The organism is Arabiibacter massiliensis, assembly GCF_902386925.1.
In the GTDB taxonomy this organism is placed as follows: domain Bacteria; phylum Actinomycetota; class Coriobacteriia; order Coriobacteriales; family Eggerthellaceae; genus Arabiibacter; species Arabiibacter massiliensis.
In genome coordinates this window covers 1889174-2001888 of record NZ_LR698996.1, presented here as the reverse complement: position 1 = coordinate 2001888, position 112715 = coordinate 1889174, and the positions used below count along the sequence as shown (strand labels likewise).

Here is a 112715-nt window from a genome sequence, read left to right as displayed (position 1 = left end):
GCTGCTCCTCGCTTTCGGGGAAAATGCGCCCGTATCGCTCCGGAATGTACGTCAGCGACCGGGTGGTGAGGGGGAAGGGAACCGCCTGGTTCTTCACCACGGTCTTGGCGAACATGTTCATAAGCGAAGAGGCCGAAATGCCTATCTCGTCGCAGAAGCGACTGAATTCTTCCTTTGTCTGCGTGTCCATGCGCACATTCAGCGTCGTCGTCGCCATGATCATCCTTCCGCTCTGATTGCAGCCATATTGGCATCATTATAGATGCAATATGCGTCAAAATAGCTACAGATGATCAATGCTGCTGATAACGCGTGCTCCTCTCTTCGAAGCGGTACGGATTCGTCGCTTCCATGATAGCGAGCCCATCTAGCGCGTAGATGGCGTGCGTCCAGCAAATAGTCTCTTCGTTCTTGCGCGAATCCAGCGGCGAGCTTGCACAAACCTAGCGCGAACCTTGCGCATTTCTAGCGCGATTCCAACGCATTTCCAGCGCGAAACCAGCACCCCTGGTCAAAGCGCTGTGATGCGCATCGCGTTGCAAAAAAAGCGGCCCCCTCATCGCCAAGGAAGGCAACGAGGGGGCCGGGCGCTTGCGGGAGCGCGCTACGCCAGCTTCTGGCCGAGCATCTGCGCGGCGGCTGCCTTGTCGAAGTTGCCGCCGGTCTTCTGCGTGAGCGCGCCCATCACGCGGCTCATGTCCTTCTTCGAGGACGCGCCGGTCTCGGCCAGCACCTCGTCGATGAGGGCGGTCAGCTCGTTGCCGGCCACTTGCTTGGGCAGGTAGCTCTCCAGGATGGCCACCTGCGCGGTCAGCGTGTCGGTGCGCTCCTGATCGGTGCCGGCCTTGATGGAGCCGTCGAGCGTCTCCTTCGTCTGCTTGATCAGGCGCTTGAGCATGGCGTCCACGTCCGCGTCCGTGATGTCGCGGCGCTCGTTCACCTCGATGTTCTTGATCTCGCCATGCACCTGGCGCAGGATGGACAGCCTCGGCTTGTCCTTCGCCTTCATCGCGGCCTTGATCTCGTCTTTCAGCTCGTCGTATTTCATGGGGCGCCTCGCTTTCATCGGTTGCAGCCCCGAGTATACCGCAGATAGGCCCCGTTGGTTTCGCGTTCCCCAGGAGACCATCTTCGGCCGAAGATGCGCTTCGGCGGGCGCATTTTCGCTCCGAAAACACGCCTCAGCGCACGAGGCGTGTTTTCGGAGCGAAAATCGGGGTTCGGCAGCTGGCTTAGCTCGCGGTGATGGCAGGGTCTTCGATCTTCTCCCATGTGTTCCCGTACTTGTCGGTTTTCTCCCCGGTCATGTACTGGTGGAGGTCCTCGGTGTCGTCGAACAGCGTTATCGACATGCTGCCGGGCTTTCCCCATGACGTGAAGCAGCGGTACCAGCTCTGGTCGATGGGATCGTAGACGAAGCTCGCGTTCCAGCTGTTGGCGGTGCCTGTTTTTGCGAAAAGCCAGGACTCGCCGCTGCGGCTTTGGTAGAACGGCTGAACGTCGTATTCGCCGCCTTCGAAAACGAGTTTGGGGTTATTGCCGGCCTTGAGAAAGTCGTTGCGCATGTCGTCGTTGTTCTTGCCTCCTGCATAATCCGCTACGAACTGCAACCAGCCCTCAAGATAGGATTTGCTGGCGGCGATCCCCGCGTTGTCCTCCTCACCGGGGTGCTCGCTGCAGGAGATGGTGCGGGCGGACTCGTTCCAGATCCAGGTGCCGTTGTCGGGGCAGGTGTAGCCGAGCTCGTCTCGCTTGGCGTTGAGCTCGGTGAATACTTCGAGCTCGGTCTTCTCGCCGTTCATGGCGGTCGTCACCGCTTCGCCGTACATGCTGCGCCGGTTGGCGAGGCAGGTGCCCTCCTTGGCGCTCTCGAGCGAGCTCATGAACACGGGGATGGCCACGGCCACGAGCACGCTGACGATGGCCACCACGATGAGCAGCTCGGCGATGGTGAAGCCGCGTCCGGCTTGTTCGCGCGCACGGCGGATGGATATGTTGGAAAACGCGGCATGCCCGGCATCATAGCTTGAAACGTCCGCGGCCACAACGGCCATCCCCTTTGCAAAATCCTCGTTTCAGTCGTGGCGGGCTGGCCCCTCCTCTGCGGGCCTCTGCTATGATGGACGCGCACGTTACTTCCGCCTTTCGACGACGAGGACAGCTATGAGAGAACTGCCGGTGAATCAGCTCGACCCCAAGGTGAAGGCGGTGTGGCGCATCAACGACGCCATCTGGCTCACCATCGTGTTTTTGTGCGCGTTCGTGCCGTTCGCCATCGCGGCGGCGGTTGAGCCCGACAGCTGGATATTCCTCACGCTCGCGGGCATCGCCATCGCCTACGCGCTCGCGCTCGTGCTGTGGCTCGTCATCCTGCCGCCCATCCGCTTCGTGCGGTGGCGCTACGAGCTGTCCGAGGACTACCTGGATATCGCCAAGGGCATCGTGTGGCGCAAGCGCTACATCATCCCGTTCATCCGCGTGCAGAACACCGATACGCGCCAAGGCCCCATCCTGCGCGTGTTCGGCCTGGCCAGCGCCACGGTGGCAACGGCGGCCGGCGAGCACGAGATTCCCGGCCTGGCCTCCGACGTGGCCGAGCAGCTGCGCGACCGCGCCGCCGAGCTCGCCCGCCTCGCGCAGGAGGACGTGTGATGACGGAGTTCCCGCAGCCCGCCCCGCAGCCCGCCGCCCCGCAGCCGGCGGCGCCTCAGCCGGCGGCGCCACAGGCCCCTGAGCTCGAGCGCCACCACGTGCACCACAGCTACATCTGGCTCGGCAGCATCCAGGTGGCCGTCACGATGTTCGTGGTCATGCTGATCTCGATATTCTCGTCGGTGGTGGGCTCCATCGCCGAAGGCGAGCGCATGACGTCCTCGGACTATCCCATCCTGCTCATCATCGTGGTCGCCTGCGTGGTGGGCTTCCTGCTCGTCGTGGGGATCATCTTCCTCGTGCAGTGGTGGTCCTACCGCCACCTGTACTATCAGCTGGGGACCGAGGAGTTCAACCTGTACTCCGGCATCTTCAACAAGAAGCGCGTGCACGTTCCCTACCAGCGCATCCAGTCGGTCGACCAGCGTGCGACGCTGATGCAGCGCATCTTCGGCGTGTGCACGGTGAGCATCGACACGGCCGGCGGCTCCAATAACAAGGCCGTGCAGGTGCCGTACGTGAGCAAGATGCAGGCCGAGGAGCTGCGCCGCGAGCTGTTCGCCCGCAAGCAGAACGCCGCGGCGGCGCAGGCCGGCACCGCTCCGGCGGCCGCAGCCGCGTCCCAAGCCGCCGCGCCGGCGTCCGCGCATCCGCTGAACAACGTGCTGGACGCCCCGGCCGAGATCTGGGACGACGTGCGCGGCGTGTTCGGCGGCGCGGGCGTTGACACGGGTCGCGTCACCTACGAGTACGGCCTCACCAACAAGGAGCTCGTCTTCACCGGCTTATCCAACAACACGGGATTCCTCGTGGTGGTGATCGGCATCGTGGGCGGCCTGTCGCAGTTCGTCGGCCAGATGGCCCCGATCGTGGCCGGCGTGGCCGAGCCCGTGGTGGGCAACATGGTGTCCATGAGCGTGAAGCTGTTCGGCGGCAACGCCATCGCGGCGGGCGTGGCCGCGTTCATGCTGGGCGCGGTGGTGCTGTGGGCGCTGTCCGCCGTGGGCACGTGCCTCGCGTTCGGCGGCTTCCGCGCGCGCCGTCGCGACAGCCGCATCGAGGTGGAGCGCGGCCTTCTGCAGCACCAGTTCCAGGGCGTCGACATCGACCGCGTGCAGTCGGTGGTGGTGCGGCAGAGCTTCATCCGCCGCCTGCTGGGCTACTGCGAGCTATCGCTCGGCAAGATCGACGCCGTCTCCGACAACCAGGATGCCCAGCAGCAGAGCCAAACCCAGCAAGGCCTGGTCATCCACCCCTTCGTCAAGCTCAACCGCGTGCCGGAGATCCTCGCCGGCATCGTGCCCGAGTTCGCCGACGTCCCCGCGAACAACACGCCCGTCGCACCCGTGGCCCTGCGCCGCGCGCTCATCCGCCGCTGCCTCATCCAGGGGTCGGGGCTGTGGCTGGCCGTCATCGTGGCCGTAACGCAGCTCTGCTTCAACGTGTTCTCCGATCCGAGCGTGCCCGACCAGGCCTATGCCGTCGGGCTGGCGAACATGGGCGCCATCTTCGGCTACGTCCTGGCGGTCGTGCTGCTCATCTGCGACGCCGTGGGCGCCGTGCTGTGGTTCCGCGGCTCCGGCTTCGCCTACAACCGCCGCTTCATGCAGGTGAGCAACGGCGGCCTGGCGCGCGAGACCATCAGCTTCCCGCGCAAGAAGATACAGTTCGGTTACACCAAGACAAATCCTTTTCAACGGAATGCCGGAACGGCCACCATCAACGCGCGTACCGCGGCGGGGGTCGGGGGCACCACCATCAGGCTCATCGACGCCACCGAGGAGGACGCCCGCGCGTGGCTGGAGTGGCTCGAGCCCCGGGGAAATGTGATACAGTAGCATCATGAAAGAAGCGACCCTCTCAGACAGACGAAGCGCCCGATCCGCCGCAGCCGATGCGGCGGGCGAGTCTTCGCATGCCGGCGCGCATTCCGCGCCCCTGCCGGAACCCGGCTGGACCCCTTCGCAGTTCAAGCCGAACGACTACGCGGGCATGCGCGCCCTGCGCGACGAGGTGTCGCACACCTCGGCCAGCGCCACCAACAAGGAGCGCAACGTCCGCGAGTACACCCTCGGCGAGGAGATCGCCAACTCCGTCACGCACGGCATCGGCGTCCTGCTGGCCATCGCGGCCATCCCCATCCTCGTGGTGCGCGCCGTTGACGACGGAGGCGGCATCTACCTGTTCGCCGCGCTCGTGTACACGCTCACCATGCTGCTCGAGTACACGATGTCCACGCTCTACCACGCCATCGCGCAGGACCGCGCCAAGCGCATCTTCAAGATCCTCGACCACAGCTGCATCTACCTGTTCATCGCCGGTTCCTACACGCCGTTCTGCCTCATCTCGCTCGCGCCCTACGGCGGCATGTGGCTGTGCGCGTTCGTGTGGGCGCTCGCGCTGGCGGGCGTGGCGTGCGAGGCGTTCTGGGTATTCCGCCCGCGCTGGATCTCGGCCGCGCTGTACCTGCTCCTGGGCTGGTGCGTCGTGTGGTTTCTGCCCGCGCTCGTGCAGGCCATCCCCGCGCCGGGGCTGTGGCTTCTCGTGGGCGGCGGCGTGAGCTATTCCATCGGGTGCATCTTCTACGTGCTGAAGAAGATCCCCTATATGCACTCCATCTTCCATCTTTGGGTTCTCGCCGGAAGCGTCTTGCAGTTTCTGGCTATCGCTCTGTACGTTATGTAGGCGGGCGCGTGCGTGAGCGCGCGGGCATGACAGCCCCAGGAACCGCCGGGCGGCGAAGGGGCCGCGCGGCGCGAGCGAACCCGTCGGGCGTTTCGCCCGCCAACGAAGGAGATGAAGCGCGCTACTCATGGATATCTGGATAAGCATCGTCGTCACATTCGTTTTGGTCCTGGTCAACGGCTATTTCTCCATGTCGGAGATGGCGCTGGTCAACGCGAAGCACCTGCTGCTCCAGCACGAGGCCGACGAGGGGGACAAACGCGCCCAGCGCGCGCTCTCCCTGGCCAGCGACTCGGGGCAGTTCCTCGCCACCATCCAGGTGGCCATCACGCTCGTCGGGTTCTTCGCCTCGGCCGCCGCGGCTACGAACCTGTCCGAGCCGTTCGCGCAGTGGCTTTCCAGCTTCGGCGTGGGCTGGCTCTCGGTGATCGCGCCGGGCCTCGCGCCGGTGCTCATCACGCTCGTGGTGTCGTATCTGAGCATCGTGGTGGGCGAGCTGGTGCCCAAGCGCATCGCGCTGGCCGACGCCGAGCGCGTGAGCAAGTCGGTGGCGGGCCCGCTCATGGTGTTCCAGAAGATCGCGACGCCTTTGGTGGCGCTCACCTCGGCGTCGGCCAACGGGCTGTCGCGCCTGCTCAACATCAAGGATGCCGACGAGCGCCAGGCCGTGTCGGAAGAAGAGATCAAGTTCATGGTCACCGACAACGACGAGCTGCTCGACGACGAGAAGCGTATGATCCACGAGATCATCGACCTGGGCGACATGAGCGTGCACGAGATCATGCAGCCGCGCGTGGACATGATCCTCGTGGAGGACGACGAGACCGTGCGCCAGGCAATCGAGCGCATGCGCGGCACCGGCTACTCGCGCCTGCCGGTGTATCACGAGGACATCGACCGCATCGTAGGCATCGTCCACTACAAGGACCTGGTCGCGCCGCTCATGGACGGCAAAGAGGCCGACCCCGTGATGGCCTACGCCTACGAGGCGATGTTCGTGCCCGAGACGAAGGACATCTTCCCGCTTCTGGCGGAGATGCAAACGAATCGGCAACAGATGGCCATCGTCGTTGACGAGTACGGTGGCACCGATGGTTTAATTACGGTCGAGGACATCGTGGAGGAGATCGTCGGCGAGATCGTCGACGAGACGGATCGCGAGAACCCGTTCATCGTGCGGGAAGGCGACGGTGTCTGGATCGTGGACGGCAGGTTCCCCGTCGAGGACGCCGAGGAGCTCGGTTGGCCCGTGGAGGAGTCGGTGGACTACGAGACGATCGCCGGCTGGCTCTTGAGCGTGCTCGATTCGGTTCCGCAGACCGGTGACGCGCTCGTCATCGATGGGTTCGGGTTCAAGATCCAGGCCATGCGCCGCCGTCGTATCCAAACCGTGCGCGTGGAACGGCTCGCTCGCCCCGATGCCCCCGAAGGTGTCGGCGAAGCGGTTGTCCGGGAGGATGCGTGACGGGTGAAAAGCGGCTCTATCGTTCACGCGACGCCCTCGTAGGGGGCGTGTGCGCCGGCGTGGCCGATTACTTCGACGTCGACCCCGTCATCGTTCGCATCCTCGTCATCATCTTCACCGTCGCCTCGGGCGGGCTGCTGGGCATAGGCTACGTGATCCTCTGGCTCGTCCTGCCCAAAGAGCCCAAAGTGGCGGCGCCTCTCGAGGTGGAGCCGCAGTCGGTGCATTCGGACACCTACGGCACGGTGGACGCCGATGTGGCGCGCGGCCGAGCCGACCAGGGATCGTCCTACGGCGCAAGCCCGGCCGAAGCGGCCGCGTGGCGCTATGCCGGCCCGTATGCCTCCGCCGGGCACGAACCGCCCCCGCCGCCCCGGGATGCCCCAGCGGCCCGTCGCGCCTCCCTCCTACGGCTGGGCGCGCCCCGACGCGCAAACCCCGGACCCGCTCCCCACGCGCGGCGCGCAGCCGCCGGCGGAGCCATCGGGCAAGGGCGTGAAGGCGGCGCTGTGGCTCGGCTCGTTCCTGCTGTTCTTCGGCGTGGTGTCCATGGTGGCCACGTTCGTGAAGGGCGTGTCGTGGTGGCAGTATTGGCCGCTCATCTTCGTCATCCTCGGCATCGTGCGGATGGTGGTGCCGGCCGAGCCAGGGCATCGGATGCGGCATTTCGTGGACGGGCTCGTGTGCTTCTTCGCGGGCGTGTCGTTTCTGATGATGAGCCTGGGCGTGGTGGGGTGGCAGACGCTCGAGTTCATGCTGGTGAGCCTGTGGCCGCTGCTGCTCATGATGCTGGGCCTGCTCACGCTGGGCAGCGCGCTCAAGTCGCCGTGGCTCACGCTGCTGGCGGGTCTGTGCTTTGCCGCGTTCTGCATCGTCGGGCTCGTGTGGTACTCGGTGCCCGGCGCGACGGAGCAGATCGTGCTGTCGGCCCCCTTCGGCCGCGACTACTATATATACACTCATCCGTGGCTCGGGTGAGGCCGTCGCGCTCGGCGGGCGCGGGCAATCGGGTCGGCGAAAATCTGCACAATTCGTTCGTTTTTGACGCCTTTCGGCCAATGGGAACCCCATCTGCGGAAACCTGGCAACGATGATTGTCAAGCGAACAAAACGTGAAGTACGTCTCCACACTTTTTTGCCCTCGGGGGGTACTCTCAGCTAGAATACGTCAGGACACAACAGCATATCGCCCTTCCGGCAGCAACCCTTCTCACAATCCACCACGCTGTCAGCCGCCATAGCGGTCGAAGGTCGTGCGCTGTGCAACGAAAGGTAACCGACGTTTTGGCCATGAGCTGCGTACAACGGAAAACGAGCCTCGTCGCGAAAGTGATCGCGGTGGGTTGCGCGTCCTGCCTGGTGGCTGGATGCATCGGCATCGGCATCGCCTCCGCTGGCGGAGCGGCGTCCCATGACATCGACTCCTTCGGCATCGACGCCGTGAGCGCGCCGGCGAACGAGTCCGTGTCCGACCAGATGGCGACGTCCGAGGTTGCCAAGGAGTCCACCGTTCTCACGAGCACCGCTTCCCGCGACATCTCCCAGGGCATCGCCGCCATCGAGGCCGAGGAAGAGGCCGCCCGCATCGCCGCCGAAGAAGCGGCTCGCAAAGAGGAGGAGGCTCGCATCGCCGCTGCCGAGGCCGCCAAGGCCGAGCAGCAGGCGCAGGCCTCGCAGGAGGCTGCGGTGGAGGCGACCGCGTCGCTGCCCGACGTGGACTGGAGCGTGGGCCAGGAGGCGTTCATCGCCGAGTGGACCGCCCGCATCGACGCCTACCTTGCCGGTTCGCCCTTGGCGGGCCAGGGCGTGACGTTCGCCACCGCCGCGTGGAACAACGGCGTGGATCCACGCTGGTCGCCGGCCATCTCCAACACCGAGAGCTCGAAGGGCGCCGTCTGCTTCAAGGATCACAACGCCTGGGGTTGGGGCCAGTCGAGCTGGGGCAGCTGGGAAGAGGCCATCAACGCCCATGTGGCCGGCCTGGCGAGCAACTACGGCTACTCCATCACCTACGCCTTCGCGGCGAAGTACTGCCCGCCCAACACCGACCACTGGTTCAACGCCACGCTGGGCCAGATGCAGATGATCTAGAACGAAGGGGCCGCGCGGCCCCTTTCTTTTTCTGGGGATGGGGCGTGACAAAGGGACGGGGATATTGTCACATTCTCAAAAGTTCCGGAGGGTCCTATCGCTTCGAGGAATGTGACAATATCCCCGTCCCTTTGTCACGCCCCTGTCGCGGCCTGCCTGATTGCAGTATCCTATGCGGAGGCATATCGAAGGGAGAAGCGCTTATGAGCAACGTGATCGTCGTGGGCTGCGGCCGCGTCGGTTCCCAGCTGGCGAACATGCTGTCCGACAACGGCAGCAACGTCTGCGTGATCGATCGCAACCCCGACGCCTTCGCCAACCTGGGGCGCAACTTCAACGGCTCCACGGTGCAGGGCGTGGGCTTCGACGAGGAGACGCTCGTGAAGGCGGGCGTGGAGGACTGCGACGTCATGGCCGCGGTCACCCAGTTCGACAACACCAACCTCATGTGCGCGGAGGTGGGCAGCCGCCTGTTCGGCGTGCCGCACGTCATCGCGCGCCTGTACAACCCCGACCATGAGCGCGCCTACATGCAGCTGGGCATCGACTACGTATGCGGCACTTCGCTCGTGGCCGAGGACGTGTTCAGCAAGATCGTGTCCGGCCACGGCGCGCACCTCGACACGTTCGGCGAGTTCGAGGTGCTGCGGTTCTCGCTCGACCTCAGCTGGACCGACAAGCGCACCATCCGCGTTTCGGAGATCGAGCGCGACCACGACATCCGCATCATCGCGTTCGAGCGCGGCGACGGCTCGGCCAGTTCCATCCCCACGCGCGATTCCATCCTCTACAACGGGGACTCGGTGCTCGCCTGCGTGCGCCACGAGCTGATCGAATCGTTCTCGCGCTACATCCAGGATTAGGGGGCTCATATGTACATCGTGATCGCCGGCGGCGGCAAGATCGGCGAATACCTGGCGGGCGTGCTGCTGCGCAGCGACAACGACGTGGCCATCATCGAGGAGGACCTGGCCACGGCCGACCGCCTGTCGGTGGCGCTCGAGGGCCGCTACCTGGTCATCCACGGCGACGGCTGCGACTCGAAGTACCAGGAGGACGCCGGCATCCGGCGCGCCGACGTGTTCGTGGCCACCACCGGCCAGGACGACGACAACCTGGTGTCGTGCGAGATCGCGCAGCGCGTGTTCAACGTGCCGCGGTGCATCGCGCGCGTGAACAGCCCGAAGAACCTCCGCATCTTCAAAGAGGTGGGCATCGAGTGCGTGTCGTCCACCACCCTCATCGCCAACCTCATCGAGGAGGAGACGCTGCTGGGCAGCGTGAGCGTGGCCTCGTCGCTCACGCACGGCAACGTGGTGCTGGCCGAGATCGTGGTGCCGCGCATGCGCCATCACTCCAACGAGGCCGGCATCCTGGTGGCGTCCATCCCCATGCCGCCGAACAGCCTCATCGCCGCCGTGTCGCCCAAGGACGACGACAACGTGGAGGTGGCCAGCGAGAACTCCGTGCTCTACCCCGGCGACAAGGCCGTCGTGGTGGTGGACACCGAAGTGCTCGACCAGGTACGCGCCCTGTTCAAGTCGCTGTAGGGAAGGGCATCGCGCCAGCCCCCCTCTGTCATCCTGAGCGGAGGCCGAAGGCCGGAGTCGAAGGATCCCGCGCGGCGCCAGCAGTGACGCTCCCTGCTATCGCCGAACGGGATCCTTCGACTCCGCTCCCTTCGGTCGCTGCGCTCAGGATGACAAGATGCGCATAATCCGGCGACCGCGTCCTCCTGCACGCGAATCGAGGCGCACAATCAGGGAATGAGGCCGTTTCGGCGTCAAGGCCGACCTCCGGAGGGGCCTTCGACCGCCGGTTATGCGTTAGAAGGGGAGTCGGAACGGATGTTTCACGTGAAACATTCAGTCTTTTCGGGCGGCGGCGATTTCGGCGAGGGCTTCGGGCGGGGTGTGGGCGCAGGTGCCGTCGCCGAGCGCGATCACCTGCACCGGGTCGCCGGGCTTCACCGCACCGCCCTCGAGCGCCACGAAGAACACGCCCTCGCGGGGGAAGATGCAGTCGCCGGCCAGGTGATAGATGGCGCACTTCGTGTGGCATACCTTGCCGATCTGGGAGAGTTCCAGCAGCGCCTCGCCGACGTGCACCTGCGTGCCCAGCGGCAGCGCCAGAAGGTCGATGCCCTCGGTGGTGATGTTCTCCGCGAAGTCGCCCTCGGCCACGTCCAGCCCCATGGCCCGCGCCTTCTCGATGGACTCCCAGGCCAGAAGCGACACCTGGCGGTGCCAGTCGCCGGCGTGCGCGTCGCCTGCCACGCCACGGCCCGCCTCGATGGTGACGCCGTCCGGGGACGGCGCCTTACGCCCGCCCTTGCGCTTCGACACGTTCACCGATCGCACGCGCCCTGCCAGGTGCTTCTCCATAGTGCCGCTCCTCTTTCGTAAAGCCTACTATTTGAATAGGAAATATGATACTCGATCGAGAATAGCGAAGTCAAGCGAAGGCCGGCCCTCGGCGCTTTCCGTGAAAATGCACCAGGGGGGCGGCGTATGCGGTAAGCTAGCGTCATCAGGTACGACGTGGGAAAGGGACCGGCGTGATCAACCGCTACACGCGCCCCGCTATGGGGGCCATCTGGGAGCTACAGAACAAGTTCGAGATCTGGAAGGAAATCGAGGTGCTGGCGTGCGAGGCGCAGGCCGAGCTGGGGCAGTCCGGCATCACGAAGGAGGAGGCCGCGTGGATCCGCGCGCATGCTAACTTTACGGTGGAGCGCATCGACGAGATAGAGAAGGTGACGAACCACGACGTCATCGCCTTCACCACGAACATGGCCGAGTACATCGACGCCGACGTACCGGAAGGGCAGGAACCGCCGAGCCGCTGGGTGCACTACGGCATGACCTCGTCCGACCTGGGCGACACGGCGCTGTCCTACCAGATCACGCAGGCCATCGACATAATCCTGGCCGACATCAAGCAGCTGGGCGAGACGTGCAAGCGCCGCGCGTTCGAGTTCCAGGAGACGCTCTGCGTGGGCCGCACGCACGGCATCCACGCCGAGCCCATGACGTTCGGCATGAAGTTCGGCAGCTGGGCCTGGGCCTTGAAGCGCGCTCAGACGCGTATGGAGCAGGCGCGCGACGTGGCCGCCACGGGCGCCATCTCGGGTGCGGTGGGCACGTACTCCAGCATCGACCCGTTCGTCGAGCAGTACGTGTGCGAGCACCTGGGACTTGTGCCCGACCCGCTGTCCACGCAGGTGCTCGCGCGCGACCGCCACGCCCAGGTGATGGCCGGCCTCGCGGTGACGGCCTCCACGCTGGAGAGCATCGCCATGCAGGTGCGCCTCCTGCAGCAGTCCGACGTGATCGAGGCTGAGGAGCCGTTCACGAAGGGCCAGAAGGGCAGCTCCGCCATGCCCCACAAGCGCAACCCCATCACGGCCGAGCGCGTCTGCGGCCTGGCCCGCGTGGTGAAGTCCAACGCGCAGGTGGCCTTCGATGACGTGGCGCTGTGGTACGAGCGCGACATCAGCCACTCCGGTGCCGAGCGCGTGGTGCTGGCCGACAGCTTCACGGCGCTCGACTACATGTTCGCCAAGATGCAGTGGATGCTCGACGGCCTGCAAACCTACCCCGCCAAGATGGAGCACAACCTGTGGCGCACGAAGGGTCTCATCTTCAGCTCGAAGGTGCTGCTGGCCCTGGTGGACACGGGCATCAGCCGCGAGAACGCGTATGTGATCGTGCAGCGCAACGCCATGAAGGTGTGGGAGGACATCCAGAACGCGGTGGACGGCCCCACCTACCGCGAGAACCTCGAGGCCGACCCCGAGGCCACGCTGTCGAAGGAGACGCTCGATAAGATCTTCGACCCCTGGGACTTCCTCACCCGCAAGGACGTCGTGTTCGACCGTCTGCGCGACCTGGAGTTCTAGCCAGTCCTCAGCACGAAGTCGTCCGGCCCGACAAGCAGCACGTCGGGCCGGACGCTGGCGAGTTCCGTCAGCTCCTCGGTGAACCCGCTGATGCTGAACAGCGCAAACGACGCAGTGCGATCCTGCGAGTGCCAGCCCACCTTCGCAGCCTTTTCCTCGAGATCGCGCAGGATGTTGGCCCCGACAGGCGCTTTCCAAAATTTGCATTCACCGAAGGTTATGGAGCGCTCCCGCTCGCTGAGCGCGACGATATCCAGCTCGACATCGCCTGCGCCCCACCATCGTCCGACGCGTTCGGGAACGAAGGGCCACGTGCCCTGGGCCGCCAGTTCCCACACCTGGTCACGACACACGTTTTCATAAACGTAGGCTACGTGCCCATCTACGAAGCTCTCCTTGATCGATCGCATGACCGCGTCAGGATGGCCCGATTCGATGAGCCCGAGGTTCGGGAACACATAGCGGAACCAGAACAGCAGGAAGTTGTCCTTGATGCGGTAGAGGCCCTTCTTGCTTTTCTCCGGGTTACCCTCGGTTGCCGGCACGTCCCGCTCGAGGATGTCGAGGTCGATGAGTGCTTTCAGATACTTCGTCAGACTCGTCTGCTTGGCCTCCAGAACGGCGGCGATGTTTCCCAACTTCCTGTTTCCTGCGGCGATGGCCTTGATGACGGAATAGTACGTGCCCACTTCCCCCACCTCTTTTTGCAGGAGGAAGTTAGGCTCGTCGTACAAGAAGCTGCTCCGGTCAAGCACGTTGCGCGCGATGGCCTTGTAGATGTCGTCGTCATCATCATTGAACAACTCGATGTATTTCGGTACGCCTCCGGTGACGCTGTAGCGTTCGACCAGGTTGCGAAGCGGCATGGGTTTGAAGAACTGCGGGTAGAAGGCAAATGGCAGCTGCTTCATGCGCAGCTGGGCGGTACGCCTGCCGTAGAGGGGACTGCTGTAGGAGAGCGTCTGCGCCACCATCATGGTGATGAGCGAACCGCAAAGCACCACCATGACGTTGCGTTTACTGAGGAAGGTGTCCCATATTCGCTGCATGATTGAGGGGAAGGCGGGGTTGGCTTTCCCGAGGTTTTGAAATTCGTCGATGACGAGCACTATGCGGTCTTCTGTCTGCTGTTGTTGGGCTAGCCGCTCGAAGATGGGGTCCCACTGCTCGAAGCTCGCGCTTGCAAGCAAGGGGTCCCTGGCGAAAGCGGCGACGGCGTCTTTGAAGGCGCGCCGGTTCTGCGCCTCGGACTCCTCGGTCGCAAGGAAGTAGAGCGACGGCTTACCGCTCATGAACTCCACCAAGCATGAGGTTTTCCCAACACGCCGCCGACCGTACACGACGACGAGCGACGCCTCGTCGCGTCGGTATTCCCGCTCGAGCGCCGCCAGCTCCTCGTCTCTATCGATGAACTTCTTCATAGTCACCGCCTGTGCGCTCATTAATATACTGGTGAGTATTATACTGTATAGAATAACTTTGGCAACAACAGATCGGTTTCGTTCGGGCAACAGCCGTCTGCCGTGGGTATGGGGCCTCCGACAGGCCGCTTCCTCTCCGCTCGTAGAACAGTCCCTTTCGGCGGCAGCCCTGCTCGCGCGCGGATGCTATTCTGGCACGCATGACACACGCTCCCCGTGTCATCACGTGAGCCGGCTCTTTTCTGCGCAGAGACACTTTCCGGGCACGCGCCGTGCGCGTCGCGTCGCGTGCCCCCACGTCACGATCGTCCTGGCAAAGGGCGCGCGAAAGGGGCTCGTCAATGAAAAGGATCCATCCCGCATGGCTGATGCTTATCGCCTGCTGCTTTCTGCAAGCAGGCGGGCAGGGTACCATCATCAACTCGATCGGCATCATGATCCCCTCGGTTCTGGGCGACCTCCAGTTCTCGCAGGGCAGCTTCATGCTGTACCTCACGCTGCAAGGCCTGTTCATGGCCGGCGCGCTGCCCGTGGTGGGGCGCCTGCTGCCGAAATACAACATCCGCGCGGTCGTCTCGATCGCCGCGGTGGTGGTGGCGCTCGCGTACGCGAGCATGGGCCAGTTCCACGAGGTGTGGCAGTGGTACATCGCGGGGCCGGTGCTCGGCATTGCGGCCTGCGCGTTCATACTGACGGCGCCCATCATCATCTCCAACTGGTTCAAGAAGCGCACCGGTCTGGCGATGGGGCTGGCCATGGCATGCTCGGGCATCGCAGGCGCCATCGTGAACCCGCTCGGCGGCTTCTTCATCGAGGCGTTCGGCTGGCGCATCGCCTATGCGCTTTTGGCCGGCATCGCGCTCGTGCTCGTGCTGCCGTTCTCGCTGTTCGTGATCCGGTTCAAGCCGTCTGACATGGGCGTGGCCGCCTACGGCGCCGAAGACGTGCCGCAGGAGGGCGCCGTCTCGGGCTCGACGGCGGGCGACGGCCTGACCGGCGTGTCGGCGAAGACGGCCGTGAGGTCGCTCGCGTTCGTGTGCCTGTTCCTGGTGGCGAGCATCCTCTCGTTCGTCAGCTCGTTCATGCAGCTGCTGCCCACCTACGCCACCACCGGCGGCCTGGCGGCGCTGGCGGCGTACCTCGTGTCGGCGGCCATGATCGGCAACATCGTCGGCAAGCTGGTGCTCGGGTGGCTCAACGACAAGCTGGGCGCGCGCAACGCCACCATCGTGGGCCTGGGCCTGGGCGTGGTATCGCTCGCTCTCCTTCTGATGGCGATGGGCGGCACTGCGGCGCTGGCCTTGGCGGGCGCGGCCACGTTCGGCGCGATGACGGCGATGGTGCAGGTGTCGGTGCCGCTGATGGTGCGCACGGCATTCGGCCAGAAGGACTACAGCGCCATCTACTCCTATGTGTCCATCGCCACCACGCTCGTCGGGTCGCTCGGCCTCACCGTCATGGGGATGTCCTTCGACGCGTTCGGCTCCTACGCGCCCATCGTCTCGGTCATGATAGGCACCTGCGTGCTGGCGGCCGTGCTGGTGGCCGTGGGCCTGGCCGCCGCGGCCCGTCTGCCGCGCGATGGCGACGGCGGGAGCGGCGAGGCGCGGCCCCTGCCGAGGGAAGAGGCTCTCCCCGAGCTTGCGTGAGCCCGTCCCGCGCGCCGGCGGCGGATGCCGAGCGCGCGGGCTTCGGGGGCTGCCGGACGCATAGGGGTTTCCCCTCCAATCACGGTGCGTTTCGCTGACGACCAGGCTTTCCGCGGAAACTCGAAGCAAAAAGCCTTGCATTTGCCGTTCCGCGTCCTATAATCTAGTGATTACTTGATTGAATTAATGGGGAATAGAGCCGGAATCACCTGGCAAGGCGGTGAGCGGATAATGGCGACCCTCGAAAACCTGTCGCACTTCGATGCGCTTGCGGAAAGCGTCGGCCTTGCCGTGGTCCCCTCCGCCGCCTGCATCGTTGCATGCGACCGCTACTTCACCCTCCTCTGGGCGAACGACGCGTTCTATCGCCTGATGGGCTGCTCCGAGCAGGAGATGGGCTTTCGCTACGCGCGCCGGCTCAGCGCGCTGTGGGACGAGGACGCCAGCGACAACTTGGCGCGGCTTGCCCGCGGCGAGTTCGGAAGCGACGCCGCGGGAGCGTCCCGAACGGCAGAGTTCCGCCATTGCGTGAAGACGGCGTCTGCCACGCGAGAGCTGCGCACGAGCGCGGTGCGCCTGCTGTTCGACGACGACGCGGTGATCTGCTGCTTCTCGAGCGATTGCTCGCGAGAGGCGCAGCTCGAGGCAGGCATCGACCAGCTTCGCAGCCTCATGCAGTGCGTGTCGACCACCTCGGGCCTCGAGGCGTTCTCCTACGATGTCGAAACCCGCGCCGCGCGCGTCATATCCTCCTCACGCGTGCTGAACCGGCTGTGCGACGGCTCCATCTGCCCGGATTTCCCCGATGCCATGGTGGACGCGGGGCTCGTCCATCCCGAGGACGAAGAGGCCTTCCTGCGCGTGTTCTCGGAGCCGCCGGATTCCTGCTCGCCAACGCCTGAGCGGAGCATCCGCGCCTCGTGCGACGTGCGCCTGGGCGGCGCCGACGCGGAGACGGGGCGGTGGCGGTGGTATCGTCTGACGCTGGTGAACTGCCGAAACGAGTACCTTCCGGGAGGCTCGTCGGGCGGCGGCGTGCTCACGGATATCACGGAGCACAAAGAGCTCATCATGAAGTACCTGAACGAGACGCAGTTCTACTACGCCATGCTCGCCGAGCGGGAAGCCTACGCCCACGTGGACGCCACCGCGAACGTCATCATGAAGGTGGGCGGCATCTGGAACCTGTACAACGAGCTCGTTGCCACGGCGTCGTACTGGGACATCGTCGGCGAGTTCATGGGCAAGGTGGTGCACCCCGACGACCGCGCCCACTACACCGAGATCATGCGCTGCGAGAATTTCATCTCGTCGCTCGAGAACGGCATCGACCACCTGGAATGCGAGTTCCGGCGCATCGTCGAGCAGAACAAGATGGTGTGGATGAAGCTGGCCGTCCACCTGCTGAGGGATCCTGCGACCGGCCATGTGCTGGCCCTGCTCACCATCATGAACATCGACAAGAAGAAGCGCCAGGAGCTCATGCTGCAAAGCACCTCGGAGCGCGACCCGCTCACCGGCACGCTGCACAAGAAGGCCGCCGAAGCCGCCATCCGCGCGCGGCTGCGCAGCGCCGCCCCGTGCGACGTGAGCGCGTTCATGATCCTCGACATCGACGACTTCAAGCGCATCAACGACGAGCGCGGCCACAAGGCGGGCGATGCGGCGCTCATCCGCTTCATCGAGGTCGTGCGCTCCGTCGAAGGCAAGGACGACGTGCTCGGCCGTTTCGGCGGCGACGAGTTCATCCTGTTCGTGTCGAAGGCCTTCGACGAGGCGCACGTCACGACGCTCCTCGACGATCTGCTCGAGCGCTTGGCACGCGACGCGGCCCCCTCGCTGTCGTGCAGCGTGGGCGTGGCGATGCTGGAGGGCGAGGCCTCCTACGACGAGGCGTTCCGCCGCGCCGACATCGCGCTGTACGAGGCGAAGGCGGCGGGGAAGGGGGTGTGCCGCTTCTATCGCGACGCGGCCCGGCAGGACGAGGAGGAGGGGCTGACCAGCATGCGCCGCAAGCGCTCGGCCGCTGCCTCGCCGCCCGCGTCCGCCGAAACGGCGGCATCGGGCGCGCAGGAGGACGCCGCCCGGGCCTCCCTGTCCTTCGAGGATCTGCTGGCCGCCCAGGCCGGCGGCGCGCCGACGTTCGCCGATTTCCTTTCCGAGCAGGGCGAGATCGCCTACCTCGTGGACCCTGACACGTTCTCTCTCATCTGCGGCAACCAGGCGTTCTACGACCGCATCGGCGAAACCCCGTCGAGCTGCATGGGTATGAAGTGCTACGAGGCCATGCAGGGCCGCACGACGCCCTGCCCCTTCTGCAGCAAGGCGAACTGGTCCACCGATAAGTTCTTCATGTGGAAGAACAACAACGAGGCGCTCGAGCAGGAGTTCCTCATCAAGAACAAGCTGGTCTCCTGGCAGGGCCGCGAGGTGCTGCTGGCCATAGCCGTGGACATCTCCAACGACAAGAGCATCGTGGACTCGCTGGACAACGGCATGGCGGAGGGCCATTACCTGCTGGCGGGCATCCAGCAGATGAACGCCGCCGAGAGCCTCGCCGACGTGCTCGACTGCGCCCTGGCTACGGTGGCCGGGTTCTTCCGCGCCGACTGCGTGCGGTTCTGGACGCGCGAGAGCGCCGAAGCGACCTACCGGTGCACGGTCACCTGGTCGCGCAAGCCGGGCGCCCTGCGTCCGAACCTGCCTGACAACCGGGGGCTCGACACGTGGCTGATCAGCAACGACTGGAGCGAGCCCATCATGGTGGAGAGCCCCGAGGCGGTGCTGCGGTCCTCGTTCGCGCTGTACCGGTACATGGTGGACAACGACGTGGACAACATGCGCTGGGCGGTTTTGCGCGACGGGGCGCAGGACGTGGTTCCGAGCGAGTTCCTCTCGGTGGAGAACCTCCACGTGAACCTGCAGAACGTGTCGTTCTTGGAGCAGTTCGCGGCCTTCGTGGTGGCCGAGCTGCGCAAGCGCCGCATGATGGACGAGCTTCTGCACGCCAGCAGCCACGACGACCTGACGGGCCTGCTGAACCGCGATTGCTACGAGCGCCGCATCGCCCAGTTCGACGCCGACGGCGTGGAGAGCGTGGGCGTGGTGTCGGCCAACGTCAACGACATGAAGCGCATCAACGCCGCCAAGGGGTTCGCGGCGGGCAACTACTACCTCAAGCAGTTCGCCATCATGCTGACCGACGAGTTCTCCCACAACGACGTGTACCGGCTCAACGGCGACGAGTTCGCCGTGATCGCCTGCAACCTGCCGCGGGAGGAACTCGAGCGCCGCATCCGCGGCCTGCGCGACCTCGTCGACTCGAACGGCCTGTTCACCACCGCCATCGGATTTTCGTGGGACGAGGTGGAGAAGAACGTGTCCGAGCTGACGGAGCAGGCCGTCGCGGCCATGGAGGCCGACAAGCGCCGCTTCCACGACACGGCGGGCGACGGGACGACCGACGACGACAGGCGCGCGTCGCTGCGGCGCATGGTGGCCGCCATCGAGAACGGCCTGTTCCTGGTGTACCTGCAGCCCAAGGTGAGCCTGGAAACCGGCGAGGTGATCGGGGCCGAGGCGCTCGTCCGCTATCGCGACGCCAGGCGCGGCATCATAGCGCCCGGCCGCTTCATCCAGGTGCTCGAGGAGAACGGGCTGATCCGCCACGTCGACCTGTTCGTGTTCGAGCAGACGTGCCGCCTGATCGAGGGATGGGGCCGCGAGGGCAGGGCGGTGCCGGTGTCGGTGAACCTGTCGCGGCGCACCGTGCTGGACAGCGACATCATATCCAGCATGGAGAGCATCGCCCGGCGCTACGATATCGATCGCAGCCTGCTGGAGATCGAGATCACCGAGAGCTTCGCCACCGTGGGCAAGGGCGTGCTGTACCAGACCGCCGCCGACCTGCTGACGGCGGGCTTCTCGCTTTCGCTCGACGACTTCGGCACGAAGTACACCGACCTGTCCATCCTGTCCAGCATCGATTTCAACATGATCAAGCTGGACAAGAGTCTGATCGATGCGCTCGGCGCCGATAGGACGAAGCAGATCGTGGTGAAGCACATCATCGGCATGTGCGACGAGCTGCGCATCGACGTCATAGCCGAAGGCGTGGAGACCGCCGAGCAGGAGCAGCTGCTGCGCGGGCTGGGCTGCCGCCTGGGGCAGGGCTACCTGTACAGCCGGCCCCTCCCCGTGGAGGACTTCGAGCACGCGTTTTTGGCGGCGGAACCCGAGGACCCCGAGGGCGTCGAGGGCCGCGCGTAGGGGCTTCGCGCGGCCCTCGATCCGCTAGATGCTGCGCGCCGCCGCGTTGCCGGTGCAGATGGCGTCGCCGATGTTGAAGGGCTTGGCGCAGTCGCCCACGGGGAACACGTCCATGGCCAGGCCCTTCGCCAGCTCGGTATTCGGCAGGCTGTCGAGCGCCTCGATGACGGTGCCGCAGGCAAGCTCCACCTCTGCGCCGGATTCCGTGGTGATGGCAAGCGAGCCGTCGCCGACGGATTTCACGGTCGCCCCCGGCCAGAAGCGCGTGCCGAGCGCCTTGATGAGGGGCTGCGTGTAGGTCTTGATCCAGAACGAGTGGCCCTCGCCGATGGCGCTCGCGGGACTCGGCGTGACCACCTGCACGTGCTTGCCCTGCGCGAGCAGGTACATCACCGTGTCGATGGCCTGGGCGTTCGAGCCGATCACCACCGCGTCGTCGGCGATGTCGGCGGTCATGAAGTCGTCGATGGAGACGACGTTCGTGCCCGCGGAGGACGAGAGCCCCAGCGTGTCGCGCGTGCCGCCCACGGCCAGGATCACCGCGTCGGGCTTCTTCTCGCTGATGAGCGCCGCGTCCACCTCGGTGCCGGTGACCACGTTCACGCCGGCCACCTCGAGCTCCTTCGCGAGGTACGTCTTGAGGGGGATGAGGTTCTCGTGCGGGCCCTTCACGTTGCTCGCGAACTCGAGAAGGCCGCCCAGCATGCTCTTCTTCTCGTACAGCGTGACCGTGTGGCCGCGCTCGGCGGCGACGCGTGCGGCCTCCATGCCAGCCGGGCCGCCGCCCACCACCATCACGTTCTTGGGAGAGGCGGCCGGCTCCGGCTCATAGGCACCGGGCAGCTGGCCGGACACGAAGCGGAACGGGTGCGCGGCGTTCGTGCGGCAGCTGAACGTCAGGTTGCCCTCGCCGTCGGCGTCCCAGTGGCAATGCATGCAGCGCGTGCAGGGGCGGATCTCGTCGAGGCGGCCGTCCTTGAGCTTGGCCAGGTACTCGGGCTCCACGTTCAGCGGGCGGTTCATCAGGATGAAGTCCAGCTCGCCGTTCTTGATGAGGTTCTCGAAGAACTCGGGGTCGCGTGCCGGGTCCATGTAGGTGACCGCGCCCACGGGGATGCTCACGGCTTTCTTGATCTCGGCCGCCACCTTCGTCATGACGCCCAGGCCGGACTGGTCGGCCTTCAGCATGCCCTGCCAGTGGCGCTCGAAGTCGAACTGCGTGCCGTAGCCCGTGGTGCCCTCGATGCCGTAGCCGGCGAAGTAGAGGTCGCCTGCGAACTCGGCTACGTGCTGGCCGCAGGGCCCGATGCGGATGTGCAGCGAGTCGGCTCCGGCGGCCTCGATGAGCTTGCACATCTCCTTGTTCTCCTCAACGGTGGCGAACAGCGCGTTGTCGCCGACGTTCTTGTCGTTCTCCTCCACGCCGTTGATGAGCACCTGCACGGGGAAGTCGGCGCCGCATTCCTGCTTGATGCCGCGCACGATCTCGCACACGAAGCGCGTGCGGCTTTCGAACGACTGCGGGCCGTACTCGTCGTCGCGCTTGTTGCGGTTGCGCGACATGAACGTCTGGCCGATGTTCTCGCCGGCGGCGTTGATCTCCACGCAGTCGAAGCCGCAGGCCTTGAGCGTGGCGGCGGCCTTGACGGTGTCGGCGACAAGGTCGGTGATCTCCTGCGCGGTCATGTCCATGCAGTCGGAGGACTGGAACATGGCGCTGGGGTCGGGCTCGAAGCCGCTGAACATGAGGCCCATGGTGGCAAGCTGATAGCCGGCCAGGCTGCCGTTGTCGTGGATGGTCTGGGCGAACGTCATGAGGTCGTCCTCGGTCCAGTCGACGATCTTGCCCACGTCGGCGATGGCGCGGAAGTGGTCGTAGAGCTCCGCGAAGTCGTCGCAGTAGATGACGCTCGCGCCGCCCTTCGCCAGCATGCCGTAATACTGAAGGTGCAAGTCGCCGGTGATGCCCTGCGACGTGACGCCGATGTAGCCGGCGGCCGACTTTACCACGCGGTTGGGCAGCGTGAGCGCGCCCATGTTCCACTCGGTAAAGAGTGACGGGCACGTGCCGCTCGCGGCGGCGGGCGTGTCGGTCTGCGGGTTCAGCTGCGCGGCGTGGGCGCGCACGTTGCCGCCGGTCGCGTTCGCGGGCGCGGATGCGGAGCTGCCGCCCTCGGACGGGGCTGTGGCCGGCGCCTGCTGCGGCGCGCAGCCGGCAAGGCCCATCGTGGCCAGCGCGCCGGCGGTCAGGGCCGAACCGGTCAGGAACGAGCGCCTCGAAAGATTTCCCATAGTGCTTCCTCTCTCCTTGGATCTGCATGCCCTTTGAGGGGCGGCATCCAAGATAGGGGAAGGGCGCGGCCGGTCCGTGTCTCAAACTGGGTGATTCGCGCCGGGAGCTGGGTGAATCGAGGATTGCCGTAGTCGAAGCCCCTCTTTGCCATCCTGAGCGAGCGAAGCGCCGAAAGATTCAAAAACGGATCGCGCGCTCGACGTCGATGCCTTCGCAGTGGGTGATCAGCTCTTGGCGGGTGTGGATGCCGGTGGCGCGGTAGATGCGCTTCACGTGGGAGCGCACGGTGTTCTGCGAGATGACCAGCTCCTCGGCGATGGCGGGCACGTTCTTGCCGCGCAGCAGCAGCTCGAGGATCTCCGTCTCGCGGTCGCTCAGCTGGCAGTCGCGCTGCACGACGCGTGCGCGCAGCGTCGGCTCGGAGGGGGAGGGGATGGGGTCGGCTTCACGGGGTGCGGGCGTGGTCGACGGCGAATCGTCGGGCGGCTCCTGCCGCTGCCGGCGCGCGAACATGAACGCCATGCTGAGGATGTAGATGCAGAAGAACACGCCGAACACCACGAGCAGGTCGGTCGAACTGGAGGTTTGCAGCACCAGCGGCATGACCTCCTCGAGCACCACGCACACTGCCATGAGGGCGAAGAGCCCCGCGGCGTAGAAGAACTCGAACGTCAGCCGGCCCTTGCGGGCGATGGCCATGGCGTCCACGCAGAACAGCGAGCTCACCACCACGAAATGCAGGCACGAGCCGATGTAGAGCATGGCCAGGGAGTACGCGTGGCCGGCGAACGGCACCGGGAACAGGGCCAGGATGAGCACCGGCGTGACGAACTTGAAGAACTGCACCGAATGCAGCGGCGCCCTCAGGTGCCTCAGGACGAAGAAGAGGACGACGGCCGCGCTCGCCTGGGCCGCGCACACCACGCCCAGCTGGACGCTCGACGCGAGCGTGTTCGCGAGCCCCATGTAGTTCATCGTGGGGGCGATGGTCTCGAGCGCCGCGACGCAGAAGAGCACGCCGGCGAAGCTCTTGAACGCGGGCAGGTAGCGCGTCCGCAGTTCAAGGGCGGGATCCGGACGCGGCGAGGGGCCCTCCGGGCGCGCGCCGACGCGGATGAGGGCGCTGCACAGCGCGGAGGCGAGCAGCGAGATTCCCAGGTAAACATGCAGCTGGCCTTGCGGGGCGAGGGCGAACACGGCGTTGATGAGCGCCGAGCACGCAAGCACGAGGGGGAAGAGCACGCGCGCCCGGTCGAATGCGCGGTAGATGCGCACCACCCAGAAGATGGACAGGCAGGCGAACGACCAGCCGGTGCAGAACGCCGCGACGCACAGCGCGGGAAGGCTGCTCGTCCACAGCCCGCTGAGGAACAGGGCGGCGGCTGCGACGACGGGCGCGTAGGTGGTTCGCGCGTGGAACATGCCGCTTTCGTTGGAGCGCAGCGAGATGCACGCGCGCGCGGCGATGCCGGCCAGCATGCCGAGCGTCGCGAGCCACAAATACCAGTCGGCGAACGCCTGCGCGGCCGGCCCGAACAGGAACCCGCCCGTCAGCGTGGTGCTGCCGTTCCACACGCCGATGCCGTACAGGCTCAGATTCGTGCCCGCCCCCACGGCTATGAGCAAAGACTCGCGCTTGGAATCCACGACGCACCCCTCCTTCGACGGCCCATTATACTGAATCGCCGCCCCGCGTGCGGAGGAGGGAAATGCGAGACGGTTCAAGGCATCCGACTTTACGAAGAGGCATGCTCCAAGATGCGCCGCGCCGTGTTGCGACTCACTTTCGCGACGTCGCCCCTGTTCAAGTAGGCGTAGATGTTGCCGAGATTGAGGTCGAGATCCTTGCAGATCCGGTACGCGGTGAGCTCGCGTTCGCGCATGAGGGCAAGCGAATCAGTTGTTGAGCGGTATGTCGATAAAACGGTTCGCCAGGAATGCGCGCCGAACTTTTTTGAAGCGGTCGGGCGTGTCCGGCGCCTCAAGGAAGAGGGGCTCCGCGAGCCTGGGGGCATCCGTTGCCGCGCTCTCGCACAGCTTCTTGATGCTGTCCGTTTGCAGGCCCGAAAGCTCCCGGCAATAGAGGCGGAGAAAGCCTCGGAACGTAAGGTTCATCGTCCGTGCCTCTCTTTCAGCAAGGCGAATGCATGGGCCATTTCATCGTAGCGCCGTTACACGAGGGCCGAGGCTCGCGCAGCATGCCGATTGTCGACCGAAACACACGCCACAGGAGCGTTTTGCGTGTGTTTCGGTCGACAATCGGGTGCGACGAGCCGCCCCTGGCAACACGGGCAAGCGAATCAGTTGTTGAGCGGTATGTCGATGAGGCGGTTCGCCAGGAATTCGGCGGGGGTCTTCACGCGCTCGTCTTCCGGGAAGTGCTTCTTGTTGCCGGTGATGAGGATGGCGTCCCAGCTGCGAGCGGCATCGTAGAATTTCTGGTCGTCCGCGTCGGCGCACGACGGGGACGAGAGGCCGCGAGAGACCGGGTCGGCGCAAAGTCCGATCGTCCTTACGATTTTGAGAATCGCCTCCACCTCGGCTTCGTCGAAACCGAATTTGGGGCGCGAGAGCACTGCCTCATACTCGCGGTAGATCGATGCCGTGTACACCCATCCGTAATGGCGCTCGATGCAAAGACCGAGCAGCAGCGACGGCTTGCCGTGCTTCCTGTTCTGCCACAGAGCAGAAACGAGGATGTTGGTATCGAGGATGAGGTAGGTCATGAAGCTGAGATCTCGGAGCGGGCGGCGGCGATCTCCTGCTCTATTTCCTCGTCCGAGAGGGGACGGGCGGCGGTTTTGCTCCAGATGTTCCGCAGCGTTCGCATAGCCGTCCATTCGTCGAAAGACCGCACCGCGTCGTTGAGCGTCTCGAAGTCCGACAAGTCGACCATCATGAGATCGATCTTGCCATTGGTGCTGATGTAGGCGCACCCCTGCGTACGAGCGGCATCGCACACAGCCTTCGTTCTGGAAGCAAGCTCACTCGAAGTATAAACATTCATAGCAATCTCCCTCTATAAAAGTCAATACCATAGTATACAGGATTGTATATAAGAAATCATCTCCCAGGTTGATCCTTCTGAGCGAGCAAGTCAGCCTTCCGGCGGGCGGGGCGAGGGGTCTGATGCGAGTTCCGCACGAGCCGGACAGCCCAGTGGGCTGTCCGTGCGAGCAGGACTGTCCGAGCAGCAGGCCCCTCGCCCCGCCCGCGCCCCCGAGGAGACGGATTAAGCGAGCGGCGACCAGGTGCGCACGAGGCAGCACTTGCGCGGTTCGCCGTCGAGGGGCTTGTCGTCCAGGTTCGTGAACGTCACCAGCACGTCGTGCGTCCCCGTCGAGGCGAGGTACTCGCCCTCCTTGTCCGCGCCGTCCTCGGGATAGATGGCGAACCACTCGCGCGTCACCGGATTCACCCCGCTCACGGCCGACGTGGATTTCACCATGAAGAACGACCCGCACCAGGCCGGCGCGGCAGAGGGCGACCTGTCGAACCACAGCCAGGGAGAGCCGCTGTAGTCGCCGTTGGTCACCGCGGCCTCGGGCAGGTAGGTGCCCAGGTTGGCGATGCCGTCGCCGTACTGGTAGCTGCCATCGAACGCGAACGTGAAGCCCGTCTCGCCGTATCCGGCCTCGAGCGGCCGCATGGACGCGGGCAGCACGAGCGAGTCGAGCACCTGGCCCGACTCGGCGTCGAGCCGGGTGAGCTGGTAGTGGATCGAGCCGGTATCGGTGCGCGGCGTGATGACCACGGAGTCGCGCATCCCGTAGGGCGGCGAGGCCAGGCGCCCGTGCGACGTCCACACCGTCTCCACGTCGTTCGTCCCCATGGTGGCGCGTTTGACCAGCGAATCCTCGGCCTTCTTCGCCCCGTCAGCCTTCGGCAGCACCTGCCAGAAGGCCCGGTTGCCCACGGCGGCGAGGGTGGGCGTCTCCCACTCCCCGTCGCCCTCCTCCACGAGCGCGGGCGCGCCGAGGGCCGAGCCGTCCCAGCGCGCGGTGTAGACGCGCCATATGCCGTCGAGGATGTCGGCCTCGGTCCACACGAGCCCCGACGACGTGGCGCGCACATCGTAGATCTCGAAGCCCTCGTCCAGGCCCACCGCCTGCTCGAGCACCACCACGTAGCTGCCGGACGACAGCATCACCAGCCCGGCCTGCGTGAGGGGCTTGCCCTCCTCCGTGGGCAGCAGGCAGGCCGCGACGGACTCGTCGTTCGCCCACACGAGCGAGCCGAAGGGCAGCTCGCAGCTGCTTGTCAGTTGCATGCGCTCCGCCGAGTCCACCTCGGCGAACAGGTCGGATGAGAGCACGGCCGTCACGGCGCTCTCCGGCACTTCGAGCACCGTGAGCTCGTCGTCGGCGTCCTTCGCCATCTGCTGGGCCACGACGGTGGCGCCGCCGCCGACCGCGGCCAAAGCGCCTACGCCGAGCGCTCCATACAGAAAGTGCCGCCTGGTCAGAAGCACCTCGCCGCCGCCCGGCGTGGGAACGCGCACGCCGTCGTCGGCAGGAGCGGAGGATCGGGGCGAAGGGGAGGGCCGGCCGTTGCCGGCGGCGCCTGACGAGGAGCGCCGATGCGCCCCGCGCCCGCCGGCGGCATTCGGGCCCCCAAAACCCGCGACGTTGCCGATGCTGGGCGCACCGCCGCGCCCGCCGGCGCTCGGGCCGCCTGCGCCGCCGAAGCCGGAGACGTTGCCCACATGTCCGCCGCGACCGCTCGCGCCTTTGCCGCCCGCGTACGGCGACCCTCCGGAGTTCGAGGCATTGTGCCTGTTCGCACGGCGTTTCGATGCGCTCGTGGGCTTGACGTGGCTGGCGTGTGTGGGTCTGCGGGTTACCATGGTGTTTATTGTGTCATTTCACGCACAGGTTCCAGCCGCCTTCAGGGGAATTGCTACAATAACTGCAAACACGACCAGCGGGCTCGGGGCTGGTCCGCGCAGGGAACGCGGGCCGTTCTGCTGCCGAGATGACAACGAGCTTGAGGAGTGATCCATGAGCAACGAAACGCGACGCATACTGCTCGTCGAAGACGAGAAGGCCATCCGCGACGCCGTGACGGCGTATCTTGAGCGCGAGAACTACTGGGTGACGGCGGTGGGTGACGGCCAGGAGGCTCTCGAGGAGTTCTCCAAGCACCACTTCGACCTGGTCATCCTCGACCTCATGCTGCCCCGCGTGCCGGGCGAGCGCGTCTGCCGCGCCATCCGCGACAACTCCGACGTGCCCATCATCATGCTCACCGCGAAGGGCGAGGTGGAGGACCGCATCATCGGCCTGGAGCTGGGTGCCGACGACTACCTGGTCAAGCCGTTCAGCCCCCGCGAGCTGGTGGCCCGCTCCCGTGCGCTTCTGCGCCGCGTGCACGCCGACAGCGAGCCGCAGCGCGAGGTGCTGGAGTTCGGCGAGCTCACCATCGACGTGTCGGGCCACAAGGTGCTGGTGAACGGCGAGGAGATCGACCTCACGGCCAGCGAGTTCAAGCTGCTCACCACGCTGTCGCGCTATCCCGGCCGCGTGTACTCGCGCATGGAGCTGGTGGAGAAGGTGCTCGGCTACGACTTCGAGGGCTACGAGCGCACCATCGACTCGCACGTGAAGAACCTGCGCGCGAAGATCGGCGACAATCCGCGCAGCCCGAAGTGGCTGCACACCGTGCACGGCGTGGGGTACCGCTTCGAGGATCCCACGAAAGCCGCCCAGTAACCGAACGTGCGGGACAAAAGAGAACAGGCTGCGGCCGCCTCTGGCAGCGCGCGCGAGGACGCGGGCAGCCCGAAGGCGGCCGAACGCATCACGGTGGACGCCGAAAGCGCCGTGACGGGTCCGCTCAAGCTGCCGACCGACGGCGAGGGCAGCGGGAAGAAACGCGCGCGCAAGCGCTTCAGCTGGGCGAACCTCACGTACACCACGCGCGTGACCGTGGCGTTCGCCTGCATCGCCGCCATGACCGCCCTCGTGGCCATCGGCGTGCTGTCGTTCGTGTGGGAGCAGCACTTCCAGACGTACACGCAGCAGAACATGGAAAAGCTTGCTGAATCGACAGCCGAGCAGATCGCTGAGGTATACCAGGAGACCGGCAGGCTGGACGATCCCGGCGTTATCGCAGCCGCCCTTTACGCCGAGAAGCTTAATGGCGTGGGCGTGAAGATAGTCGACAACCAAGACGGTTCGACCGTGTACGACTCAACGATGGTCGGTGATGAGCAGGGAAGGCGGGGAAAGCTGGGCTCCGATCAAGGCTCGCTCGCTCCTCCGCCCGGCGCTCGAGACCAGCTCGCCATCGCAAAGATCGTTTCCGATAACGTTGCTGTGGGGTCCGTCCACATGTGGGTGTACGGCTCTGAGGCTCTGCTGCGCCAAACCGACGAGGCGTTCCGCGATAATTCGTACCAGGCCATGATGTTCGCCACGGTGCTCGCCATCCTTCTGGCGTCGTGCATCGGCTTCTTGTTTGCGCGCACCCTCGTAGCGCCCATCAACCGCATGACCAAGACCGCCAAGGCCATCAAGGAAGGCGACCTCAACGCGCGCACCCAGCTGCACGGCGAGGACGAGATCGCCCGCCTCGGCGAGACGTTCGACGAGATGGCCGACTCCATCGAGCGCGACCGCGAGCTGGAGCGCCGCCTCACCACCGATGTGGCGCATGAGCTGCGCACGCCGCTCATGGCCATCCAGTCCACCGTGGAGGCCATGGTGGACGGCGTGTTCGAGGCCGACCCCGAGCATCTGGAAACGGTGAACTCCGAGGTGCAGCGCTTGAGCCGCCTGGTGGATTCGCTGCTGAAGCTCTCGCGGCTGGAGAACCGCTCCACGCCGATGAAGACCGAGGTCGTGGACGTGGGCAAGCTCATCGCGGGCATTATAGCCACGCACGAGGCGTTCGTCGCCGACTCCGGCCTCACGCTGGAATACCAGATGGAGCCCGGCGTGCGCGTGGTGGGCGATGCCGACATGATCCGCCAGGCCACGGCCAACCTCATCTCCAACGCCGTGCGCTACACGCCCGAGGGCGGCCATATCACCGTGCGCGTGAAGCGCGGCGACATCATGGCGTCCATCGCGGTGCAGGACACGGGCATCGGCCTGTCGCCCGAGGAGGCGAAGATGGTGTTCTCGCGCTTCTGGCGCGCCGACGCGGGACGCACGCGCGAGAGCGGCGGCTTGGGCGTGGGCCTGGCCGTGGTGAAGGAAATCGTCGAGCGCCACAACGGCTGGGTGCAGGTGGAAGGCCGCAAGGGCGCGGGCGCGTGCTTCACCATCCACATCCCGCTGTACCACGAGGAGCATCCGCAAAAGGGGACGAAAACGCAGAGATCGCGCGGGAAGTCGCGCAAGGATGCGAAATAGACGATAATAAGGAGCGCCGACAGAGAAGGGGCGCGCCGACCGTCGCGCTCGCCTTGCGGCGATTGAGAGAACGATGAAAGGACCAGCATGACCGGAATCGACATCAAGCCTGATGCGCAGGGTAAAGTGCGCGATCTTTACGATCTGGGGGACAAGCTGCTGCTGGTGGCGACCGACCGCATCTCGGCGTTCGATTACATCCTGGAGGACGAGATCCCGCACAAGGGCGCGGTGCTCACGCAGCTGTCGTGCTTCTGGTTCGAGCTGCTGGACGGCGTGGTGGAGAACCACCTGATCAGCGCCGACGTGGCCGACCTGCCCGAGCAGTTCAGGCCGTACGCCGACTACCTGCGCGGGCGCTTCATGCTGGTGAAGAAGGCCGACATGTTCCCCGCCGAGTGCATCGTGCGCGGCTACCTTGCCGGCAGCGGACTCAAGGAGTATCAGAAGCAGGGCACGGTGTGCGGCATCGAGCTGCCCGCGGGCCTGGTGAACTCCTCGAAGCTGCCCGAGCCCATCTTCACGCCGTCGACGAAGGCCGAGATCGGCGACCACGACGAGAACATCAGCTTCGAGCGCCTTGTGGAGATCATCGGCGAGGACGACGCCTCGCAGCTGCGCGACCTGGCGCTCAAGGTGTACACTACCGCGCGCGACCATGCGGCCGAGCGCGGCGTGATCATCGCCGACACGAAGTTCGAGTTCGGGCGCCTAGACGGCCGCATCATCCTGGCCGACGAGGTGCTCACGCCCGACTCCTCGCGCTTCTGGCCCGGCGACGAGTACGCCGAAGGCACCGACCAGCCCAGCTTCGACAAGCAGTTCGTGCGCGACTGGCTCACCGCCAACTGGGACCGTCAGGGCAATCCGCCCCGCCTGCCCCAGGACGTCATCGACCGCACGAGCGAGAAGTACATCCAGGCCTACGAGAAGATCACCGGCAGGAAGTTCGCGTACTAGAGCATCTGGCGGCGTTGTCGCAGGTTGCGTAGGGCAAGGGCTCTGCCCTTGCCGCGAACCTGGGACAACGCCGCATGTTGACGGCAAGGGCAGAGCCCTTGCCCTACGGTTTCGGCACGACCATGCCGCGTAAAGGAGTAGCAAACCCATGTCCCAACGCAATCCCATGAACGACCGCTACCAGACCGACGAGCATCGCGGCCAGACGCGCAAGAGCGCCGCCACCATGAAGCCCAAGTCGAAGGCGGCCTCCTCGGTGCGCATGCAGCCCACCACCAAGACCAAGCAGCAGAAGAAGGCCGAGAAGAAGGCCCAGCGCGCCAAGCAGTCCGAGATCGATCGGCAGTATTACAACCCGCCCACGGCGGAGTACAAGCGCTTGCGCAAGCTGTGGTGGGCGCTGCTCATCGCGGCCATCGTGCTGACGGCGCTGTCGTGGGTGGGCCGTTCGTTCCTGCCCGAGGTGGGCACGTACATCGCGCTCGGCCTGGCGTACGCGTGCATCATCGGCGCGCTGTACGTGGACTTCTCCAAGATCCGCAAGGTGCGCCGCGCGTACCAGGAGGAGATGATGGCGCACAAGTCCAAGGAGATGCGCGCGATCGAGAAGCAGCAGAAGGCCGCCCAGCGCGCCCAGAAGCAGGAGGCCGCCGAGAAGTACGAGGAGGCCAAGTCCCTCGAGGAGGAGAAGCCCAAGAAGGGCCTGTTCGGCAGCGGGTTCCGTCTGGGGAAGGCGGAGAAGGCCAAGGCGGCCGAGGCCGAGAAGCAGGCGGAATCGCAGGACTCGAAGAAGTAAGGTGGGGACCATGGTTTCTCGCGTGTATGTGGAGAAGAAGCCCGGCTTCGACGTGGAGGCCCAGCAGCTGGCCCACGAGCTGCGCGACATCCTGGGCATCGAGCGGTTGGAGGGCCTGCGCCTGGTGAACCGCTACGATGTGGAGGGCATCTCCGAGGAGCTTTTCGCGCAGTGCGTGCCCACGGTGTTCAGCGAGCCGCAGTCCGACGTTGCGTCTTTGAAGATGCCGGTGGCTGACGGCGCGGCCGTGTTCGCGGTGGAGTACCTGCCCGGGCAGTTCGACCAGCGCGCCGACTCGGCCAGCGAATGCATCCAGCTGATCAGCCAGGGCGAGCGCCCCGAGGTGCGCAGCGCGAAGGTGTACCTGCTGGAGGGCCCGCTGACCAGCGATGACGTGGCCGCCATCAAGCACTATGTGATCAACCCCATCGAGGCGCGCGAGGCTTCCTTGGAGGAGCGCGAGACGCTGCATATGGAGCAGCCCGTGCCGCCCATGGTGGAGACGATCGAGGGCTTCCTGGAGCTGGACGAAGCCGGCTTGGCGGCATTCATCGACGCGCGCGGGCTCGCCATGGACGAGGCCGACCTGGCGTTCTGCCAGCAGTACTTCGCGGAGGAGGGGCGCAACCCCACCATCACCGAGATCAAGATGATCGACACCTACTGGTCCGACCACTGCCGCCACACCACGTTCGGCACCGTGCTGGACGACGTCGTGGTGGAGGACGAAGCCGTGCGGGCCGCCTTCGAGAAGTACCTGGCCATGCGCCACGAGCTGGGCCGCGACGAGAAGCCGGTGTGCCTCATGGACATGGGCACCATCGGCGCGCGCTGGCTGAAGGCGAAGGGCATCCTCACCGGGCTCGACGAGTCCGAGGAGATCAACGCCTGCACCGTTAGGTGCAAGGTGGACGTGGACGGCGAGGAGCAGGACTGGCTGTACCTGTTCAAGAACGAGACGCATAACCATCCCACCGAGATAGAGCCGTTCGGCGGCGCGGCCACCTGCGTGGGCGGCGCCATCCGCGACCCCTTGAGCGGTCGCAGCTACGTGTACCAGGCCATGCGCCTGACCGGCGCGGCCGACCCGCTCGTGCCCGTGAGCGAGACGCTGCCCGGCAAGCTGCCGCAGCGCAAGCTGGTGACCACGGCGGCGGCGGGCTATTCCTCGTACGGCAACCAGATAGGACTCGCAACCGGCCAGGTGAACGAGCTGTACCATCCCGGCTACGCCGCCAAGCGCATGGAGATCGGCGCGGTGGTGGGCGCGACGCCGGCCGACCACGTGCGGCGCGAGACGCCGGCGCCGGGCGACGTGATCGTGCTTCTGGGCGGGCGCACGGGCCGCGACGGCATTGGCGGCGCCACGGGATCGTCGAAGGCGCACAAGCTGGAGTCGCTCGAGACGTGCGGCGCCGAGGTGCAGAAGGGCAACGCGCCCGTGGAGCGCAAGATACAGCGCCTGTTCCGCCGCGGCGACGCGTGCCGCATGATCAAGCGCTGCAACGACTTCGGCGCTGGCGGCGTGTCCGTGGCCGTGGGCGAGCTGGCGGACGGCCTGTTCATCGACCTGAACAAGGTTCCCAAGAAGTACGAGGGCCTCGATGGCACGGAGCTCGCCATCGCCGAGAGCCAGGAGCGCATGGCCGTGGCGCTGGCGCCCGAGGACGTGGACGCGTTCATCGCGCTCGCGCACGAGGAGAACCTCGAGGCCACGCCCATCGCCGAGGTCACCGAAGAGGCGCGCGTGCGCATGGTGTGGAACGGGTCGACCATCGTGGACGTGAGCCGCGACTTCCTGAACAGCAACGGCGCGGCGAAGCACCAGGCGGTGCGCGTGGTGCCGGGCGGCGCCTATGAGCGCGCCTGGGAGGGCGAGACGCTGGCCGAGCGCCTGGGCGCGCTCGTGCGCGATCTGAACGTGTGCTCGAACAAGGGCCTGTCGGAGCGCTTCGACTCCACCATCGGCGCGGCCACGGCGCTCATGCCGTTCGGCGGTTCGCGCCAGCTGACGCCGGCCATGGCCATGGTGGCGAAGCTGCCCGTGTTCGGCGAGACCACCACCGTGAGCGGCATGGCCTGGGGCTTCAACCCCTACCTCACGGCGGCGAACCCGTTCGTGGGTTCGTATATCGCCGTGGTGGAGAGCGTGGCGAAGCTGGCCGCGGCCGGTTTTGCGCGCGAGGACATGTACCTCACGTTCCAGGAGTATTTCGAGAAGCTGCGCGACGAGCCCGAGCGCTGGGGCAAGCCCGCCGCGGCTGTGCTGGGCGCGCTGATGGCCCAGGTGGATTTGGGCGTGGGGGCCATCGGCGGCAAGGACTCCATGTCCGGCAGCTTCGAGCAGCTGGACGTGCCGCCGACGCTCGTGAGTTTTGCGACGGCCGTGGGGAGCATCGACCGCGTGACGTCGCCCGAGTTCAAGGGCACGGGCCACCGCGTCGTGCGCATCGCGCCCGCGGCCTACGAGGGCGTCGTGCCTGAGGCGGCGGGACTTTTGGAGGCCATCGCGCTGGTGGAGCGCCTCATCGGCGAGGGCGCGGCGCTCGCCGTGTCCACCCCCGGCTACGGCGGCACCGCCGAGGCTCTGTTCAAGATGTGCGTAGGCAACGGCATCGGCGTCGCCATCTGTCATCCTGAGCGAGCGAAGCGAGTCGAAGGATCCCGTGCGGCGTCAGCCGACGACCTCTTCGCCCCCGCCTACGGCAGCTTCCTCGTGGAGCTGGCCGACGACGCCCAGGTGCCCGCCGGCACCGACGCCCTGCACGTGGAAGTGCTGGGCGAGACGACGGAAGCCTACGAGTTCGCCGCCTGCGGCGAGACGATCCCCCTCGCCGACCTGCAAGAAGCCTGGGAGTCCCAGCTCGAGCCCGTCTTCCCGTACCGCAGTAAAGATTGTCATCCTGAGCGGAGCGAAGCGCCCGATGTCATCCTGAGCGGAGCGCCGCAAGGCGCGGAGTCGAAGGATCCCGTGCGGCGCCAGCCGGCAACCTCTCCGGTGGAGCAGCTCTCCTTCGACAGCGCCACGCCCCTCACCTACAACGGAACCATCGCGCGCCCGCGCGTGGTGATCCCCGTGTTCCCCGGCAACAACTGCGAGTACGACAGCGCCCGCGCGTTCGAGCAGGCCGGGGCCGTGGTGGACACCTTCGTCATCAACAACCTCACGCCCGACAAGGTGGCCGAGAGCACGGCCGAGCTGGTGCGGCTCATCAACAACAGCCAGATCATCATGCTGCCCGGCGGCTTCTCCGGCGGCGACGAGCCCGACGGCTCCGCCAAGTTCATCACGGCGTTCTTCCGCGCCCCTGCGGTGACGGAGGCGGTGCGCGACCTCCTGCAGAACCGCGACGGCCTGATGCTCGGCATCTGCAACGGCTTCCAGGCGCTCGTGAAGCTGGGCCTCGTACCGTTCGGCGACATCCGCCCCATGGACGAGGACTGCCCCACGCTCACGTTCAACAACATCGGCCGCCACCAGAGCCGCCTCGTGCGTACGCGCGTGGCGTCCAACCTGTCGCCGTGGCTGAGCCGCTGCGAGGTGGGCGACGTGCACACGGTGCCCATCAGTCATGGCGAGGGCCGCTTCGTGGCCAGCAACCAGCTGCTCGCACAGATGCGCGACGCAGGTCAGATCGCCACGCAGTACGTGGACGCGAGCGGCGTGCCGTCCATGGACCTGGACGTGAACCCCAACGGCTCGGCCTGGGCCATCGAGGGCATCACCAGCCCCGACGGCCGCGTCCTCGGCAAGATGGGCCACAGCGAGCGCCGCGGCGCCGGCCTCTACCAGAACGTCCCCGGCGACCTCTTCCAGCCCCTCTTCGAAGGCGGCGTAGGCTACTTCACCGACTAATGTCCCAAATGGGGACAGTCCCCATTTGGGACATCCATTTGGGACATCTGAGCGGCGCGTCCTTCGGGGCGCGCCGCTTTGTTATACTGGGTCAAAGTCCCGCGACGAAAGGCGGCCCGCAATGAAGATCCTCGGCATGGGAATCCCTGAGCTCCTGGTTATCGGAGCGGTGTTCTTCTTCGCGCTGGTCGTGGTGGCTATCGTGCTGGTGGTGAACCGGTCGTCAACCTCGAAACCCATCCCACCGGTTCAATACGCTCCGCACAACGATGTCGCGCTCCGCAGCGCCGCCGCGTACCAGCGCCTGACCCAACTAGACGACCTGCGCAAACGCGGCGCGCTCACCGAAGAGGAGTTCCAGCAGAAGAAGCAAGAGGTCATGGCCGATCTGTAGGAGGTGCGCAATGGGTTTTCTGGGGGCGTTCAATCGCGGGCTGAGCGGGGACGATAGCTACGAGATCGTGGGCATCTAGGTGGAATGCTCGCATTGCGGCGGCACCGCGTTCGACGAGCGGTCGGCGCAGCTCAACACCATGGGCCTCACGTTCCTCGACCTCGATTGGGCGAACAGGAGCGCCACGGTGCTCGCCTGCAAAGGCTGCGGCCATCTTGAATGGTTCTTGTGATGCGAACGGCTGAAATTCACTAATAGGAAGCCAATCTTTCATTCCTATTTGATAGAAATCGTGATTTTGATAAAATAGAGTGTACAATTAGCTCCTGTATTTGATAGCCACCAAGCAGGAGCGAAATATGAGCGGCTATGCATCGTTAGAAAAACTCTTCTATTCCGATTCGTCATCCGAGCGCGTCGAGCATGTGAAGACCGAGGCGGAGAAGCGGCTCGGCGATCCGTCGACGTTCCGCACGGGCATCGAGCTGTCCTCAGGTGAGCTCTTCTTGGCGACGCCGCGCGAGCTGTCTCTCCTTAACGAGAAGATGCTCCGCGTGGAGCGCAAGGTTTCCCAGCTGTGGCGCGACTTGCCCGGCATCGCCCAATGGGCGTATTTGCGCAGCCTCATCATGGACGAGATCATGTTCACCAACGAGATGGAGGGCGTCCACAGCTCCCGCCGGCAGATCGAGGAGGCGCTCGAAAGCGCGGAGGCGAAACGGCCGACGAAAGAGGCGAAGCGGTTCAGGGAATTCGCCAGCCTCTACCTTGAGCTCACCGACTCGAACCACGTGTACCCGCAGACGCCTGCCGACATCAGGGCGATTTACGACAAGGTGGTGGCCGACGCCATCGACGAACGCGATCTGCCGGACGGGAAGCTGTTCCGGGCCGGGCTCGTGGACGTGAAGTCGGCGAGCCAGAAAACGCTGCACACGGGAGTGGGCCCGGAGGACAAGATCGTCGAGATGGTCAGGCAGATGATCGATCTGGTCGCCTCGCCCGACATCCCTCAGACGTACTCGGCCATCCTCTCGCATTTCCTGTTCGAGTACATCCATCCGTTCTACGACGGCAACGGAAGGACGGGCCGGTACCTGCTGGCGCTCTATTTGAGCGAGCCGCTGTCGAAGACGACGGTGCTCTCCCTTTCGCGCGTGATCGCGGAGAACAAGGGCAAGTACTACAAGGCGTTCGACGTGACCGAGCGTCCGATGAACCATGCTGAAGCCACCTTCTTCGTCATGCAGATCATGGAGCTGATCAGGCTGGCGCAAGACTCGCTGATCGAGAGCATCGAGTTGAAACGGGCGCAGCTTGACGCCGCGTGCGCGTGCATGGATCGGCTTGCATCGGAATGCCGGCGCGCCGACATGGCTGTGAACGTGCTGTTCGTCATGGCCCAGTTCCACCTATTCGGTGCGTTTCCCGAGGCGTCGCTCAAGGATATCGCCAGGAACCTAGACGTGAGCACGCAGACGGCGCGGCGGTACCTGCAGGAGCTGGAGGAGAAGGGCCTCGTCGCAGCCGTATCGAAGAAGCCGCTCAAGTTCGTGTTGAGCGACAAGACAGTGGAGGCGCTCGAAATGCCTGCGGCGTAGGCGCGACGGAGGACCTTGATTTGTCGATGCCGCTGTGGGCTGCAGCGCAATAACTCCGCAAGAAGTGCGCGGGAGCTCAAGGATGCACTCCTGGTGATTGCAGGTGGAGAAGCGGACGGCGCTTGTGTCTGAACGGCAACTCGCTATTTAGAAAATTACGAACACTTGTACTAATATTTGTGCTACAATATCGCTAAAGGAAAGCAGGCGTTGTGCTCGGCCAAAAGCACCTCCAGTCCAAGACGCCGCAAGATGAGGAGGTGGGCCATGGCACCCGTGCAATCGCTCAAGCTGTTCGAAGACTCCCGCATTCGCGCTCTTTGGGATGAGCGCGAAGAGGAGTGGTATTTCTCGATCGTCGACGTCGTGTCGGTGCTCTCAGCAACTGGTAATCCGCGTAGGTACTGGAGCGATCTCAAGCGAAAGTTGGAGGAGGAGGGGAGTCAAGTGTACGATTTTATCGTACACTTGAAATTACGGGCCCCCGATGGAAAGATGCGGGCCACGGACTGCGCGACGACGCAGGGTGTCCTGCGCATCATTCAGTCCATTCCCTCGCCCAAAGCCGAGCCCTTCAAGCTCTGGCTCGCCCAAGTGGGTGCCGAGCGCATAGAGGAAACCATCGACCCTGAGCAAGCGATCGACCGGGCGCTTGAGACGTATCTGAAGAAGGGCTACAGCCCCGAATGGGTGAACCAGCGCCTGCAGGCTATCTCCGTTCGCAAAGAGCTGACTGACGAATGGGTTGAGCGCGGGGTGTCGAAGGACTCCGAATTCGCCATCCTCACTGACGAGATATCGAAAGCGTGGGCGGGAATGACTACGCGCCAATATAAGAATCATAAAGGGCTCACTAAAGAGAACCTGCGTGACAACATGAGCACGCTCGAGCTGGTGCTCAACATGCTCGCGGAGGCGACGACGACCGAACTGTCGAAGACCGAGGGGCCGGAGACGTTCGCGCAAAGCAAGGATGTGGCCCGACGGGGTGGCTCGGTGGCGGGCAACGCGCGGCGAGAAATCGAGTCTCAGACGGGCAAGCCGGTCATCACATCGAAGAATGCTCAGGATTTCAAGCGCATCCTTGGGGACGTGATCGAAGCGACTGCCGAGGAGGTTTCTCCCAGCAAAGAATCCGGCGATGGCGCGTAAGGACTGGGCCTGAAAGGCTACGCGGGGGAGCGACCGAGCGGTCGACCCCCCCGCGCGCGAACAATGACTACCCCCAAGGCTCCTCGTTCGCGGCATTGGCTCCGGCAACGCGGGCGCCGAGCGCTTCGGGCAGGTTGCCGGCTCCTTGGTAGAGCCAGCCATAGAGAGAGCCGAACTCGCCGCCAGCGTAGAGACGCGGGATGGGGTTCCCTTCGGGGTCGAGCACATGGTGCGCCCCGTCGCGCGTGGGGCCGCCCTGCGTGTTGATAAGGCCGAGCCCCAGCTCGCATCCGTAGAACGGCGGCGTGCCGAGGGGTGTGAGCGCATCGGTGCGTCCGAAGGCCCCGTCGGCTCCGGCTGCGCACGACTCGTTGTACGTAGCGACGGCGGCGGCGAGCCCCGCCGGATCGATTCCGAGCTTGTCCGCAAGCTCCTCCACTGTGTCGGCCTTGACGAGCCACCCCTTCTCGATCTCCGCCTGGTTGTCATCGCTCCACGTGTACCACTCGTGGATATGCGCCCAGTGGTTGCCGGCGGCAGCTGAGCAGTTGTTGAACACGGGGCCTGCCGAAACCTTCGCATCGTCGCAGACGAAGAACATGGGGAGGTTGGTGTAGCTCAGGGTGTCCATGCTGAACGCCAGCTCCGGGAGCTGCGACTTGTCGTGCAGAGGGCGCATGATGGCGCGGTCGGACACGGTGCGCCCCGACTCGTTCACGAAGCGCTCGCCGCGCGCGTTCACCATGATGCTGTTGTTCCAGCACTCGAAGTCCGTCCAGGTGAATCCGCATGATACGCCGACCTCCTCCGAGGCGAGCTTGCAACAATGGCATCCCCATTCCACCGACGAGAACCCGCGCAGCTGCGCGCCGACTTCCGCGACCATCCCCACGCCGTCCCCGGTGTTGTACGGGGTGCCGCAGGGGAAGATGGGCACGTTCGGAGGATAGTATGCGGTCTTCATCTGGTGGTTGTTCTCGAAGCCGCCCAGGCAGAGCACCACCCCGCGCTTCGCCTTGATGTTGAGTTCCTCGCCGCTCGCGTCGGAAGCAGCAACGCCGAGCACCTCTTTGGTCGCCGGGTCGAAGATGAGCCGACGGGCGGAGGTTTCATAGCGTACGGACACGCCGGCCGACGACTCGACCGCGCCCTTCAAGAACGTGAACAGGCCGTAGCCATTGCCGCCCACTTTGAGCGTCTTGGGAAAGGCCTCGGCTGTATCGAGCGCGCCGTACATGGATCCCCTGGTTTCCCCGACCTTTACATCGGCTCCGTGGTCGATGAGCCACTGTTCCAGCGTGGCGGATTCCTCCAGGTAACCGTCGATCTCCTCGTCAGCGGTGGTATCGGGCATTTGGTAGCGGATGAACTCGTGCGCCATGTCCAGCTTGCTTGGGTCGACGACGCACATGGTTCCGCCCGAGACGGAGGTGTTGCCACCGCAATCCTGCTCAGGCGCCTTTTCGAGCACGATCACGTTCGCGCCGGCTTCGGAGGCGTTGATTGCTGCAGCTGCGCCCGCCCCTCCGAAGCCGACGACGATGACGTCCGTCTCCTCGGCCCAGTCGATGTCGGACGATTGCACGGCCCCGGTTCCGGCTCCGCCTGAACAACCGGCGAGCGTGAATGCGCCCAGGGCCATGGCAGAGGCCCCTCCTGCGATGAAGGACCGGCGCGTCAGTTCGTTTTTCATGATGATCCCTTCTCCTTGTCTGTGCTTCGATCAGCGATGATCGTGGCATCCGTAACATGAGTCGAATGTCTGCGTGTGGTGGCAGGCGTCGTAGCAGTAGTCGATGCCTGCCGATGTACGATGCATGGTGTGGCAGGTGGCGCACGGGGCGGTCTCGCCGCCAACCTGGTGAGGGCTCTCCGTGTCGCCGTAGTCGGCCGAGAACGTGATCTCGTGCGGATTGACCTTCGTGCCGCCGCCTGCGGCGTAGTCGGCGGTTGCCGTGACGATCTTTTCGCGCGTGTGGCATCCGTCGCGCAGGCAGAACGCGTCGTCGGTTTCCATCTTCGCCAGCGGAAGCCGGTACTCGCCGCTCAGCTGCACCTGCAGTTCGGCGAGCTGGGTGTGGAGCTCGGCTTCGTGGCAATCCAGGCATACGACGTCCGCTTGGGCGTGTTGGCTTGCGAGCATCTCCCCGCCCTCGTACGACTCCACGTACGACCCCATCGTGTCGTGGCAAACGGATCCGCAGAATCCCGGTTGCTCGTGCCACACCCAGAGTCCCGCGCCGGCTCCGACGATCACGACGCCGGTGACGCACAGCGCCGTCACGAGTTTCCTGCGCTTGCTTCCCTTGTCCATCTCCCCTCCTTTCCTCGTCTCGTTCGATTGATCGAGCTTGCAAGCACAGTGTCGAGGGCGTGTGCGCCGATTCCAAGAGACATGAATCGTGATACGCGCTTCGACGGGGCCACATCTTTCATGTCCCTTGCGAGTGCGGACGAACGCAGCTATGGTTGAAGCGCCTTATGCTAGTGTTTCGTCATGCCGTGGCGTATGGGAAGCGCGCTGCGGCTAAGGCGATGTGGAAGGGTGCGAACATGGGGAAAACGGGGGGTTTGACGACGGGAAGGCGGGCTCAGAACGCCCCCGCCTGGTTTTGCCCGTTTCTGGGGATCGTGGGAGTGCGGGTGTGGCTTGGCTGTCTGCCCTACGGCCAGCAGGTGCTGGGAGACGGGAGCCTCGATCTTCTGCTCAGCACGCTGTTTCGCGGGCTGTTTCCCGTGGCCGTGGTGCTTGTCGCCCGGGCGAGGCCCTTGGGCGCGAAGGCCCGTCGCGGGCTCAACGTGAGCGCGACGATCGTGATGATCGTGCTCGGCGAGCTTGTGTGGGCGGGTGTGCTCGGAGACGCGAGCCTGGTGGCGCTCGTGGTGGGGAGCATGATGGCGGGGTGGCTCTACATTCAGTGGGGCGAAGTGTACGCGCGCCTCTCCCTTCCCACGGCGCTGCTCCATATCTGCGTGTCGCTCTCTCTTGCGCCGCTGCTCGTTATCGGCTTGACGTTTCTGCCTCCTCTGCTGACAGGTGCGGCTTTGCTGGTGTTTCCGCTCATGGGGTGCGTGGCGTTCGAGAGGTCGTTCGCAGCCGGCCTCCAGCGTTTCGAGGTGGGGCACGCTTCGCGCACGCCGTCGTTCGGGAAAGGCGATAGCAAATGGATCATCTCCATGGCCATCTACTCGTTCGTGTGGGGGATCATGCAGGCGCTTCCCTTCGGCGGTGCCGTTGCTCCGACGTCGATGTATCACGTGGTGTATCGCGTGGCGGGTGCCCTCATCGTTTTGGTGCCGCTCGTGCAGTTGTACCTTTTGAAGAGCGATTTCAATCTTTTGTCGATGTGGTATGTCATCACCGCTGTAACCACGGCAAGCTTCCTCATGGTGCTCGTGAGCGACGGCGCGCTCAACAGCGTGGCGCTCACCTTGTTCGCGACGGCGAACTACTTCATTCTGGCATACTGGTGGATTCGCGTCGTCGATTTTTCCCAGCGCTCATCGCGGCCTCCCTATGTCGTGTTCGCGTTCGGATGGGCCCTCATGCTGGTGTTCACGGCATTCGGCGAGTTGATGGCGAAGTGGATGGGGAAGCTTGACAACTCGATGGTCATCCTCGTGTCGCTCGGCGTGTTCCTCGTCGTGGTGTACCTCATAGCGTTGTCTCGGCTCGAGGGTCGCAAGGTTCGTGCTGCCGAGGTTCCGCAAGTCATCATCGACCTTGAGGCCGCGCCCGCTTCCATTGACGAGGCGGTCGAACGTAGTATCGAACGTGCCGCCGTCGCGTATCGATTGACGAAGCGCGAAAAGGAGATCGTCGTCCTGCTATGTCAGGGAAGGACACTCCAATTTTGCGCCGACAAGCTGGGCATCTCGCTCAACACGGTGCGCGGGCACACGAAGCGTTTGTACGCGAAGCTCGACGTGCACTCGAAGGAGGAGATGCTCGACGTTTTGCAGAAGCATCGCGAGCCAGCGTCGGGCGATACGAAGCGATGAGGGGGCGCGGTGTCAGCCGGTTCTGCGTACTGGCAAGAATTTGCGGCTGTGGCACGGATCGGGCGGGTTTCCGAGGTTTCGGGCGCTCATGAGCAAGCGTTTCCCCAGGTCGCGGAAATCGCGGGCGCGCCGCGCGTGCCACAGCCGCAAATTCCTGCCGCTTCGCCACCCCCGCTGCCGCCGACCGCTCGCTTACCCTTTCGCCTTGGGGGCGATCCATTGCAGCAGGCCCGAGGTCGCCTCGCGGGCGGCCACTTCGGCGAGCGAGCCCAGCGCGCCTGTCAGCACGTCGCGCGCGTCGTCGTCGATGTTCTTGGCGGCCTCGCCCAACAGCGCGATGGACTTCGGCCCGCCCATGAGCACCTCGGTGGCGTCCCGCGCGCCGGACGCTTCGAGTGCCTGGAACAGGGCGTCCACCACCACGGCCGCCTCCTCGTCGGAGAACCTGGCCAGCCATTGGGTGACCACGGCGTCGGTGAACCGGGCGCCGTCCGTGAGGCCCTCGACGTAGGCGAAGTCGTCGCCGTCCACATCCCAGCTGAACACGCTGTGCTGCATGACGCCCTTCTCGGAACTGTGCACCACGCGCAGGTCGAGGTCGGCCGGCGAGTCCATCAGCATGCCAACCACGGAGTCTTGCGGCACGGTCTTGTGCACGCGGTCGCGGATGGCGGCGTACTCCTCGCTGCTCACCATGCCCGCCTTGAAGCCCGGGCCGTCGTGCGTGAACACGCGCTCGATGCGATCCTGCACGGCCGGATTCGCTCGCAGCGCCGCGTACATCGCCAGGTTGCCGCCCTTCGAGTGCCCGCCCACGAACAGGCACTTCGGCAGCCGCGGCGCGACGGCCTCAAGGTAGCGTACGGCCTGCTCCTGCGCCGGCACGGGCGCGTTGTACACCATGTTGAAGTTCTCGCGCCAGCCGGTGAACGAGGTGTCGGTGCCGCGGAACCCCACGTAGGCGAAGTCCTTCTTGTACACGAACGTCACGGCGGCGAACTGCGTCTGCCGCTCGGTGTCGAACAGGCTCAGGTAGTCGCGCACGCGCATGTCGCGGAAACGCGGGCTTGCGGCCAGCGCCAGCAGGTTGTCCTTCACGTTGGCGGGGTCGAGCCCGGTGAACATGTCGCCGTAGCGCTCGGCGCGCAAAAGGTCGACGAAGCGCACCTCGTCGCGCGCGGGCGACAGCAGGTTCTGCACCAGCGTGCCCACGTCCAGAAACGACTTCCGCTCGCGCAGCGCCGGCACGATGCCCTCGGCGCGCACCATGCAGAATTGCGAGAGGATGGCCGAGTCCACCGGGTTGAACGGCTTCTCGTCGAACGTCGCGAACTCGGTGGCCAGGTAATCGAGCAGGTTCATGCGTATCCTCCAAACCCTCAGCAGCGCCTGCCCCTATTGTAGTGCTCGCCGGGGCCCGCCGCGCGAAAAAGCCCCTTTCCACGTAAAGCGGAAAGGGGCTTGCACCTGGTGCGCGGAAGGGGGACGGGGCTCCTCGCGCGCATCGACGCCGCGCGGCCTCGCGGAAAGCTAGTTGGAGCCGCCGTTCTGCCCGTCGTCGCTGTTGTTGTTGCCGTTCTTCTGGGCGTACTCCTCCGGGGTCATGACGTCCACCACGTTCACGGTCATCTCGACCACGTTGAGGCCGGTCATGTCCTTGAGGTCCTCGCCGACGACCTTCTTGATCTCGTCGAACACATCGGGGGCCGACTTGCCGTACTCCAGGATGACGTCGAGGTCGATCTTGGCATTGGAGTCGTCGACGATGTCGGCGTCCACGCCCTTGGTCTTGTCGGCGTTGCCGAGGCCCTCCTGGATGCGGGAGAGGACGTTGCCCTTCATGTCGATGATGCCGTCGATCTTCTGCGCGGCGAGCGAGGAGATCTTCTCGACGACGTTCTCATTGATGACCAGTTTGTACACCGGCTCGGACTTCGTGTCGTCAAGCTCGCTCAGGTCGTAGGACTTGTCCTGCGAATCCATGGAGGAGTAGGGATCGTAGGTGCTCTTGGTGCTGGTGGGGTTCATGGTGCTCTGCGTCATGGTAGTTCCTTTCTGTTTGAGAAGCGCTAATTGAATCGGTCGAGGACGTTCTTCATCTGCTCGCGGGTCTTGCGGTCGCCGTCGCGGTACTTGCCGATGATCACGCCGATGGCGGCGAACAGGGCCAGAAGCACCGTGGGCCAGAAGCCGACGAGCAGGATGAGCGCCGCCGCGACGAAGCCGACGATGCCGTAGAGCACCGCATGGCTGTGATTCTCCACGTAGGGCGCGAACGCCTTCTTCATGCTTGCGTAGACGCCGCGGTCGTTCTTCGTCTCGGACGCCGCGTTGGCGAAGGCGTCGGAGGGCGTCTCGGCCGGGCGGGACGAAGCCGAGGCGTTCTTGCGCTGGTCGCCGCCGCTTTTGGCTGCTCCCGCGCGCGGGTTGGCCGCTTTCGGGTTGGAGGGAGCGGCCGTCTGCCTGTGCATAACTGACTGGGTCATGGGGTCGCCTCCTTACTTGCCCACGGCGTGGGCCGGCACCGGCTGCACCTTGTGCTGGCGGTTCGTGTCCTCGCTGTACTTGGTGGCCTGCTGCGTGAACGCGGGGGTCACGACGTCGGCGTCGCCGGAAAACGTGATGCGCACGCCGTCCACCGGGTAGCCGGTGAAGGCCTCGAGCGTCGCCGCGATCTCGTTCTGCAGCTTCGCGCCCAGCTGGCCGAGTTCGGCGTTGCGGCCGGGGTCGATCTTCGCGTGGATGGTCATGCGCGGGTCGTGCTTGTTCGTGATGTCCACTTTGACGTTGTCGGTGGACAGGCCGTGATGGCTCTCCACGACGTGCTTGACGGTGGACTGGATGGCGTTCTGCGTGATGGCGATGCTGCCGTTGTCGCGCTCGAGCTCGAGCTGCGAGTTCTTGCCGGGAGCCGTGATCGCGCGGATGAGCACGACCAACAGGCCGATGGCGGTGATGGCCAGCAGCACGGCCTCGACGACGAAGAACCACGGCATGCTCACGAGCCATGCGATCGCCGGGAACAGGGGCTCCCAGGCGAACCACAGCGCAGCGAGCACGCCGACGCCCAGCACGGCAGCAACGACGAACACGATCATGCTAATGCGCTTGAACTTTCCCATGTGTGCCGCCTTTCTTTCGTGCGCGCGCCGCGGAAACGGCGCGCTGTCGGATAGAGTGGGAACACTCTAGAAGAAAGGCGGAAGGGGCGTAACCGCTTGTACGGAAGTGCCGCCGGGCGATTGCCGGACCGTTAGCGGAGGCCGCGCTACGAGATCCGAGTGAGCGTGAACAGGGCGGGGCGGGGGATCTCCTCGACGGGGCCTGCGGGCGGATTCGTGGGATCGATCGAGTCGGCCTGCGCGCGCAGGGCGTCGTCGTAGGCGCGCACCTTCGCTTCGAGGTCGTCCACCGGGGCGATGACGTAGGTTTGCGTCTCGGTGGAGCCGTCCTCGTAGGCGGCGGTCAGCACCAGGCTGGCTTGGGATACCATGTCGGCGTACTTCCTGATGAGAAGCGCATTCAGCCTTTCGTGCGTTTCGACGTCCCACTCGCGGGCGGCGCTGTAGAACTCCGCGATCACCTCGTCGTAGAGCTCGGCGGTCTCGCCTTCGAGCGGAAACGACACGCGCAGCGCGCGCCAGGTTTCGGCTCGGTTCGAACCCTGGTCTTCGTAGTCCACGGTGAAGCTGGTTCCGCGCTCTTCCGTGTAGGGGTCGGCCCCGTCGCGGGCGACGGACTGCGCTTCCTTGGCGTGCGTGTAGAACAGCACGCGCTCGCCTTCCACCGTGTAGGTGAGCGAGGCGATGTTGTCGCCGACGCAGCTCAGGTTGAAGTCGTACGCCACCGAGAGGTAGCGCCGCCCCTCGTCGGGCGCATCGTCCGCGTTGTTCGGGTCGATCTCCGGGTCGCTGTGCCACACCTTCCAGGCGCTGTCGAAGCCGAAGTCGTCCATGCCGAGCACGACGGTATTGCCCGGCGCGGCGCCTGGGTACTCATCGGCATACGCGACCAGGGCGAACGAGTTCGCGAGGGGCGCGGCGACATGCTCGGGAGGGCGGTTCGCGGTCGCGGCGAAAGCCAGGATGCCGACGAGCGCGACGGTGCACGCGCCCGCCGCGACGGCCCTCGTCTGCCGGCTACCGCTTCGCCGCCCGGCCTCTTCCGCTTCTCGCAGCCGCCGCGCTTCTCGCATCACGTGCGCGCGCACGCGGTCGGGCATCTCGATGCCGTCCATCAAGGCTCGGTAGTCGCGCTCGTCATTCCTGTTCACGTGAGGCCTCCTCTTCCAACAGAGCCTTGATCTGCCCGCGCGCTCGGCGCAGGCGCGAGCGGACGGTGGCCGGCAGGCAGCGGACGATGCGCGCGATCTCCTCGGCCGAGTATCCCTCGCAATAGCGCAGGTGCACGATCAGGCGCGTCTTGGCCGGGAGCTTCTCCATCGCGCGGCCCACGCGGCTCTCGCGCAGGGCGCGCGCTCCCGCATCCTCGTCCGCATCGAACGCGGCGCACGTGTCGGGCATCGCCTCGACGAGCTCGGCGTGCCGTCGCCAGGCCGAACGATGCAGATCGCGGCAGCGATTGGCGGTCACATGCAGCAGCCACGCTTTCAGGTGCTCGTCGTCTTCGAACGCGGTGGCGTCTTTGAGCAGGCGCAGGAACACGTCCTGGCAGATATCCTCCGCATCGTGCGCCGAGCCGGTTTGGCTGAGCGCGAGGCGGTAGACGGCGCCGCCCCACGCGCTCATGGCGCGCTCCATGAAATCATCGGGCCTGAGCGTCGGGTGCATGCGGGGTATCGCCTCCTTGCCTAGTACACGAGGCGGATCGGGCGTTCGTGCCCAGAATAGCGAAATCGGTCTTTCCGTGCAGGATGACGTCCTGTGTGAAAGAGGCGAAGAGGGAAGGGCGCGTGCGGCCCGTTCGCGAGCCGCACGCGGGGGGGGGGAGGCGTGGCGTTACGCGTAGATCTCTTTTTCCACCACGAGGTCGTTCTTGATCTTGCCGACGAGCTTCTGCAGCGCGTCGATGCAGTTGGGACGGATATCGGCCCCGATGAGCACGTACATGATGGAGTCGCCCACCTCGAGCACGCCCTCGTTCAGCCATGTGCGCACGTAGTACACGCCCGGCCAGGAGAGCGCCTCGGCTTCGGCCGCTGCGACGCCTTCCGCGTCGTAGGAGAACTCGACCTGCGCCACGTCGCCCAGGCCCTCGACCCCTTCTCGCACCTGCTTTTTCGGCGTGACGCGCACCACGCCGTTGTGGGTGAGGAACATGCCGCACTGCGCGGCCTTGGGATCCTGCTTCGCCTCGGCAAGCCACTGATCGATGGATGGTTCCTGCTTGGCCATGGGTCCTCCTCGCGTTCGCGCCCGCCGCAGCGGGCTCTCGTTCCGATGGCGTCAATTGTACCCGCTTTTATCCCGAGCAGAGGAGAATTATCCGAAACCACAGGGAAAAGCTCGGGATATAGGAAAAACAGCGGTTTGAACAGGGAAATCTACGGAATGCGGAATTGTTGAGTGGCTGTTTTCGACGATGAGGAATTTTTGAAGCCCAGATTCCGACGAAATGGGGAATTTTCCCAAACGTGCAGCATGGGTCGGGAATCCCGGAGGGTTTCTCGCGCACTGGGCGATGGGCGGCACCTCCGCTCGCCCCCAGCCCGCTCACCCTATCCATTCTGCGAAATTTCACGTGCCGCACACGGGGCGCGCCCCTTGGGCTGGTAGTATGATGCGGATCGCATCGCACCGGGTGAGAGAGCCGGTGCCCCTGATACGCACGAAGCATGCAGAAAGGCAGGCGGACGATGTCGTTGCCCGCATCCGATTTGAGCAAGCAGCCCGACAACCGCACCACCATGGAGCTGGGCGCGGTGCTCCCCCTCACGGCCGAGGTGCGCGACGACCACCTGTTCGTCGGCGGCGTCGATATGGTGGAACTGGCGCGCGAGCAGGGCACGGCGCTCTACGTCATGGACGAGTGCGACATGCGCACGCGCATGGAGACCTACCTCGAGGCGTTCCGCAGCCGCTACGGCAACGCCGACGTCGTCTACGCAAGCAAGGCGTTCCTCAACAAGGAGGCCGCGCGCATCGTGAACGAGGAGGGCCTCTGCCTCGATGTGTCGGGCGGCGGCGAGCTGGCGTGCGCGCTGGCCACGGGCTTCCCGGCCGAGCGCATCTTCATGCACGGCAACAACAAGACGCCGCAGGAGCTGCGCGAGGCCATCTCCGCCGGCGTGGGCCGCATCATCATCGACAGCCGCATCGAGCTGCGCCGCATCTCCGAGATCGCCGGCGAGCTGGGCGTCGAGCAGCCCATCTACATGCGCATCACGCCGGGCGTCGAGGCCGACACGCATCAGTACATCCGCACCGGCTGCGAGGACTCGAAGTTCGGCTTCACCATGCGCGAGGACTTCGCTTATCGCTGCGTGAAGGACGTCCTCGCCGCGCCGAACGTGCGCCTAGCGGGCCTGCACTGCCACATCGGCTCGCAGATATTCGCGCTGCATTCGTATCCGGAGGCCGTCGAGGTCATGGTGGATCTCATGGCGCGCATTCGCGAAGAGTACGGCATCGAGCTCGACGAGTTGGACATGGGCGGCGGCCTGGGCGTGGCCTACACGGCCGGCGACCAGCCCGCCTCCATCGAGGAGTTCGCCGAAACCATCACCGCGGCGGTGCGCACGGCCTGCGCCGCGCACGGCATGCCCGAGCCGCGGCTGCTCGTGGAGCCGGGCCGCAGCTTGGTGGCCACGGCGGGCGTGACGCTGTACACGGTGGGTATCATCAAGACGCTGCCGAATATCCGCAAGTACGTGGCGGTGGACGGCGGCATGTCCGACAACATCCGCACGGCGCTCTACCACGCCGACTACGAGCCGGTCGTCGCCAACAAGGCGGGCCAGCCGCGCACTGAGATCGTCACCATCGCCGGCAAGCACTGCGAAAGCGGCGACGCGGTGGTCATCGACATGCCCATGCAGCGCCCCGACCTGGGCGACATCGTGGCCGTGTTCGGCACGGGCGCGTACAACCACACCATGTCGAGCAACTACAACGGCCAGCCGCGGCCGGCGATCGTGTTCGTGAAAGACGGCGAGGCGCGCGTCACCACGCGCCGCGAAACATACGAAGACCTGATGGCGCGGGACATCTAGGAAAGGGAGCGAAAGCATGACGGTTAAACTTGGGCTCGTAGGAACGGGCACGGTGGGCGGCGGGTGCATCGACATCCTGAAGAACCACCGCGAGGACTTCAAGCGCCACTACGGCATCGACGTGGAGCTGGTGCGCGTGTGCTCGCGCAACCCCGAACAGGCCATCGAGCACGGCGTGGAGGACATCTTCACGCAGGAGTACCAGGACATCCTGGACGACCCGGATATCGACATCGTCATCGAGCTCATCGGCGGAACCACCGTGGCGCGCGACGTGGTGCTCGGTGCCCTGCGCGCGGGCAAGAACGTGGTCACGGCCAACAAGGCGCTCATGGCCACCTACGGCGAAGAGGTCATGAAGGCTGCCGACGAGGCCGGCAAGGAGCTCGCGTTCGAGGCCAGCGTGGGCGGCGGCATCCCCATCATCGACCCGATGAAGCACTCGCTCATCGCCAACGAGATCAGCTCGGTCATGGGCATCGTGAACGGCACCACCAACTACATGCTCAGCCGCATGGTTGAAGACGGCCTGAGCTACGACGCCGCCCTCAAGGAGGCGCAGGAGAAGGGCTTCGCCGAGGCCGACCCGACGGCCGACGTGGACGGCTTCGATGCCGCCGCGAAGATCGCCATCCTCGCGTCCATCGCGTTCAACTCGCGCGTGACCATCGGCGACGTGCACACCGAGGGCATCCGCAACATCACCACCATGGATCTGGACGCCGCGCGCGACATGGGCTATTGCGTGAAGCTGCTGGCGCTCGCGCATCGCACGCCGCAGGGCATCGACGTGCGCGTGCACCCCACCATGCTGCCGCTTTCGCATCAGCTGGCCACGGTGGGCGGCGTGTACAACGCCATCTACGTGACGGGCGACGCGGTGGGCGAGACGATGTTCTTCGGCGAGGGCGCGGGCTCCGGCCCGGCCGCGAGCGCCGTCATGGGCGACGTGCTGGAGGTGGCCCGCCACGTCACGCTGGGCGTGGGGCCGCTCGTGGGCTGCACCTGCACCGACAACCTGCCCATCGTGCCCATGGAGGATCTCAAGACCAAATACTACATCCGCTTCAAGGTGGCCGACCGCTCCGGCGTGCTGGCCGCGATGGCGGGCGTGTTCGCGAAGCACAGCGTGAGCGTGTACTCGGTGGTGCAGCGCGGCAAGAAGGACGGCGGCTCGGTGGACCTCGTGTACGTCACGCACACCGCGTGCGAGAAGAGCGTCCGCGACGTGCTGGCCGAGATCGCCGAGCTCGACGACATCCTGCGCGACGAGCCCAGCGTCATCCGCGTGGAGGACTAGCGGCGCAGGGCGCGCCTCAGGGGAGGGGATCTCCTGAGGCGCGCTTCAATCTTTCTTTGATCCATCGAGTGGCGTATCGAGGTTCTCGGCCCTATAATCCATAGGGTCATGGTATTGTTTCTCTAGATCGGCGCGCATCCGCACGACGGGCGCGCAACGCGTTCGCGGGAGGGGTCGCGGATGAGGGGAATGCTGAACTCGCTGCTCTCGGGCTTATCCGAGCTCGTCTACATCTGCGATGTGGACACCTACGAGCTGCTCTTCCTCAACGAGCCCGGCCTGCGCCTGTTCGGCGAAGATGCCGTGGAAAACGCGGAGCCGTGCTACCGCGTGTTGCAGGGTCGCGACGAGCCCTGCCCGTTCTGTACGAACGACCTTCTCGACTTCGACACGTTCTACGAATGGGAGCACACCAACGAGCGGATGCGCCGCCATTACCTGCTGCGCGACAAGCTGGTGCAGTGGCGCGGCCGAACGGCGCGGCTCGAGATCGCCTTCGACGTGACCGACCGCGAGCGGCAGCGCGAGTCGTACAAGTTCCTGGCCGAGGCGGGTGATATGGCCCTCGAGTGCATCAAGGTGCTCGACGGCGACCGGACGCTGGAATTCGCCATCGACGAGACGCTGCGCATTCTGGGCGGGTTCCTGGAAGCCGATCGCACCTACGTGTTCTGCATCGACGACGAGTCGGGCGGCACCCTGTCGAACTACTTCGAATGGTGCGCGCCGGGCGTGGAGTCTCAGAAGCGGAACCTGCAGCATATGACGATCGACTTCATCGAAGCCTGGCTTGAGCCGTTCTCGGCCGGGCGCGCCATGATCATCGGCGATGTGGGAGGCTTGGAGGGGAATCGCAGCGAGGAGCGCGAGGCGCTCGCAGTGCAGGACATTCGCTCGCTCGTGGCCGCGCCGCTGGAGGTGGATGGGCGCTTCGTGGGCTTCCTCGGCGCCGACAATCCGGGGCGCGGCGGGCTCGACTCCATCAGCTCGCCGCTCATGGGGCTCGCCTACTTCCTGTCGGCCAGCATGAAGCGCGTGGCCACCCAGCGCATGGTGGACCAGCTCACCTGGAACGATCCGCTGACGCATGCGCGCTCGCGCGCGGCCTTCCACCGCGACTTCGACCGCGGCCTGTTCGAGGACATCGGCTTTGTGCTGGTGGATGCCGACCGCTTGAATGTGATCAACCGCGAGCAGGGCAGGCCTATGGGCGACGAGGTGCTGCGCCGCATAGCGGCCTGCCTGGGCGAGGTGTTCGGCGATCATGTGTACCGCATCGGCGACGACGAGTTCTGCGCCGTCGCCTCGCCGATCGGCTACGCCGAGTTCGCGGTCCTGGCCGAGCGCGCCGCGCAGCGCTTCCTGGACGAAGGGCTGCCCGCCTCGCTCGGCCCCGCGTGGAAGGCGCGCTGCACGACCACCGTGAGCCTGCTGGACTCGGCGGGCGACCGCATGCGCTCCGCGAAGCGCGGGCGGCACCGCGCGGTTGATCTGGGGGTCGACCTGGCCTCCGACGCCGCCGTGAGCAGCCTCCTGCGTCCGGGCGGCGCCCAGGAGGCGGCGCGCGCCGGTCTGCTGGACATCTTCCTCATGCCGCAAACCTCCTGCGAGGACGGCTCGCTCGTGGGGGCCGAGGCGCTCATCCGCTACCACGACCGGGTGCGCGGCATGCAGGCGCTGCCGTCGTCGTTCATCCCGGCGCTTGAGGACATGGGCGAGATCTCCGCCATCGATTTCTTCGCGCTCGGCCGGGCGTGCGCCACCGTGGCCCGCTGGCAGCGCGAGGGCCGCGCGCCCGTGCCGCTGGCTGTGAACTTCTCGCGGCGCACCATCGGCGACGCGCGGTTCGTGGAGCGCGTGGCCTCCACGGTGGCCGAGCACGGCGTGGACGCGGGCCTCATCGAGATCGAGATCACGGAGTCGGCGCGCGAGGAGGACGACGCGCTGCTGCGCTACGTGGCCGACGGCCTACGCGAACGCGGCTTCCGCGTGGCCATCGACGACTTCGGCGTGGAGAACGCGAACTTCTCGCTGTTCATCCAGCTGGAGTTCGACGTGCTGAAGATGGACAAGTCGCTGGTGTGGGGGCTGGGCGTGGAGGAGCGCACCATGCAGGTGATCCGCAGCCTGGCCGACCTCTGCCGCGACCTGGGCATCGAGACGGTGGCCGAGGGCATCGAGAACGAGGAGCAGTACGCGGCCCTGCGCGAGGCCGGCTGCACTCGCGCCCAAGGCTACCTGGTAGGAAAGCCCCAGCCCATCAAAGAGTTTGAACGCACCTTCATGGCGTGATGAGCGGCCAGATTTCGGCGATGTCGCCTTGCAGCGCCACGGCGTGCGCGGTTTCCTTCGGCACGCGGGCGTCGTCGTAGTTGATGCGCACGAGCGGCGCGTCCAGCGCCACGGCCAGGCGGTCGAACGGCATGCGGATGATCACCGGCGTGTTCCAGCCTACGCCCAGCTCCAGCAGCAGCGTAGGGTGCTCGCGCATGCCCGCGACGAATGCGCGGTAGCGCTCCTCGGCTGCGTGCCAGTCCGCGTTCTCCACGAACGAGCCGTCGATGCGCAGGTGCACGTTCATGCGCCCGCCGCACACCGGACAGCGCGGCACCAGTTGGGAGGGGATGCGCGTGCCGTCGCCCTCGGCGCTCGCGAGCATCTTCTCCGCCAGCTGGCGGTTGGGGTAGAGCGTGTCGTGGCAGCCGCGCGCGCATTGGTTCAGGCCGTAATCGCCCTGCGTGGCGAACAGCCGCTCGCGCGGAAAGCCCGCCTTCTCGAACTGCGCGTCCACGTTGGTGGTGATGACGAAGCAGTCCTTGTCGCGCAGGGCCTCCCGCAGCTGGACGTACAGCGGCAGCGCGGGCGGCTCGTGGCGGTTCACCCACACGTGGCGCGCCCAGTAGGCCCAGCGGTCCTCTTCGGTGGGGAAGGGGTAGAAGCCGGCCGAGTACATGTCGGTCATGCCGTAGCGCCTGATGAACGGCTGGAAGTTGCGCTGGAAGCGCTCGCCGGAATACGAGAGCCCGGCAGCGGTGGAAAGCCCCGCGCCCGCTCCTACGAGGATGCGGTCGCACGAGGCGATAAGCTCGCGCGCGGCCTCGATGCGCTCGGGGTCGGGCGCGTGCGCGGTGCGAGGGATGCGGTTCGGGTGATCCATGACGTCTTCCTTGTTGCGCTTCCGTTTCCCTCAGTATATGATGCAGCCTATCGAAAGGAAAGTAGGCACCATCCGTTCTGCATGGTATCCAAAAGGTACTATAGCCGCACGCAAGGAGGAATCGAGCATGCAGGAGCCAGCCGCGGTGTTCCGCAACGACGAGCCCCCTGCGCCGGACCAGCTTCCCGCCTGCCCAGTGGAGACGACGGCCCAGCTCATCGGCAGCAAGTGGAAGCTGCTCATCATGCGCGACCTGCTGGGCGGCACGAAGCGCTTCGGCCAGCTGAAGAAGTCGGTGGGGGCCATCTCGCAGAAGGTGCTCACCAGCAACCTGCGCGAGATGGAGCAGCGCGGCCTGGTGGCGCGCACGGTGTACCCCGAGGTGCCGCCGCGCGTGGAGTATGCGCTCACGGAGACGGGCGAGAGCCTGCGCCCCATCATCGAGGCCATGTGGGCATGGGGCGAGCGCTACCAGGAACGCGTTCGCAAGAGCGCCTCCATCTAGTATGATGAGTACATCATGAGGAGACGTCGGAGAAAGGGCGCGGCAATGGAGCAGTACAAGCAGGAGTTCATCGAGTTCATGATCGAAAGCGACGTGCTGAAGTTCGGCGATTTCACGCTGAAGAGCGGCCGCAAGTCGCCCTTCTTCATGAACGCGGGCGCCTACGTAACGGGCGAGCAGCTGCACCGCCTGGGCCTGTACTACGCGCGCGCCATCCACGACAACTTCGGGCTGGACTTCGACGTGGTGTTCGGTCCCGCGTACAAGGGCATCCCGCTGTCGGTGATCACGGTCATCGGCCTACAGGAGCTCTACGGCAAGGAGGCGCGCTACTGCTCCAACCGCAAGGAGGTCAAGGACCACGGGGCCGACGCGGGCAACCTGCTGGGCAGCGAGCTGCGCGACGGCGACCGCGTGGTGATGGTGGAGGATGTCACCACGTCCGGCAAGTCCATCGACGAGACGTACCCCATCCTGAAGGCGGCCGCCGACGTGGACGTGCGCGGTCTCATCGTGTCGCTCAACCGCATGGAGGTGGGCAAGGGCGGCGTGGTGACCGCGCAGCAGGAGGTGCAGGAGCGCTACGGCTTCCCCGTGGCGTCCATCGTGAGCATGGCCGAGGTGACGGAGTACCTGCTGGGCCGCGAGGTGCAGGGCCGCGTGGTCATCGACGACCAGGTGAAAGCCGCGCTCGATGCCTACTACCAGCAGTACGGCGTGAAAATGGCATAAAAGGGGACAGTCCCCTTTTATGCCATTTTGTCTTACAGGAAGGAAGTCATGTAAAGGGGCAGGTAGGTAACGGGCCCTTCTTTCGCGACGTTGTAGCGGTGCAGCACGCAGGCGCGCTCGATCCCGTAGTTCTTCACGTCTAGCAACTTGTCGAGCGCCGCGTGCTTCTTGCTGTACTTGCCGCTCTTCACCTCCACAGGCAGCACGGTGGGACTCCGGCCGTCCTCGATGAGGAAGTCCACCTCCCCGACGTTCTTGGTGTTGAAGTAGTGCAGGCTCTCGTGTCCGTGGGCGCGCAGTTCTTGGGCGACGGCGTTCTCGTACGCGCTTCCGAAGTTGATGCGGTCGGAGTTCGCGAGGATGGCCTGCACGTCGGCGGCTGCGAACGTGGAGAACAGCAGGCCCACGTCGCACAGGTACAGCTTGAAGTAGCTGCGATCCACGCTCATGCCCAGGGGGGATGCGGCCTCGGTGGCACGGGTCACCGGAATGGCCACGCCCGCGTTGGCGAGCCAGTCGAAGTCAGGCGCGAGGTCGTCGAAGCGCCGCTTCTTGTCGATGCCGGTGACGTAGAAGCGCCGGTTCTCTTTGTTCAGCTGCGCGGGGATGGCGTTGAAGATGGTCTTGATGCGCTGCGCGTGCTCTTTGTTCTTAACGTAGCGGGTGATGTCGGCCTGATAGGCGTCCATGATGCTGCGTTGCCGCGCGCGCATGGCCTGCGTGTCGCTGGTGGAGGAGAATACTTGCACCGCCTCGGGCATGCCGCCGACAAGCACGTACCTTTCGAAAAGGCCGATGAACCGCTCATGTAGGAAGTCGGGCACGGCTGTCCGGCTGTGGAAGCGCTCCTCGATCGTCTCCCACAGCGTGTCGTCGACGCCCATCGCCCAACAGAACTCCTGGAAGTCCATCGGGAACATCTCGATGATGTCGAGGGTTCCCACCGGCAGCGACCGATAGTCGTACGCCTCGACGCCCAGCATCGAGCCCGAGTACACCACGTCGAAGCGCCCGTCGTTCGCCAGATAGCGCATCCAGGTGATGGCGTCGCCGCAGCGCTGCACCTCGTCGAAGAACAGCAGGGTGGTGCCGTTGGGCAGCGGCTTCGACGCGAGCGCGGTTATGCGCACCAGCAGGTCATTGAGGTCGGCGGCGCCTCCGATAAGTTCGACGGCCTCGGGCTGCTCGACGAAGTCGATCTTCACCATGTTCTGATAGTGCGCGCGGGCGAACGCCTCGATGCTGCTGGTCTTGCCAACCTGGCGCGCGCCGGTGACGAGCAGTCCCTGCTTACCCTTGGTGTGCTTCCAATTGAGCAAAGCGTCGTCTATTTTGCGTTTGAGCATGGCACTCCTTAAAAACCGTGGCTTCATCTGCTCATATTCTTCCTATTTCTGCAAAAGTTCAAGTGGATTTTGCCGAAATCCTGCAAAAGTCGCATTGGAAACTGGCTAAATCCTGCAAAAGTAGCATTGCAGTGTCCCAAATGGGGACTGTCCCCGTTTGGGACATTTCGCGGCGCGGGCGTCCGTGATAAGCTGGATCCATTCGCAAACCCGCCGGGGCTGAAGCAGCCCTCGGCTCGCATGGAAGGACCTGCATGGACGCATCCCGCTTGGGCGTGATCTTCGACTGCGACGGCACGCTGCTCGACTCGATGGGTGTGTGGCGCGAAGCCGAGGCCGATCTGGCCCGCCGTGCCGGCATCACGCTGTCGCGCGCAGAGACCGACGAGATCACCACGCTCACCATCCCCGAATGCGGCGCGTTCTTCCACGAGCGTTTCGGGCTGGGGGAGAGCGCAGCCGACGTCGTGCGCATGATCGACGAGTTCATGCTGGAGTTCTACCGCACGCGCGCGGAGGCGCGTCCCGGCGCGCTCGCGTTCGTGCAGGGGCTGGCCGCGTTGGGCGCGCATGCGAGCGTGGCGTCCTCCAGCCCGCAGCCCTACCTGCAGGCGGGGCTCGAGCGTTGCGGCTTCGCGCCGTATCTGGACGCCATCGTGTCGGTGGACGACGTGGGGGCGTCCAAGCGCGAACCCGCCGTGTACGACCGCGCGCGCGAACTCATGGGCACCGCGCTGGATGACACGTGGGGCGTGGAGGATTCCGTGTACGCCGTGCGCACGCTGCGCGAGGCCGGCTACCGCACGCTGGGCATCTACGACTGCGACCTCTCCGGCACCTTCGAGCAGCTTGCCGAAGCCGCCGACCACGCCATCCGCACCTTCGAGCAGCTGGACGCCGAGGCGTTCATCTTGCGGTGGATGCAGGGATAACCCCCTGGGCGGAAGCCGAGCGGCGCGCTATACTTTTCGATCATCATCAGCGATCGCGAGGAGCAGTTCATGAGCGACGAGACGAGCGAGCCATGGGGCGAACCCGCCGAACCCGCCGAGCCGGCTGGGCCAGCTGAACCAGCCGAGCCCGCCAAGCCCGAGGAGCGCGCCGCTGAAGATGCCCCGCGCGACGAGCCCGCGCTTGCGCCTGCGCCCGTAATTGCCGAGACGCCGCCTCCCGCGCCTCTGCCCCCGCCGCCTCCCGCGCCGTCGGCGATGCCTGCGCAGCCCGCCTTCCAGCAGCCGGCGTCCCCGTACGGCGCGCCAGCCCCGCAGCCGCAATCGCCCTACGGCGGCGGCTATGCGCCGCAGCCGTCCTACGCCGCCGCGCCCGCTCTCGCCGCGCCCGGCGGCGGCAAGGCGCTCGCGTCGCTCGTGTGCGGCGTCTGCGCCATCGTGTTCTCGGGCACGGTGGTCGTCGGTATCGTCCTGGGCGTCGTGGCTATCGTGCTGGCCTCGCAGTACGTGAGATCCTTCGGCAAGGACGGCAAGGCGACCGGCGGCAAGGTGTGCGGCATCGTCGGCATCGCGCTCAGCGTGCTCGCCCTCGTGTTCTACCTGGTCGTCGGCGCGGCGACGCTCGTTGCCATCTACGACTACGACGACGTGGCCCCGTATTACCCCGCACGCCCCGAAGAGGTTCCGGCGCTGCCCGAGGCCGCCGAGGAGGCCGCCGTGAGGGTCGCCGCCGAGGAGGTGCTCGAAGGGATCGCCGCCCCGGACGAGGCGCTGCTCGCGCGCGTGGCCGAGCGGGCGGACCGCTCGTTCGAGAAGACCACCGACTACACCCTGTCCGAGGTCGGCGTCGAGCCCGTCGAGTTCGCGCGATGGCTCGTGGACGGCATGACCTACACGATGGGGGACGACGACGTCTTCGGCTACGCCGACGGCACGGGCACCGCGTTCGCCGAGGCGCGCAGCCGCACGCTGTACAACCTGACCGATGCGCTCTACGACGAGCTGATAGCCTACGCGGAGAAAAAAGGTTCGTTCGCGAACGACGCGGAGCGCCAGGCGGCAATGGCGAAGTTCATGCCCGTCGCCATGGAGAAGGCCGCCGGCGCCGCCGAGGAGTCCTTCATCATGCTCGAGTTCGAGAGAACGGGCGACGTCTGGACGGTCGACGACGACTCGCTCGAGGAGACCCTCGACCTGATGTTCGGCCTCTGGTAGTCGGCCAAAGCGGCGGCCTTGTCTGCGCGATGCGGTCGTCGCAGGAGCATTGTCGACCGAAACACACGCCACAGAGCCGTTTTCCGTGTGTTTCGGTCGACAATTGGTTCGGCAGGCGGGCGAGCATGTTGTGCTGCTGCTGTGAGCTGGTGTGGCGCGACGCGGCGGCCCCGCTCCGACTCGGGACGGGGCCGCCGCAGCTCGTAACTATACGGTTCGGTGACAAGGCGTTATCCCTGTTCGCGCAGAAGGTTGACAAGAGCGGTCGGAGGAACGGCTGTGCTCGATGAGGTATAATAGAGCCATCCCAGACTCCGAGCGAAGAGGTTGCCATGAACGACAACGCGAACGCCCGCCCCCAGCCCTCTCCTGAAGGACAGCCCCTCCCGCCTGCGGCCTCGGACGGCCAGCAGCCCGTCGCGCCGCCCGCGCCGGCCTACCAGCCTCAGCAGCCGTACGGCCAGCAGCCCTATCCCGGCGGCCCCGTCTACGCGCCCCAGCCCCCGACGGCGCCTCCCGCGCCCGGCAGCGGCAAGGCGCTCGCCTCGCTCATCTGCGGCATCTGCGCCATCGTGTTCGCGGGCACGGTGATCGTCAGCATCGCCCTGGGCATCGTGGCCATCGTGCTGGCCTCGCAGTACGTCAAATCGTTCGGCGCCGACGGCAAGGCGACCGGCGGCAAGGTGTGCGGCATCGTCGGCATCGCGCTCAGCGTGCTGGCGCTCGCGGGATACCTCATGCTGGGCGCGCTGACGTTCGCCGCCCTCGACGAGTACGCCCACGACCCCGTGCGCTCCTATTCCGGTTCGTCGGATACGCTGCCCCCGGTTCCCGGCACGTCCGACGACGCTTCCTCGGCCGACGTGGCCGCAGCCAAGCAGGCGGTGGCGGCCGAGCTCGATAAGGTTGTTAGCCCCGATCAGGCCACCCTTGACGCCATCGCGCGCGAGGCCGACAAGGAGTTCGCCGACGACCTGGGCTTCACCCTCACCGAGATCAACGTGGATCCCGTCGAGTTCGCAACCTGGCTTGCGGAAGATATGAGCTACACGCTCGCGGACGACGACGTGCGCCTGCGCGCCGACGGCGAAGGAGAGGTGCGCGTGTCAGCTCAGGCCAAAAGCTACAAGGAGCTGGCTCGTGGCCTGGCGGGGCAGACGGGCGCGTACGTGAGCCGCGACCGGCTCGACCACGGCATGAACGCAGCTCCGCTCGACGATGCGACGAAGGTCGCGCTCGCCGAGCTCGTCCTCTCCTCGTTGGACAAGGTGACGCCTGCTCAGACGACGTTCTCGGTGGACGTGATGCAGGTTGGCGGCACCTGGACGGTCGAGCGCGACGAGCTGGACTCCATCATCGACGACGTGTTCGACCTGTAGGCGTCAGCGCCAGGGGTCTTCCTGGAACGTCGGCTCGGGCGCGGGCGGGCGGTCGCTGAAGGGGTCGTAGCCGTCATCGTCCTCGGCCTCGGGGCGCAGGAAGGGGTCGTCCTCAGGTACGGGCGCCGCCGGCCCCGCAGGCGCGACCGGCTTCGTCACCGGCCGCACGCGGTAGCGCGGTCGCGGCTCGCGTTCGCTTTCAGCCATGCTCGACGTCCTCCTCGGTTCCCACCTTCGCCAAATCGTAGGGCGTGGTCTGGTACACGTAGTAGTTCAGCCAGTTCGTGTACAGCAGCTGCGCGTGGGCGCGCCACGTGGCGCGCGGCTGCTGCGCGGGGTCGTCGCCGGGGAAGTAGTGGCGCGGCAGGGGCATGTCCAGGCCCTTCGCGATGTCGCGCTCGTACTCCACCATGAGGGTGCCGGCGTCGTACTCGGGGTGGCCGAATACGAAGAAGTGGCGGCTGTCGGTGCTTTTGGCCAGGTAGACGCCCGCCTCGTCGGAAACGGCGATCAGCTCGAGGTCCGGATGCGCCTCGATGTCGGCCGCGTGCACCTCGGTGTAGCGCGAGTGCGGCGCGAGGAAGAAGTCGTTGAACCCGCGCACGAGCGGCGAGGAGGGCTTCACCACCTCGTGCTCGAACACGCCGAACAGCTTCTCCGGCAGCTCGTATTTGGGGATGCCGTAGTGGAAGTAGATGCCTGCCTGCGCGCCCCAGCAGATGTGGAACGTGGAGTGCACGTTCGTGGCCGACCACGCCATGATGGCGGCGAGCTCGTCCCAGTAGTCCACGTCCTCGAAGTCGAGCAGCTCAACGGGCGCGCCGGTGATGATCATGCCGTCGAAGCGCTGGTCTTTCACCTGGTCGAACGTGGTGTAGAAGGCCTCGAGGTGCTGTTCGGACACGTTCTTCGCGTCGTGCGTGGCCGTTTGCAGCAGGCTCACCTCTATCTGCAGCGGCGTGTTCGAGAGCTTGCGCATGATCTGCGTCTCGGTGACGATCTTGGTGGGCATGAGGTTGAGCAGCAGCACGCGCAAGGGACGGATGTCCTGATGCATGGCGCGGTACTCGGTCATGACGAAGATGTTCTCGCTCTCGAGCACCTCGGTGGCGGGCAGGGAGTCGGGAATCCTGATGGGCACGATGAACCTCGCCTTCGCGGTCGTTTTGCAGCGTCTCCGCCATGATACCTTTTGCGTCGATTGCCTGCTTATCTGAATTCCCGATACTGCGTTATCGGCGGGGGCGTGACAAAGGGACGTGACAAAGGGACATTGTCACGCGACTTCTTTGGGAATAGGCTGGATGTCGTGCGCGCTCACTTGGACAACGCCTCGAACAGGTCGTGGTATTCGTCTGCGGCGCCCAAGTACGCGTCAAGGTACGCGGCTCCGGTGCCCTCGGCGTTCGAAGGCGGGTCGATCGGGACGATTTTCACGTAGGGCTTGCTGCCTTTGAAAACCGTGACCTCGACGTTTTCCTCATCACGTGCTTCGCGATGTTCGGATGTTGTACTAGAATCCTAACAGCAAACTCGGAGTGGGATTTCATGTCGAAAGAGAAAGAGGGTTCTATGGCGTCAGAGCAGAAGACGCCGGCGGTGCGGCCGGTCACGGTCGTCAAGTTCGCCGGCGCGGTCATCGCCACGTTGATCGGATCGGGATTCGCCTCGGGGCAGGAGGCCATGCAGTTCTTCGCCGCCTACGGCACGAACGGCATCATTGGCTGCGTCATCGCCATTGTGCTGTTCGCGCTGATGAGCGGCGTGCTTCTGGGCTACGGCTTCAAGCACAAGGGGGCGAGCGACTTCTCGGCGTTCCGCTACTTCTGCGGGAAGTACCTGGGCACGTTCCTGGAGTGGTTCACCATCCTGTTCTGCTTCCTCGTGGGCATCATCATGGTGTCGGGCGCGGGCGCCACGCTCAACCAGTATTTCGGCGTGCCGCAGATCGTCGGCAGCGGCCTCATGGCGGCCATCGTGCTGGTGAGCGCGCTGTTCGGCCTGCGCCGCATCGTGGACATCCTCGGCTCCATCGGGCCGGTGACCATCGCGTTCCTCATCATCTTGTCGGTGTACACGCTCGCCGTGCACGGCGGCGGCCTGGCCGAGGCCAACGCGGCCGTGGAGGCGGCGGGCGACAACGTGGTGTACGGCGTGGGGTCGGGCGCGTCGTGGTTCGCGCTGGGCGCCTTCATGTACGTGGCGTACAACATCCTGGCCGGCGTGCCGTTCATGTCGGAGATGGGCACCGGCGCGCGCTCGCACCGCGAGGCCGTGCTGGGCGGCGTGCTGGGCGGCGCGGCGCTCGGCGTGTGCGCGCTGCTGCTCAACCTGGCCATGCTGTCGGTATTCGGCGAGGCCGTGGGCTACGAGGTGCCGGTGCTGTTCTTGGCGCAGCAGATCTCGCCCATCGTGGGCCTACTGTTCGCCATTATCTTGCTGGCCGAGATATACAACACAGCCGTGCCCATGGTGTGGACCGTGGCCAACCAGTTCGTGGACGAGAAGAAGGACAAGCGCAAGTACCAGTTCCTCATCGCGCTTCTGTGCGCCATCATCTTCATGGGCGGCCAGCTGCCCTTCGGCATGCTGGTGAACATCATCTACCCGTTCGTGGGCTACTTCGGCGCGCTGTTCATCGTGGTGGTGGTCGTGCAGATGATCCGCTGGCGCATCGACAGGGCGCGTGGGATCGAGCGGTAGGCGAACGAGGAGACGATGATGGCTGAAACGAACGGCACCGCCGCGCGCACGCACGAGCTGGTGGAGCGCGACCGGGCCTGCATGGGCCCCACGGCGCGCATTCCCTATTACGACCTGGTGGTGGACCACGCGCGCGGCGCGCTGCTCTACGATGTGGAGGGCAACGAGTACATCGACCTTTTGGCGGCGGCCACGTCGGCCAACGTGGGCCACTCGCACCCGGCCGTGGTGGAGGCCATCTGCGAGCAGGCGCAGAAGGTCATCCAGTGCTCGCCGGCCTACTTCTACCATGCGCCCGAGGTGGAGCTGGTGGAGAAGCTGGCCGCCATCGCGCCGGGCGACACGCCGAAGAAGGTGGTGTTCGGCACGTCGGGCTCCGACGCGAACGACGCCATCATCAAGTTCGCGCGCGCCTACACGGGGCGGCCCTACGTGGTGTCGTTCCAGGGCGCCTACCACGGCTCCACCTACGGCTCCATGACCCTGTCGGCGCTCAGCCTGGGGATGCGTCGCAAGATGGGGCCCATGCTGCCGGGCATCTACCACATCCCGTACCCCGACGTGCAGCGCGCGGGCGTGGGGCACCTGAGCGAGCGGGAGCAGGCGGAGTTCTTCATGCGCCCGCTGCGCGAGATGTGCGAGACCTACCTGCCGCCCGACGAGATCGCCTGCATCGTGATGGAGCCCATCGCGGGCGACGCCGGCATCATCGTGCCGCCGCAGGCCTACGTCGACGCGCTTACGGCGTTCTGCCGCGAGAACGGCATCCTGTTCGCCGTGGACGAGATCAACCAGGGCATGGGCCGCACGGGGAAGTGGTGGGGCATCGAGCAGTTCGGCGTGGAGCCCGACCTCATGTCGGTGGGCAAGTCGCTGGCCAGCGGCCTGCCGCTTTCGGCCATCGTGGGAAAGGCCGCCATCATGGACAGCCTGAGCTTTCCGGCGCACATCTTCACCACCAGCGGCAACCCCGTGTGCTGCGCGGCGGCGCTCGCCACCATCAAGGTGATCGAGGATGAGGGCCTGCTCGCGCGCGGGGCCGAGCTGGGCGCCTGGGCGAAGGAGCGCTTCGAGGACATGGCCGCGCGCCACGCCATCGTGGGCGGCGTGCACGGCATCGGGCTGAACCTAGGCATCGACATCGTGCGCCCGGGCACGCGCGAGAAATGCGCGCTCGACGCGCTCAAGGTGGTGTACCGCGCGTTCGAGGAGGGCGTCGTGGTCATCTGCATGGCGGAATCGGTGCTGCGCTTCCAGCCTCCGCTCGTCATCGAGCGCGAGCAGCTGGACCGCGCCCTCGACGTCCTCGACCGCGTGATCGGCGAAGTGGAAGCCGGGCTCGTGCCCGACAGCATCGTCCCCGAGGGCAAGGGCTGGTAGAAGGGCTGCGCGCTTTGTCATCCTGAGCGGAGGCGGCGAAGCCGCCGCAGTCGAAGGATCCCGCGCGGCGCCAGCTGGAAACGCCACTGCTACCGCCGCACGGGATCCTTCGACTCGCTCGCTCAGGATGACAGTACGCGGAATACCGATAGCTCCATTATCGCTCTATGCGATAACATAGTATCGGAAACTCGGCACTACCGCGCACGGTGCGGTCGCCCCTATAATGATCCGGACGCATCGACCCCCGGATCCATCAAGGAGCAACCCCATGAGCGAGTCCATCGGAACCACCTGCGTGCAAGGCGGCTACCGTCCCGGCGACGGCGAGCCGCGCCAGATCCCCATCTACCAGTCCACCACCTGGAAGTACGACACGAGCGAGCACATGGGCAAGCTCTTCGACCTCGAGGAGTCGGGCTACTTCTACACGCGTCTCGCCAACCCCACGAACGACTTCGTGGCGGCCAAGATCGCCGAGCTCGAGGGCGGCGCGGCGGCCATGCTCACGTCGTCGGGCCAAGCGGCCAACTTCTTCGCCGTGTTCAACATCGCGGGCTGCGGCGACCACGTGGTGGCCAGCTCGGCCCTGTACGGCGGCACGTACAACCTGTTCGCCGTCACCATGAAGCGCATGGGCGTGGAGTTCACGTTCGTCGCGCCCGACTGCACCGACGAGGAGCTGGAAGCCGCGTTCCGCCCCAACACGAAGGCCGTCTTCGGCGAGACAGTGGCCAACCCCGCGCTCACGGTGCTCGACATCGAGCGGTTCGCGCAAGCCGCGCACGCGCACGGGGTGCCGCTCATCGTGGACAACACGTTCCCCACGCCGGTGAACTGCCGTCCCATCGAATGGGGCGCCGACATCGTCACGCACTCCACCACCAAGTACATGGACGGGCACGGCGCGAGCGTGGGCGGGGTCATCGTGGACGCCGGCCGCTTCGACTGGTTCGCACACGCGGACAAGTTCCCCGGCCTCACGCAGCCCGACGAAAGCTACCACGGCGTGGTGTACGCCGAGCGCTTCGGCTTGGGCGGCGCGTTCATCACAAAGGCGACGGCCCAGCTCATGCGCGACTTCGGCTGCTCGCAGTCGCCGCAGAGCGCCTACCTCATCAACCTGGGGCTCGAGAGCCTGCACCTGCGCATGGCCCAGCACAACCGAAACGGCCTCGCGCTGGCCGAGCACCTGGCCGCGCATCCGAAGATCGCGTGGGTGCGCTACCCCGGCCTGCCCGGCGACGCGCAGCACGAGCTGGCGCAGAAGTACCTGCCCGGCGGCACGAGCGGCGTGGTGAGCTTCGGCGTGGCCGGCGGGCGCGCGGCGGCCGAGACGTTCATGGCCAACCTCAAGCTCGCGCAGATCGCCACGCACGTGGCCGACGCGCGAACCTGCGTGCTGCATCCGGCCAACGCCACGCACCGCCAGATGAACGACGAGGAGCTGGCCGCGGCCGGCATCACGCCCGATCTCATCCGCCTGTCGTGCGGCATCGAGGCCACCGAGGACCTCATCGCCGACGTCGACCAGGCGCTCGCCGCAGTCAACGTTTAGTTGCATCGCGCAGACCGGCTCTCACCGCTTGGGCACGCTCGCTATACTGGGCCCATGGTCAAGGGACGATCCGAAAGGACGACGATGGACATTCAAGCGATTATCGACAAAGTGGCGGGCGAGATCCAGAAGGCTCCTGAGCTGCTGAAGGAGTTCACGGCCGATCCGGGCGCGGCCATCCAGAAGATCACCGGCGAGGGCATCGGCGACATCGACATCGCGGCGGTTGCCGAGGGCGTGCTCGCCCAGGTGCAGGAGAAGGGCGGCGACGTGGTCGAGCATCTGTCCGGCCTCATGCAGGAGGGCGCAGTGCACGACGTTATCGCCAGCATCACCGCCGAGGGTTCGAAATTCGGCGACCTGCTGGGCGGCCTGTTCGGCAAGAAGGACGAGTAAGCTCCGAATGTCCCAAAAGGTGCCTACCCCCTTTTGGGACATTTTTCGCTAGTCGGCGATGACTATCTCGGGATGCGCGCGGTCGATGACGGTGCGCATCCTGACTTTTGCCCCCAGGTAACGCTCCATGAGCTGGGCGAACTCGTCGAGGGCGATCTCAAGGTCGGCGCGGCGCGCGGGATCGACGCACTCCATGACCAGGATGGCGCTCTCCGAGTCGTCCGTGAGGGCCGAGCGCTGTCCGTCGCGCCAGTTCCAGCAGCGGCACACCGCGCCCTCGTCGTCGCGGTAACACAGCTCGCCCGGCAACGTGGGGTCGTCCTCGTCCTCGCCGATGGGCAAAAACGCGTCGCCGCCTTCCGTGATGCCCAGCCGGAAATCGCCCACGAGCGAACCCAAATCCTCGCCGCCCACGGGCAGCGCGTATTTCAGCGAGATGGCGTTGTAGATATCCACCGACGGCGTGATGGATCCCACCGGGTTGCCCTTCAGCACGCGCTTGAGCAGGTTCTCCACCGAGCAGCGCGCGCCCTTCTTCGTCTTGAACCTCTGGAATGCCTCGCGCCACACGCGCACCACCTCGTTCTCCGAGATGGTGTTGCTGGTGAGGTGCCTATCGGCGGCGGCGTTGGCCTCGCGCAGCAGCCGCGCGATGGCGGCGGCGTCCTCGGGTGGCACGTCGGCGGCCCGCTTCATGCCGTGCACCACGATGATGCCGATGGCGGCCTCGGGGAACAGCTCCCAGAACGACTCCTCCGCGATGAACTTCTGCATGCGCGCTCCTTCTCTCGTGCCGGCTGGCTGGGGATCGCCTTCCAGCTTACCCAACGCGCCGCATGCGGTCAACGCCCTCGGCGGGTCTGGCGCGCATCACGCGGCTTTCCCCGATGACGCGGGCGGCCGGGCGCACTATACTGTGACGGACGGGGAGGCGATCCCGGCGAAAGGGGGCGAACATGAGGCACGGTCCGGTTTCCACGGCGCTTGCGCGCGTGTTCGTCGTGATCGGCCTTGTGGCAGTCGCGGTCATCGTGGACTACCGCGACATGATCGCCTTCGTCGCGCTGCCGTTCGGCATGGCCCAGGAGCAGCCGCAGGAGCTCGCCCCCGCAGCGACTTCGCCCGTCACGTTCGACGAGGTGAGCGACAAGTGGGGCTACGAGGTCATGCTCCAATGCGACGCGTCCGCCGAGGAGATCGGCTCCGAATTCTTCGATAAGCTTGAGTCGCGCGGCTTCCGCGTGCGCGGCGTGTTCGGATGCGACATCCCCAACACGGTCGTGGTGTACGGCGACCTGGGCGAGCGTGCGGCGGCCGAATCCATCGCGGAGACGCTCGGCTTCGGCGAGGTGGTCAACGGGAGCAGCGGAGGCAGCTACGAAGGCGAGATCGTCGTTTACATCGGCCGCGACGCCTCGTAGGCCGCGTGTCCCCGACACGTCTGCCCGCGTTTATGAAATTGACCTGCGTACGTGTGGTTTTTCGTTGACTTCTGGCGAAGCACCCGTTTACAATGCAAAGGTTCGCTTTCGAAAGCCCCGTGCATGCAGTGAAGAAGCGGAAGCGCCCGCGAAGGAGTCCAGGCCTGAGCAGCGCGTCGGCGTAGGAACCCGGCATCCGATCGACCTGCACTTTTGAAACCGATCATCCGCTGCGAACGCGGTCGGCGCGGCTAGCCGAGCCGACGGTCAAGCGACGGAAATCCCGCCCCGCACGGCGGGGTAGGACAAGATTTTTGGAGGAAGACAGTGAAGACGTATTACGCGAAGCCCAACGAAGTTGAGCGCGAATGGGTCTTGATCGACGCCACGGACCAGGTTCTGGGCCGCGTCGCCGTGAAGGCCGCGCAGATTCTCAAGGGCAAGCACAAGCCGCAGTACACGCCGCACGTGGACACCGGCGACTTCGTGATCATCGTCAATGCGGACAAGATCCGCGTGACGGGTACGAAGGCCCAGTCTAAGAGCTACTACCGCCACAGCGGTTTCCCCGGCGGGCTGAAGTCCGAGACCTTCGAAGAGGCCATGGCCAAGCATCCGGAGCGCGTGATCGAGCATGCCGTGAAGGGCATGCTGCCGAAGAACACGCTCGGTCGCGCCATGGGCAAGAAGCTCAAGGTGTACGCGGGTGCCGAGCATCCGCACATGGCTCAGCAGCCCCGCGAGATCAAGATGGAGGGTTAACCCATGGCAGGTGAAGCTTTGTATTACGGCACCGGCCGTCGCAAGAACGCCGTCGCCCGCGTGCGCCTCGTTCCCGGCACCGGCAAGGTGACCATCAACGGCCGCGAGGCCCAGCAGTACTTCGGCCGCGAGGCCCTGGTGAACTACGCGCTCGCCCCGTTCAAGGTGACGGACACCGCCGGTCACTTCGACGTGCTCGCCCGCATCGACGGCGGCGGCATCTCGGGCCAGGCCGGCGCGCTGCGCCACGGCATCTCCCGCGCCCTGCTCGAGGCCGGCGATTACCGCGCCGAGCTCAAGAAGGCCGGATTCCTCACGCGCGACGCCCGCATGGTGGAGCGCAAGAAGTACGGCCTGAAGAAGGCCCGCAAGCGCCCGCAGTTCTCGAAGCGCTAGGAAATCGCTCGAGAGCAGCACGTTTTCTGCAAGCCCGCTTCCCCTCGCCGGGAGGCGGGCTTTTTCGTTGCCTGGAGCGTTCTCCCGCTCAACGGGGCGTGGCGGATGCTCGCGTGCGCCCTACTGGGCTTCGACAAGGTCGATGAGCTCTTGCTGCGAGTGCACGTCGAGCTTCTGGTAGATGTGCTTGATGTGGGATCTCACGGTATTGGGGGAGATCACCAGCTGCTCTTGGATGAACTTGGTGTTGCGGCCCTTCGCCATCATGGTGAAAATCTCGAGCTCCCTGTCGGTGAGCCCGCGTTGCTCTGCCAGCTGCTTGCAAGCGATTTCCTGCACGCTCTCGCTTGTCTTCACGACGATGGGCTTCATGATTTCAACGCCCTGAATGGTATCGCTGAAGCTGAATCGGCGAAAGAACAGCCACAGAAACGAGACGAATACGAAGCCGGCGACGAGCGCGATGGCCCCTGCCGTCTGATCGCCTATGGCTGCGGCTGAAATATGCCCGGCCGTTGCGCCTATTTCCACCCCCAGATAATTCATGCAGCTCGCGAGGGCGAATGTTGGGATGAGGGCGTAAACGTTGCGTGCGCCGATGGCGGCCAGCACGAGCCAGAACAAGATATTGAAGCAGATCCCTCCGCTTGCGAGCAGCGCGCCGGGAAGGGGATAGCTGAGCTGCGCCGAGAAGGGCACCATCATGAATCCGGCCAACACCAGCAACACGGAGGCGGAAAAGAGCATATCCTCCCTCAGTCTGCTCGTGCCGAAGGCGATCCATAAAAACGCAATGGCTAGAACCGTGACGCAAAACCAGAAATACGTGGAGTCCGCACCTTCGTAGAAGATGGAGCCATAGCTCGATCCTATGCAGAACAGCAAGATGCAGGGAAAGAGGGCATGCGTCGGTTTAAGGAATGCATCGGGATCCGCGATCAGGAGATCGGATGCCGGCGCGCCTCTGGCTATTCGGTTGAATGCGGGGCTGGTTGCGCGATGAAGGAGCAGGAGCGTTGCGGCTTGGCCGATGACGAGGAGCGCCAGGCTCGGCATGAAGGGCGGCGGATCTGCAATCGAGCGGATGACGGCGCCGGCCAACACTGCACCGGCAACGATCACCGCTCGCTTCTGGTGGGCAGGCAGAGAAGCAATGGCGACGAGCATGGTCGCTTGGGGCCAAATCCCGCCCACCGTGAAAAGCGCGAGCCCTGCAAAGGTGAACGCAGGGCTTTGTACCTGAAAAGCGAGGGGAATGACGATAGCCGAGCTTGCAAGGCATCCAAGGGATACAAGCGACATCAGGCGATTGTCAAGAAAATCGGGCCGCCTGTTGGCGGCGATTGCCAGTATGACGAACAGAGCCGCCGAAAGGAGCATGGAGGCATCGCGCGTGAAAGGCGCGAAGAGCGCCGTTTCCGCGAACAGGCTCGCATTGACCATCCATCCATACAACGAAGAAAAGCAGAGGGCGAGGAAACAGAGCGCCGGCAACGCCTTGGCATAAGGGGAAATGCTGCTTCTGCTCGTCATACTGCACTCCTAGACTCTGTCACCTTAGGTGAGTGAGATGGCTTGACCAGGTGAAAAGCCCCTGCGCTGGGTGATGAAGGCAGAGCGATTCGGTCGGTAGTATAGCACTGTCGTTCATGGCCGGGCATAGAGGCGCCCGGTCGCAAAAACAAGGAGGAGCTATGGGACTCGACAAGACTATAGGACGGAAAGCGGTGTCGCGCAGGAGCTTTTTGGCAGGCGCTGCGACCGCGGGGACGATGGCGGCGCTGGGGCTCGGCGGGTGCGCCCCCCGCGTTCAGGAGGCCGAGGCTGACACGGGGTCGGGCGGTGTTGAGCCGAGCGGTGCTCCCGCGTGGTTGGGAAATGCCCCCGAAATCTCGGATATCGCGAAGACGCTCGACTGCGATGTGTTAATCGTCGGCGCGGGATGCACCGGGTTGGCGGCCGGTGCCACGGCGGCGCAGCTCGGATTGGATTTCCTGTTGTGCGAGAAGTCCGACCACATAGCGGACAACCATTGGGACATAGGCGCCGTGAACACGCGCTTCACTCCCGAGGATCATCAGATCGACAAGGGGCGTCTGCTCAACGAGCTCAACCGGTACGCGTCGTTCAAGAATGATGCCTCGGTGTCGAAAGTTTGGATCGACGAGTCGGCTGAAATGATTGAATGGCTCTACGACCTTATGTCCCCGTACGATATCAGTTGCGAAGTCGACACCGAAAACGGAGGCGACGGACGTGCAGGCGGCACGATGTACTATATGCCGTTCGAGAAGCATGGCTTCGTGTACAGCAACCCGTCCTTTCCCGGCTGGCCCTTCATATCGCAGAACCCTTGCTTCCAGGAGGTCATCGAGGCGTCGGGGAAGCAAATCCTTTTCAAGCACGATCTGGTCAAGCTCGTTCGGGAGGACGACAACGCCGGACGGGTTTCCGGTGCCGTTTTCGAGACAGACGAGGGCTTCGTTCAGGTCAATGCTCGGAAGGGCATCGTGCTGGCGACTGGCGGGTATGCGGGGAACCCGACGATGGTTCGGGCGATCAACCCCATCGTTCCCAAATGCGTGACTGCGGTGGACTTCAATCAAAACAACACGGGTATGGGCATCAAGGCGGGCATGTGGATCGGGGCGGCTAAGGACGTGGAGCCGTCGGCCATGATATTCGACCGCGGAGGCGTGGAGCCGGGAGTGGATGCCGGATACGTCGATGAGAGCGATGATGCTATCTTCCCAGGTCAGTTGCAACAGCTGGGGATAGGGTCCATGCCCTTCTTGAAAGTGGATCGCCATGGGTTGCGCATCACCAACGAGTCGGCGAACTACGACGCTATCTGCCATGCGGCCGCTCAGCGTCCGGGCGGCGTGTGGTGCGAGGTGTTCGATGTGAACGCTCCGCAAGATGTGCAGGTGTTCCAAACCCAAGGGTGTTCCAACAATGTGTGGCGAAACACGCTCAACGGCAGGAGCGTTGAAGAGGCGTATGCGAAGGAAATCGAGATGGGCGTCATCCAGAAAGCCGACACGCTTGAGGAACTGGCCGATAAGCTTGGTTTCGAAGGCGCGAACAAGGAGGCGTTCCTCGCGGCCGTTGACCGCTATAATCATTTGTACGATCAAGGCGTTGACGAGGACTTTGGAAAAGAGGCGTATCGCCTTTCCGCCATTCGAGAAGCTCCCTACTATGGCGCGTGGTTCGGCGGAAGCTTGCTGACAACGCTCGATGGGTTGCGCATCAACAAGAACATGCAGGTGCTGGATAACTCGAACGAGATCATCGAGGGGCTGTTTGCGGCAGGAACCTGTTCGGGCAGCTTCTACAGCGGCAATTATCCGGTGTATCTCGTGGGCAACTGCATGGGTCGGAACATAACGTTCGGTCGACATGCGGTGCGCTATATTGCTGGCGACCTCGATTAGGCAGCCTTTTGCTATCGAATCAGCGAGGAGGCCCCTGCGTGCTGCGGGGCCTCGTTTCGCGTGTATGCGGTATCATCTTTTCGTCACACTTGGAAAGGAGCGCATGCATGCTGAAAGTTCGCCCCGCGCAGGCCGATGAGGTCGAGCAGGTGCTGGATTTCTACACGAAGATGATCGACGGGATGCGCGGCACGGAGTTCGACGTGTGCTGGGAGCACGACGTGCATCCGTCGCGGGCCTTCCTGCGCGCGTCGACCGAGGCGGGCGAGGTGCTGGTGGTGGAGGTTGGCGAAGGCGAGGCCGGGGCCGCCGGGCCGCGCTTCGCCGCCGCTATGGTGCTGAACGCCGTGGGCGATCCCGGCTACGACCGGGTGCGTTGGCAGGTGGACGCCGCACCCGACGAGGCGCTGGTGGTGCACGTGCTGGCCACGCTGCCGGAGTTCCACGGGCGCGGATTCGCGCGGCAGCTCGTGGAGGGAGGCATCGCGGTCGCGCGCGAGGCCGGCGCGAAGGCGCTGCGGCTGGACACCTTCACCGACAACGTCCGCGCGCAGCGCCTCTACGAGTCGTGCGGCTTCGCGAACTGCGGCGTCTACGAGGACTTCTATCCCCATCTCGGCCGCGACGCCGTGCTCTACGAGTACGCGCTGTAGCTGCGCATTCCGCCCCCTGATTGTCGACCGAAACACACGCCACAGGGTGCTGAAGCGTGTGTTTCGGTCGACAATCAACTTTCGCAGGCTCATCTTCGCTCCGAAAACATGCCTCAGCGCACGAGGCGTGTTTTCGGAGCGAAGATCGGGGTATGCGGCGGTTGACGAGTTGCGCGCTCCCTCGCAACTCGGTAGTAGAATGGGCTCGGCGGATGTGGGCGCGCGGGGGAGGGAATGCTGGACGATAACGGACACAGGGTCGACGACGGCTCGCCGAAGCGCGGCGGGTCGCTGCTGCATGCGCTCGCACTCGCGGCGGTGCTCGTCGCGGTGTGCGCGACGCTCGCCCTCGCGTGGTTCTCCAGCCCCGGCGACCGAACGTTCGTCGCCGACGCCGACGCCGACGGCACCACGCCACTCGCTTTCCAAGGCTCCTACCGCGTCGACGGCGGCGCATGGCTCCCCTTAGACGGCACGACGTTCGAGGGCCCGCTCATCGGCATCCGGTCGGTGGCGGTGAAGGGACGCCTCTCCTCGGCGGTCCCGGCGGGGACGCCCGTCAACCTGCGCCTTAGCAGCACGGCGTGCGTCGTGCGGGTGAACGGCGTCAGCGTGTTCGGCTTCGACGGGCTCAGCGCCGACGGACCCGCCGCAGAGCCCATGCTCGGGTGGGTGAGCTTCCCCTCGCCCGGTATCGACGCGGACGACGAGGTGGAGGTAGAGCTGCGGCATGCGACGCTCTACAGCTCGCGGGGCGACTACGAGCTGACGTTCCGCACGCTGTGCGCCGGCGACGAGGACTCGCTGCGCCACGACATGATCGGGCTGTTCTCGCCGATGTTCGCGTGCGGCGTCGCCGTGCTGTTCGCGGGGGCCTGCCTGCTCCTCATCGCGAGCGCCGGCCGCTTCGTCGGCATGCCGAAGGAGCGCGGCAGCCTCCTGTTCGCCTGCTTCGTGCTGCTGGGCGGCGTGTGGATATTCTTCTGCTTCGACTACATCACCTTGCTCGTCCCGAACCCGCAGTTCACCGCCGCAGTGAGCCTGCTGTCGCAGGACCTGCTGGGCATCGCGCTCGTCGGGTTCGTGGTCAGCCGCGCCCGCGGGCGCTTCCGGCGTCGTGCCCGGGCCGTCCTTATCGGTCTCGTCGCCGTTCAGGCAGCAGTCGTCGTCCTGCGCCTTGCCGGGGCGCTCTCGCTGTTCGACGCGAACACGTTCATCGTCGCGCCGTTTGAGATAGCCATCCTGGCCGTGGCCATCGGCTTCATGCGCGACGCGTTCGCACGGCGCGACCGCTTCATGAAGGAAGCCGCCGCCGCTGCGCTTCCGGCGGCCATCGGGGCGTTCGCCGAGGGACTGTCGTATTTGATCTGGGGCGTTTCGACCGGGTTCGCGCTCACGGCCGGCATCGCCTTCTCGGTGTGCGTGCGCTTCGTCGCGCTGTTCCTGTACGCGCGCGAGCAGGTGGCGCTTGCCGAGCGCGCGCACCAGGTGGAGCAGGAGCTCGTGCGGTCGCGCATCGCCATCACCATCTCGCAGATCCAGCCGCACTTCCTGTACAACGCGCTGGTCACCATCCAGTACCTCTGCACGGACGACCCGCCCCTCGCCGCGCGCACCGTCGGCGACTTCGCCGGCTACCTGCGCGGCAACATGGACTCGCTCGCCAACGACGAGCCCATCCTCTTCGCGAAGGAGCTCGACCACCTGCAGCACTACGTCGCCATCGAGCGGCTGCGGTTCCCCAACGTGTCCGTGGTCGTCGAGGAGGGCGAACGCGACTTTCTCATCCCCGCGCTCACGGTGCAGCCGCTCGTGGAGAACGCCATCAGGCACGGACTGCGCCGGAAGCGCGGGGGCGGCACCGTGGTCGTGTCGTCGTGGCGCGACGAAAGGGGCTTCCACGTGAGCGTGGCCGACGACGGCGCAGGGTTCGACCGTCCCGTCGACCTTGCCGATGTCGAAGAGGGCGTGCCGTGCGGCGGCGACCCCTCGCGCAGCCACGTAGGGCTGGCGAACGTGGCGTTCCGCGTGCGCGTCCTGTGCGGCGGCACCGTGTCGCTGGCAAGCCGCCCCGGCGAAGGCTGCCGCGTGGAGGTGACGCTCCCGCACGCGTGAGGTACCTCCGCGCCCCGATTTTCGCTCCGCAAACACGCCTCAGCGCAGGAGGCGTGTTTTCGGAGCGAAAATGCGTCGTGCGACATTTCGCCGTTCGTTTGATAACCGCATGATGACGGGGGGTTTCGCCCGCCTGGCATGCTATCGTATGCGAGTGATACGTTTTGCGCGGCAGACGAGGTGAGGAGCACGCACTCATGGCGATGATTTCGGACATTTACGGCTCGATGGTGTTCAACGAGCACACGATGCAGGAGCGGCTGCCCTCTGCGACGTACAAGAGCCTGATCAAAACCATGAAGGAGGGCAAGCCCCTCGAGATCGAAGTGGCCAACGTCGTGGCGCACGCCATGAAGGAATGGGCCATCGAGAAAGGCGCGACCCACTTCACGCACTGGTTCCAACCCCTCACCGGCATCACATCCGAGAAGCACGACAGCTTCCTCGATCCGGTGAGCGACGGCCGCGCCATCATGAGCTTCTCCGGGAAAGAGCTGATCCAGGGCGAGCCCGACGCCTCCAGCTTCCCCTCCGGCGGCTTGCGCGCCACCTTCGAGGCCCGCGGCTACACGGCCTGGGACCCCACGAGCTACGCGTTCATCAAGGACGAGGTGCTGTGCATCCCCACCGCCTTCTGCAGCTACACCGGCGAGGCGCTCGACAAGAAGACGCCGCTCCTGCGCTCCATGAGCGTCGTTGAAGAGCAGGCCAATCGCGTGCTCGCCCTGTTCGGCGAACCTCATCAGCGAGTCGTGCCCACCCTGGGCGCCGAGCAGGAGTACTTCCTCGTCTCCGAGAAAGCCTACGCGCAGCGCCAAGACCTCATCATGTGCGGCCGCACGCTGTTCGGCTACGCGCCCTGCAAGGGCCAGGAACTCGACGAGCACTACTTCGGTGCCATCCGACCCACCGTGAACGAGTTCATGAAGGAACTCGACGACGAGCTGTGGGCGCTCGGCGTGCCCGCGCGCACGAAGCACAACGAGGTGGCCCCGGCCCAGCACGAGCTGGCGCCCATCTTCACGAACGTGAACCGCGGCGTGGACGAGAACCTGCTCACGATGGAGAAGATGCGCCTCTTGGCGTCGCATCACGGCCTGGTGTGCCTCCAGCACGAGAAGCCGTTCGCAGGCATCAACGGCTCGGGCAAGCACAACAACTGGTCGCTGTCGGCCGGCAAGAAGAACCTGTTCGATCCCGGCGAGAGCCCCATGGACAACCTGCGCTTCCTCGTGTTCCTCACCGGCGTCATCCAGGCGGTGGACGACTACCAGGAGCTGCTGCGCATGTCGGTGGCCTCCGCCGGCAACGACCATCGCCTCGGGGCCGACGAGGCGCCGCCGGCTATCATCTCGGTGTTCCTGGGCGACGAGCTGGACGCCATCGTGGACGCGCTCGTGAACGACCACGAGTATGCGAGCGCCGACAAGGTGGCCATGGACCTGGGCGTGGCCGTGCTGCCGAACTTCCTCAAGGACAACACCGACCGCAACCGCACCTCGCCGTTCGCGTTCACGGGCAACAAGTTCGAGTTCCGCATGCCGGGCTCGGCCGTGAACCTGTCGGACTGCAACATGATCCTCAACACCGCCATGGCGAAGAGCTTGAAAGGTTTCGCCGACGCGATGGAAGGCAAGCAGGGCGAGGAGTTCGAGGCAGCCGCCATCGACTACATCCGCGAGATGCTGAAGAGGCACCAGCGCATCATCTTCAACGGCGACGGCTACTCGGAGGAGTGGACGCAGGAGGCCGAGCGTCGCGGCCTGGCGAATAAGACGAATACCGCCGATGCCTTGCCGTGCTTCATCGCGCCGGACAACATCGCGCTGTTCGAGGAGTTCGGCGTGCTCTCCGAAACCGAGGTGCGCAGCCGCTACGAGGTGAAGCTGGAGAAGTACAACAAGCTGCTGAACATCGAGGCGCGCACGATGAAGCGCATGGTGCGCCGCATGTTCCTGCCGGCCATCAACAACTACGCGGCCGAGGTGGCGGGCAACATCAACGCCATCCGCTCCGCGTGCCCCACGGCCAACGTCGACCAGCAGGAGGAGCTGCTGCGCCGCCTGGTGGAGGGCGTCCGCGAGATCGACACGCACCTGCGCGCGCTCGGCAAGCGCCACCACGAGACGCTCGAGATCGTCGACGAGCAGGAGAAGGCGAACACCTACGCGCACGAGATCATCCCCATCATGGACCGCCTGCGCACTGCCGTGGACGACCTCGAGGTGCTGGTGGACAACGACCATTGGCCCGTGCCCACCTACAACGACATCCTGTTCTACGTGTAGAGCAGGATGACAAAAGGTCTACGCTTCCTTCGTCTTTGGCGGCTCTTTCGATCCCTGGTTGAGCAGCACGATGCCGCCTACCACCAGCGCGAGGCCCAGGCACGTGGTCCAGCCGAACGGGTCGCCGAAGAACGCGATGCCGATGGCGGCTGTGCCCACGGTTCCCACGCCGCCCCAGATGCCGTAGGCCAGCCCCAGCGGCAGGTGCTTGAGCGTGAACGTGAGCAGGCCGAACGCAACGATGTAGCTTCCAATGGTGAGCGCGGTGAACAAGGGATGCGTGAATCCTTCGGAGAGTTTCATCATCGTGGTGCCGAACACTTCGCCTGCGATGGACACCGACAGCAGCAGATACGGGTTCAGGGTTCTCATAGCTCACGCTCCCATCTTCAAGAGGACGACGCCGCCGATGACGGCAGCAATGCCGAGCGCCTTCTTCGCGCCGAGGCCCTCGCGCCAGAACACGGCGCCCACGATGGCAGTGAGCGCGATGCCCACGCCGGTCCACGCGGCGTACACGAACCCGAGCGACAGCTCCTGCATGGCCTGAGCCATCAGGTAGAACGCTAGCAAATAACCGGCCAGGATGCCCAGGGTGGGGGCCTTCCTTTTAAATCCGTCGGACAGCTTCATCATGGAGCTGCCGAACACCTCTGAAACGATGGCGACGGCCATCAGCACGTACGGGGACATCTTGTTCCTTTCCTTCGACTGAAAGAAAGCTTAAAGTATCCCCTAAGGGTCGAGTCAAAGGAGAATCATGAGAAATAACCTGCTCTCCATCGGCGAGGTGGCGCGCATGAAGGGCGTGGGCATCAAGGCGCTGCGCTATTACGAGCGCATCGGCGTGCTGCGACCGGCCTTCGTGGACGCGCAGACGGGGTACCGTTATTACGCGCTTGGCCAGATGCCGGAGCTCGACGTGATCATCACGTGCGTTGAGCTGGGGCTTCCGCTGAAGGAGCTACGCCGCTACCGCACGGCGGAGGGCCGGCTCGACTTGGACGCGCTGCTCGAGCACGGGCGGCTGCTGGCGCTCGAGAACCTGCGGCGCGCCCGCGCCATCGTGATGCAGGTGGAGGGCTACCAGCGCGAGGTCGCCCTGCAACAGCGCCTGCGCGAGGGGCCCGCGCCGTACGAGCGTGCGCTGGAACCGCGGTTGGCGCTCGCTATTCCCTGGAAGGGCGATGCTTTCGACGCCAAACGCTACGCGAAGGCGGCGACTGAGCTGTATGAGCAGGCGAAGGAGCGTCGACTCGTGCCGCTGTACCTGCAGGGCATGGCGCGGCTGCCTGCGGCGGAAGGCGGGAGCGCGTGGCACGTAGTGCTCGAGGCGGCCGCTCCTGCTAAGGGGGCCGCGCCGGACGGCCTGCTGCAGCTTCCCGGCGGCACGTTCTCCGGCGAGCGCATCGAGCGCGACGACTTCGAGGCCGCGTTCGCCGCCGCATTCGCGGCCGCCGCCGACGTGCCGCCCGAACGCGCCGTGCTCGCCCTCGACATCTGGGACGACGAACTGCGCCCCGACCGTTTCACGCTGGAGCTGCTGCACGAACGCTAGCGTCACTCGCACGCCGGCAGCGCGAGGGTGAACGTGGTGCCGGTTGCCTCGTCGCTGGCGGCGGTGAGGGTGCCGCCGTGCTCCTCGGCGATGGCGCGGGCGATGGCCAGGCCCAGGCCGTAGCCGCCCTCGTCGCGGGTGCGGGCCTTGTCGGCGCGGTAGAAGCGGTCGAACACGTGCGGCAGGTCCTCGGGCGCGATGGCGAAGCCGGTGTTGCGCACCGCAAGCTCCACGCGCCGCGCGGTCCGATGCAGCTCCACGTCCACCTGCCCGCCCTCGTCGGCGTACTTGCAGGCGTTGTCCAAGAGCGTTCCGACCAGTTTGCGCAGCCGCATCGCGTTGCCGCGCACCGCCACGTCCTCGTCGAGCTTGGAGTGCAAATCGATGGAGCGCTCGAACGCCACGGACTCGAACTGCAAGAGCTCGCCCTCCACGAGGTCGGCCAGATCGAGGCGCTCCATCGCCGGCTTCGCCGCGCCCTCGTCCGCCTGCGCGAGCAGCAGCAGGTCGCCCACCAGGCCCTGCATCTGCTCGGCCTCGTGCTGGGTGCTCTCCACCCACTGGCTTTGGCTGGCCACGCTGCGCTCGGGGTGCTCCATCAAGATGGACGTGTTCGCCAGGATCACCGTGAGCGGCGTCTTCAAGTCGTGCGACGCGTCGGCCACGAACCGGCGCTGCCGCGTCCACGCGTCCTCCACCGGCCGCAGCGCCCAGCGCGAGAAGAACACGCTGATCACCAGGAACGCAGCCAGCGCCGCCACGCCCACGCCCGCCAGCGTGAGGGCGAGCGCCTGCCAGCCCCTCGCCGCGCTCATGTCGGCGAACGCGAGGTAGGTCGTTCCGCCCGCGACGCGCTTCTCGTAGAACAGCCCCAACCCGTCCAAGCTGTCGAACCCCTCGGGCGCGTCGGCCAGCTGAGCGGCGGCTTGGGCCAGCACGTCGTCGGCGAGCGAGGCCGTCGTGCGCGCCTGCACCGCCGTGAGGGCGCCGTCCTCGCCCACGGAGAACACGGCCACGGGGATGGAGGGATCCGACCCGCCGCGCTTGCCGCCGATCTCGGGTGGGGCCGCGCCTTCGGGCATCTCGTCGGACGGCATCTGCCCGCCGAACGGCCCGTTCGCCGCCTCGCCCGCATGCATCACGGCCGCGTCGAGCGCTTCCTGCACGCGGGCGACGCTCTGCTGGTAGTCGATAACGCAGATGGCCGTGAACACCACGGCCAGCACCACGGCCACCGTGGCCATGTTGAGCGCGACGAACTTGAGGCGCAGCTTCTTCAGCATGTTCCCAACCTCCTCGGGTCATCATCCTGAGCGAAGCGCGAGGCGCGTGCCCGTTTGTCATCCTGAGCGGAGGCGGCGCTAGCCACCGCAGTCGAAGGATCCCGTGTGACGACAGCCGAAAGACCTCCTATTGGCACCGCGCGGGATCCTTCGACTACACTCCCTTCGGTCGCTTCGCTCAGGATGACGGAAGATATCTTCAGCATGGCGCGTCCTCCTCCGCGTCGGCGGCGAAGCGGTAGCCGGCCTTGCGCAGCGTCTCGATGCCCGCGGTGGAGCCGAGGAACTTCAGCTTCTTGCGCAGAAACGACACGTAGGCTTCCACGTTGTTGTCCTCGGCGCTCGACTCGATGCCCCACACCTTCGCGATGAGCAGGTCCTTCGACACCACCTGGCCGGCGTTGGCCATGAGCACCTTCGCCAGGCAGAACTCCTTGTAGCTCAGGTGGATGGACTTCGCGCCGCGCGAAAGGTCGTGGCTTTCCAGGTTGAGCTCGAGGTCGCCGGCGGACAGCTTCTCGAACAGCACCTCGCCCTGGCGGCGCGTGAGCGCGCGCAGGTGGGCGAGCAGCTCGGCGGGGGAGAAGGGCTTGGTCATGTAGTCGTCCGCGCCGCTGTCCAGGCCGGTTATCTTGTCGGGCACGGCGTCGCGCGCGGTGAGCAGCAGCACCGGCGTGCTCACGTTCGCGCGCCGCAGCTCGGCCACCACGGCGAACCCGTCCTTCTTCGGCAGCATCACGTCCAGGATGACCACGTCGTACATCCCGCTTTCGGCCCAGGCCAGCCCCGTGGCGCCGTCGTGGACGACGTCGGTTCCGTAGCCGTTCTCCTCCAGGATGTGCGCGAGGGCCTGCGCCAGCCGCACGTCGTCCTCGACGATGAGAATCTGCATGCTCGGCCTGCCTTTCTCGCGCTGTGTTGCTTCCATTGTAGCCGCAATGCTGAAATCTCCCTGAAAGAACCAGGGACTTCGTCGCGCTCCCTGCCGCGCCGTCCGGTTGGGTCAACTTTTTGCGGCTGTGGCACGCGCGGCGTGTTCGAGAAATTCGCGACCTGGGCAAACGTCGTGCGCGCGTCGTCCGAGAGGCTCGAAAACCGCCCGATCCGTGCCACAGCCGTACATTCTTGCCAGTTCGGAAGGAACGCTCGCATCGAATCTGCCTTTCAGCATTCTTTCAGCGTGGGCGGCTAGGATGGTGGCCACGCTGGAAGGAAAGGACCCGACTATGGCAACATTCACCGACGTGTTCGAGCGGAAGGAAGTCAAGTACCGCTTGAGCGCGCGCCAGGGCGAGGAGGTGCGCCGCGCGCTCGCGGACCGCCTGGCGCCCGACGAGTACGGCCGCACGAGCGTGCGCAGCCTCTACCTCGACACGCCCGAGCGCGCCCTCATCGAGCGCTCGCTCGACAAGCCGCTCTACAAGGAGAAGCTCCGTCTGCGCAGCTACGGCGCGCCCGCGGACGACGGCCTCGTGTTCGTCGAGATCAAGAAGAAGTTCAAGGGCATCGTGTACAAGCGCCGCGTGGGGTGCTCCTACGCGGCGGCGCGCGCTTACCTGGGCGGCGTGCCCTACGAGGAGGCCTGCGCGCGCTTTCCGTTGGCCGACCCGGTGGCGGCGGCCGAGTCGCTCGCTCCGCGCAGCCGGCAGATCGCAGCCGAGATCGACCAGTGCATGGCCCGCCACGCGCCGCTCGTGTCGTCCATGCTCATCCGCTGCGAGCGCGTGGCCTACGCGCCCGTGCTCGATGCGCTCTCGGCTCAGCCGCCCGCCGACGTGCCGTGCGACCTGCGCATCACGTTTGACGAGCGCATCGCCTACCGCGACCTGTTCGCGCCGGGCTCTCCCGCGTCCCCGCTTTTGCGCGCGGGCGAGGCCGTCATGGAGATCAAGGCCTCGGGTCCCTTCCCGCTGTGGCTTGTGCGCGCCCTCGACGCGAGCCGCATCTACCCGACGTCGTTCTCCAAGTACGGCGAGGCGTACCGTGCGTGCATGAGCGCCCCGGCCAGCGCGCCGGCACCGGCCCGCGCCATTCCCATCCATCCTGCGAAGAAGGGAGGCCGTTGTGCTTGATGCGGCCCTGACCTCGATATTCGGATCGACCGACTCGCTCGTGGCGGGCGTGTCCACCGTCGACTTCCTGCTGTGCTGCGCGGCGTCCATCGTGCTGGGCGCGGCCGTGGCGGCCATCTACATGTTCCGCCACACGTACTCGAAGAACTTCGTGGTGACGCTCGCGCTGCTGCCGCTCATCGTGCAGATGGTCATCACGCTGGTGAACGGCAACCTCGGCGCGGGCATCGCGGTGATGGGCGTGTTCAACCTCGTGCGCTTCCGCTCCATCCCCGGCAGCGCGAAGGACATCGGCAACGTGTTTCTGGCCATGGCCATCGGGCTTGCCACGGGCATGGGGTTCATCGCGCTTGCGGTGCTGTTCACGGTCATCGTGGCCATCGTGAACGTGGTGTACGTGCTCACGCCGTTCGGCAAGCAGAAGGAGCCGGAGAAGACGCTCAAGATCACCATCCCCGAGGACCTGGAATACGACGGCGTGTTCGACGGCGTGCTGGCGCGCTACACTGACGAGCACGAGCTGATGCAGGTGCAGACCACCAACATGGGCAGCCTGTTTCTGCTGGAGTATGCCGTGCGGATGAAGGCGCCGGGGACCGAGAAGCGGATGATCGACGAAGTGCGCTGCTTGAATGGGAACCTCAAAGTGGTGCTGGGGCGGGCGGCGGCTAGTAAGGATGTGTTGTGATGAAAACTACCTTGTTGAGCTGTTGCCGTGGGCGGCGTAGGGCGACGCCCAGTCGCTCAAACAGTCCTCGCTTCGCTGCGGAACTCGCTTGGTGGGCGTCGCCCTACGCCGCAGGTCGTGGCATCGCCATCGTTGCTTCGTGCCTCTTGCTCTCCGGGGCGCTTGGGGGGTGTTCGGGTTCTGGGGTTTCTGAAACTGCTGGGTCGGACGTTATTGTCTCGTCTTCCTCTTCTGCCTCGACTGAAGCGGCTTCTTTTGAGGAGGTGGCGGCTGCGTTCGATGCTTCAGTGCTTGATTTGGAGTATTCGAATCGGGACAAGGATGCATCCTACGATGACGCGTCTGCTACGCATATCGTGTTGAGTGGGGCTTCGGCTTCTGTGGAGGGGGAGGGGGCTTCGGTCGAGGGGTCTACGGTGACCATCGTGGCCGAGGGCACCTACGTTGTCAGCGGGACGCTTGACGATGGGCAGTTGGTGGTGGAGGCGGCCGACACCGACAAGGTGCAGGTGGTGCTTGCTGGTGCGACGATTCATAACGAGGACGGGCCGGCTGTGTATGTGAGGCAGGCGGACAAGTGTTTCGTCACGTTGGCGGACGGGACGACGAATACGCTCACCGACGGCGCGGAGTACGTGTTGGAAGATGGTTCGGACGAGCCGTACGCCACGCTGTTCTCGCGGGACGACCTCACGCTCAACGGGTCGGGCGCGCTGACGGTGACCGGCGCTTACCGGCATGCGATCTGCTCGAAGGATGACCTGGTCATAACGGGCGGCACCTACGTGGTGGATGCGGTGGAGGATGCGCTGCGCGGGCGCGACTGCGTGAAGATCGCGGACGGCGATTTCACGCTCACGGCCGGCGGCGACGGCATCAAGTCGAACAACGACGGCGACGCGACGCGCGGGTTCGTGTCCATCGACGGCGGCACGTTCGCCATCGATGCGGGCGACGACGGCATTCAGGCGCAGACGTACCTGCGCATCGCGGGCGGCGAGCTGGACGTCACGGCGACCGACGACGCGCTGCATTCGGACCTCGAGGGCCTGGTGGCGGGCGGCTCGCTTGCCATCGAGGCCGGCGACGACGCGCTCCATGCCGAGACGAAGCTCGTCATCGACGACGGCACCGTGGACGTGACCGGCTGCTACGAGGGCTACGAGGCCGAGAAGATCTACGTGAACGGCGGCGACACGCACATCGTGGCCAGCGACGACGCGGTGAACGCGAGCGCGGCCGACCTGACGGGCGACGAGACGGACGCGACGGCGACGACCGCGACCGATGCGGCCGCGCCTGAGGGCATCGACCCTGCCGACATGGGCGAGATGCCCGAAGGCGGCACGATGCCCGAAGGCGGCGAGCCTCCTGCCATGGGCGAGCGGCAGCAGAACGGCGGCATGCCCGACAACGCGTTCGCCGAGGCCGGCGCGCCCGCCATGGGCGACGAGAACTGCCTCATCCAGATCAACGGCGGCTACACGGTGCTCGATTCCGGCGGCGACAGCATCGACAGCAACGGCAGCGTGGAAGTCGCCGGCGGCGTGCTGCTGGTGAACGGCCCGACGAGCGGCGGCGACGGCGCGTTCGACTACGACCTCACGGCCACGGTGAGCGGCGGCACGGTGCTCATGGTGGGCTCCACCGGCATGGCGCAGAACTTCACGAGCGGCACCCAGCCCTTCGCCTTCGCCACGGCCAGCGGCAGCGCGGGGCAGAGCGTGGCGGTGGTGGATGGCGACGGGAAGGTAGTGGCCTCGCTTACGGCCGCCAAGGAGTTCGGCATGGTTCTGGCCAGCTCGCCCGCGTTTGAGGAGGGCGGCGCGTACTCCCTCGTCGTCGGCGGCCAGGTGAGCGGCGCGAACGCCGACGGCTATACCGACGACGGCTCCGTGAGCGGCGGCACGGCCACCGAGGTCACCGCCTCAACGGCGGCATCCGGCGGCATGGGCGGCCTCGGCATGGGCGGCGACCCCATGGGCGCCGGCCAAGGCGGCGACGTCCAACGCGGCATGCGCGGCGGAGGCGCCCCGATGTAGCCGCCGCCGAACGGGTCGCCCCCTCACCCCAGCAGCTCGAAGGGCACGTCCTTGCCGATGCCCGACGTGGCCAGCACGTCGCCCTCGGTCGTCACCAGCACGGCTTCGAGCGCCGGATGCTCCTCCGCGAAGGCGAGCGCCCGGTCGGCGCCCATGATGACGAGGGCCGTGGTGAACCCGTCGGCATCGAGCGAGGCCCGCGACACCACTGTAGCGCTCAGCAGGTCGGTTTCCGCCGGGCGGCCGGTGCGCGGGTCGAGGATGTGGTGGTAGAGCGCGCCGTCCCGCTCGAAGGCGCGCTCGTACACGCCGCTCGTCACCACCGAGCCGTCGCGCAGGGCCACGGTGGCGAACGAGTCCAGCAGCGGCAGCGCGCTCGAGGGGAAGGGCTTGCGGATGCCCACCCGCCAGGGATCGCCGTCGGGCCGGCCGCCCATCACGGCCACGTTGCCGCCGAGGTTCACGAGCGCGCGCTCCACGCCGTGGTCGCGCAAGAGCGCGAGCAGCCCGTCGGCGATGTAGCCCTTCGCGATGCCTCCCAAATCGACGCAGGCCTGCGGGTCGCGCAGCGTCACCGTCGAGCCCTCCACGACCACGTTGCGGTAGTCCACATGGCGCAGCGCCTCGGCTACGTCGGCGGCGTCGGGGACGATCTGCCGCTTGAAGTCCCACAGCCTCGTCACGCTGCCCATGGTCACGTCGAAAAGGCCGCCCGCCTCGCGGCAGTACGCAAGCGCCACCTCGATGAACGCCGCCAGCTCGGGATCCACCTCGGTGGGGCGCCCCTCGGCATGGTTGAGCCGGAACAGCTCGCTTGCCGGGTCGACGCGTGAGAGCAGAAGCTCGCAGCGGTCGCACCACGCCACGGCCGCGTCTAAGACGCGCTCGTCGTCGACATCCGCGCTGAGCGTGTTGGTTGTGTTGAAGCGGAAAAAATCCCGAGAAACCATGCCGTCTGCCTCCGTGCCTTCGCATTATTGATACCGAACCAGTATACTTTCTTTCGCGCGCAGCGGTAGGGCGTCGCGGCAGATGGCGGGGGACGCCGGATGCCGCACGCGAGCGGCGGAAGGAGGCCCTGTGGCGCGATTCGGAAAACCAGGCATCATCCAGGGGTTCGACGCCTTGGACACGCTCGCCTTCTTCGCGTTCTGCATGAGCGTGCCGCTGTTCCTGCCCGTGCTCGACCTGTGGCGCGGCATGACCGTGTCGGCCGCCGACGCGTGGTCGTTTTTGCCGTCGGTGCCGTTCGCGAGCGCGCTTTCGCTCTCCGCCATGTTCACGGCGCTCGCGTTCCTGTTCATCTGCCTGCTCAAGACGGCCCATGCCCGGGTGAGCCGCACCATCATGCTGCTGGCGCTTGCGGGGTACGCCGCGGGCTCCGTCCTGCTCGACCTCTGGAGCCTCGGCGTGCTCGACGGATCCATCGTCGAAGCCGCGAGCGGGCTCATGATGGGGTTCGGCGCCGCTATCATGTGCCTCGTGTGGGTGAGCAGGCTGCACGTGCTCGAGTTCAAGCGGGCGCTCGTCGTGGTGTGGCTGGCCGGCTGCGTCCTGTTCGCCAGCACCATGCTGCTGTCCCTTGCGGGGCCCGCGGTGGCCCGCTTCGTGCTGAGCGCGGCCGCCCTGCTCTCGGTCGCGGGGTGCGCGCGGCTGTTCTTCCGCTCCGAGGGCGAGGTGGAACGCTCGATCCAAGCGGGCGTGAACTGGTGGGATGTGTTCGGCCATCTGGACGTATCGGTGGTGGAGGGCACCGGCGACTTCAAGACGCCGCTCGCCCGCGCGCTGTTCTTCGCCGTGATGCCCTTCTCGACGCTGCTGCTGTTCGTGGCCGACTACGGCCTGTCGCGGGAGATGGAATGGGACCTCGCCCCGCTGGGCCTGGCCGGCGCGCTGGCCGTGGCGGCGATGGTGCCCCTCGTCCGCGTGAAGTCCGACCAGGCGCTCATCAACTTCTCCTACCGCTTCTTCCTGCCCATCGTGGCGTTCCTCGTGTTCGCGGCCACCGCGTTCGTCGAGCCGTCGCTGCAGCATGGGGTGATGGCGGTGGGCGCGTTCGCGTTCTGCGCCATCTACGCGCTCGTCATGTCGGCTATGCTCGTGGCCATGGCGGGCCGCATGCGCTCGCTGGCCCTGCCGGCCGGCGGCATCATGATCATCGTCGGCTGCCTCGTATGCCTGCTCTCGGGCGCGAACGTGAACGCGGGCGCGCTGGCGCCCTACCAGTACCAGGTGCTCATCGTGCTGTTCGTGGTGCTGGCGGCGGTGCTCATGATCACGCCCAGCTCGCGGCTGTGGCGCGTCATGCTCGAAGGCATCGAGGCCGTGGAGTCGAGCGCCCTCGACGCGCAGGAGGGCTACGTGCGCCGCTGCGCCGAGCTTTCGCGGGAACGGCACCTCACGGCGCGCGAGGCTGAGATACTCGTCATGCTGGGCCGCGGGCACACCTCGGGCTACGTGGCCGAGGAGCTGACGGTGGCCGAATCCACGGTGCGCAGCCATCGCAAGAACATCTACCGCAAGCTGGACGTGTCCTCCCGCGAGGAATTGTTCAAGCTGCTGGACGGCGCGGGCGGCGATGAGGCCCCTGAGGAGGGCGTTTAGGCTTCTCCCCCTTTTCGTCCAGAACGAAAGCGCCCGGCTGAACTGCGATTTCCCACCTTTTGACGATAGATTCGCCCCGCGAGAGCATCTATGGTGGCCCCGTTGTCCGATAAGGCCAAAGGGAGGCTATTCATGGAACTTCAATTCTCGCGTCGTGATTTTCTCAAGGGAAGCATCGTCGTCGCGCTCGGCACCGCGGGCGTCGGCATGCTCAGCTCGTGCGCGGGCGGCAACGCCGCTGCGGAAACCAGCGCGCCCGCAGCTGCGGGCGACGCGGCCGACGCGACGGGCACGGTCACGCTGCATCGCGGATACGGCGCGGCGCACGGGGACAAGTGCTTCACGCGCGCCGTCGTTGCCACGGCCGACGACGGCACCATCCTCGCCGCCAGCGTGGACGACTACCAGTTCATGGCCGCCGACTCGGCGGGCATCGCAGGCGTTCCGAACTCCGACGCCGGCTTCGGCGAAGGGTATGCCGAGGGCAAGATGCTCGTCTCCAAGGCGGGCAACGACGAGGCCTACTCCGCGATGATGAAGGAGAAGGCGCAGGCCACCAAGGCGTGGGGCGAGTCGATGGCCGCGATCGAGGCGTTCTGCGTCGGCAAGAAGGCCTCCGAGCTGACGAAGGCCGGCATCGACGCCGTGTCCGGCGCCACGCTCGTGGATGCGCCGAACTACCTCAAGCTGGTCGCGCAGGTGGCCGAGAGCACCGACATCGCCACGACGGGCACGTACTCAGGCGACGGGGCCGACCTCAAGCTGGGCGCCGCCCTCACGGCCGCCCACGGCGACAAGGCGTTCGCCGAGGCCGTTTCGCTCGTGCAGGGCGACGTGCTGGTGGCGTCGAGCATCGACGAGTTCCAGTTCACGGGCGCCGACACCGCGGACCTCGTGCCGGTTCCCAACTCCGACGCCGCGTTCGCGGAGGGCTACGCCGAGGGCAAGGCGCTCATGTCCAAGTCGGTGAACTCCGACATGTACAGCGCCATGATGAAGGAGAAGGCGCAGGCCACCACGCCGTGGATCGACTCCATCGCCGCCATCGAGTCCTTCGTCGCCGGCCAGAAGATCGCCGACGTGAAGGTGCAGGGCCCCGATGCGGTGTCCGGCGCGACGCTGGTGGATGCGGCCGGCTACGCGAACGCCGCCGTCGTGGCCGCCCAGGCGGCCTAGCGCGGGGACTGCGCTCCTTTTAGGTTCTCGTCCGAAAAGCGGGCCGGCTTTCGCGCAAACCGCGAGCCGGCCCGCTCCGCATGCGCGGCGCTTGCGTATAATGGAAGGGAAGAGCAAGGAGGGTCATGGACGGATTGCCATACGGATGGCGGGAGCGCTCGCCGAAACAAGTCGCCGCCATCGTGCTGCTTATCTTGATGGCGATGGTGCTCAGCTTCGTCGAGCTGCCGGTGGTGCCCGGGGCCGAGTGGCTGAAGTACGACCCGTCGGGCATCGTGTCGCTTCTGGCCACCATCCTGTACGGGTCGTGGATCGGCGTGGGCGTCGCGGTGGCCTCGTGGATACCGCACCTCATCACCGACCCTCTCGGCGCGTTCATGAACATCATGGCCACCGTGTCGCTCATTCTCGTGGTGGGCACGGTGTACCGCCGCAAGCCGAGCCTGCTGCACGCGGTTCTGGGATGCGCCGCCGGCGTGGTGGTGTCGTCCGCCGTCTCCATCTGCCTGAACTTCGTCGTGACGCCGCTGTACATGGGCGCCGCCTACGAGGAGGTGGCCGCCTTGGTGCTGCCGGCCCTGCTGCCGTTCAACGTGTTCAAGGCCCTCGCGAACTCCGTGGTGGCCATCGTGTCCTACCGCAAGCTGGCCTCGCTTCTCGAGGAACAGGACGGCAACCTTCCGGCTTCTGGAAAAAATCGCCCTTGACCCGGCGGGGGAACCCGCTAGAATAGAACGACATCACCTGACGGGGCCCCGCCGACGCGCGAGGCTCAACCCGTCGAAGCCGACAAGGCGGCTGCGCATCGCGCGAGTACCTGGCGGTCCCGCTTCTGCAACGTGGACTGCGCGGCATCGGACCGCACGCCTGGCATGCAGGCATTCTCGAACCAGCAGGTTTGTTGGTATTCTGCGCCCGTTTATTTTTCTTGCACATAATCCGAACTCTTTGGTATCATCTATGGTTGCTGCTTAACGACGACTTTGCTTGAAGGAGCACTTTTGACCAAAGAAGATGTGATCGAGCTCGAGGGGACCGTCCTCGAGGCCCTGCCGAACGCTATGTTTAGGGTGGAGCTCGAAAACGGGCACAAGATATTGGCCCACATTTCCGGCAAGATGCGCATGCACTACATCAAGATCCTGCCGGGCGACAAGGTGACCGTCGAGCTGTCCGTCTACGATTTGAACCGCGGGCGCATCACGTACCGCTTCAAATAGGGTGGGGGATCTGCACAGGGCATGAAGCGCCTGTGCGCATTTTGTGTGCGAGCACTGCGCGTGAGCGCGAATGCAGGGTACCGCATGCGAATTCGTCGTTTGGCATCAGCAAGGAACATGGGCACGAAAACTCTCGCCTGCGGCTGGGCGTGGAATATAGAACTGATACGCATAACCGAAAGGAAAATGATATGAAGGTACGTCCTTCGGTCAAGAAAATGTGCGACAAGTGCAAAATCATCCGACGCCATGGCAAGGTGCTCGTCATCTGCGAGAACCCCCGCCACAAGCAGCGTCAGGGCTAGGAAGAAAGAGGAGATATAACCTATGGCACGTCTTGTTGGTGTCGACCTTCCTCGCGACAAGCGCATTGAAGTCGGCTTGACCTACATCTACGGCATCGGCCTGACCACCTCCAAGAAGATCCTCGCCGACACCGGCGTCGATCCGGACGTCCGCGTCAAGGACCTCACGGAGGATGACCTCACGAAGCTGCGCGACTACATCCAGGCGAACATCAAGGTGGAGGGCGACCTGCACCGCGAGGTTTCGCAGAACGTCAAGCGCCTCATGGAGATCGGTTGCTATCGAGGGCTGCGCCATCGTCGCGGCCTGCCCGTTCGCGGCCAGCGCACGCACACGAACGCGCGCACGCGCAAGGGTCCTCGTAAGCAAATCGGCGGAAAGAAGAAGTGAGGTAGCTCAAAGTGGCAGCTAAGAAAAACGTGCGCACGCGCATCAAGCGTTCCGAGCGTAAGAACATCGCCGTCGGCGCTGCGCATATCAAGTCTACGTTCAACAACACCATCGTGAGCATCACCGATCCCCAGGGTAATGTGATCTCCTGGCAGTCCGCCGGCACGGTCGGGTTCAAGGGCTCCCGCAAGTCCACGCCGTTCGCGGCGCAGATGGCCGCCGAGGCCGCTGCCAAGACGGCGATGGAGCACGGTCTGCGCAAGGTCTCCGTGTTCGTGAAGGGCCCCGGCTCGGGCCGCGAGACGGCCATCCGCTCGCTCCAGGCCGCCGGCCTCGAGATTGCCAGCATCCAGGATTGCACACCCATCCCGCACAACGGTTGCCGTCCGCGCAAGCGTCGTCGCGTGTAACTGAAAGGATCGAAGTATTATGGCTCGTTATACTGGAGCGGACTGCCGTTTGTGCCGTCGTGAGGGGGCCAAGCTCTTCCTGAAGGGCGACCGCTGCTACACCGACAAGTGCGCGATCGAGCGCCGCAACTACGCGCCGGGCGAAGCCGGCAAGAAGCGCGTGAAGGAAAGCGAATATCGCAACCAGCTGCGCGAGAAGCAGAAGACCAAGCGCATCTACGGCGTGCTTGAGAAGCAGTTCCGCCACTACTACGACATGGCGAACCGCCAGAAGGGCGTGACGGGCGAGAACCTGCTGCGCATCCTCGAGAGCCGTCTGGACAACGTCGTGTACCGCCTCGGCTTCGCGAAGTCGCGCGCCGAGGCCCGTCAGCAGGTGCGTCACGGCCACATCACCGTGAACGGCCGCCGTGTGGACATCCCGTCGTTCCGCGTGAAGGCCGGCGACCTCGTCGCCGTGGCCCCCAAGGCCAAGGACCTGCTGGTCATCAAGAGCGCCCTCATCTCCAACGAGCGCGTTCAGGTGCCGGCGTGGCTCGAGGTTGACATTGAGAAACTTCAGGGTAGTGTTCTTTCGCTTCCGCAGCGCGATCAAATCGATCTGGACATTCGCGAGCAGCTCATCGTCGAGCTCTACTCGAAGTAATCGCGGCGAAGTTAAGGAGGCTTACCCCACATGACAGAGTTCATGAGGCCTACGGTAACAACGGAAGAAGTCAACGAGACGGTCGCGCGTTTCATCGTCGAGCCGCTTGAGCGCGGCTACGGCTACACGCTGGGCAACTGCATGCGCCGCGTGCTGCTCTCGTCGCTGGATGGAGCGAAAGCCACCGCCATCCAGATCGAGGGCGTGCAGCATGAGTTCACCACGGCCGAGGGCGTCATCGAGGATATCACCGACATCGTCTTGAACGTGAAGGGCCTCGTGTTCTCCGCGCTCAACGACGACATCGAAGAGGCCACGGCCCATGTGTCGGCCGAGGGTCCCTGCACGGTCACGGGCGCGGATCTGGACATCCCGACCGAGTTCACGCTGGTCAACCCTGAGCATGTCATTGCGACGGTCGCCGACGGCGGCCAGCTGGACATGACGGTGCGCATCGGCGTGGGCCGCGGCTACGTGTCGGCCGAGCGCAACAAGCGCACGGAGGATCCCATCGGGGTCATCCATGTGGACTCGCTGTTCTCGCCGGTACGCCGCTGCACGCTCAACGTTACCGACACCCGCGTGGGTCAGCGCACCGACTACGACAAGCTCGTGCTGGAGGTTGAGACCGACGGCAGCATCACGCCCACCGAGGCCGTGTGCCGCGCGTCCAACATCATCAACCAGTACATGGGGGCGTTCCTCAGCCTGTCCGACGTCATCGACGAGGAGGAGGGCGAGATCCCGTCCATCTTCGCGCCGGAGGGACAGGAGTCCAATGCCGAGCTGGACAAGCAGATCGAGGATTTGGACCTGTCCGTCCGCTCGTACAACTGCCTGAAGCGCGCCGGTATCCACTCCGTCCGCCAGCTCGTCGAGTTCTCCGAGAACGACCTGCTGAACATTAGGAACTTTGGTGCGAAGTCCATCGAGGAAGTGAAGGACAAGCTCATTTCCATGGACCTCAATTTGAAGCTATAGGAGAGTACGAATCATGCGACACAACTACAAGGGCCGCAAGCTGGGCACCGACTTCAGCCACACCAAGGCCATGAAGAAGAGCCTGGTGAACGCCCTGCTCCTCAACGACCGCATCAAGACGGTCGAGTCGCGCGCCAAGGAGATCCGTCCTGACGTCGACAAGATCATCACGTGGGCGAAGCGCGGCGACCTGCACGCCCGCCGTCTGGCCATCGCGGCCCTCGGCGACAAGGAACTCGTGCGCGAGATCTTCGAGAAGGTCGAGCAGGGCATGTTCGCCGATCGCCAGGGCGGCTACACCCGCATCATGAAGCTGGGCAACCGCAAGGGCGACAACGCCCCCATGGTCATCATGGAGCTCGTGACCGAGCCCGTGAAGAAGAAGGAGGAGCCTAAGGCCGCGCCCAAGAAGGCGAAGAAGGCCGCTCCGAAGAAGGTCGAGGCTGCCGCCGAGGAGGCTCCGAAGGAGGAGGCCGTCGAGGCCAAGGCCGAGGAAGCCAAGGTCGAGGCTGTCGAGACCGAGGCCCCTGCCGAGGTCAAGGAAGAGGCCCCTGCTGAGGCCCCTGCCGAGGAGGCCAAGGAGGAGAAGAAGGCCGAGTAGACTTCTTCGTCCGACCTGCTGCACCATCACCGAAGGCCGCGCCCCAAGCGCGGCCTTCGTGCGTCCGGGGGGGGGTGAGGCGTTTCGTGGGCGGGGCGTTGCCGGGGCGTTTGCGCACGGGCGGGCCGCGCGTTCTACCATAAGGGCCTCAAGGATCGTTCGGCGGAAAGAGGCCCCTATGGCAGAACAGGCGAAGGAAGCGACAGACGAAGGCGCGCACTACGGCGCGAAGGATCCGCATGCGGCGGAGGTGCTGCGCCATGCGCAGGATATGACGGACGACGTGCGGCGGCATCTGCCCCAGGCGGCGGCCGACGTGGCGACGCACGTGGAGCGCATCCCCGACGAGGTGCGGCACCACTCGCAGGAGGCGGTCGAGGACGTGCGGCGGGAGACGCCCATCCTCATCGAACACGTGAGGAAAACGCTTGGCGAGCTGTTCGGCGAGCGCCGCTGAGCCGGGTGCCCCTGCGTCGCCTAGGCGTTGCGCACCCGTAGAGGCGCGGTGGTCGTGCTCGGGCGCGTGCGTCCTTAGAATGAGGTTCCGAACAAGGTGAGCGGCGCCGCGCGCCGCGATGACGAAAGGAGCCCGCTATGGCTGAGATCGAGATATTGGAGCAGGAGACCGTTCTGGACGACCCGCAGGCCGAGACGGACGAGGCTCGCATGGCCGCCGACGATCTGCGCCGCATCGAGGAGGAGGTCAAGCAGGAGGCCGAGGCTTCGGTCGAGGACTTCGACGAAGAGGGCGACGAGCGGCGCTCGGTCGAGGCCGCGAGCGCGGCGTTCGACTTCGACCAGGCCGAGGTGCAAACCGAGGCGATCGAAGAGGACGTCGAGGATCGCATGCAACCGTAGCGGCCCCGTTACCGCACGGCATCCGACGGGGCGCGCCCCTTCCCTAGAATGGGGGCGATTCCGAATCGAACCCGAAAGGAGCACGACCATGGTTGATCGAGCATACAAGACCGGCGATGCGTCCGTCGACATGAAGAACGGCGCGAAGGATATGGCCCACGACGTGAAGAACAACCTCAAGGATGCCTTCCACCAGGCCAAGGCCGGTATGAACGAGCGCAAGGCCGAGGACGAGGCCGCGAAGCGCGAGCATGAGGTGGCCCAGCGCACGGGCGATCCGAAGGCCGCCATGCGCGCCCAGCAGCACGAGGCCAACAGGGACGAGAAGTCCGGCGGCATCATGGACGGCATCAAGGACTCGCTCGGCAAGGCCGGCGAGGCCATCAAGGAGGCTGCGGCCGACGCGAAGGACAACGTGAAGCAGGGCGTCGAGAACGTCCGCGAGGGCCGCTAAGCGACGAGCGCGCCTGACGCCTTTTGAGAAGCCCCGCAGCGAGCAGCTGCGGGGCTTCTTGCCGTCATGGACCATGGGCCCAGCGAGCGCTGATCGCGCGGAATTGTCACCATGCGCGGCGCACGCGAGCGGCCGATGTGGCATACTGCCTGCATGCGCATCAACGTCAGCTCATACATTCCCGGTTCCTCGCCCCTTCACACGTGCGATGCGCGCGTGAAGCTCGTGCTGCTCGTAGCCTACTCGGTCACGCTGTTCCTCGTGCGCACCTGGACGGGGCTGGGGCTTTGCGCGCTCGCGTTCGCGGCTGCGGTGGCGGCATCGGGCATCGCGCCGCGACGCTTTTTCGGCTTGATCGCGCCTGTGTACGTACTGGTGGCGTTCACCATCGTGTTCAACGGGTTCTCGTTCGACGTGGCGCATGCGGCGTCGGCGGGCGTTCCGGGCGGTTTGGGCGACGTGTCGGCAGGCGTTTTGGCGGGCGTGCCGCCGATTGCGCTCGTGGGCACGTTCGGCCTGGTGCCGGCCGGGCTCGCGCGCGGGTGCTTCTTCGCGGCGCGCATCGTGCTTCTGGTAGTGGCGAGCCTCGTGGTCACCTACACCACCACCTCCACCGCGCTCACCGACGCGCTCGCCGCGTTCATGCGCCCGCTGCGGCGGCTGCGCGTGCCGGTGGACGACGTGGCCATGGTGTTCTCGCTCGCGCTGCGCTTCATCCCCGTGACGGCCGAGGAGTTCGGCCGCGTGCACGACGCGCAATGGGCGCGCGGCGCGGCGTTTTCCGAAGGGGGCCTGTGGGCGCGCCTGCGCGCGTGGCAGACGGTGCTCATCCCCCTGTTCGTGGGCCTGTTCCGGCGCGCCGACTCGCTCGCCGTGGCCATGGACGCCCGCTGCTACGGCGATCCCGACGCGGAGCGCACCTCGCTCGCCGAGCGGCGCATCGGGCGGGGGAACATGCTCGCGCTCGTGATGGGCCTCGCCGCCTGCGCGGCGCTTGCGGTACTGCTGTAGTTTTCACATCAAATGATGCGCTTTTGAGCGTTGCGTGCTATACTCGTCACATCAAATGATGCGATGGGGGATTGCTCATGGGGAGAGTGGCCGAACGTTGGAAGATCGAGGCAGTGCTGGCACTGGTGCGAAGTACGCGCTGGGAGTGCTTTCGCGTGGCAGGCTCGAGCGATCCCGGCAGCAAGACGCGCGCCTTTCTCAAGCGCATCGACTATCGAGACATCGACGTGTATCAGGTTGTTCGAAGGTTGGAAGTGGCCGACTATTCGAGCGGTCCCTTGCGGGACGACAAAGGCCGCCCTCGCGACTTGTGGGTGTTCGGCAGGTACCTCGAGGAATACGAGGTGTACATCAAGCTGGCCGTGTTCCTCGCGAATGGCGACGTGCGAGCGGTGTGCGTTTCTTTTCATGAGGCGGAGCGACCGCTTGCATATCCTTATAAGAAGGCGGGTTGATCATGGAGCCGGTGAAGAGGCTACTGTGCGAGGAGTGCTGGGAGGAGGTCGACGCCCGGTATGAGACAAGGCGTCACGCCGAAGACGTGCGCGGGGTGACGGTAGAAGTCGATATCGACCATCTGATCTGCCCGAAGTGCGGCAACTCGATCGGGTGGGCACCGCTTGTCGATGAGGGGTTCGACAAGCTGTATCGCGCGTACCGCGAGAAGGTGGGCATCATGCAGCCGGAAGAGATCGTGGCCTTGCGCAAGCGCTACGGGTTCTCGCAACGCGTGTTCTCCGGAATCCTCGGCATAGGCGTCGCGAGTCTTCAACGATACGAGCGCGGATACCTCCCGACGGACTCCCACGCCCAGCTGCTCGCCGATGCGCGGGATCCGCGCTTTTTGAGAAAATGCCTGGAACAGGGCGCGCGCAAGCTCACCGACGAGGAGCGTGCGCGGGCGCTGCGTATCGTGGAGGGGTGTCGAGGAAGCCGGGTGGAGTACGCGGTCGTGCGGATGGACGTGCTGGGAAGCATCCCGCGGGAGGAGACGGAGGAGACGGGCCTGCGCCGGTTCGACCCCGACCGGGTACGCGAGGCCATCGTGTACCTGGCCGGCCACGTGCGCGACCTGTATCGCACGAAGCTGAACAAGGCGCTGTTCTACCTCGATTTCGCCGCCTTCCGCGACCTCGGGGCGGGGGTGACCGGGCTGCGCTACGCGAAGGCCGACTTCGGGCCCGTGCCCGATCAGTTCGAGCTGCTGCTGGCCGCCCTCGTGGACGGCAGCGCGCTCTCGCTGCGCGAGCAGGGTGACGGCCAGGTGCTCGTTGCCGGCCGGGAGCCGGACCTCGCGGCGTTCTCGCTCGAGGAGACGAGCCTGCTCGATGCGGTGGTCGTGTTCGCCAACGGTTTCGCCAGCTCATCGGCCTTGTCGGCGTATTCCCACGAGGAGCGCGGGTGGAGCGAGACGGAGCTGGGCGGCGTCATCTCCTACGAGTACGCCGCCGACCTCCGCTGGAAGGGCGCGGGCGCATGCTGAGGATCGGGGAGTTCTCCGGCGACTTCGACTGGGGTGCCGTGTCCTGGTTTTGACGCGGCGCGGTGCGTGAGAAAGGAAGCCTCCCTTTTTGTGTTGGGCAATAGTCACGACGACATTCGCGAACATATACTCGCATAACGGTGAGTTGCGGATGCAAAGGATGACGAACATGGACAATGATGATCTCGGCTTGCAGGAACGCTCGTTCGACGAGATTTTGAGCTACGACGAGATAGCGCTCGTCAAGATGGCGATGCTCGACGCGGCGGATCAAGGAGTGATTCTGACCGTGCCTGACTCTTGCTCATTCTCGATTTCCTCGACGAAAGTTCCCACCGTGATAGCGGACAAGGGAGTGGCAGCTCCTTACATGCTGTCTGAGGGGCCGACTGCGGAAATGCTTAATCCGCACGTGGCCCTCTTTGACATTACGTTCGACAGCATAGCGAACTTGGTTCCGTTCTTGGAGGAAGTGATGAAGGGCGGCCGAGGTCTTTTCGTCATGGCACCTCGAATAACGCGCGAGGTGCACTCTACGCTCGCGCTCAATAAGCTAAGGGGCACGTTTGACGCCGTTGTGGTTGAGTGCCCCCGCTTCGACCCCTTCTACGAAGCAGTGGCCTCGCTGACCGGCGCGACGGTGTTCGATGGCGATTCGCTTGCTGATTTCACGTTGGAAATGGCCGGCAGCGCCAGTCAGGTGGTTGCTGACAGGGGGCGCACCCTCGTCATCAACGACATTGACAGCCAATCGTCCTGCATGACTCCTCTTGTTAGGGTTGGGGGGACATCCGACGAGGTGGAAGTCAAGATGCGCGCCATCAGGGAGATGGCGGCCGATTCGGGCCGTGCGCTCGACGTCATCGAGCTGGAAAGTTGCTCCTTCTAAAGAGTCACCCCTCGTGCACGCTCACGGTGGGGTGCGCGGCGATGATGGCGTGGAGCTCGTCGATGTAGCGCAGCAGAAGCGGGCTCGGGCGGCGCTCGTTGTGCATGATGTAGCCCACCTGCATGGTCTCGTCCACGTCGAGCGGGATGCTGGCGATGCCCGAGTGCATCTCGGCCGACAGCACGCCAGTGGACAGGGTGTAGCCGTTGTAGCTGGTCAGCAGGTTGGTGAGCGTGCCGCGGTCGGAGATGCGGATGTTGCGCGCGTGCGGCAGGTGGCTCAGGGGCTCCTCGGAGTAGTAGAACGAGTTCGCCGTGCCCTGCTCGAAGGAGTAGCGCGGGAAGTCCTCGAGGTCCTCGGGCGACAGCAGCGCGCGCCCGGCCAGCGGGTGGTGCTCGCCCACGAACACGTGCACGCGCGCGTCGAACAGGGGGAAGTACGCCACGTCGGCGTCGGCGAACGCCTTCTCCAGCACGCGGCGGTTGAAGCCGTCGGTGTAGAGGATGCCCACCTCGCTGCGGAACGTGCGCACGTCGTCGATGATCTCGGCCGTGGTGCTCTCGCGCAGGATGAACTCGTACTCGCGCGCATCGCACGCCTCCACCACGTTCACGAACGCCTGGACGCTGAACGCGTAGTGCTGCGTGGACACGGCCAGGCGCAGGTGGGCCGAGCCCTTGTCGGCGTAGCGCGCCTCCAGCATGTCGGCCTGCTCGATCACCTGGCGCGCGTAGCCCAGAAGCTCGGTGCCGTCGTTCGTGAGCGTCACGCCGCGGTTGCTGCGCGTGAACACGGTGATGCCCAGCTCCTGCTCCAGTTCCTTGATGGCGGTGGACAGGTTCGACTGCGAGGCGTACAGGTTCTGCGCCGCCGCGTTGATGGAGCCGTACTCGGCGATGGCGATGAGGTAGCGCAACTGCTGGAGGGTCATGGGCGGCTCCTTCCGCGTTCGACGTTCTTTCCGTCATTTTACCCAGCTATCGGCTGAATCGATAGCAAACCATCAAAACATCGAATGACCTGAAAGGTTGTATTCGCCGCCCGTTCGTGGTTTCATGCAATACGCTGCTTTTCGCGCGAAAACCCCTGGTAGCGAACGAATGTTTCACGTGAAACATTCAAGCCTCGCTCAACTCGGCAGGGCGAGTTCGCGCGCAGGCGGCGACGAGAACGCACGACGACCAAGGAGCGACCCATGGCGAAGGACATCCCCTACGATCAGAAATACTACGATCCGGAGATCGAGTGCATGCCGCGGCCCCAGCTCGAGGCCCTGCAGCTCGAGCGCCTGAAGGCCATGGCGGCGTACGCGTACGAGAACACGGTGTACTACAAGCGTGCGTTCGACGAGGCCGGCGTGACGCCCGCCGACATCCAAACGCTCGCCGACATCGCGAAGTTCCCGTTCTGCGACAAGAAGACCGAGCGCGAGACCCAGCACGTGGGCAGCTTCTTCGGCGAGATGTGCTCCGTGCCCGAGGAGGAGGTCATCTTCATGGCCACCTCTTCCGGCTCGACGGGTGTGCCCACGGTGAGCCCCTTCACGCAAGAGGACTTCGACCTGTGGCAGGACACCGAGGCGCGCCTGTTCTGGCAGGCCGGCATGCGCCCGAACGACCGCTACGTGCACGGCCTGAACTTCGCGCTGTACGTGGGCGGCCCCGACGTCATCGGCGCGCAGCGTCTGGGCGCGCTCGCCATCTGGGTGGGCGCGGTGCCGTCCGACCGCCTGCTGTTCGTGCTCAAGCAGTACCAGCCCACGGTCATCTGGACGTCTCCCAGCTATGCGTGGCACCTCGGCGAGATCGCCAAGGAGAAGGGCTTCGACCCGAAGACGGATTTCAACATCCACACCATCATCGTGGCCGGCGAGGCGGGCGGCTCCATCAAGTCCACGCGCGAGAGCATCGAGAACCTGTGGGGCGCGAAGGTGGTGGACTTCTACGGCCTGTCCGACATCTACGGCGCGTGCGCGGCCGCGTGCGAGGCGCACGACGGCCTGCACATCGTGGAGGACCAGATCCTCGTTGAGACGGTGGATCCGACCACCGGCGAGGTGCTGGCTCCGGGCGAGACGGGCGAGCTGGTGTACACGACGCTCATGAAGAAGGCGCGTCCGATGATCCGCTTCCGCACGGGCGACATCGGCTACGTGAGCACCGACACCTGCGAATGCGGCCGCACGCTGGCGCGCATCCACGTGACCGGGCGCAAGGACGAGATGTTCATCGTCGGCGCCGTCAACGTGTTCCCGAGCGACATCGAGTACGTGGTGCGCGGGCTGGACGGCCTCACCGGCGAATACTCCATCCGCGTGTACGAGAAGGACTTCACCTGCAAGTACGAGGTGTCGGTGGAGCGCGCGCTCGGCAGCGACGAGCCCTACGACGAGGTGGCGAAGCGCGCCGAAGCCGCGCTCAAGGCGCACACCGGCGTGCGTCCGGCCAAGGTGATCGTGTATGATGCAGGCAAGCTAGGCACGTCGTCCGAGCACAAGGCCAGCCGCTTCATCGACGAGCGCGGCTGCCAGACTCGCTAGGGAAGGAAGCAACCTATGACCACTGCTGAAACCACTTTCGCCGTCTCCGGCCAGCACTACCTGTTCAACGTGCAGACGTTCGCCCACGTGGTGCTCGCGCTCGGCGGCGACGCGTACGCCTACGCCCTGCGCGACCGCACCACACGTGGCGTCATCGACGACGTCGCCAGCGGGAAGAGCGAGCTGGGCGTGCTGTTCGAGACCTCGGCCACGGCCGACGAGCTGAACGAGGCGCTCGACGCGGCGGGCCTGGAGTTCGTGGAGCTCATCGAGTCGGCCCCGCGCGTCGCGCTGCCCAAGAGCCACCCCATGGTGAACGCCGCCAGCCTCTCGCTCGAGGACATGGAGGACTTCCCGTACCTCTACTTCGAGCAGGACGAGGACTCGCCCGTGGCCTTCGCCGAGGAGGCGCTCGCCGGCGTGCCGCGCGCGAAGTCCATCGCGTGCACCGACCGCGCCTCGCTCTCCGAGCTCATCGTGGCGCTCAACGGCTACACGGTGACGAGCGGCATCCTCGTGGGCATCTCCGACGGCGCGGGCCTCAACACCGTGCCGCTCGACACCGATGTGAAGCTGCGCCTCGGCTACGTGGCCCGCAAGGGCGAAGCGCTCGGCGACGTCGCCCAGCGCTTCGTGGAAACCCTCAAGAAGAACCTCGTGAAGTACGCGCGGTTCTAAGACTGCGGAACCAACAGATCGCAGCCCCCTTGTAACCTGCAATTCGCAAGTTGCAAGGGGGCTTTGTTCATTGTAGTTGACAAAATTTGCCTTTTGGCATAGTTTGTCAACTACAATGAACAAAGGAGCCCTCATGATCGAACGACCGCTCTATCTCGATAGGATTCGCCCGTTCATCGGCAAGCCCATCATCAAGGTGGTCACAGGCGTGCGCCGCGCGGGAAAGTCGACGATCCTCGAGCTTGTGCGCGCAGAGCTGCAAGCGCAGGGCATCTCCCAAGCGCGTATGCTTGATATCAACTTGGAGAAGTATTCGAATCGGCACTTCAAGGATCCCGAGGTGCTTTACGCGCACGTGAGCCAGTGGGCGGATGGGCTCAACGGCAGGCAAGGCTTCCTTTTCCTTGACGAGATCCAGGAAGTCGAAACCTGGGAGCAGCTTGTTCCCGGGCTGCAAACGGAGTTCGGGTTGGACATCTACCTTACGGGATCGAACGCCCGCTTTCTTTCGAGCGAATTCGCCACTTACCTGAGCGGGCGATACGTGGAGTTCAAGGTGTTCCCGTTCTCGTTCTCGGAGTTCGTGCGCCTGCGTGCCGATAGCGGTATGGAAGAGGGGGTGGACGAGGCCTTCGATGTGTTCCGTATCTTGGGCGGATTCCCATTTCTCTCGTATCTCGATTACGAGCCCGGACCCAGTCGCGAGTACCTCTTGGGAATCTACGACACCGTCGTGCTGAAGGATATGGTGGAGCGCGAGAACATCAAAGACGCGCCGCTTTTGGGGGAACTGCTTCCGTTTTTGATGGCGAACATAGGCCACACCTTCAGCGGTCGGAGTATCGAGCGCATGCTGGAGGGCGAGGGCATCTCTATCTCCATCGGGTCGGTGCTGAAGTACGTGCAGGTGGCGTGCCATGCGAACTTGCTGTACCGAGCACCTCGCGTCGACGTTATGAGCAAGAAGGTGTTCAAAAGCCAAGAGAAGTACTACCTAGTCGATCAGGGATTGCGCGAGGCGGTGTACGGAAGCAACGACCGCAACATCGATCAGGTGCTTGAGAACATCGTTTTCTTGGAGCTGCTTCGCTATGGATGGAGCGTCACCGTGGGCGACAAGCCTTTTTTGGATTCCGCGAGTGTTGGAGATTCCTCCCCGTTGCCGGGCGCCTCACCAAGGGAAATCGACTTCGTCGCATCGAAGGGCTCGCGCAAGCTGTACCTTCAAGTATGCTATCTGCTGGCAAGCGATTCGACGGTGGAGCGCGAGTTTCGGCCTCTGGAGGAGCTGCGAAGCGATTTCCCCAAATACGTGCTGTCGATGGATAAAGTCGATCGCAGCAGAAACGGCATCATCCACCGGGATATCCGCAGGTTCCTCCTGGAATCCGATAGCCTACTCCGCTAGCGGGTCGTCCTCGTCGGGCGCGGCGTGCTTGCCGAGGGGCTGCTCGGCGCGGGCGCGGGCCTTGGCGTGCGCGGCGGCGCGGGCGGGGGAGCGGTAGCGGGCCGTTTCGCCTTCCGCCTCAAGCTCCTGGGCGATGGCGCGGACGCGGGCTTTCTCGTGGGCGGCTGCGCGCGTGGGCGAGACGGCGGGGCGATCGGTCGCGGCCTCGTCCTTCGCCTCCTTGGAAAAGCCCAGGCGGATGCCGATGTACTCGCTCACCAGCAGCACGAACAGGATGCACATGACGATGAGGTAGCCGATCACCGCGCCCGGCAGCCCGGTGAAGTTCACCAGCAGGATGGGCACGAACAGCGAGAACCCGAACGTGATGATGTAGAGCTTCGTCACGGCCTGCTGCCGGCGCAGCACGGTGATGACCTGGTACAGAAAGTCGATGCCCGCCGTCACGCCGCCCGCGGCGATCATGATGAACAAAAGGCCGCGGAACTGCTCGAAGTCCAGGCCGTAGAGGAAGCTCATGACGGGGATGCCGATCCACCCCATGACGAGGGCCGTCACGCCTGTGTACGCTACCACCACGAGCATGATGGCCACGATGATCAGGTCGAACTTCTTCCGTTTGCCGGGGTCGCCCCACGCCTCGGCCATGCGCACGAGCAGGGGCTTGTAGATGAGCCCGATGGTGAGCAGGATGCCCTGCGCGGGGAAGTACAGCGCATTGAAGTACAGCTGGTTGTCGTAGCTGAGCACGCCCTCCATCACGAACTTCGGCATGTTGTCGATGAGCGCGTACAGGAACAGCGCCAGGAACAGCGGGAAGCAGCTCTTGAACAGCCGGCCCACGCTGGCGGGGCTCACGCGGCGCGACTTCGGCGTCTCGAACAGCGCGAGCGGGAATGTGAGCACCACGAAGGTGACCGCCGCCGCCGCGGCCATGACGATGCAGGCCACGGGCAGGTTGCGCGTGATGAGCAGTGCGAGCGAGAACGCGATGAGCACCACCACCGAGCGGAATGCCTGCGAGACGCCTGCGAGGTAGAGCTTGTCCACCTGCTGCAGGCGGCCTTCGTACACGTCGGCCAGGCCGTCCACCATCTTGTACACGTACACGCCTAGGCTGATGGTGAACATGTCGCTGGCGTACCCGCGGATCGAGCAGTACGCCACGCCGACGGCCACCATGATGGCGCAGGTGATCCACCGGTTCAGCTGGTAGTCGGAGAACGAGTGCCGTTCGTCGAGGTCGGACACCTGGTAGGTGCGCACGCCGTAGTTGGCCAGGAACATGAGCAGCATGCCCGTGACGAACGCCATGGAGAACATGCCGGCCTGCTCCACGCCAACGAGCTGCGTGACCACCACGGTGAGGATGGGGAACACCATGCCCCACGCGCCGATGCCGATGGAGTTCCACACGTAGTCGCGCGTGGTGCGGTGCGCGGCGTACTGCGCCTCCTGCTCGGCGAGCGAGCGGTCGGACACGGCGCCGAGCAGGCGGTTGCACCAGTGGTTCACCGAGCGCGTGACGAAGTTGGGCTTGCGCGGCATCTTGGGAGCCTCGTTTTGGCGGGCACGCGAGTTGGCGCCGAGGAAGGGGGTGGTGTCGGAAGGGGTTGCCGACGCGTGGGAGCCGCGCTCGTTCGCGGGCTGCGAGTCGTCGTCGGCCGCGTTGAGGCGCGCGCGAGTCTCGCGCGCGTGATGCGCGACGGCAGTGCTCGGATCCTTCCCCAGACGTTTCATAGTTCGGAATTATAGTTCATCAACCGCGCGATTCCCGATATCCACACCAGCATCAAACGCCGCCAATTGCGCGGCAAAGGCGCATCGGGCGAAGAGCCGGGGCCGCGTGCCGCCGGCGGGGAGTTGGCGGCTGTGCGGCGGGGTTCGAGGCGCGATCCTCGGCCGGAGCGCTATACTTGCAGACGATGTAATCGAGGGCGGTGGGAGAAGCTCATGATCGAAGTTTTATGGCACGGCCGGGGCGGGCAGGGCGCGTTCACGGCGGCGCGGCTTCTGGGCGCGGCGGCATCGATGGAGGATGGGCGGCACGCGCTCGCGTTCCCGGCGTTCGGACCCGAGCGTCGCGGCGCGCCCATCAGGGCGTTTACGAAGATGGACGATGCGTCCATCGGCGACCGCAGTGCCATCGCGCAGGCCGACTACGTGGTGTACTTGGATGACACGCTGCTCGGCGACGGCTGGGAGCGCGAACTCAAGCCTGGCGGCCTGGTTCTGGTGAACAGCACGCGTGCGTTCGACGATGCGTGCATCGTGGCGCTCGATGCCGACGGCATCTCGAGCGCGGTTCTCGGCCGGCCCATCCCCAACACGGTGTTCCTCGGCGCGCTGGCGGCGCTCTGCGAGAGGGTGGAGCTGGCCGACGTGGAGGAGGCCATCCGCCAGTACATGCCCGCGAAGCTGCACGCGAAGAACATCGATATCGTGCAGAAGGCGTGCGCCGTTTGTCATCCTGAGCGCAGCGACGGAGCAGCCACCCCTTGTCATCCTGGGCGAGCGCAGCGAGTCGAAGGATCCCCTGCGGCGTCAGCCGAAAGCGCCGCGACGACGGTGCCCCAGCGCCCGGCATCCCTCATCCCCACGCTTCGCTCCGGCGCGCTCGATCCCGCCGAGTTCGCGCATTCCACGTGCTTCGAGGGCGGCTACCTCACGGTGAAGAACGCGGGCTGGCGCAACATCCGCCCCGTGATCGATCCGGCCGCCTGCACGGGCTGCCTGCAATGCTACCTCTACTGTCCTGACGGCACCGTCTTCAAGGTGGCCGACCCCGCGCCCGGCGGCGCTCCGGTGGCCATCGACTACGACTTCTGCAAGGGCTGCGGCGTGTGCGCGAAGGCGTGCAGGTTCGGCGCCATCACGATGATCCCCGAAAGCGAGGCGGATGCCCGATGAAGCGGTTCCTTTCCGGCGACGAGGCCCTCGCCGAGGGCGTGCGGCTGGCGCGCCCGCAGGTCATTTCCGCGTATCCCATCACGCCGCAGACGGTGGTGGTGGAGCGCCTGAGCGAGATGGTGGAGGACGGAAGTCTGGCCGCCGAGTACGTGCACGTGGAGTCCGAGCATTCGGCGCTCTCGTGCGCCATCGGCGCGTCGGCCACGGGCGCGCGCACGTTCACAGCCACGTCGAGCCAGGGCCTGCTGTACATGGCCGAGTGCCTGACCTACGCGTCGGGCGGGCGGTTCCCCATCGTCATGATGAACGCGAACCGCGCCACCGCCCTGCCGTGGAACATCTACGGCGACCAGCGCGACTCGCTGTCGCTTCTGGACCACGGCTGGATCCAGGTGTACGCCGAGAACAACCAGGAGGCGCTCGACCTGGCCCTCATGGCCTACGCCGTGGCCGAGGATCCGGCCGTGCGCACGCCGGTGATGGTGAACCTGGACGGCTTCGCGCTCACGCACACCTACGAGACGGTGGACGTCCCCACACCCGATGAGGCCGACGCGTTCCTGCCGCCCTACGACGGCGCGGGCAACCGCTTCGACTTCGAGAACCCGGTGAGCATCGGCTTCTCGGCGGGGCCGGACTACGATCGCTACTTCAAGTACTGGGAGCATCGCGACATGCAGGAGGCCGCGCCGCGCGCCATCAAGGAGGTGGAGGCGCGCTTCGCCGAAGTGTTCGGGCGACGCTACACTGGCATGATCGAGTGCGTGAACTGCGACGATGCCGACGTGGTGCTGGTGACGCTCGGGTCGGTGGCGGGGCTCGTGCGCGGCGTGGTGGAGAAGCTCCGCGCCCAGGGAGTGCGCGCCGGCATGCTGCGCATCCGCTACCTGCGCCCGATGCCGAGCGTGCTCGTGGCCACTGCGCTCGCGGCCGCGAAGGCCGTGGGCGTGCTGGAGAAGGACGTCTCGTTCGGCGCGGAGGGCACGGTGTACACCAACGTGAACTCGGCGCTGCAGCAGGCGGGGGCGCGCGTGCCGTCGTACAACTTCATTGGCGGCCTGGGCGGCGATGACATCTCCGAGGCCCAGGTGGAGGGTATGTTCCGCGCGCTCGCGCAGGCGGCCGAGGGCACGCTCGACCTGCCGCACGTAAGCTTCCTGGGAATCGATTCGCCGGCGGACGCCGTCTCGGAAGGAGGCCGATAGCCATGGCCGTCACCGCCAAGAACATGACCGACGACGAGCTGTTCTTCGGGCACAAGGCGTGCGCGGGCTGCGGCGGGTCGCTTGCCGTGCGCGCGGCGCTCAAGGTGCTGGGGCCGAACGCCGTGGCCGCGCTGCCCGCGGGCTGCATGAGCGCCGTCGGGTTCAACTTCCCGCAGCTCGCCTTTGCGAACAACGCCATGATCACGCCCTTCGCCGCCACGGCCAGCGTGCTCACCGGCATCGAGGCCGGCCTGCGCGCGCAACACAAGTTGCCCGACGACTGTACGGTGGTGGGCTTCGCCGGCGACGGCGGCACGGCCGACATCGGGCTGCAGGCGCTCTCGGGTGCCATCGACCGCAACGACGACGTGCTCTACATCTGCTACGACAACGAGGCGTACATGAACACGGGCATCCAGAAGAGCTCGCTCACCCCGTTCGGCGCCAAGACCACCACCACGCCGGCCGGCAGCAACGTGCACGGCTGCCTCACGCAGAAGAAGAACCTGTTCGAGATCGTGGCCGCGCACGGCATCCCCTACGCCGCCACGGCGAGCGTGGGCTACCTGAACGACTTCATCCGCAAGGTGGAGCGGGCGCGCGACATCAAGGGCACGCGCTACATCCACGTGATCGCCCCGTGCCCAACCGGCTGGGGCTGCGGCGTGGACGAGACGGCAGACATCGCCAAGGATATCGTGGACACGGGACTCTGGTACCTCGCTGAATACGAGGGCGGCTCGTTCAAGCTCAACCGCGACCCCAAGGAGTTCGCCAGCGTCGAAGCCTACCTGCGTCGCCAAGGCCGCTTCCGCGCGCTTTCGGACGACGAGATAGCCGCCGTCGAAGCCGCCCGCGACGCAAAGTGGGAGGTCATGCGGAGGGAGTGGAAGTAATTTACGTCCGGAGCCCCGCACCAAGGTGATGCGGGGCTCCCGCCTTTTCTGACTAAACGATTCTCCAATGGCCGCCTTTGTTCGGCCCGACGTGCTCGAGCATTCCAATCCGCTGCAGCTTCCCAACGCGTTTTTTCGCAGCATCGACGCTTATGCCCAGCGTGCGAGCCGCTTGCTCGATGGTTTGGTGCGGATTTTGCTCGAACTCTGCGAGCGTTTCCTGATCCTTTGCAGTGAGCTTTACTTTCTGGGTAGTTTTCTGGGTAGTTTTCTGGGTAGTTTTTTCATTTACACCGTCACTCCCGTTCGTCCCTTTGCCCGTGAGTGCCCGATCTACCGCAGCTTCCATCGCAGCGAACTCCGGGTTTATGAACATGGTGACCATGGTGAGCTCGTCGGTGTCGTTGTCGGGTTCGAAGCGTAGCGCGGGCGAGCCGTTCTCCTCGAGGGCGCTCTTCGCGCGACGAATGCCCGAGCCGTAGCTCTCGATGAGATGGAGGGCGTGGAACATCTCCTTGATTTCGGGATTCTCGTACACGCGCTTGGGAAACTCGACGTCGTTGTTCATGGCTTCTATGGTGACGGGCGGTATGGGGCGGTTGTGATTGACGAACACGATCTTGTCCGCGTACACGTAAATGCCGCCGTAGTTCTCGTCATCGTACTGCCGGTGCAGGATCATATTGGTCGCAAGTTCCTCGAAGGCCTGAGCAGGGTAGTTGTAGACGATGCGATGCTGGTCGATTCCCGGCGTGCGAACGGTGAACGATCGCTCGATGACGTTTTTGAAGTACGTCCCTACGAATTGCGCCTGCACCCAGATGGGCCCTTCGAACGTTTCCGCCGACATGCGGTCGGTATCGTCCATGATGTCGCTGATAACCTCGACGTAAGCGCCCTTGATAAAATCTCGGGGCCTGTTGGCGAACATGAGGACCGCGAAATTCTTGACGCGCAGGCCTCCGAAGTCGCTTTCGGATACAAGTCCCATGCTTTTCGCCATCTCGAGCTTGGAGAGCGTGCGGACGTCTTCGCGTGCTCCAGTCTGCACCAGGTACTCGCGCATGTACTCGTAGTTGAGGTCGTCGAGCGTGGCGCGTTCGTTGAGCTCCGAGCTGAAATGGTAGTCGGCGAACTTCTTCAACAAGTGGAATTCCTGCGTGTGGTTCGGCGGCACGGTGTCGCGGGACACGCGGATGTAGCGCCCCGGTTTGATGCCGTGCTTTTTCGAAGCGACCTCTTTCGTCTCGTATGGGCCTGCGGAGCCTGGCTCGATGGCCACGATGAGATACGAGCGGTCGTCGAATTCGTCTACGATGAAATGCACGATGGGTTTGGGCACGACGCAGGCGACAAGCGACTTCAGCGTGTTCTCGGTCGTTTCCAGATTCGCCTCGTCGATGCCGGCTATGGGCAGAACGGGCACGGCCTTCCGTCCGTCCTGCGCGTCCTCTTCTTCGACACCGATGAACAGAAGCCCGATTTCCCTGTTCATGTAATTGTTGGCGAAAGCGCACATCGTTTTGAGGATGCCGCCCTTGAACTCAGCTGATTTCTTGTATTCGATGAAGTCGCTTTCAACATGACGGGATGCCAGGAGCTCGTGCGCCAAGCGGCGAATATCCTCGCGTTTCATAGCAGGTTCTCCTTTCCCGTCCGGCTTTTCGACTTTCGATTATAACTTGAAACACCGCCACTGACAGACCGAGTCGCAGCTTCGAAAAGGCTTTGCAGCCGCTGGTATACTGTTCTCGTTCTTTGCGTCATCGTTTTCGTGGAAGGAAAGGGGTCGACGTCATGCCGTTTCGGATCGTTCGCGACGATATAGCGCATATGCGGGTGGACGCGGTAGTGAACGCCGCGAACGCCCAGCTGCTGGCGGGCGGGGGCGTGTGCGGCTCGCTGTTCCACGGCGCCGGGCATGAGGAGCTTGCGCGCGCATGTCGCGCCATCGGCGTCTGCCCGGTGGGCGGGGCGGTGGTCACGCCGGGGTTCGCGCTGCCCGCCCGCTACATCATCCACGCGGTGGGGCCCATCTGGCGCGGCGGGGATGAAGGCGAGGCGGCGCTGCTTCGGCAATGCTACGACGCAGCTCTCGCCCGTGCTGAGGAGCTTGGCGTCGAGTCGGTGGCGTTCCCGCTCATCTCCACCGGTGCATTCGGCTTCCCCAAGCCGGCGGCGCTGGCCATCGCGCTCGAGGCGTTCGCGAGCTTCCTGGCCGACCATGACGTCGACATCTACCTCGTGGTGTTCGACCGCGCGTCGTTCGACATCGGGGAGTCGCTGTTCGCGTCGGTGCGGCAGTACATCGACGACACCTATGAGAAGGCGTATGACTACCTGGGGACGGCGGTCCTGAGCGATGAACTCGCTGCAGGATTCAGCTTCGAGGATACTGAACTCCGCAGCCGGCGCGTGCAGCCTGCTGCCCCGAGAGTCGCCGCTCGAAGCGCGACCGCCTCGCAGGCAGAAGACCTCTCCCAGCTCGTGGACAACCTGGATGAGTCGTTCTCTGAGTGTTTGCTGCGCCTCATCGATGAGCGCAGCATGACCGACGTGGAGGCGTACAAGCGCGCGAACGTCAGCCGCAAGCTGTTCTCGAAGATCCGCAGCGACAAGGCGTACCGCCCCAGCAAGCCCACGGCGCTCGCGTTCGCCGTGGCGCTGCGGCTCTCGCTCGAAGAGACGAAGGGCCTGCTCGAGAAGGCCGGATTCGCGCTCTCGCACGCGAGTAAGTTTGACGTGATCGTGGAGTATTTCATCCGGCGGCAGGAGTACGACCTGTTCGTCATCAACGAGACGCTGTTCGCCTTCGACCAGATGCTACTGGGCTCGTAAGGCTCAGCGCGCGATTGTCGCCTACGAGGCGACCTTATGGCGCGTGTTCCCTTCTATAGTGGCTTTGTCGGCGGGGCTCCGATGCGCGGGGCTCCCTCAAGCCAAAGAGAAGGAGCGAACATGAACGCCAACGAAACGACAACCGGGCACGCAACGACTGAGCTCGTGTTCCTGCTAGATCGCAGCGGGTCGATGGCCGGCCTGGAAACGGATACTATCGGCGGCTTCAACGCAGTGCTTGAGCAGCATCGCCAGCAGCCCGGGCAGGCGGTTCTCTCCACGGTGCTGTTCGACCACGAGACGCTCGTGCTGCACGACCGGGCAGACCTGCAGCAGGTGCGGCCGCTCACGAGCGACGACTACTCCGTGCGCGGCTCGACGGCCCTGCTCGATGCGGTGGGCGGCTCCATCAAGCACATCGCCATGGTGCAGCGCTACCTGCCCGACGGGTTCAAGCCGGACAAGACCATCTTCGTCATCACCACCGACGGCATGGAGAACGCGAGCCGCCGCTACTCGTACGATGATGTCAAGCGCCTGATAAGCGAGCGCGAGGAGCAAGGGTGGGAGTTTTTGTTCCTCGGCGCGAACATCGACGCGGCGAAGGAGGCGGGGAGGATAGGCATCCCGGCCGCGCGGGCGGCGCGCTACGTGGCCGACGGCGAGGGATCCGCGGTGATGTTCGGGGCCGTCGCGCAGGCCACCTGCAACCTGCGCGAGCAGCAGGTGCTGTCCGAAGACTGGAGCGACGCGATTGCCGATGATCTTGAGGCACGCGGATAGGCGCACGCCTCGCAGCCTACGTTTTCTCCGAAGTGCGCGACCTCTGCGCCGGACTTCGCACGCCTGACGCGCAAGCTATGGTACCGTTTGCATGAACGCATGGGGCGAACGTGCGAGGGGAAGGGGGTGCGGCAATGGACTTGAGCGCGGTGGCGGGCGTCATCGGCACGTTCGCGTCCGATATCCTTATCACGTATGCTTGGATACGGCTGCTGCACATGCGCTCGAACGTGCTGTTCCTCATCCTGCTCGCCCCGTTCATGCTGTTTGTTCTCGCGGCGCGCAACGAGATCGGCGCCACCGTCCGGCTCCTCTTCCTCATCATGGGCTCCGGGGTGATTCCGTTCGCCGTGGCAACCGATGGGGTCTTGCGCAGGCTGCTGGTCGTGGCCTTGGTGAACGTGTGCATCATCGTTGCGGAGCTTGTTTCCATCAGCTCGTGGTATCTTATGACCGGCCTTGAGGCAATAGAGTTCAGCTCGGCCTGGAGCAATCTTGGCGCTTATACGTTTACCCACGTCATGCACCTGATCATCTTAGCGGTCCTGTTCGCGGCCATAGATGCCACGCTCAAGCGTTTTGACAGCGATCAGGCGCAAGGGCTGCAGAACTTCGTATGGTTCCCCGTCGCGCAGGCGCTCATGCTGGCCCTGGCGCTTGCGTGCGGCGTGTACCTGCGCCAGGGGTCAGACGTGCTCTATTTCGGCACTGCCGTGCTTTCGCTGCTCTGCCTTGCCGCCGACTTTGCGTTGATGACGTCGGCGGGTCGATTCGCTCGCAAGCGCCGCGAAGATCAGCGCGCCGCCTTGCTGCAGCAACATCTCGACGAGTGTTTGGCGCAATGCGATACGTTCGTCGAAGAGGCCGAGCGCACAGCGAAGATGCGTCATGACGTGCGCAATCAAGCTCATGCTGCCCTGGCGCTTGCCGAGCGCGGCGACCTCGTACGTGCTCGCGAGCATGTAGCGGCGTTCGGCGCTTCGCTTGCGAAGCAGCCTCAATCCGGTGAAGCGGGGTATCGTTCCTAATGCCCGACGTTCTTCTCGATATTGTCGGAGTCCTTCCTGTTCAGACGCTGTTCGCGTATGCGCTCACCAAGATGCTTGATATTCGCAGACCGGTTTTGTACTGGGTGCTGGAAATGGCTTTCGTGTTGTTCATAGCCGGCACGCGCTCAATCACGAGCGTCGAGTTTCGGCTGGTGGCGGCGATTGCCCCCGCTCTCGTTCCCATCGTTTTGTCCGAGGGCGGCCTGGCTCGCCGGATCCTTATCGTGGCGCTGGCCCACTTCGTGCTGTTCTTCGCCGATCTGCCGGGCGGAGCGCTCTGGATAACCGTGACGGGCACGCCGGTGGGTGATTACAACGCGGTGCGCGC

General features: G+C 65.3%; 105 protein-coding genes and 1 pseudogene (2 of these 106 running past the window's edge). 72 read left to right on the top strand and 34 right to left on the bottom strand.

Translation table 11 applies throughout. The features are described from left to right. From FX134_RS08605 to FX134_RS14575, 3 genes are all read right to left on the bottom strand, one after another. On the bottom strand, positions 1 to 217 hold the 5' portion of the coding sequence (locus tag FX134_RS08605) for a type II toxin-antitoxin system RelB/DinJ family antitoxin (protein ID WP_172623435.1). It extends 98 nt beyond the left edge of the window; the window shows 217 of its 315 coding nt (coding positions 1-217); it begins with the start codon at positions 215 to 217; its stop codon lies beyond the left edge, outside the window. Positions 218 to 604: 387 nt separating this feature from the next. Continuing rightward, positions 605 to 1048, bottom strand: coding sequence for a GatB/YqeY domain-containing protein (locus FX134_RS08600; RefSeq protein WP_080800475.1), 444 nt, complete (start codon positions 1046 to 1048; stop codon positions 605 to 607). Between the two features lie 184 nt (positions 1049 to 1232). Then, positions 1233 to 2045, bottom strand: a complete 813-nt coding sequence (locus FX134_RS14575) for a prepilin-type N-terminal cleavage/methylation domain-containing protein (protein ID WP_232050883.1) — start codon at positions 2043 to 2045, stop codon at positions 1233 to 1235. A 118-nt stretch (positions 2046 to 2163) separates the two neighbouring features. Between FX134_RS14575 and FX134_RS08590 the strand changes: the two genes are divergently transcribed. From FX134_RS08590 to FX134_RS08555, 9 genes and pseudogenes are all read left to right on the top strand, one after another. Further along, entirely contained in the window at positions 2164 to 2652 is a 489-nt protein-coding gene (locus tag FX134_RS08590; protein WP_080800469.1) for a PH domain-containing protein, read from the top strand. Beyond that, positions 2652 to 4490 (top strand): PH domain-containing protein, encoded by a 1839-nt coding sequence (locus FX134_RS08585; protein WP_080800467.1) that lies wholly within the window; start codon positions 2652 to 2654, stop codon positions 4488 to 4490. The genes FX134_RS08590 and FX134_RS08585 overlap by 1 nt, the downstream gene beginning before the upstream one ends. A gap of 154 nt (positions 4491 to 4644) precedes the next feature. Continuing rightward, positions 4645 to 5337: a PAQR family membrane homeostasis protein TrhA gene (trhA, locus tag FX134_RS08580; protein ID WP_080800464.1), complete on the top strand. Its 693-nt coding sequence runs from the start codon at positions 4645 to 4647 to the stop codon at positions 5335 to 5337. A gap of 127 nt (positions 5338 to 5464) precedes the next feature. Beyond that, complete coding sequence (locus tag FX134_RS08575; protein ID WP_080800460.1) at positions 5465 to 6802, top strand: hemolysin family protein; 1338 nt, start codon at positions 5465 to 5467, stop codon at positions 6800 to 6802. Beyond that, positions 6799 to 6924: pseudogene (locus FX134_RS15010) on the top strand (PspC domain-containing protein); the annotation flags it as partial. The gene FX134_RS08575 and the pseudogene FX134_RS15010, both read left to right, overlap by 4 nt. Before the next feature lie 256 nt (positions 6925 to 7180). Further along, positions 7181 to 7780 carry a hypothetical protein gene (locus FX134_RS14790; RefSeq protein ID WP_232050882.1) on the top strand — a complete coding sequence of 200 codons (600 nt, stop codon included), beginning with the start codon at positions 7181 to 7183 and terminating at the stop codon, positions 7778 to 7780. A 360-nt stretch (positions 7781 to 8140) separates the two neighbouring features. Continuing rightward, positions 8141 to 8893 carry a CMP-2-keto-3-deoxyoctulosonic acid synthetase gene (locus tag FX134_RS08565; protein WP_232050881.1) on the top strand — a complete coding sequence of 251 codons (753 nt, stop codon included), beginning with the start codon at positions 8141 to 8143 and terminating at the stop codon, positions 8891 to 8893. 203 nt (positions 8894 to 9096) lie between these two features. Continuing rightward, the gene (locus FX134_RS08560) at positions 9097 to 9756 is read left to right on the top strand and encodes a potassium channel family protein (RefSeq protein ID WP_080800455.1); all 660 of its coding nucleotides are present in this window, start codon (positions 9097 to 9099) and stop codon (positions 9754 to 9756) included. A 9-nt stretch (positions 9757 to 9765) separates the two neighbouring features. Beyond that, positions 9766 to 10443: a potassium channel family protein gene (locus tag FX134_RS08555; protein WP_080800452.1), complete on the top strand. Its 678-nt coding sequence runs from the start codon at positions 9766 to 9768 to the stop codon at positions 10441 to 10443. A gap of 315 nt (positions 10444 to 10758) precedes the next feature. On the opposite strand, the gene FX134_RS08550 is transcribed toward FX134_RS08555, so the two are convergent. Further along, positions 10759 to 11277 (bottom strand): MOSC domain-containing protein, encoded by a 519-nt coding sequence (locus tag FX134_RS08550; RefSeq protein WP_080800449.1) that lies wholly within the window; start codon positions 11275 to 11277, stop codon positions 10759 to 10761. 173 nt (positions 11278 to 11450) lie between these two features. Here FX134_RS08550 and purB point away from each other — a divergent pair, with 173 nt between their 5' ends. After that, positions 11451 to 12794: an adenylosuccinate lyase gene (purB, locus tag FX134_RS08545; protein WP_080800446.1), complete on the top strand. Its 1344-nt coding sequence runs from the start codon at positions 11451 to 11453 to the stop codon at positions 12792 to 12794. Here the strand turns inward: purB and FX134_RS08540 are convergent. Then, entirely contained in the window at positions 12791 to 14215 is a 1425-nt protein-coding gene (locus FX134_RS08540) for an ATP-binding protein (RefSeq protein ID WP_080800443.1), read from the bottom strand. The two genes, purB and FX134_RS08540, sit on opposite strands and share 4 nt — an antisense overlap. 341 nt (positions 14216 to 14556) lie before the next feature. On the opposite strand from FX134_RS08540, the gene FX134_RS08535 reads away from it, so the two are divergent. Then, complete coding sequence (locus FX134_RS08535; RefSeq protein ID WP_232050880.1) at positions 14557 to 15864, top strand: MFS transporter; 1308 nt, start codon at positions 14557 to 14559, stop codon at positions 15862 to 15864. 231 nt (positions 15865 to 16095) lie between these two features. After that, a complete protein-coding gene (locus tag FX134_RS08530; protein WP_172623434.1) occupies positions 16096 to 20133 on the top strand; it encodes a bifunctional diguanylate cyclase/phosphodiesterase in 4038 nt (1345 codons plus the stop codon). A 24-nt stretch (positions 20134 to 20157) separates the two neighbouring features. Here FX134_RS08530 and FX134_RS08525 read toward each other — a convergent pair whose 3' ends face one another. The 6 genes from FX134_RS08525 to FX134_RS08505 form a co-directional block, all read right to left on the bottom strand. Next, on the bottom strand, positions 20158 to 22425 hold the full coding sequence (locus tag FX134_RS08525) for an oxidoreductase (RefSeq protein ID WP_080800437.1): 2268 nt from the start codon (positions 22423 to 22425) through the stop codon (positions 20158 to 20160). A 178-nt stretch (positions 22426 to 22603) separates the two neighbouring features. Beyond that, entirely contained in the window at positions 22604 to 24073 is a 1470-nt protein-coding gene (locus FX134_RS08520) for a helix-turn-helix domain-containing protein (protein WP_080800432.1), read from the bottom strand. Positions 24074 to 24322: 249 nt separating this feature from the next. Further along, complete coding sequence (locus tag FX134_RS08515) at positions 24323 to 24541, bottom strand: hypothetical protein (RefSeq protein WP_080800429.1); 219 nt, start codon at positions 24539 to 24541, stop codon at positions 24323 to 24325. Between the two features lie 185 nt (positions 24542 to 24726). Further along, the gene (locus FX134_RS08510; RefSeq protein ID WP_172623433.1) at positions 24727 to 25152 is read right to left on the bottom strand and encodes a putative toxin-antitoxin system toxin component, PIN family; all 426 of its coding nucleotides are present in this window, start codon (positions 25150 to 25152) and stop codon (positions 24727 to 24729) included. Continuing rightward, positions 25149 to 25433, bottom strand: a complete 285-nt coding sequence (locus FX134_RS14570) for a hypothetical protein (protein ID WP_172623432.1) — start codon at positions 25431 to 25433, stop codon at positions 25149 to 25151. The genes FX134_RS08510 and FX134_RS14570 overlap by 4 nt, the downstream gene beginning before the upstream one ends. A gap of 225 nt (positions 25434 to 25658) precedes the next feature. Next, entirely contained in the window at positions 25659 to 27131 is a 1473-nt protein-coding gene (locus tag FX134_RS08505; RefSeq protein WP_172623431.1) for a Tat pathway signal protein, read from the bottom strand. A 295-nt stretch (positions 27132 to 27426) separates the two neighbouring features. Here FX134_RS08505 and FX134_RS08500 point away from each other — a divergent pair, with 295 nt between their 5' ends. From FX134_RS08500 to FX134_RS08460, 9 genes are all read left to right on the top strand, one after another. Continuing rightward, positions 27427 to 28137, top strand: coding sequence for a response regulator transcription factor (locus tag FX134_RS08500; protein ID WP_080800423.1), 711 nt, complete (start codon positions 27427 to 27429; stop codon positions 28135 to 28137). Between the two features lie 6 nt (positions 28138 to 28143). Beyond that, entirely contained in the window at positions 28144 to 29784 is a 1641-nt protein-coding gene (locus tag FX134_RS08495) for a sensor histidine kinase (RefSeq protein WP_080800420.1), read from the top strand. Between the two features lie 87 nt (positions 29785 to 29871). Then, positions 29872 to 30744 carry a phosphoribosylaminoimidazolesuccinocarboxamide synthase gene (locus FX134_RS08490; protein ID WP_080800416.1) on the top strand — a complete coding sequence of 291 codons (873 nt, stop codon included), beginning with the start codon at positions 29872 to 29874 and terminating at the stop codon, positions 30742 to 30744. A gap of 148 nt (positions 30745 to 30892) precedes the next feature. Next, positions 30893 to 31540, top strand: coding sequence for a hypothetical protein (locus FX134_RS08485; RefSeq protein WP_080800413.1), 648 nt, complete (start codon positions 30893 to 30895; stop codon positions 31538 to 31540). A gap of 10 nt (positions 31541 to 31550) precedes the next feature. Then, on the top strand, positions 31551 to 35396 hold the full coding sequence (locus FX134_RS08480; protein ID WP_080803913.1) for a phosphoribosylformylglycinamidine synthase: 3846 nt from the start codon (positions 31551 to 31553) through the stop codon (positions 35394 to 35396). 121 nt (positions 35397 to 35517) lie between these two features. Then, on the top strand, positions 35518 to 35790 hold the full coding sequence (locus tag FX134_RS08475; protein WP_080800411.1) for an SHOCT domain-containing protein: 273 nt from the start codon (positions 35518 to 35520) through the stop codon (positions 35788 to 35790). A 79-nt stretch (positions 35791 to 35869) separates the two neighbouring features. Beyond that, positions 35870 to 36022 carry a hypothetical protein gene (locus tag FX134_RS08470; RefSeq protein WP_232050879.1) on the top strand — a complete coding sequence of 51 codons (153 nt, stop codon included), beginning with the start codon at positions 35870 to 35872 and terminating at the stop codon, positions 36020 to 36022. 127 nt (positions 36023 to 36149) lie between these two features. Beyond that, positions 36150 to 37391: a Fic family protein gene (locus FX134_RS08465; RefSeq protein WP_080800409.1), complete on the top strand. Its 1242-nt coding sequence runs from the start codon at positions 36150 to 36152 to the stop codon at positions 37389 to 37391. 267 nt (positions 37392 to 37658) lie between these two features. Further along, on the top strand, positions 37659 to 38543 hold the full coding sequence (locus FX134_RS08460) for a BRO family protein (protein ID WP_080803910.1): 885 nt from the start codon (positions 37659 to 37661) through the stop codon (positions 38541 to 38543). A gap of 67 nt (positions 38544 to 38610) precedes the next feature. On the opposite strand, the gene FX134_RS08455 is transcribed toward FX134_RS08460, so the two are convergent. After that, positions 38611 to 40236, bottom strand: coding sequence for an FAD-dependent oxidoreductase (locus FX134_RS08455; protein ID WP_080800406.1), 1626 nt, complete (start codon positions 40234 to 40236; stop codon positions 38611 to 38613). A 30-nt stretch (positions 40237 to 40266) separates the two neighbouring features. Beyond that, a complete protein-coding gene (locus FX134_RS08450) occupies positions 40267 to 40857 on the bottom strand; it encodes a cytochrome c3 family protein (protein WP_080800403.1) in 591 nt (196 codons plus the stop codon). A gap of 239 nt (positions 40858 to 41096) precedes the next feature. Between FX134_RS08450 and FX134_RS08445 the strand changes: the two genes are divergently transcribed. Continuing rightward, positions 41097 to 42545, top strand: coding sequence for a helix-turn-helix transcriptional regulator (locus FX134_RS08445; protein ID WP_172623430.1), 1449 nt, complete (start codon positions 41097 to 41099; stop codon positions 42543 to 42545). Between the two features lie 192 nt (positions 42546 to 42737). Here the strand turns inward: FX134_RS08445 and FX134_RS08440 are convergent, their stop codons facing one another. From FX134_RS08440 to FX134_RS08410, 7 genes are all read right to left on the bottom strand, one after another. Continuing rightward, positions 42738 to 43907, bottom strand: a complete 1170-nt coding sequence (locus tag FX134_RS08440; protein ID WP_080800397.1) for an Mbeg1-like protein — start codon at positions 43905 to 43907, stop codon at positions 42738 to 42740. Between the two features lie 168 nt (positions 43908 to 44075). After that, positions 44076 to 44588 (bottom strand): Asp23/Gls24 family envelope stress response protein, encoded by a 513-nt coding sequence (locus FX134_RS08435; RefSeq protein WP_080800393.1) that lies wholly within the window; start codon positions 44586 to 44588, stop codon positions 44076 to 44078. Positions 44589 to 44614: 26 nt separating this feature from the next. Next, positions 44615 to 45031 carry a DUF2273 domain-containing protein gene (locus FX134_RS08430; RefSeq protein ID WP_080800390.1) on the bottom strand — a complete coding sequence of 139 codons (417 nt, stop codon included), beginning with the start codon at positions 45029 to 45031 and terminating at the stop codon, positions 44615 to 44617. Positions 45032 to 45043: 12 nt separating this feature from the next. Then, positions 45044 to 45667, bottom strand: coding sequence for an alkaline shock response membrane anchor protein AmaP (gene amaP / locus FX134_RS08425; protein WP_080800386.1), 624 nt, complete (start codon positions 45665 to 45667; stop codon positions 45044 to 45046). Positions 45668 to 45813: 146 nt separating this feature from the next. Then, positions 45814 to 46818 (bottom strand): hypothetical protein, encoded by a 1005-nt coding sequence (locus FX134_RS08420; protein WP_232050878.1) that lies wholly within the window; start codon positions 46816 to 46818, stop codon positions 45814 to 45816. After that, positions 46805 to 47335: an RNA polymerase sigma factor gene (locus tag FX134_RS08415; protein WP_080800383.1), complete on the bottom strand. Its 531-nt coding sequence runs from the start codon at positions 47333 to 47335 to the stop codon at positions 46805 to 46807. The genes FX134_RS08420 and FX134_RS08415 overlap by 14 nt, the downstream gene beginning before the upstream one ends. 168 nt (positions 47336 to 47503) lie before the next feature. Next, complete coding sequence (locus FX134_RS08410; RefSeq protein ID WP_080800380.1) at positions 47504 to 47899, bottom strand: molybdenum cofactor biosynthesis protein MoaE; 396 nt, start codon at positions 47897 to 47899, stop codon at positions 47504 to 47506. A gap of 461 nt (positions 47900 to 48360) precedes the next feature. Here FX134_RS08410 and lysA point away from each other — a divergent pair, with 461 nt between their 5' ends. The 3 genes from lysA (at position 48361) to FX134_RS08395 (ending at position 53308) form a co-directional block, all read left to right on the top strand. Beyond that, positions 48361 to 49716, top strand: a complete 1356-nt coding sequence (gene lysA, locus FX134_RS08405; RefSeq protein WP_080800378.1) for a diaminopimelate decarboxylase — start codon at positions 48361 to 48363, stop codon at positions 49714 to 49716. A 16-nt stretch (positions 49717 to 49732) separates the two neighbouring features. Continuing rightward, positions 49733 to 51016, top strand: coding sequence for a homoserine dehydrogenase (locus FX134_RS08400; protein ID WP_080800376.1), 1284 nt, complete (start codon positions 49733 to 49735; stop codon positions 51014 to 51016). A 180-nt stretch (positions 51017 to 51196) separates the two neighbouring features. Further along, entirely contained in the window at positions 51197 to 53308 is a 2112-nt protein-coding gene (locus FX134_RS08395) for a bifunctional diguanylate cyclase/phosphodiesterase (RefSeq protein WP_080800373.1), read from the top strand. Here FX134_RS08395 and FX134_RS08390 read toward each other — a convergent pair. Continuing rightward, entirely contained in the window at positions 53298 to 54173 is an 876-nt protein-coding gene (locus FX134_RS08390) for an SIR2 family NAD-dependent protein deacylase (RefSeq protein ID WP_197735975.1), read from the bottom strand. The genes FX134_RS08395 and FX134_RS08390 overlap by 11 nt on opposite strands. Positions 54174 to 54300: 127 nt before the next feature. On the opposite strand from FX134_RS08390, the gene FX134_RS08385 reads away from it, so the two are divergent. Together FX134_RS08385 and pyrE are read left to right on the top strand one after the other, a co-directional pair. After that, positions 54301 to 54678, top strand: coding sequence for a winged helix-turn-helix transcriptional regulator (locus tag FX134_RS08385; protein WP_080800370.1), 378 nt, complete (start codon positions 54301 to 54303; stop codon positions 54676 to 54678). Positions 54679 to 54723: 45 nt separating this feature from the next. Next, a complete protein-coding gene (gene pyrE, locus FX134_RS08380) occupies positions 54724 to 55410 on the top strand; it encodes an orotate phosphoribosyltransferase (protein ID WP_080800367.1) in 687 nt (228 codons plus the stop codon). Positions 55411 to 55442: 32 nt separating this feature from the next. Here the strand turns inward: pyrE and FX134_RS08375 are convergent, their stop codons facing one another. Next, a complete protein-coding gene (locus FX134_RS08375; protein ID WP_172623429.1) occupies positions 55443 to 56756 on the bottom strand; it encodes an ATP-binding protein in 1314 nt (437 codons plus the stop codon). 254 nt (positions 56757 to 57010) lie between these two features. On the opposite strand from FX134_RS08375, the gene FX134_RS08370 reads away from it, so the two are divergent. The 3 genes from FX134_RS08370 (at position 57011) to FX134_RS08360 (ending at position 60300) form a co-directional block, all read left to right on the top strand. Beyond that, a complete protein-coding gene (locus tag FX134_RS08370) occupies positions 57011 to 57688 on the top strand; it encodes an HAD family hydrolase (protein WP_080800360.1) in 678 nt (225 codons plus the stop codon). Between the two features lie 69 nt (positions 57689 to 57757). Continuing rightward, a complete protein-coding gene (locus FX134_RS08365; protein WP_080800357.1) occupies positions 57758 to 58921 on the top strand; it encodes a hypothetical protein in 1164 nt (387 codons plus the stop codon). Between the two features lie 332 nt (positions 58922 to 59253). Next, positions 59254 to 60300 (top strand): DUF4190 domain-containing protein, encoded by a 1047-nt coding sequence (locus FX134_RS08360; protein WP_080800354.1) that lies wholly within the window; start codon positions 59254 to 59256, stop codon positions 60298 to 60300. Between the two features lie 3 nt (positions 60301 to 60303). On the opposite strand, the gene FX134_RS08355 is transcribed toward FX134_RS08360, so the two are convergent. Continuing rightward, positions 60304 to 60507 carry a hypothetical protein gene (locus tag FX134_RS08355; protein ID WP_080800351.1) on the bottom strand — a complete coding sequence of 68 codons (204 nt, stop codon included), beginning with the start codon at positions 60505 to 60507 and terminating at the stop codon, positions 60304 to 60306. After that, complete coding sequence (gene metA / locus FX134_RS08350) at positions 60500 to 61441, bottom strand: homoserine O-acetyltransferase MetA (protein WP_080800349.1); 942 nt, start codon at positions 61439 to 61441, stop codon at positions 60500 to 60502. Before metA ends, FX134_RS08355 begins: the two co-directional genes overlap by 8 nt. Before the next feature lie 431 nt (positions 61442 to 61872). Between metA and FX134_RS08340 the strand changes: the two genes are divergently transcribed. From FX134_RS08340 to FX134_RS08325, 4 genes are all read left to right on the top strand, one after another. Further along, entirely contained in the window at positions 61873 to 63003 is a 1131-nt protein-coding gene (locus FX134_RS08340) for a YkvI family membrane protein (protein WP_080800346.1), read from the top strand. Between the two features lie 18 nt (positions 63004 to 63021). Beyond that, positions 63022 to 64383 carry an aspartate aminotransferase family protein gene (locus FX134_RS08335; protein ID WP_080803900.1) on the top strand — a complete coding sequence of 454 codons (1362 nt, stop codon included), beginning with the start codon at positions 63022 to 63024 and terminating at the stop codon, positions 64381 to 64383. A gap of 271 nt (positions 64384 to 64654) precedes the next feature. After that, positions 64655 to 65941, top strand: a complete 1287-nt coding sequence (locus tag FX134_RS08330) for an O-acetylhomoserine aminocarboxypropyltransferase/cysteine synthase family protein (protein WP_080800345.1) — start codon at positions 64655 to 64657, stop codon at positions 65939 to 65941. A gap of 84 nt (positions 65942 to 66025) precedes the next feature. After that, a complete protein-coding gene (locus FX134_RS08325) occupies positions 66026 to 66337 on the top strand; it encodes a hypothetical protein (RefSeq protein ID WP_080800342.1) in 312 nt (103 codons plus the stop codon). A 48-nt stretch (positions 66338 to 66385) separates the two neighbouring features. Here FX134_RS08325 and FX134_RS08320 read toward each other — a convergent pair whose 3' ends face one another. Beyond that, positions 66386 to 67111 (bottom strand): B3/B4 domain-containing protein, encoded by a 726-nt coding sequence (locus FX134_RS08320; RefSeq protein ID WP_080800339.1) that lies wholly within the window; start codon positions 67109 to 67111, stop codon positions 66386 to 66388. Positions 67112 to 67293: 182 nt separating this feature from the next. On the opposite strand from FX134_RS08320, the gene FX134_RS08315 reads away from it, so the two are divergent. The 3 genes from FX134_RS08315 (at position 67294) to rpsI (ending at position 68916) form a co-directional block, all read left to right on the top strand. After that, on the top strand, positions 67294 to 67758 hold the full coding sequence (locus FX134_RS08315; protein ID WP_080800336.1) for a LytR C-terminal domain-containing protein: 465 nt from the start codon (positions 67294 to 67296) through the stop codon (positions 67756 to 67758). 327 nt (positions 67759 to 68085) lie between these two features. Continuing rightward, on the top strand, positions 68086 to 68520 hold the full coding sequence (rplM, locus tag FX134_RS08310) for a 50S ribosomal protein L13 (protein ID WP_080800334.1): 435 nt from the start codon (positions 68086 to 68088) through the stop codon (positions 68518 to 68520). Positions 68521 to 68523: 3 nt separating this feature from the next. Beyond that, positions 68524 to 68916, top strand: coding sequence for a 30S ribosomal protein S9 (gene rpsI / locus FX134_RS08305; protein WP_080800330.1), 393 nt, complete (start codon positions 68524 to 68526; stop codon positions 68914 to 68916). Between the two features lie 120 nt (positions 68917 to 69036). On the opposite strand, the gene FX134_RS08300 is transcribed toward rpsI, so the two are convergent. Continuing rightward, a complete protein-coding gene (locus FX134_RS08300; RefSeq protein ID WP_080800326.1) occupies positions 69037 to 70449 on the bottom strand; it encodes a helix-turn-helix transcriptional regulator in 1413 nt (470 codons plus the stop codon). Between the two features lie 161 nt (positions 70450 to 70610). Between FX134_RS08300 and FX134_RS08295 the strand changes: the two genes are divergently transcribed. From FX134_RS08295 to FX134_RS08280, 4 genes are all read left to right on the top strand, one after another. After that, positions 70611 to 72353 carry an FAD-binding protein gene (locus FX134_RS08295; protein WP_080800323.1) on the top strand — a complete coding sequence of 581 codons (1743 nt, stop codon included), beginning with the start codon at positions 70611 to 70613 and terminating at the stop codon, positions 72351 to 72353. Positions 72354 to 72460: 107 nt separating this feature from the next. Then, positions 72461 to 73006, top strand: coding sequence for a GNAT family N-acetyltransferase (locus FX134_RS08290; RefSeq protein ID WP_080800321.1), 546 nt, complete (start codon positions 72461 to 72463; stop codon positions 73004 to 73006). 234 nt (positions 73007 to 73240) lie between these two features. Next, entirely contained in the window at positions 73241 to 75121 is a 1881-nt protein-coding gene (locus FX134_RS08285; RefSeq protein ID WP_080800318.1) for a sensor histidine kinase, read from the top strand. 197 nt (positions 75122 to 75318) lie between these two features. Beyond that, positions 75319 to 77409: a glutamine synthetase III family protein gene (locus FX134_RS08280; protein ID WP_080800315.1), complete on the top strand. Its 2091-nt coding sequence runs from the start codon at positions 75319 to 75321 to the stop codon at positions 77407 to 77409. Positions 77410 to 77427: 18 nt separating this feature from the next. Here FX134_RS08280 and FX134_RS08275 read toward each other — a convergent pair whose 3' ends face one another. Together FX134_RS08275 and FX134_RS08270 are read right to left on the bottom strand one after the other, a co-directional pair. Then, positions 77428 to 77781, bottom strand: a complete 354-nt coding sequence (locus FX134_RS08275) for a DMT family transporter (protein WP_080800312.1) — start codon at positions 77779 to 77781, stop codon at positions 77428 to 77430. A 3-nt stretch (positions 77782 to 77784) separates the two neighbouring features. Further along, a complete protein-coding gene (locus FX134_RS08270; RefSeq protein WP_080800309.1) occupies positions 77785 to 78102 on the bottom strand; it encodes a DMT family transporter in 318 nt (105 codons plus the stop codon). A 67-nt stretch (positions 78103 to 78169) separates the two neighbouring features. Between FX134_RS08270 and FX134_RS08265 the strand changes: the two genes are divergently transcribed. After that, the gene (locus tag FX134_RS08265; RefSeq protein ID WP_080800306.1) at positions 78170 to 78967 is read left to right on the top strand and encodes a MerR family transcriptional regulator; all 798 of its coding nucleotides are present in this window, start codon (positions 78170 to 78172) and stop codon (positions 78965 to 78967) included. Positions 78968 to 78969: 2 nt separating this feature from the next. Here FX134_RS08265 and FX134_RS08260 read toward each other — a convergent pair whose 3' ends face one another. Next, complete coding sequence (locus FX134_RS08260; protein WP_080800304.1) at positions 78970 to 80250, bottom strand: sensor histidine kinase; 1281 nt, start codon at positions 80248 to 80250, stop codon at positions 78970 to 78972. 199 nt (positions 80251 to 80449) lie between these two features. Next, the gene (locus tag FX134_RS08255; RefSeq protein WP_080800302.1) at positions 80450 to 81142 is read right to left on the bottom strand and encodes a response regulator transcription factor; all 693 of its coding nucleotides are present in this window, start codon (positions 81140 to 81142) and stop codon (positions 80450 to 80452) included. A 334-nt stretch (positions 81143 to 81476) separates the two neighbouring features. Between FX134_RS08255 and FX134_RS08250 the strand changes: the two genes are divergently transcribed. The 3 genes from FX134_RS08250 to FX134_RS08240 all read left to right on the top strand — a co-directional run bounded on the left by FX134_RS08250 (position 81477) and on the right by FX134_RS08240 (position 85052). After that, positions 81477 to 82322, top strand: a complete 846-nt coding sequence (locus tag FX134_RS08250) for a polyphosphate polymerase domain-containing protein (RefSeq protein ID WP_080800299.1) — start codon at positions 81477 to 81479, stop codon at positions 82320 to 82322. After that, complete coding sequence (locus FX134_RS08245) at positions 82315 to 83010, top strand: DUF4956 domain-containing protein (RefSeq protein WP_080800296.1); 696 nt, start codon at positions 82315 to 82317, stop codon at positions 83008 to 83010. Before FX134_RS08250 ends, FX134_RS08245 begins: the two co-directional genes overlap by 8 nt. Positions 83011 to 83426: 416 nt before the next feature. Further along, positions 83427 to 85052 carry a carbohydrate-binding domain-containing protein gene (locus FX134_RS08240; protein ID WP_232050877.1) on the top strand — a complete coding sequence of 542 codons (1626 nt, stop codon included), beginning with the start codon at positions 83427 to 83429 and terminating at the stop codon, positions 85050 to 85052. Positions 85053 to 85075: 23 nt separating this feature from the next. Here FX134_RS08240 and FX134_RS08235 read toward each other — a convergent pair whose 3' ends face one another. Continuing rightward, on the bottom strand, positions 85076 to 86002 hold the full coding sequence (locus FX134_RS08235; RefSeq protein ID WP_080800289.1) for an FAD:protein FMN transferase: 927 nt from the start codon (positions 86000 to 86002) through the stop codon (positions 85076 to 85078). 130 nt (positions 86003 to 86132) lie between these two features. Between FX134_RS08235 and FX134_RS08230 the strand changes: the two genes are divergently transcribed. The 17 genes from FX134_RS08230 (at position 86133) to FX134_RS08150 (ending at position 98081) form a co-directional block, all read left to right on the top strand. Next, entirely contained in the window at positions 86133 to 87656 is a 1524-nt protein-coding gene (locus FX134_RS08230) for a helix-turn-helix transcriptional regulator (protein WP_232050876.1), read from the top strand. 132 nt (positions 87657 to 87788) lie between these two features. Further along, a complete protein-coding gene (locus tag FX134_RS08225; RefSeq protein ID WP_080800284.1) occupies positions 87789 to 88832 on the top strand; it encodes a twin-arginine translocation signal domain-containing protein in 1044 nt (347 codons plus the stop codon). Positions 88833 to 88957: 125 nt separating this feature from the next. Then, positions 88958 to 89539 (top strand): ECF transporter S component, encoded by a 582-nt coding sequence (locus tag FX134_RS08220; RefSeq protein ID WP_080800281.1) that lies wholly within the window; start codon positions 88958 to 88960, stop codon positions 89537 to 89539. Between the two features lie 294 nt (positions 89540 to 89833). Further along, positions 89834 to 90052 (top strand): translation initiation factor IF-1, encoded by a 219-nt coding sequence (gene infA, locus FX134_RS08215; RefSeq protein ID WP_009306918.1) that lies wholly within the window; start codon positions 89834 to 89836, stop codon positions 90050 to 90052. 191 nt (positions 90053 to 90243) lie between these two features. Further along, positions 90244 to 90357 (top strand): 50S ribosomal protein L36, encoded by a 114-nt coding sequence (rpmJ, locus tag FX134_RS08210; protein WP_006363204.1) that lies wholly within the window; start codon positions 90244 to 90246, stop codon positions 90355 to 90357. 22 nt (positions 90358 to 90379) lie between these two features. Continuing rightward, positions 90380 to 90748 carry a 30S ribosomal protein S13 gene (rpsM, locus tag FX134_RS08205; RefSeq protein WP_080800278.1) on the top strand — a complete coding sequence of 123 codons (369 nt, stop codon included), beginning with the start codon at positions 90380 to 90382 and terminating at the stop codon, positions 90746 to 90748. 11 nt (positions 90749 to 90759) lie between these two features. Beyond that, positions 90760 to 91158 carry a 30S ribosomal protein S11 gene (rpsK, locus tag FX134_RS08200; RefSeq protein WP_009306916.1) on the top strand — a complete coding sequence of 133 codons (399 nt, stop codon included), beginning with the start codon at positions 90760 to 90762 and terminating at the stop codon, positions 91156 to 91158. 19 nt (positions 91159 to 91177) lie between these two features. Then, positions 91178 to 91804, top strand: a complete 627-nt coding sequence (gene rpsD / locus FX134_RS08195; RefSeq protein ID WP_080800275.1) for a 30S ribosomal protein S4 — start codon at positions 91178 to 91180, stop codon at positions 91802 to 91804. Positions 91805 to 91834: 30 nt separating this feature from the next. Further along, positions 91835 to 92785 carry a DNA-directed RNA polymerase subunit alpha gene (locus FX134_RS08190; RefSeq protein WP_080800272.1) on the top strand — a complete coding sequence of 317 codons (951 nt, stop codon included), beginning with the start codon at positions 91835 to 91837 and terminating at the stop codon, positions 92783 to 92785. Positions 92786 to 92798: 13 nt separating this feature from the next. Further along, positions 92799 to 93386, top strand: coding sequence for a 50S ribosomal protein L17 (gene rplQ, locus FX134_RS15005; RefSeq protein WP_080800269.1), 588 nt, complete (start codon positions 92799 to 92801; stop codon positions 93384 to 93386). Between the two features lie 178 nt (positions 93387 to 93564). Beyond that, positions 93565 to 93843: a hypothetical protein gene (locus FX134_RS08180; protein ID WP_080800267.1), complete on the top strand. Its 279-nt coding sequence runs from the start codon at positions 93565 to 93567 to the stop codon at positions 93841 to 93843. Positions 93844 to 93980: 137 nt separating this feature from the next. Beyond that, the gene (locus FX134_RS08175; RefSeq protein WP_087881551.1) at positions 93981 to 94244 is read left to right on the top strand and encodes a BAG1 BAG family molecular chaperone regulator 1; all 264 of its coding nucleotides are present in this window, start codon (positions 93981 to 93983) and stop codon (positions 94242 to 94244) included. An 88-nt stretch (positions 94245 to 94332) separates the two neighbouring features. Beyond that, the gene (locus FX134_RS08170) at positions 94333 to 94698 is read left to right on the top strand and encodes a hypothetical protein (protein ID WP_080800265.1); all 366 of its coding nucleotides are present in this window, start codon (positions 94333 to 94335) and stop codon (positions 94696 to 94698) included. Positions 94699 to 94851: 153 nt separating this feature from the next. Further along, positions 94852 to 95709, top strand: a complete 858-nt coding sequence (locus FX134_RS08165) for an energy-coupling factor transporter transmembrane component T family protein (protein WP_080803895.1) — start codon at positions 94852 to 94854, stop codon at positions 95707 to 95709. Between the two features lie 77 nt (positions 95710 to 95786). Beyond that, positions 95787 to 96164 (top strand): toxin, encoded by a 378-nt coding sequence (locus FX134_RS08160; protein WP_080800263.1) that lies wholly within the window; start codon positions 95787 to 95789, stop codon positions 96162 to 96164. 2 nt (positions 96165 to 96166) lie between these two features. After that, positions 96167 to 97192, top strand: coding sequence for a type II TA system antitoxin MqsA family protein (locus FX134_RS08155; protein ID WP_080800259.1), 1026 nt, complete (start codon positions 96167 to 96169; stop codon positions 97190 to 97192). A 169-nt stretch (positions 97193 to 97361) separates the two neighbouring features. Next, a complete protein-coding gene (locus FX134_RS08150; RefSeq protein ID WP_080800256.1) occupies positions 97362 to 98081 on the top strand; it encodes a TCP-1/cpn60 chaperonin family protein in 720 nt (239 codons plus the stop codon). Positions 98082 to 98085: 4 nt separating this feature from the next. Here FX134_RS08150 and FX134_RS08145 read toward each other — a convergent pair whose 3' ends face one another. Beyond that, the gene (locus FX134_RS08145; protein ID WP_080800252.1) at positions 98086 to 99012 is read right to left on the bottom strand and encodes a LysR family transcriptional regulator; all 927 of its coding nucleotides are present in this window, start codon (positions 99010 to 99012) and stop codon (positions 98086 to 98088) included. A 264-nt stretch (positions 99013 to 99276) separates the two neighbouring features. Here FX134_RS08145 and FX134_RS08140 point away from each other — a divergent pair, with 264 nt between their 5' ends. The 3 genes from FX134_RS08140 to FX134_RS08130 all read left to right on the top strand — a co-directional run bounded on the left by FX134_RS08140 (position 99277) and on the right by FX134_RS08130 (position 102706). Continuing rightward, positions 99277 to 100620: a phenylacetate--CoA ligase family protein gene (locus FX134_RS08140; protein WP_080800249.1), complete on the top strand. Its 1344-nt coding sequence runs from the start codon at positions 99277 to 99279 to the stop codon at positions 100618 to 100620. Between the two features lie 15 nt (positions 100621 to 100635). Next, positions 100636 to 101298, top strand: a complete 663-nt coding sequence (locus FX134_RS08135) for a LysR family transcriptional regulator substrate-binding protein (protein ID WP_080800248.1) — start codon at positions 100636 to 100638, stop codon at positions 101296 to 101298. Positions 101299 to 101413: 115 nt separating this feature from the next. Then, the gene (locus FX134_RS08130; RefSeq protein ID WP_080800245.1) at positions 101414 to 102706 is read left to right on the top strand and encodes an ATP-binding protein; all 1293 of its coding nucleotides are present in this window, start codon (positions 101414 to 101416) and stop codon (positions 102704 to 102706) included. On the opposite strand, the gene FX134_RS08125 is transcribed toward FX134_RS08130, so the two are convergent. Next, positions 102695 to 104446 carry a lipopolysaccharide biosynthesis protein gene (locus FX134_RS08125; RefSeq protein ID WP_232050875.1) on the bottom strand — a complete coding sequence of 584 codons (1752 nt, stop codon included), beginning with the start codon at positions 104444 to 104446 and terminating at the stop codon, positions 102695 to 102697. The two genes, FX134_RS08130 and FX134_RS08125, sit on opposite strands and share 12 nt — an antisense overlap. A 213-nt stretch (positions 104447 to 104659) precedes the next feature. On the opposite strand from FX134_RS08125, the gene FX134_RS08120 reads away from it, so the two are divergent. Genes FX134_RS08120 through FX134_RS08110 form a run of 3 tightly spaced genes read left to right on the top strand, consistent with a single transcriptional unit; the run spans position 104660 to position 107717 of the window. Beyond that, positions 104660 to 105616, top strand: a complete 957-nt coding sequence (locus tag FX134_RS08120; protein ID WP_080800242.1) for a 2-oxoacid:acceptor oxidoreductase family protein — start codon at positions 104660 to 104662, stop codon at positions 105614 to 105616. Beyond that, complete coding sequence (gene porA, locus FX134_RS08115; RefSeq protein WP_080800239.1) at positions 105613 to 106821, top strand: pyruvate ferredoxin oxidoreductase; 1209 nt, start codon at positions 105613 to 105615, stop codon at positions 106819 to 106821. Before FX134_RS08120 ends, porA begins: the two co-directional genes overlap by 4 nt. A gap of 2 nt (positions 106822 to 106823) precedes the next feature. After that, the gene (locus FX134_RS08110) at positions 106824 to 107717 is read left to right on the top strand and encodes a thiamine pyrophosphate-dependent enzyme (RefSeq protein WP_080800235.1); all 894 of its coding nucleotides are present in this window, start codon (positions 106824 to 106826) and stop codon (positions 107715 to 107717) included. Positions 107718 to 107769: 52 nt separating this feature from the next. Here the strand turns inward: FX134_RS08110 and FX134_RS08105 are convergent, their stop codons facing one another. Next, positions 107770 to 109353, bottom strand: a complete 1584-nt coding sequence (locus FX134_RS08105; RefSeq protein WP_080800231.1) for an RNA-binding domain-containing protein — start codon at positions 109351 to 109353, stop codon at positions 107770 to 107772. A gap of 161 nt (positions 109354 to 109514) precedes the next feature. On the opposite strand from FX134_RS08105, the gene FX134_RS08100 reads away from it, so the two are divergent. From FX134_RS08100 to FX134_RS08085, 4 genes are all read left to right on the top strand, one after another. Then, on the top strand, positions 109515 to 110555 hold the full coding sequence (locus tag FX134_RS08100; RefSeq protein ID WP_080800228.1) for a macro domain-containing protein: 1041 nt from the start codon (positions 109515 to 109517) through the stop codon (positions 110553 to 110555). A gap of 120 nt (positions 110556 to 110675) precedes the next feature. After that, positions 110676 to 111338 carry a vWA domain-containing protein gene (locus FX134_RS08095; protein ID WP_080800225.1) on the top strand — a complete coding sequence of 221 codons (663 nt, stop codon included), beginning with the start codon at positions 110676 to 110678 and terminating at the stop codon, positions 111336 to 111338. A gap of 134 nt (positions 111339 to 111472) precedes the next feature. Then, complete coding sequence (locus FX134_RS08090; RefSeq protein ID WP_080800222.1) at positions 111473 to 112366, top strand: hypothetical protein; 894 nt, start codon at positions 111473 to 111475, stop codon at positions 112364 to 112366. Further along, positions 112366 to 112715, top strand: the 5' end (the start) of a protein-coding gene (locus tag FX134_RS08085) for a hypothetical protein (protein ID WP_080800220.1). It continues 544 nt past the right edge of the window; 350 of the gene's 894 nt are visible here — the first part of the coding sequence; it begins with the start codon at positions 112366 to 112368; its stop codon lies beyond the right edge, outside the window. The genes FX134_RS08090 and FX134_RS08085 overlap by 1 nt, the downstream gene beginning before the upstream one ends.

Bases quoted from the DNA above. Each gene is read 5' to 3' on its own strand.
- FX134_RS08600 (WP_080800475.1), bottom strand. From the start codon at position 1,048: ATGAAATACGACGAGCTGAAAGACGAGATCAAGGCCGCGATGAAGGCG.
- FX134_RS08590 (WP_080800469.1), top strand. From the start codon at position 2,164: ATGAGAGAACTGCCGGTGAATCAGCTCGACCCCAAGGTGAAGGCGGTG.
- FX134_RS08585 (WP_080800467.1), top strand. From the start codon at position 2,652: ATGACGGAGTTCCCGCAGCCCGCCCCGCAGCCCGCCGCCCCGCAGCCG.
- trhA (WP_080800464.1), top strand. From the start codon at position 4,645: ATGCGCGCCCTGCGCGACGAGGTGTCGCACACCTCGGCCAGCGCCACC.
- FX134_RS08575 (WP_080800460.1), top strand. From the start codon at position 5,465: ATGGATATCTGGATAAGCATCGTCGTCACATTCGTTTTGGTCCTGGTC.
- FX134_RS14790 (WP_232050882.1), top strand. From the start codon at position 7,181: ATGCCCCAGCGGCCCGTCGCGCCTCCCTCCTACGGCTGGGCGCGCCCC.
- FX134_RS08560 (WP_080800455.1), top strand. From the start codon at position 9,097: ATGAGCAACGTGATCGTCGTGGGCTGCGGCCGCGTCGGTTCCCAGCTG.
- FX134_RS08555 (WP_080800452.1), top strand. From the start codon at position 9,766: ATGTACATCGTGATCGCCGGCGGCGGCAAGATCGGCGAATACCTGGCG.
- FX134_RS08550 (WP_080800449.1), bottom strand. From the start codon at position 11,277: ATGGAGAAGCACCTGGCAGGGCGCGTGCGATCGGTGAACGTGTCGAAG.
- FX134_RS08540 (WP_080800443.1), bottom strand. From the start codon at position 14,215: ATGAAGAAGTTCATCGATAGAGACGAGGAGCTGGCGGCGCTCGAGCGG.
- FX134_RS08535 (WP_232050880.1), top strand. From the start codon at position 14,557: ATGAAAAGGATCCATCCCGCATGGCTGATGCTTATCGCCTGCTGCTTT.
- FX134_RS08530 (WP_172623434.1), top strand. From the start codon at position 16,096: ATGGCGACCCTCGAAAACCTGTCGCACTTCGATGCGCTTGCGGAAAGC.
- FX134_RS08525 (WP_080800437.1), bottom strand. From the start codon at position 22,425: ATGGGAAATCTTTCGAGGCGCTCGTTCCTGACCGGTTCGGCCCTGACC.
- FX134_RS08515 (WP_080800429.1), bottom strand. From the start codon at position 24,541: ATGAACCTTACGTTCCGAGGCTTTCTCCGCCTCTATTGCCGGGAGCTT.
- FX134_RS08510 (WP_172623433.1), bottom strand. From the start codon at position 25,152: ATGACCTACCTCATCCTCGATACCAACATCCTCGTTTCTGCTCTGTGG.
- FX134_RS14570 (WP_172623432.1), bottom strand. From the start codon at position 25,433: ATGAATGTTTATACTTCGAGTGAGCTTGCTTCCAGAACGAAGGCTGTG.
- FX134_RS08500 (WP_080800423.1), top strand. From the start codon at position 27,427: ATGAGCAACGAAACGCGACGCATACTGCTCGTCGAAGACGAGAAGGCC.
- FX134_RS08490 (WP_080800416.1), top strand. From the start codon at position 29,872: ATGACCGGAATCGACATCAAGCCTGATGCGCAGGGTAAAGTGCGCGAT.
- FX134_RS08485 (WP_080800413.1), top strand. From the start codon at position 30,893: ATGTCCCAACGCAATCCCATGAACGACCGCTACCAGACCGACGAGCAT.
- FX134_RS08480 (WP_080803913.1), top strand. From the start codon at position 31,551: ATGGTTTCTCGCGTGTATGTGGAGAAGAAGCCCGGCTTCGACGTGGAG.
- FX134_RS08475 (WP_080800411.1), top strand. From the start codon at position 35,518: ATGAAGATCCTCGGCATGGGAATCCCTGAGCTCCTGGTTATCGGAGCG.
- FX134_RS08465 (WP_080800409.1), top strand. From the start codon at position 36,150: ATGAGCGGCTATGCATCGTTAGAAAAACTCTTCTATTCCGATTCGTCA.
- FX134_RS08460 (WP_080803910.1), top strand. From the start codon at position 37,659: ATGGCACCCGTGCAATCGCTCAAGCTGTTCGAAGACTCCCGCATTCGC.
- FX134_RS08455 (WP_080800406.1), bottom strand. From the start codon at position 40,236: ATGAAAAACGAACTGACGCGCCGGTCCTTCATCGCAGGAGGGGCCTCT.
- FX134_RS08450 (WP_080800403.1), bottom strand. From the start codon at position 40,857: ATGGACAAGGGAAGCAAGCGCAGGAAACTCGTGACGGCGCTGTGCGTC.
- FX134_RS08445 (WP_172623430.1), top strand. From the start codon at position 41,097: ATGGGGAAAACGGGGGGTTTGACGACGGGAAGGCGGGCTCAGAACGCC.
- FX134_RS08440 (WP_080800397.1), bottom strand. From the start codon at position 43,907: ATGAACCTGCTCGATTACCTGGCCACCGAGTTCGCGACGTTCGACGAG.
- FX134_RS08435 (WP_080800393.1), bottom strand. From the start codon at position 44,588: ATGACGCAGAGCACCATGAACCCCACCAGCACCAAGAGCACCTACGAT.
- FX134_RS08430 (WP_080800390.1), bottom strand. From the start codon at position 45,031: ATGACCCAGTCAGTTATGCACAGGCAGACGGCCGCTCCCTCCAACCCG.
- amaP (WP_080800386.1), bottom strand. From the start codon at position 45,667: ATGGGAAAGTTCAAGCGCATTAGCATGATCGTGTTCGTCGTTGCTGCC.
- FX134_RS08415 (WP_080800383.1), bottom strand. From the start codon at position 47,335: ATGCACCCGACGCTCAGGCCCGATGATTTCATGGAGCGCGCCATGAGC.
- FX134_RS08410 (WP_080800380.1), bottom strand. From the start codon at position 47,899: ATGGCCAAGCAGGAACCATCCATCGATCAGTGGCTTGCCGAGGCGAAG.
- lysA (WP_080800378.1), top strand. From the start codon at position 48,361: ATGTCGTTGCCCGCATCCGATTTGAGCAAGCAGCCCGACAACCGCACC.
- FX134_RS08400 (WP_080800376.1), top strand. From the start codon at position 49,733: ATGACGGTTAAACTTGGGCTCGTAGGAACGGGCACGGTGGGCGGCGGG.
- FX134_RS08395 (WP_080800373.1), top strand. From the start codon at position 51,197: ATGAGGGGAATGCTGAACTCGCTGCTCTCGGGCTTATCCGAGCTCGTC.
- FX134_RS08390 (WP_197735975.1), bottom strand. From the start codon at position 54,173: ATGGATCACCCGAACCGCATCCCTCGCACCGCGCACGCGCCCGACCCC.
- FX134_RS08385 (WP_080800370.1), top strand. From the start codon at position 54,301: ATGCAGGAGCCAGCCGCGGTGTTCCGCAACGACGAGCCCCCTGCGCCG.
- pyrE (WP_080800367.1), top strand. From the start codon at position 54,724: ATGGAGCAGTACAAGCAGGAGTTCATCGAGTTCATGATCGAAAGCGAC.
- FX134_RS08375 (WP_172623429.1), bottom strand. From the start codon at position 56,756: ATGCTCAAACGCAAAATAGACGACGCTTTGCTCAATTGGAAGCACACC.
- FX134_RS08370 (WP_080800360.1), top strand. From the start codon at position 57,011: ATGGACGCATCCCGCTTGGGCGTGATCTTCGACTGCGACGGCACGCTG.
- FX134_RS08365 (WP_080800357.1), top strand. From the start codon at position 57,758: ATGAGCGACGAGACGAGCGAGCCATGGGGCGAACCCGCCGAACCCGCC.
- FX134_RS08360 (WP_080800354.1), top strand. From the start codon at position 59,254: ATGAACGACAACGCGAACGCCCGCCCCCAGCCCTCTCCTGAAGGACAG.
- FX134_RS08355 (WP_080800351.1), bottom strand. From the start codon at position 60,507: ATGGCTGAAAGCGAACGCGAGCCGCGACCGCGCTACCGCGTGCGGCCG.
- FX134_RS08340 (WP_080800346.1), top strand. From the start codon at position 61,873: ATGGCGTCAGAGCAGAAGACGCCGGCGGTGCGGCCGGTCACGGTCGTC.
- FX134_RS08335 (WP_080803900.1), top strand. From the start codon at position 63,022: ATGGCTGAAACGAACGGCACCGCCGCGCGCACGCACGAGCTGGTGGAG.
- FX134_RS08330 (WP_080800345.1), top strand. From the start codon at position 64,655: ATGAGCGAGTCCATCGGAACCACCTGCGTGCAAGGCGGCTACCGTCCC.
- FX134_RS08325 (WP_080800342.1), top strand. From the start codon at position 66,026: ATGGACATTCAAGCGATTATCGACAAAGTGGCGGGCGAGATCCAGAAG.
- FX134_RS08320 (WP_080800339.1), bottom strand. From the start codon at position 67,111: ATGCAGAAGTTCATCGCGGAGGAGTCGTTCTGGGAGCTGTTCCCCGAG.
- FX134_RS08315 (WP_080800336.1), top strand. From the start codon at position 67,294: ATGAGGCACGGTCCGGTTTCCACGGCGCTTGCGCGCGTGTTCGTCGTG.
- rpsI (WP_080800330.1), top strand. From the start codon at position 68,524: ATGGCAGGTGAAGCTTTGTATTACGGCACCGGCCGTCGCAAGAACGCC.
- FX134_RS08300 (WP_080800326.1), bottom strand. From the start codon at position 70,449: ATGACGAGCAGAAGCAGCATTTCCCCTTATGCCAAGGCGTTGCCGGCG.
- FX134_RS08295 (WP_080800323.1), top strand. From the start codon at position 70,611: ATGGGACTCGACAAGACTATAGGACGGAAAGCGGTGTCGCGCAGGAGC.
- FX134_RS08290 (WP_080800321.1), top strand. From the start codon at position 72,461: ATGCTGAAAGTTCGCCCCGCGCAGGCCGATGAGGTCGAGCAGGTGCTG.
- FX134_RS08285 (WP_080800318.1), top strand. From the start codon at position 73,241: ATGCTGGACGATAACGGACACAGGGTCGACGACGGCTCGCCGAAGCGC.
- FX134_RS08280 (WP_080800315.1), top strand. From the start codon at position 75,319: ATGGCGATGATTTCGGACATTTACGGCTCGATGGTGTTCAACGAGCAC.
- FX134_RS08275 (WP_080800312.1), bottom strand. From the start codon at position 77,781: ATGAGAACCCTGAACCCGTATCTGCTGCTGTCGGTGTCCATCGCAGGC.
- FX134_RS08270 (WP_080800309.1), bottom strand. From the start codon at position 78,102: ATGTCCCCGTACGTGCTGATGGCCGTCGCCATCGTTTCAGAGGTGTTC.
- FX134_RS08265 (WP_080800306.1), top strand. From the start codon at position 78,170: ATGAGAAATAACCTGCTCTCCATCGGCGAGGTGGCGCGCATGAAGGGC.
- FX134_RS08260 (WP_080800304.1), bottom strand. From the start codon at position 80,250: ATGCTGAAGAAGCTGCGCCTCAAGTTCGTCGCGCTCAACATGGCCACG.
- FX134_RS08255 (WP_080800302.1), bottom strand. From the start codon at position 81,142: ATGCAGATTCTCATCGTCGAGGACGACGTGCGGCTGGCGCAGGCCCTC.
- FX134_RS08250 (WP_080800299.1), top strand. From the start codon at position 81,477: ATGGCAACATTCACCGACGTGTTCGAGCGGAAGGAAGTCAAGTACCGC.
- FX134_RS08235 (WP_080800289.1), bottom strand. From the start codon at position 86,002: ATGGTTTCTCGGGATTTTTTCCGCTTCAACACAACCAACACGCTCAGC.
- FX134_RS08225 (WP_080800284.1), top strand. From the start codon at position 87,789: ATGGAACTTCAATTCTCGCGTCGTGATTTTCTCAAGGGAAGCATCGTC.
- FX134_RS08220 (WP_080800281.1), top strand. From the start codon at position 88,958: ATGGACGGATTGCCATACGGATGGCGGGAGCGCTCGCCGAAACAAGTC.
- rpmJ (WP_006363204.1), top strand. From the start codon at position 90,244: ATGAAGGTACGTCCTTCGGTCAAGAAAATGTGCGACAAGTGCAAAATC.
- rpsM (WP_080800278.1), top strand. From the start codon at position 90,380: ATGGCACGTCTTGTTGGTGTCGACCTTCCTCGCGACAAGCGCATTGAA.
- rpsD (WP_080800275.1), top strand. From the start codon at position 91,178: ATGGCTCGTTATACTGGAGCGGACTGCCGTTTGTGCCGTCGTGAGGGG.
- FX134_RS08190 (WP_080800272.1), top strand. From the start codon at position 91,835: ATGACAGAGTTCATGAGGCCTACGGTAACAACGGAAGAAGTCAACGAG.
- rplQ (WP_080800269.1), top strand. From the start codon at position 92,799: ATGCGACACAACTACAAGGGCCGCAAGCTGGGCACCGACTTCAGCCAC.
- FX134_RS08180 (WP_080800267.1), top strand. From the start codon at position 93,565: ATGGCAGAACAGGCGAAGGAAGCGACAGACGAAGGCGCGCACTACGGC.
- FX134_RS08175 (WP_087881551.1), top strand. From the start codon at position 93,981: ATGGCTGAGATCGAGATATTGGAGCAGGAGACCGTTCTGGACGACCCG.
- FX134_RS08170 (WP_080800265.1), top strand. From the start codon at position 94,333: ATGGTTGATCGAGCATACAAGACCGGCGATGCGTCCGTCGACATGAAG.
- FX134_RS08165 (WP_080803895.1), top strand. From the start codon at position 94,852: ATGCGCATCAACGTCAGCTCATACATTCCCGGTTCCTCGCCCCTTCAC.
- FX134_RS08160 (WP_080800263.1), top strand. From the start codon at position 95,787: ATGGGGAGAGTGGCCGAACGTTGGAAGATCGAGGCAGTGCTGGCACTG.
- FX134_RS08155 (WP_080800259.1), top strand. From the start codon at position 96,167: ATGGAGCCGGTGAAGAGGCTACTGTGCGAGGAGTGCTGGGAGGAGGTC.
- FX134_RS08150 (WP_080800256.1), top strand. From the start codon at position 97,362: ATGGACAATGATGATCTCGGCTTGCAGGAACGCTCGTTCGACGAGATT.
- FX134_RS08145 (WP_080800252.1), bottom strand. From the start codon at position 99,012: ATGACCCTCCAGCAGTTGCGCTACCTCATCGCCATCGCCGAGTACGGC.
- FX134_RS08140 (WP_080800249.1), top strand. From the start codon at position 99,277: ATGGCGAAGGACATCCCCTACGATCAGAAATACTACGATCCGGAGATC.
- FX134_RS08135 (WP_080800248.1), top strand. From the start codon at position 100,636: ATGACCACTGCTGAAACCACTTTCGCCGTCTCCGGCCAGCACTACCTG.
- FX134_RS08130 (WP_080800245.1), top strand. From the start codon at position 101,414: ATGAACAAAGGAGCCCTCATGATCGAACGACCGCTCTATCTCGATAGG.
- FX134_RS08125 (WP_232050875.1), bottom strand. From the start codon at position 104,446: ATGAAACGTCTGGGGAAGGATCCGAGCACTGCCGTCGCGCATCACGCG.
- FX134_RS08120 (WP_080800242.1), top strand. From the start codon at position 104,660: ATGATCGAAGTTTTATGGCACGGCCGGGGCGGGCAGGGCGCGTTCACG.
- porA (WP_080800239.1), top strand. From the start codon at position 105,613: ATGAAGCGGTTCCTTTCCGGCGACGAGGCCCTCGCCGAGGGCGTGCGG.
- FX134_RS08110 (WP_080800235.1), top strand. From the start codon at position 106,824: ATGGCCGTCACCGCCAAGAACATGACCGACGACGAGCTGTTCTTCGGG.
- FX134_RS08105 (WP_080800231.1), bottom strand. From the start codon at position 109,353: ATGAAACGCGAGGATATTCGCCGCTTGGCGCACGAGCTCCTGGCATCC.
- FX134_RS08100 (WP_080800228.1), top strand. From the start codon at position 109,515: ATGCCGTTTCGGATCGTTCGCGACGATATAGCGCATATGCGGGTGGAC.
- FX134_RS08095 (WP_080800225.1), top strand. From the start codon at position 110,676: ATGAACGCCAACGAAACGACAACCGGGCACGCAACGACTGAGCTCGTG.
- FX134_RS08090 (WP_080800222.1), top strand. From the start codon at position 111,473: ATGGACTTGAGCGCGGTGGCGGGCGTCATCGGCACGTTCGCGTCCGAT.